The sequence below is a fragment of the Herbiconiux dendrobii genome (genome assembly GCF_052048175.1).
Lineage (GTDB): Bacteria > Actinomycetota > Actinomycetes > Actinomycetales > Microbacteriaceae > Herbiconiux.
The window spans coordinates 168030-279199 of sequence record NZ_JBLZQV010000001.1; the positions used below are offsets into that span (position 1 = coordinate 168030).

Genomic DNA, 111170 nt, shown 5'->3' on the forward strand with positions numbered 1-111170 from the left:
AGGTGGCGGCTCCGGAGGAGGTCGCGTTCCTGCAGGGCGGGCTCGCTGCGGATGATGGCCTGCCGCCGGGCGATCTGCCGGCGCCAGCCCTGGAGGCCGCGGCACGCCGCGGTCAGGCCCAGCTGCACCGTGGCCACGGGAGTGCTCTCCGCCGGCACGGCCCGGAGGAAGTCACGCACCGTCTGCGGGAACTCCCGGTCGCGCAGGAACAGCGAGTCGCGCTTGTCGGCGAAGTGCCGGAAGAACGTGCGCGTCGTCAAGCCGGCCCTGGCCGCGATCTGCGGCACGGTGGTGTCGGTGAAACCGTGCTCCTCGAACGAGTCCAGCGCCGCCGCCTCGAGACGGAGCGCCGCATCAGGAGACCATCTGGGCATGGAGCAATGATGACACGTCGTGCCGTGACGTGTACAGTGACGACACGACGTGTCATAACGTGGAGAGACGGAGCCATCATGGTGAACAACAGCGCAGCGTGGATCGATGCGCCGTACGCGGACCTGACCGTTCGGGACGCGCCGATGCCGACGGCGAAACCGGCGCAACTCGTGATCGAGGTCCGAGCGGTGGCGGTGAACCCCCTGGACGCGATCATCCAGTCCAACGGACGGGTGATGTACGGATGGCTGCCCTACCCCGTCGTGCTCGGCGAAGACGTCGCGGGGATCGTGGTCGAGGCCGGAGCGGGTGTGGCGGGATTCGCCGTGGGCGACCGGGTGGTGGCCTACGCGATCGGTCTGGAGAAGGGGCGCGACGCGGTCACGGAGAGCGGCTTCCAGAACTACGTGGCGGTCGACGCTGCACTGGCCTCGCCGCTGCCGCCCGGGACGGCGTTCGAGGCGGCCGCGGTGCTGCCGCTCGCGCTCACGACGGCGGCCGCCGGCTTGTTCGAGGCCCGGCAGCTCGGCTTGGACCACGGCCGGCTGGGGCACGCCGAGCCACGGGACGAGATCGTGGTGATCTGGGGCGGCGCCACATCCGTCGGCGGCAACGCCATCCAGCTCGCCCGCGCCGCCGGGTACCGCGTGATCACCACGGCCTCGGCCCGGAACCACGACCGGATGCGTCGCCTGGGAGCAGAATCGGTGTTCGACTACCACGCCCCCGATGTCGTCGATCAGGTCGTGCGAGCGGTGGCCGGGGCGCCGGTCGCCGGTGTCCTCGCCCTCGCGGTCGGCTCGGGAGTCCCGAGCGTGAAGATCGCGCGCGCCACCGGCGCGAAGAAGGTGGCCATGGCGAGCCCGCCGGTGTCGTTCTACGACCAGCCGCGCCGGTCGGGGTTCTCCGTCGAACGCACCGGACTGTTCGTGCGGCTCGGAATCCGTTCGGCGCTCCTACAGCTGCGCAGTCTCGTCAGCGGGGTGCGAGCATCGTTCATCTGGGGCAGCGCCATCGCGACCTCGCCCGTCGGACCGGCCGTGTGGGGCTCGTACCTTCCCGAGGCGCTCGCCGCCGGCACCCACCGGCTTTACCCCGAACCGCGCGTCATCCCGGGCGGCCTGCCCGCGGTTCAGGGCGCGCTCGATGCGCTGCGCGACGGCGTCTCCTCGACGAAGCTCGTCGTCTCCCTCGCCCCGGAGGCGCCGGGCCCGTGACCGGCGAGGCGCTCGAGCGTCTTCGGCTCAGTCGAGTGCGCCGATCCGCGACTCCGCAGCGCCCGCCAGCGCCCGGCTCTGCACGAGCGCCACGCTCGCCTCGATCTCGGGGGAGAGGTGCCGGTCGGGCCCCGGTCCGGCCACGTCGGCGCGCAGTCGCTCGAGCACCGCTCCCGTAGCCGGCGCAGGCCGCAGTGGCGCTCGCAGGTCGAGCGCCCGGCCCGCCGTCATCGCCTCGATCGCGATCACGCGCGCGAGCCCGTCGATCGCCGAGCGCAGCTTGCGGGCGGCGTGCCAGCCCATCGACACGTGGTCCTCCTGCATCGCCGACGAGGGGATGGAGTCGACGGATGCCGGCACCGCCAGCCGCTTCAGGTTCGACACGATCCCGGCGGCGGTGTACTGCGCGATCATCAGTCCGCTGTCGACGCCGGCGTCGTGCGCGAGGAACGCCGGCAGGCCGTGGTTGCGGGCCCGGTCGAGCATCCGGTCGGTGCGGCGCTCCGCCATGCTCGCCACATCGGCGGTCGCGATCGCCAGGAAGTCGAGCACGTAGCCGACCGGGGCCCCGTGGAAGTTGCCGTTCGACTCGACGCGCCCGTCGGGCAGCACCACCGGGTTGTCGACGGCCGAGCGCAGCTCGCGACCGGCGATCGTCCGCGCGTGCGACACCGTGTCGCGGGCCGCACCGTGCACCTGCGGTGCGCAGCGCAGGGAGTACGCATCCTGAACCACCGTGTGCTCGGGCCCCTTGTGGCTCGCCACGATCGGCGACCCCTCCAGCAGCCGGCGCAGGTTGGCCGCGCTCTGCGCCTGCCCCTCCTGGGGTCGGAGCGCGGCCAGATCGGCGGCGAAGGCGGCATCCGTTCCCAGTAGCGCCTCCACCGACATCGCGGCCGACACGTCGGCGGTTCGCAGCAGCAGGTCGAGGTCGTGCAGGGCCAGGCACAGCATGCCGAGCATGCCGTCGGTGCCGTTGATGAGCGCAAGACCCTCCTTCTCGGCCAGCAGCACCGGGGCGAGGCCGGCCGCCTCGAGGGCCGATGCCGCAGGCAGCTCGTCGCCCGCGGCATCCCGCACCCGGCCCTCACCCATCAGCGCGAGGGCGCACTGGGCCAGTGGCGAGAGGTCGCCCGAGCAGCCGAGCGAGCCGTACTCCTGCACGATCGGGGTGATGCCGGCGTTCAGCAGGGCGGCGTAGCTCTGCAGGGTCGACGGGCGGATGCCGGTGCGGCCGGTCGCGAGCGTCGAGATGCGCAGCAGCATCAGTGCGCGCACGACCTCGCGCTCGACCTCGGGCCCGGATCCGGCGGCGTGCGAGCGAACGAGGCTCTGCTGCAGCCGGATGCGCTGCTCGGGTTCGATGAACGTGGTCGCCAGTGCGCCGAACCCGGTCGAGACGCCGTAGTGCGGCGCGCGGTCGTCGGCCAGGGCGTCGATCACCGCGCGACTGCGGGCGACCTCCTCGAGAGCAGCAGGGTCGATCGTGATGCGGGCGCCGCCCCGGGCCACCGCGACGACCTCGTCGACCGAGACGGGCCCCTCGCCGACGACGACCGCTGCGAGCTCGGGTTCGGCGGTGGTGGCGGTGGTGATTTCAGAGGTGGATTCAGGCATGCACCCATGCAATCTCCCGTGCGTGTGCCTGGACCGGCCCGCCCGAGCGTTACTGTCTCGTATACGAGACGGATGGCAGGGGTGAGATGGACGACGAACCGAGCGATGCGACGACGCACGCCGCCGCGGTTCCGGCCTCCACCGACGAGGTGCCCGCCGCGCGGCGCACCCTGCAGGTGCTGCGGTTCCTCTCCGCGCAGCGCGGGCCGGTCGCCGCCTCCACGATCGCCACCGCGCTGGGACTCCCGCGCTCCAGCACCTACAAGATCCTCGCGGTGCTCGAGGAGGAGGGCTTCGTACTCCACCTCCCCGAGGCGCGCCGCTTCGGGCTCGGCGTCTCGGCCTTCGAGCTGAGCTCGGGCTACTCCCGCCAGACCCCGCTGGCCCGCCTGGGCGCACCCCTGCTGGCCGCCCTCGTCGACCGCATCGGTGAGAGCGCCCACCTCGCGATCCTGCACGGCCGCGACGTGCTCTACCTCGTCGACGAGCGCGCGCCGCACCGCCCGGCGCTGGTCACCGAGGTGGGCGTGCGCCTGCCCAGCCACCTCACGGCGAGCGGCCGCGCGATGCTCGCGGCTCTTCCCCCGAAGCAGCTGCGGGCGCTGTTCCCCGACCGCACCGCCTTCGCGCACCGCACCGACGTCGGCCCCCACTCGGGCCCCCAGGACTACGGATCGCTGAAGCGCCTGCTCGAGAACGTGCGCCGCCGCGGTTACGCCGAGGAGGACGGCGACGTGGTGGAGGGTCTCGTCTCGGTCTCGGTCGCCGTGCTCGACCACACCGGCTGGCCCGCCGCCGCGATCGCGGTGACCTCCCCGGCCGACGCGGTCGCCGTCGATCACTGGCCCGCCATCGCCCACGAGATCGCCACCTCGGCCCGCGAACTCGGCCGCCGCATCCGCGGTGCTCCCGGGTGAGCGACGTCTCCGGAGGGAATATACGTCGCACTACGTCATAAGCGGGTTCCGCTGAGCCGGTAGCGGGAATCATGACGGGCGTGACCAAGCAGATCCGATTCAACGCCTTCGACATGAACTGCGTCGCCCATCAGTCCTCCGGCATGTGGCGCCACCCCGACGACCAGTCATGGCGGTACAAAGAGCTCTCGTACTGGACGAGCCTCGCCAAGCTGCTCGAGCGCGGCGCGTTCGACGGCATCTTCATCGCCGACGTGCTCGGCACCTACGACGTGTACGGCGGCTCGAACGAGGCCGCCATCCGGCACGGCGCCCAGGTGCCCGTGAACGACCCGATCCTGCTGATCTCGGCGATGGCCGCCGTGACCGAGAACCTCGGCTTCGGCGTGACCGCGGGAACCGCCTACGAGCATCCCTACCCCTTCGCCCGGCGGATGTCGACGCTCGACCACCTCACCGGCGGTCGCGTGGGGTGGAACGTCGTGACCGGCTACCTGCCGAGCGCCGCCCGCAACATGGGGCACGACGACCAGCTCGAGCACGACGAGCGCTACGACGTGGCGGACGAGTACCTCGAGGTGCTCTACAAGCTCTGGGAGGGCTCGTGGGAGGACGACGCCGTCATCCGCGACCGCGAGTCGGGCGTGTTCACCGACCCGGCCAAGGTGCACGAGATCGGCCACTACGGCAAGCACTACACGGTGCCCGGCATCCACCTCGCCGAGCCGTCGCCGCAGCGCACCCCGGTGATCTACCAGGCCGGTGCCAGCCCGCGCGGCATCGCCTTCGCCGCCGGGAACGCCGAGGCGATCTTCGTGGCCGCACCGACCAAGACGGTGCTGAAGGGCGTGGTGAAGAACATCCGCGACGCCCTCGAAGAGGCCGGGCGCGACCGCTACTCGGCGAGGATCTACACGCTGATCACGATCATCACCGACGAGACCACCGAGAAGGCCCACGCCAAGCACGCCGACTACCTCAGCTATGCCAGCGAGGAGGGCGCCCTGGTGTTCATGTCGGGCTGGATGGGCGTCGACCTCTCGCAGTACGACCTCGACGAGCCGATCGGCAACGTGAAGAGCAACGCCATCCAGTCGGCGGTCTCGAACTTCCAGGCCGCGAACGACGACGGCGGCGAGTGGAAGGTGCGCGACATCGCCAAGCTGGGCGCGATCGGCGGTCTCGGTCCGTTCATCGTCGGATCGCCCAGCGAGATCGCGGACGACCTGCAGGCCTGGGTCGAGGAGACGGATGTGGACGGCTTCAACCTGGCCTACGCCATCACGCCCGGCACCTTCGAAGACGTGGTGGAGTTCATCATCCCCGAGCTGCGCCGCCGCGGCGCCTACCCCGAGGGCTACGCGCCCGGCACCCTGCGCAACAAGCTGCACGGCCGCGGCGACCGCCTGCCCGCGGAGCACCACGGTGCCCGCTTCACCCTCGGCGAGGCGATCACGACATGATCGCCCTCGAGCAGCTCACCAAGGTCTACGGCCACGGTGCCGACGCGACCGTGGTGCTCGACCACCTCGACTTCCGCGTCGACGCCGCCGAGATCTTCGCGGTGGTCGGGCCGAGCGGTGCCGGCAAGAGCACCCTCGCGGCCTGCGTGAACCTGCTGGAACGCCCCACCTCCGGCTCCGTCGTGGTGAACGGCGAGGTTCTCTCCGATCTCTCCGAGGCCGAGCTCCAGGTGGCCCGGCGCCGGATCGGCACGATCTTCCAGTCCGACGGCCTGTTCGCCCGCCGTACCGCCGCGCAGAACGTGGCTCTGCCGCTGCAGTACCTCGGCGTCACCGCCGCCGAGACCAGGCGCCGCGTCGCCGAGCTGCTCGACCGGGTCGGACTGGCGGATCGGGCCGGCCACTATCCGCACCAGCTCTCCGGCGGCCAGCGCCAGCGCGTCGGCATCGCCCGCGCGCTCGCCCTGAAGCCCTCCGTGCTGCTCTCCGACGAAGCCACCTCGGGCCTGGACCCGCAGTCGACCGAGGCGATCGTGTCGCTGCTGAAAGAGCTGCGCGACGACCTGGGCCTGTCGATCCTGTTCATCACGCACGAGATGGACACCGTTCTGAAGGTGGCCGACTCGGTCGCGCGCCTCGACCACGGTCACATCGTCGAGTCGGGCCGCATCGTCGACCTGCTCCAGGATCCGGCCTCCGATCTCGGCCGCGCACTCCGCCCGTGGCGGGCGCACACCGAGCCCGAGACCGGGGAGACCGCCTGGCAGCTCGCCTACGCTGCGAAAGCGGTACCGACCGACTGGATCACGCGGCTCTCCGATCGCCTCGGCGTGCCCGTCTCGCTTCTCGGCGCCTCGATCGAGACGATCAACGGCGCCACCGTCGGCCACGCGACCGTGGGCCTGCCGGCGATCGACCCGCAGCGGGTCGTCGTCGCCGCCGAAGAACTGGGGCTCGCAGCGGCGCGGGCGAGCGCCGGCGCAGGTGCGAGCGCAGGTGCGGACGCAGGCGCGGGCGCGAGTGACGAGGCCGACGAGCTGGAGCGGGTCGCGTGAGCGCGCTCGCGGGGTTCGGCGTTCTCGCCAACCAGACCGTGCCGCTGAACGAGATCCCGGCGCTGGTGTTCCCCGCCCTCGGCGAGACGCTCATCATGGTGGGCATCACCATGGCCATCGTCGTGGTCGTGGGCATCCCGCTCGGCTCGATCATCTTCAATCTCGCGCCGTGCGGCCTGTTCGAGAACCGCTCGCTGCACACCGTGCTCAGCTGGGTGATCAGCATCGGGCGATCGCTGCCGTTCCTGATCCTGATGGCCGCGATCATCCCGTTCACCCGCTTCGTGACGGGCACGAACATCGGCATCCCGGCCGCCGTCGTGCCGATGTCGATCGCGGGCATCGCGTTCTTCACCCGGATCGTCGAGAACTCGCTGCGGAGCATCCCGCCCTCCTACGCCCGGGTGGCCAAGGCATCCGGCGCCTCGAACCTGCAGGTCATCCGCATCGCGCAGCTGAACGAGGCGGTGCCCTCGATCATCGGCGGCCTCACCATCAACACCATCGCGATGATCGAGTACTCGGCCATCGCGGGCACGATCGGCGCCGGAGGCATCGGCTACGTCGCCGTGACCTACGGCTACCAGCGCTTCGACAACACGGTGATGGGCGTGACGATCGTCATCCTGGTCGCCACCGTCGCCGCGGTGCAGCTGATCGGCGACCGGCTCGTGCGCTTCACCACGCCGCAGCTGCGCACCTCCAGCCGCGCCGCCTCCCGGCGCGCCACCACCCTCCGCACCAAGACCGCCGTCCAGGCGTAAACCACCCCCACCCACCGAAAGGCACAGCACAGCCATGTCCGCATCCACCCCTCCTCCCTCCTCCTCGCCCGAGACCGACCACGGCTTCGAGCTGAAGAAGCGCCGCCGCTGGCCCTGGATCGTGGGCGGCGCGGTCGTGGTGATCGGCGTCGCCACCGCCATCACGATCCCGCTGGTGAGCCCCTCCACCTCGGCCAACGAGGTCGAGGGTGCCACCCTCACCGTCGTCACGGCCGAGGGCAACGCGGCCGAAGAGGCGCTGGTGGAGTTCGTGGCCGAGGAGGTCGCTCCCAAGTACGGCATCAAGGTCGAGTTCCGCGGCCTCTCCGACAGCACCACGCTGAACAGCGCGGTCAGCTCGGGCGAGGTGGCCGGCACCATCTACCAGCACAAGCTCTGGCTGAGCCAGGTTCTCGAGGCCAACCCCGACTTCAAGGAGACGGCGGCGACGCCCGTCTTCCGCTGGGGCTTCGGACTGTGGTCGCAGAAGTACACCGACGTCTCGCAGATTCCGGATGGCGGCACGGTCTCGCTCTACTCCGACCCGGCCAACGAGGCGCAGGGCCTGCAGATCCTCGAGAACGCCGGCCTGATCACGCTGAAGGACGGCATCGACAAGTCGTACGCGACTCAGGACGACATCGCCGAGAATCCGAAGAACCTGCAGTTCGTGCTGCTGGACTTCGCCGCTCAGTCGCGCGCGCTGCCCGACCTCGACGCGGCCGTCGGCTACACCGAGTACTACCTCGCCGCCGGCATCCCGATCGAGCAGCAGATCTTCGCCCCCACCGCGCCCGACGACTTCGCCGGCCAGCTCACCGTGGGCACCGACTACCTCGACACCCCGAACATCAAGAACCTCATCGCCGCGTTCCAAGACCCGGCCGTGCAGGAGTTCCTGGCGACCGACCCGACGGGGAAGGGCATCCTGCTGCCGCTGGATCAGTGAGGTTCGGGGGACGCCTCCACCGCGTCCTTGTTCTGCGCGGCCGAGAGCAGGAAGACGCCGGCCACCGCCACCGCACCGGCCAGCACGAACGCGATCACCGCCCAGATCGGGGCGCCCGCGGCCTCGCCGAGGATCGTGATGCCGAGCGCGACCGCCACCACGGGGTCGATCACGGTGAGCCCTGCCACCACGAGCTCGGGGTTGTTCGACGCGTGCGCCACCTGCACGAAGTAGACCGAGAGCCCGCCGGCCACCAGGATGCCCAGCACGCAGAACAGCGTGAGCACGGTCGCGGCGTCGAAGTGGAACTCCGTGCTCAGCACCGTCTGCACGCGCAGGATGACGGTCTTGCCGAGCGTCGCCACGAAACCCGTGAGCAGCCCGCCGGCGAGAACGTAGACCATCGGATGCACCGGACGATCGCGCACCCGGGAGAGCACGAACACCCCGCCCAGCAGCACCAGCACCACGGCGAGCACGATCAGGATGGCGACCAGCTGCGTCTCCTGGATCGGATGCTGTTCGGCCACGATCGCCGCCACCGTGACGAACACGCCCACCCCGACGATGCTCACCAGGATGGCGCGCGCCACCCTCCGCGAGGGCCGGTGCCGGGTGAGGATCGCCGTCAGCAGCGCCGCGAACACGAGCGCGGTGACGCCGACGGGCTGCACCACGATCAGCGGCGCGAGCGAGAGGCTGGCCAGCTGCACGATGATCGACAGGGCGAACGCGAGGCTGCCGAGCAGCCAGATGCGGTTGCGCAGGAGGCGCGTGAACTGCCGGGCGCCGAGCGCCGCATCCGCCCCCGAGCGCGCCTGCACCTTCGCCACCCCGCGTGACTGCAGCTCGTTGCCGATCGCCAGCAGGGCGGCGGCGAGGATGGCCAGCCCGATGCCGGCCAGCGGCAGGTTGGTGATGGAGATCTCGTTCGGCGTCATCTTTGGTGGCCTGTCATCCGAGGTGTCCTGTCATCCCGCGCGTCCCCATGGCATGAAAGCTACCCGATGTGGGCCGATTCAGCCCGTCGATGCGAGCCCCCAGCGCGGATAGAGCAGAGGGAAGGCGTGATCGAAGCCGTAGGCGATGGTGTCGACGTCGTGCCCGGTGCCGGGGGAGATGAACAGCGAGGTGCGCATGCCCGCGGCCGCGGCCGCCGCCGAGACGCTGCGGGAGGCGGAGAGGAAGGGCTCGTCCTCGGTTCCGTCGGCGAAGATCGCGACCGTGTCGGGAAAAGGCGCTCCGGCGGCCAGCATCGCACCGGCCTGCGCATTGTCGTAGGCCGTGGCGTCGCCGCCGAAGCCCTCGTCGATCGTCTCCTCGGGGCTGCCGAGGTCGGGGCCGAGCTCGCCGGCGATGTCGATCACGTTCCCCCAGAGCCCGGGGAACGCGGCGGCGAAGCGGATGGCGCAACCCCCGCCGTTCGAGAAGCCCGCGATCGTCCAGTCCGCCGGGCCCGGCAGCACGTCGAAGGTCTTCTCGATGTAAGCGGGCACGTCGACGTTGACGTAGGTCTGCGCGTTCCCCTCGTAGCCGTCGATGCAGAGCGGATTGTCGTCGCCGTCCCCGCCTAGCTGGTCGACCGACACCACGATCGGCGCGAGCCCGCCGTGCTCGGCGGCGAAGGCATCCAGGCTCGCGCCGATGTCGGAGACGTCGGGCGCTCCCGGCTGGCCGCTCATGAACACCACCACGGGCAGCGCCGGCGCATTCGGCAGCTGCGCGGCGGGAGGGAGGTAGACGATCGCGTCGCGGGCGGGGAAGCCCGAGGCGGTGGCCGGGATGGTCACCGTGCCCTCGGTGCCGGCGGTGGGCATGCCGGGCGGGGCGGTCCAGGATGCCGCGAGTGCGCCGGGCGGGTTCGTGGAGTGCGGCGCGAGCGACGAGACGTTCAGCGGCTGCTCGACGGGCATGTCCAGCAGGTCGCCGACGTTCTTCGCGATGCCGGAGGCCGAGGCGATGCCGAGCGCGCCGCAGAGCGCGAACACGGCGATCGCGAGCACGGCCACGAGCTTGCGCCACCACCGGGAGAGCCACAGGTTCGCGATCGCGAGGCCGACGGCCGCCCCGGTCGCGGCGATCCACAGGCGCACGTCCCGCTCCATCGGCGCGTCGAAGACGTCGAGCACGTCTTGCAGCAGCCAGGTGGCGGCGAGGGCCAGCAGCGCGCCGCCGAGCAGGGCGAGCGGAGCGGTGAGCAGCCAGCGACGGGTGGGGCGGCGGATGACGAGCACCAGCACGAGGGCGACGGCGATCAGGCGGATGGCCCAGATCACGGGGCCGTGGTCGATACGGACGGCGAGCAGCCAGGTGGGCGCGTCCATTCCCCTCCTGCTCCGTGCGGGCCGGTGTCGACCGGGTCTGCCGCCATCCTCACACCGGCCGGCTGAAGGGCGTCTGAGCACCGACCACGTCTGAGCGCTTCGGCCCGCCCCGGTAGAGTTGTGGCTGATCCCGCACGAGCAGCCGGCCGCGCGGAACAACCGGAGATCACACCATGCCTGCATCCCGTCTCGATTCCGTCATCGCCCTGGCCAAACGCCGCGGCTTCGTCTTCCCGACGGGAGAGATCTACGGCGGCACCAGGTCGGCGTGGGACTACGGGCCCCTCGGCGTGGAGCTCAAAGAGAACATCAAGCGCCAGTGGTGGAAGGCGATGGTGCAGTCCCGCGACAACGTCGTCGGGCTCGACTCCGCCGTCATCCTGCCGCGCACCGTGTGGGAGGCCTCCGGCCACGTCGAGGTCTTCAGCGACCCGCTGGTGGAGTCGCTGCACACGCACAAGCGCTACCGTGCCGACCACCTGCTCGAGCAGTACGAGGAGAAGCACGGGCATCCGCCGGTCAACGGGCTCGCCGACATCCGCGACCCCGAGACCGGCCAGCCCGGTTCGTGGACCGAGCCGCGCCAGTTCTCTGGGCTGCTCAAGACCTACCTCGGCGTCGTCGACGACGAGTCGGGACTGGCGTACCTGCGCCCCGAGACCGCGCAGGGCATCTTCGTCGACTTCAACGCGGTGCTGAACAGCTCGCGGCAGAAGCCGCCGTTCGGCATCGGCCAGATCGGCAAGAGCTTCCGCAACGAGATCACACCCGGCAACTTCATCTTCCGCACCCGCGAGTTCGAGCAGATGGAGATGGAGTTCTTCGTGAAGCCCGGTGAAGACGAACAGTGGCACCAGTACTGGATCGACGAGCGCTTCAACTGGTACATCGACCTCGGCATCGACCCCGAGAACCTGCGCCTCTACGAGCACCCCGCCGAGAAGCTCTCGCACTACTCCAAGCGCACCGTCGACATCGAGTACAAGTTCGGGTTCACCGGATCGGCCTTCGGCGAGCTCGAGGGCGTGGCGAACCGCGGCGACTTCGACCTCACCACCCACTCCAAGGCCTCCGGCACCGACCTGTCGTACTTCGACCAGACCACCAACGAGCGCTGGACGCCGTACGTGATCGAGCCCGCGGCCGGCCTCACCCGCTCGCTGATGGCCTTCCTGGTCGACGCGTTCCACGAAGACGAGGCGCCCAACACCAAGGGCGGCGTCGACAAGCGCACCGTGCTGAAGCTCGACCCGCGCCTGTCGCCGGTCAAGGCCGCCGTGCTGCCGCTGTCGCGGAACGAGGCGCTCTCGCCGCTGGCCAAGAAGCTGGCCGCCGACCTGCGCAAGAACTGGAACGTCGACTTCGACGACGCCGGCGCCATCGGCCGCCGCTACCGCCGGCAGGACGAGATCGGCACCCCGTTCTGCATCACGGTCGACTTCGACTCCCTCGAAGACAACGCGGTCACGGTGCGCGAGCGCGACTCCATGGCCCAGGAGCGCATCTCGCTCGACCGCCTCACCGGCTACCTCGCCGAGAAGCTCGTCGGCGCCTAGCCCGCCCCGTCACGTCCCCCCTCGCGACCTCCTCGCGACCCGTCGATTTTGGCCCTGAATCTCGATTTTCAGGGCCGAAATCGACGGATCGCGAGGAGTTCTTGCGTGTGCGGGCGGATGCCCGGGGCAGCGGATGCGCGCGAGTTAGGTTGGTGGGATGACGTCGTCGTCCCACCCTGCCGCGCTCACCTCCGCCGTCGACGACGGAGTCGGCTCGGGCACCCACCGGGCTGCGGGCGGCGAGCGGATCGCGGGCGTGTTCGAGCTGTTCTCGATCGGGATCGGGCCCTCCAGTTCGCACACCGTGGGGCCGATGCGGGCGGCACGCGAGTTCGCCCTGGAATGCGCGGCGGCGCATCCGGATGCCGCACCCGACGCGCTGAGCGTCGACGTGTTCGGCTCGCTGGCCGCCACCGGCAAGGGGCACAACACCTTCGGCGCCGTTCTGCTGGGCCTGGAACGCGGCGAACCCGAGACCATCGATCCGGAGGCGGGGCGGATGCGCGTGGCCGAGATCGAGGCCGGCGCGCCCCTGCGGCTGGCCGGCTCGGCAGCGGCCGGCATCCGGTTCGGCACCGTCGACATCGCGAAGCATCCGCTGGTCGTGCGCGGCCGCTTCGCCAACGAGATCGCCTTCTCGGCGCGCTTCGGCGACACCGTGCACGCGGCGACCTTCTTCTCGATCGGCGGCGGCTTCATCCTGCGCGAGGGCGCCGACCAGTCGCCCGCCGCTGTGCCATCAGCGGTCGAGCCGCCCGCCACGGCGCAGCCCGCCGCGGTGTCACCCGCGGGCGGGCGGACGGCGCTGCATCCGTTCGCGTCGGGCGCCGAGCTGCTCGCGGTGTGCCGGGAGAGCGGGCTGAGCGTGGCCGAGGTCGTGCTCGCGAACGAAGCGGCGCGGCATCCGGAGGGCGCCGACGGGGTGCGCGAGGGCCTGCACCGCATCTGGTCGGTGATGCGCGAGTGCATCGAGGCCGGGCTGTCGGCCGAGGGCGAGCTGCCGGGCGGGCTGCGGGTTCCGCGGCGCGCGGCCCGGCTGGCGCAGGCGCTCGCGGCCGACGGGGCCGGGAACTCGCCCGAGTGGGCCACGATCGCGGCGATGGCCGTCAACGAAGAGAACGCCGCGGGAAACCGCGTGGTGACCGCCCCGACCAACGGTGCCGCGGGCATCGTGCCGGCCGTGCTCTATCACGCCCTCGGTCGCCGCCATCCGGGGGCCTTCGAGTCGGCGGAGGCCCTCCGCGATGTCGAGATCTACCTGCTCACGGCCGCGGCCATCGGGGGCATCATCAAGCAGCGCGCCTCCATCTCCGGTGCGGACGTCGGCTGCCAGGGCGAGGTCGGATCCGCCTCGGCGATGGCCGCCGCTGGACTCGCCGCACTTCTTGACGCGAACCCCGCCCAGGTCGAGAACGCGGCCGAGGTCGCGATGGAGCACCACCTCGGCCTCACCTGCGACCCGATCGGCGGGCTCGTGCAGATCCCGTGCATCGAGCGCAACGGCGTGGCCGCGGTCACCGCCATCACGGCGGCCAAGCTCGCGGTCAGCGGCGACGGCGCCCACCACGTGAGCTTCGACCAGGTGGTGGAGACGATGCGCCAGACCGGCGCCGACATGAGCGACAAGTACCGCGAGACCTCCCGCGGAGGCCTCGCCGTCAACGTTCCGGAGTGCTGAGCAGGGCCCTCAGGCGCCGGGCGTCGGGGAGTGCGACGGATCGGGAGTGGCCTTCGGCGTCGGAGTGCCGTCGATCGAGTCGAGCGTGCCGAACAGCTGACCGTTGACGTTCTGCGTCTCCATCAGCGCGGCGTAGGCCTCGCCGTAGGTGTCGGGTTCGGGCTCGCCCTTCACCCCGTACTTGGCGATGACCAGACCCAGCAGGCCCTTCGCGGGATTGCTGATCGGCTTCGCCCGCTGGGCCTGCGACGTGGCGTCGAAGCTCACCTCGGGGTTCGGCGGCGTGTACTGCGGCAGCGTCTGAGGCCAGTCGGATGCCGGACGCGGCTTCTTCAGGTTCACCGCGTTGAACATGTCCCGCGAATTCACGTCGCGGTGCGTGAGCGGCTTGAGCCCGTGCAGCTTGGTGAGTGTGGAGATCACCGATCCGTGGTCCATCTGCTCGGTGATGATGGTGTTCTTCGCGGTGTAGGCCGAGATCGCGATGGCCGGCACCCGGCAGCCGAAGCGGTCGAACGTGAAGTCCATCTCGCCGGCCTCACCCGTGCGGGGTGGCGTGGCCGAGGGCGGCGGCACGTGGTCGTAGGTGCCGCCGTGCTCGTCGAAGGTCACCAGCAGCATGGTGTTCATCGCGTTCGAGCCGGTGGGGCTGTCGCTGGAGCGCACCGCCGAGTAGATGGCGTGCAGCAGCGCATCGCCGGCGCGTGCATCCGACACCGCGCCATCGATCACGACATCGCCGTCGTCGGTCACGTCGTCGCTCTCGCGGAGCGTGCCGTGCGGCGGATGCATGTCGTTGTGGTTGTAGATCATCCGCGGCTCGATGAAGCAGTAGTCGGGCAGGTCGCCGTTCGCCACGTCGTCGTAGAACTGCTCCATCACCCGGAAGTTCGTCTTCCAGTACGGCTCGAGCACCGGCGCGTGCAGCACCCCCGTCATCGACACCAGCTGGGCGGCGTCGTAGTAGACCCGCCAGGAGAGGCCGGCCTCCTCGAGGCGGTTGAAGATGGTGGGGGCGTCGTTCGCGGCGTCGAGCCACTTGTCGTAGCCGCCGTCGCCCTTGTTCGTGACGTAGCCGTGCGAGGTGGAGGCGTGGAAAAAGACGCGGTTGCAGAAGGTCTGCGAGGGCACGGCGCTGAACCAGTGGTCGTACACCGCGAAGTTCTTGGCGAGCGTGCTGAACACGGGCAGCATGTCGGGCGTGAAGCCGCCCATCGCCAGCTCGTACTCCTTGCGCGAGGGCTCCTTCTTGTTCTTCGTGATGCGCTTGTAGTTGATGATGTAGTCCTCCACGAAGCCCTTCATCGTGGGGCTCTCGTTCGGACCGGGCGCGTTGTAGGGATACTGCAGGCCGTTGGCGTGCAGGTCGCTGTTGCTCTCGGGGTCGACCTTCTGGAACAGCTGCGTGTTCACGTGCGAGTACTCCTCGCCCGGATCGGGGTTGGGGCTGCCCATGATCTCGTCGGTCGACCCGGTGTAGGCGTGCGCCTTGATCACCTCGTCGGTACCGGGAACCGGGTTCGAGTGGTCGCCCTGGTGCAGCCCTTCGAAACTCTGGCCGTTCTTCAGCTCTTCGCTCGTGTAGAGCCAGCCGAGCAGGTTGTCGAAGGAGCGGTTCTCGTACATCACCACGACGAGGTGCTCGAAGCCGGGCTCCGCCTCGGGCGTCTCGGGCGCGAAGTCGAGCGAGGACTCCTGGGCGTAGACGCCCGCGCCGATGGCCGCGCCGGCCACGCCGCCCGCTGCGGCTCCCGCCGCACCGACGGCGGCGGCCTTCAGGAACGCGCGCCTCGAGGCCACCGCCCCCGCGGCATCCGGAGCCGCCGGGGTGGGCTCGACCTTCTTGCTCCGCCGGAAGGCGGGTGTCATGCCGTGCCGCCCGGATTCCAGGCGGAGACCTCGTCGAGCCGGGACACCTCGTCGGCGCTCAGCTGTGTCGTGCCCACCGCGAGGAGATCGGCGACCTGGTCGAGCCGGCTGGCGCTGGCGATCGGCGCCGTGACGCCCGGCTTGGCGACCAGCCAGGCGAGCGCGGTGGTGGCGATCGAGACACCGTGGGCACGGCCGATCTCGTCGAGCGCATCGATGATGGCGAGCCCCTGCGGGCTGACGTACTTCGACGCCGACGACGCCCGTGTGCTGCCTTCCAGGTCGCTCTTCGAACGGTACTTGCCCGTGAGGAACCCGCTCGCCAGCGCGAAGTACGGCATGATGCCGAGGTTCTCGCGCACCGCGATCGGCGCCAGGTGGTCTTCGACCTCGTTGCGGTGCACCAGGTTGTAGTGCGGCTGCAGGGCGACCGGGCGCGCGAAGCCGTTGGCGTCGGCGATCTGGAGGTAGCGCTCGACGTTCTCGGGCGAGAAGTTCGACAGGCCGAGGTAGCGCACCTTGCCGGCCCGCACGAGCTCGTCGAAGGCGGCGGCGGTCTCTTCGAGCGGGGTCTCGGGGTCTTCGGCGTGTGCGTAGTAGAGGTCGATGCGGTCGGTCTGCAGGCGGCCGAGCGAGGCGTCCGCGGCAGCGGCGATGTTCGAGGCCGACAGACCCGTGAACTGCGGATGCTTCGCCACCTTCGTGGCGATCACGGTCGCGTCGCGCGACCCCCGGCTGGTGAACCACTCGCCGAGGATGGTCTCCGACTCGCCACCGACGTTGCCGGGCGCGCTGGCCATGTAGGTGTCGGCGGTGTCGATGAAGTTCCCGCCACCGGCCGCGTGGGCGTCGAGGATGTCGAACGAGGTCTCGCGGTCGGCCGTCCAGCCGAACACGTTGCCGCCGAGCGACAGGGGGAAGACCTCGAGGTCGCTCGATCCGATGCGTACCATGGCGCTCTCCTGAATCCGTCGGTGCTGCGCTTTCGATCGACGTTACTACGAGCCGATGCGCGGGCCTTGACATTGACGCAGCGTCAACTCGTAGTCTCACCTGTGGAGGAGAAGATGCACACCACAAGAGACTGGCCGATCCAGGAAGTGGCCCGGCTGACCGGCGTCACCAGCCGAACGCTGCGGCACTACGCGCAGCTCGGGCTCGTGGAACCCGTCAGAGTCGGCGCCAACGGCTACCGCTACTACGACCAGGCCGCGCTCGTGCGGTTGCAGCGCGTGCTGCTGCTGCGCGAGCTCGGCCTCGGAGTGCCCGCGATCGCCGAGGTGCTCGAGAACAGCACGGATGTCCCGGCCGCGCTCCGCCGGCACCTCGAGCTGCTCCGTGCGGAGCAGCACCGGCTCGGGAGGCAGATCGCCTCGGTGCAGCACACGATCGAGACGATGGAAGGAGGTGATGATCTGATGGCAGACACCATGTTCGACGGCTTCGACCACACCGCCCACCGCGAGGAGGTGACCGAGCGATGGGGCGCCGACGCCTACGCGTCGAGCGACGCCTGGTGGCGGGCGAAGTCGCCGGCCGAGAAGGCCCGGTGGACGGATCGCCTGGCGGCTCTGCAGCGTGACTGGCGGGAGGCGGCCGCGCGCGGCAGCGACCCCGCGGGCGACGAGGCGCAGGCGCTGGCGCAGCGCCAGTACGACTGGCTGGCCGGCGTGCCCGGCACCCCCGCCGCCCCCACGGGAGGCCCCGCGAAGGACTACTTCGTGGGCCTCGGCGACCTCTACGCCGCCGACGAGCGGTTCGCCGCGCACTACGGCGGCCTCACCGGAGGCGCCTTCGTGCGCGACGCGCTCGCGGCCTACGCGGCCGCGCGCCTCGCGTAGCGGCTCCCTGCCCGCACAACCCCTCAGCGAGTGGGGAGCGGCTTGCGCATCTCCAGCTCGCGCTGGGCGGGGTCGAGCGGGTAGGGGCGGGTCACGCCCGTCTCCACGAAACCGCGGGAGCGGTACGCCGCCACGGCGCGCGCGTTGTCCTCGTTCACCTCGAGACTCAGCGTGCCGCCCCGGGTGGCCGCCCACTCCTCGATCGTGCCGAGCAGAGCATCCGTCACCCCGATCGCCCGCCCGCGGTGCGAGGGCGCCACGTACACGCCGTAGAGGTAGGCCCCGGATGCGCCGAGCGGCACCTTCGACATCATGGTCGCCACCCAGCGCCCCTCGTCGGTGATCGCCACCACCGTGATCGAGGCCTGCGACGATCCGTCGCGCGCCCACGCCCGCCACTGCGCCTCCGGGCGGCGCAGCGCCTGCGCGCGCGTCTCGAGGTAGGCGATGGGGGTGTCGGCCAGCATCTCCAGCCGCAGCGCCCGCACCTCGGGCCAGTCGGCCTCGACGGTGCGCCGCACGGTGAAGCCGCGGCCCGCATCCTGCTGCATCATCCGAGTCTAGAACGGCCGCCGATCATAGCGGGAGCGCCTCGGCGCAGCCCCGGCGAGCACCGGCGGCCGGTCTGCCAGAGTGGTTCCACCCCTGTCGTCGAGATCCTGAGGAGTCACGTGGGCGTCGTCCGGAAATGGGTGTTCCCGATCGTCAGGATCGTCATCATCGCGGTGATCGCGGTCGCTCTCGGCAAACTGGCGTTCTTCCCCGACCAGGCGGTGGAGGCCGACCCGGCCGTGCCGACCGGCGAGATCGTCGAACCGCGCACCGCCGCGACGCTCGGCACGATCGTGAACGACGTGCTGGTCAAGGCGACCGTCTCGGCCGATCCCGCCATCCCGGTGAAGTCGACGGCGGCCGGGACGGTCGACGAGATCTTCGTGGCGCAGGGCGCCCCGGTGGCTGCCGGGGACGTGGTGTTCGACGTGAAGGTCGAGATCGTGCGCGATCCGGCGGAGTCGGTGGATGCCGAGGGCAAACCGCTGCCGGCGATCTTCCGGTACGAGCAGGTGCTGGCGCCCGCATCCGGAACCCTCAGCGCCCTCGGCGTGATCGCGGGCCAGGACGTGACCATCGGCATGGTGGCGGGCCAGGTCGCGCCACCCACCTTCTCGGTGTCGGGATCGCTGCTGCCCGAGCAGCAGTACCGGCTGATCGACCAGCCCACCGAGGCGTCGATCGCCATCACCGCCGGTCCCGCGCCGTTCACCTGCACGGGCCTGCGGATCGTGACGCCGTTGCCCGGCAGCGACGGCGGATCGGGTGGCGGCGGCGGCACGGACGGCGGCGCATCCGGTCTCGGCACGACCGGCGGCACCGGATCGGGCGGCTCCACCACGACCGTCAGCTGCCCGGTGCCCGACGGGGTCACGGTGTTCTCGGGCCTCGCGGCCGAGATGACGATCGCCGGCGGCAAGGCCGAGAACGTGCTCGTGGTGCCCACCACGGCCGTGCGCGGCGCGGCGCAGAGTGGCACCGTGTGGGTGAGCACCGCGGATGGCGCGACCGAGGAGCGCGCGGTGGGCCTCGGCCTCAGCGACGGCAGCCAGGTGGAGGTGACCGGAGGCCTCGCCGAGGGCGAGGAGATCCTGCAGTTCGCCCCCGGCGCGCTCGCCGTGCCGCCCGGCGCTCCCGGCTCGGACGGCTGCACCACGTTCCCCGACGGCTCGATGGTCTGCGCGTGAGCCTGCTGCAGCTGGAGGACGTGACCCGCACGGTGCTTCCGCCGGATCAGCCGGCCCTCACCATCCTGAACGGCGTCGATCTCTCCGTCGAAGCGGGCGACCGCATCTCGATCGTCGGGCGCTCCGGATCGGGGAAGTCGACCCTGCTCAACCTGATGGGCCTGCTCGACGTGCCCACGAGCGGGCTGCTGAGCTTCGACGGCAAGCCCGTGAAGTCGTACTCGGGGGCGGCGCGCGACCGCGTGCGCGGGGCGCGGATCGGGTTCATCTTCCAGCAGTTCAACCTGCTGCCCGGCCGCACGGCGCTGGAGAACGTGGCCATGCCGCTGCTCTACGCCGAGGGGCGGCAGTTCTGGCGCCGCCGGGCGCTCGCCGCGGCGATGCTCGAGCAGGTGGGGCTCGGGCACCGGGTCGACAGCCTGCCCGACCGGCTCTCCGGCGGCGAACAGCAGCGGGTGGCCATCGCGCGCTCGCTCGTGCGCGGGCCGCAGCTCATCCTCGCCGACGAGCCCACCGGCGCCCTCGACCTCGACACGGGGCAGAGCGTGATGGAGCTGATCGACGAGGTGGCGACGGGCACGGGGGCCGCGCTGGTGACGATCACGCACGATCCGGCGATCGCGCGACGGGCCCGCGACCACTTCCGGCTCGACCGCGGTGTGCTGACCCGGGCGGAGGTGCTGGCGTGAGCCGGATGCTCACCGGCTTCGTCGGCGCGGTGCTCGAGGCCTGGCAGGAGCTGCGCGTGCACCGTACGCGGGTGCTGCTCTCGCTGATCGGCGTGGCGGTGGCCGTGTGCTCGCTCACCACCGTGGTGGCGCTCGGCGGCATCGTGCAGCAGGCCAACGAGGAGCTCAGCGAGCGCTCGAGCGGCCGCCCGGCCACCCTCTACCTCTCGGCGTACACGAACGACGGATCGGCCGTGGACGCCGAGACGATGGACTCCACCTGGGCCGAGACCCTCGCCCGCTACGACATCCGCTACGGCAGCCGCGTGATGCAGGGCGGCGAGCTCGTGCCGTTCGTCACGGGCGCCGCGACCGTGGGCGTACAGGCCGTCGACCAGCCGTACGGCGACATGCACCGGGTGAAGGTGAGCGAGGGATCGTGGTTCGCGCCCGGCGACGAGGAGCTGCTCGCCCCGCCGCTGGTGGTGAACGAGGTGTTCTGGGACAGGCTCGGGCGCCCGGATCTGCAGACGCATCCGGTGGTCAGGCTCGGCGGCGAGGGCGGAACGACCGCGGTCGTCGTGGGCGTCTACCCCGCGGCCGCGTGGGAGACCGAGCCCGCCATGTACCTGCTCGCCGGCGACTACCAGGCGATGCAGGAGGCGGATCCGGCGGGCAGTGCGGTCGACTCCTCCGGCTTCGGCGGCGGGCAGACGCAGTACGAGATGTGGGTGCCGCCCGAGATCTCGGAGCAGCTGATGGAGGTGCTGAAGCGCGACTTCACGGCGGCGCTCGGCGACGGGGCGCAGGTCGACGTGTTCCGGCAGGACTACGCGCAGTTCGGAGAGGATCCGTTCCTGGTGACCAAGCTCGTGGTCGGCGGCATCGCCGTGCTGGTGCTGCTGCTCGGCGCCCTCGGGCTGGTGAACATCGCGCTCGTGACGGTGAAGCAGCGGGTGCGCGAGATCGGCATCCGGCGCAGCTTCGGCGCCACCGCCGGGCGGGTGTTCTTCGCCGTGATGATGGAGAGCGTCGTGGCCACCATCGCGGCGGGTGCGGTGGGGGTGATGGCGGCGATCCTGCTCGTGCAGAACCCGGTCACGATGGAGTTCGTGGGCCAGGGCATGGTGAGCGACTTCCCGCCCTTCCCGGCCGAGGCCGCACTGCTGGGGCTACTCGCGGCGACGGTGGTGGGGGCGCTCGCGGGTCTCCTGCCGGCGCTCGTGGCCGTGCGCGTCAAGGTGATCGACGCCATCCGGTACTGACGCCATCCGGTACTGAGGCGCTGCGAGGCGCGAGCTGCACGGCGCCGCCGCCCCCCCCGGGGCTACTCGAGGTGCGCGTAGTCCGGGAGGTCGATCCGGTCGGCGGGTGGGGAGAAGAACCGGTCGCCGAGCTTGCTCGCGAACGGCGAAGAGGCCAGCCGCACGGCCGTGTGGAACGCGCCGATGCCGAGGCGCGAGGTGGGGTTCGCGACCCGGGGGACGCCCGGCGGCAGCTTCTGCGCCTGGTCGACGTACGGGCGCATGATCCGCTCGTACCCGCGGAAGGCGTCCCGGTGGTCGACGTGGGCGGCGAGTTCTCCGGCCAAGACGTACGCGCCGGTGAGCGAGAGGCTCGTCCCCATGCCGCTGACCGGAGAGGCGCAGTAGGCCGCATCCCCCAGCAGGGCCACGCGGCCGGACGACCAGCGGGGTGCGTGCACCTGCCCGATCGACTCGAAGTAGAGGTCGTCGGCCCGGTCGAACCCGTCGAGCACCGGGCGTGCCTGCCAGCCGGCATCCTCGAACCTCGCCCGCAGGCGGAGCCGCTGCTCGGCGAGCGTGCGGCGGTCGGAGCCGGATCGCCCGCGGGCCTCCGAGAGATCCGTCACGAACGACATCGCGGCGCGGATGGTGCCGTGCGCGTCGGGCCGGAGCGTGATCGAGCGCCCGCCCGGAGCGTTGTACCAGCGCCACCAGTCGTCGTCGGCATCCGTGCGCGGGATCGTCGCGTACGAGGTCTCGAGGCCCAGCGAGCGGATCGTCGGCTCCTCGCCGAAGACGAGGCGGCGGGTGCTCGAACCGATCCCGTCGGCGGCGATCACCAGGTCGAACCGCTCGTCCGCCGCCTTGTCGAACGAGACGGTCACGGCATCCCCGGCGGAATCGCGGATGCCGCTGATGCGGTCGCCGAACCGGTAGTCGGTGCCGCCGGCCGTGCGATCGACGAGGAGCTGGGCGAGGTCGCCGCGGAGGATCTCGAGCTCCGCCGTGGCGCCGGCGGTGTCGGAGGTGCCCGCCGGGAACTCGGCGACGACGGTGCCGTTCGCGCCGATGAAGCGCGTTCCCTGCTCGCCGGTGGTGGCGTTCCGGATGTCGCCCTCGATCCCCATCCGCCTCGACACCTCCCGGCCGGCCCCGCGCACGTCGACGTTCTGGCCGCCGGTGCGCAGCTCGGGCGCGCGCTCGACGATCGTGGTCTCGTAGCCGTACCGGTTCAGCCAGTACGCGAGTGCCGGGCCGGCGATGCTCGCCCCGGAGATGAGAACGCGGAGCCTGCTCATATTGCCTCTAATCTTGATTATCAATGATATTGGCAATATACACGGATATCATCGGAGGGTGGCAGAAAACCGGATGCGCGATGACCGCGCCGAGCGCGAGCGCGCGAGGCGCGACGGCAGCCCGCCCGTCGATGGCGACCTCCGCGCGCGCATCCAGCAGGTCGCCGTGCGGCAGCAGCGGTTCGAGCGGCACCTGGCGCGGCGACTCGCGGTCGATCCGATCGGCCTGGAGGCCATGGACCACCTGATCGCGTCCGGCCCCGCCACCCCGACCGAGCTGGCGAGGCGGCTCGAGATCTCCACGGCCGCCATGACCTTGGTGCTCAACAGGCTCGAGGATGCCGGCCACGTGCGCCGCGACCGCCATCCGAGTGACGGGCGCAAGCTCGTGGTGACGGCCGCGCAGGACTCGGCCGATGCGGCCTACGCCCTCGTGCTGCCGCTCATCGACGGCGTCGAAGAGCTCACGGCCGGGATGGACGCCGAGCAGCGCGCCACGGTGCAGGCGTTCCTCGACCGGCTGATCGGCATCTACGACGAAGCGATCCGCTGAGCTGGCGAGTCCGCTCGGTTCTGGTAGGCTGAACTCAACAAGGGGAGTACTCCCGGCTGCGGCCGGCCCGTCAATACGGATGTGAAGTCGCATCCCGGGCCGCCGGTTCTGATGAAAGTCAGAACGGAGGAGACCTTGGCGTCATCGTTCGCCAACCCCTTTGGAGCACCCTGTGCAGGTCACCTTCCTGACGTGGATCATCACGATCGCCGTCACCATCGCGTTCTTCGTCTACGAGTTCTTCGCGCACGTGCGGAAGCCGCACGAGCCCACCATCGCCGAGTCGGCCCGCTGGTCGGCGTTCTACATCGGTCTCGCGCTGCTGTTCGGCGTGGGTATCGGCGTGGTCTCCGGATGGACCTACGGCGGTGAGTACTTCGCTGGCTACCTCACCGAGAAGGCCCTGTCGATCGACAACCTCTTCGTCTTCCTGCTGGTGATGGGTGCCTTCGCGGTCCCCAAGGCCTACCAGCAGAAGGTGCTGATGATCGGCATCGTGATCGCGCTCATCCTGCGCGGCGGGTTCATCGCCGTGGGCGCCACGCTGATCGAGAACCTCAGCTGGATCTTCTACATCTTCGGCGCGCTGCTGCTGTTCCTGGCCTACCGCCAGGCGTTCAGCTCGCACGAGTCAGACCCGGCCAACGGCCGTTTCATGAAGCTCGTGCGCCGCATCCTGCCGGTCTCGGACGAGTACAACAAAGACAAGCTGACCGTCGTGAAGAGCGGCAAGCGCTTCGTCACGCCGATGCTGCTGACGATCATCGCGATCGGCTTCATCGACCTGATCTTCGCGGTCGACTCCATTCCGGCCATCTACGGCCTCACCAACGAGGCGTACATCGTGTTCACGGCCAACGCCTTCGCGCTGATGGGTCTGCGCCAGCTGTTCTTCCTCATCGGCGGACTGCTCGAACGCCTCGTCTACCTCTCGCAGGGCCTCGCGGTCATCCTCGCCTTCATCGGTGTGAAGCTCGTGTTCCACGCCCTGCACGTGAACGAGCTGCCGTTCATCAACGGCGGGCAGCACGTGGAGTGGGTGCCCGAGATCCCGATCTGGTTCTCGCTGCTGTTCATCGCCGCGACGATCACGGTGGCGACGGTCGCCAGCCTCGCGAAGACCCGCGGCGACGCCCGCAAGGATGCGGCACTCGGGGCTCCGGATGCCGAGGCGGTCGCCGTCGAGGCGGCCGGAAGCGATGCGTCCCGGCCTCACGAGTCGAGCGCCGGCGCGCCCGGCACCACTACGACGACCGACACCACGACGACCACGACGACCACGACGCCCGGCGCGCCCGGCACGAAGGAGGGAAAGCGATGAGCGGCTTCTCGCGACTGCTCGGGATGGCCCAGAAGGCTCTCGACAAGACGACGTCATCGGGAGGTTCCGGTGCGAACGGATCCGGCTCGCAGGGCGGCACCGACTGGCGCTCGATGGTGCGCAACGCCGCCGAGGCCCTGACCGGCGACGGGCAGCAGCAGGCGCAGAGCGGCTCCGTTTCGACGCCTGCCCCGACCCCGCGACCGCAGAATCGCCCGACCGTGGCTCCGGACCATCGCCCCGCCACCGGGCCGAACTCCCGCCCGGCCGCCGCGTCGGCAGGTGCCGCGCCGCGGTCGCAAGCCGATCCGCTGACGGATGCCGATCGCGCCGCGATCGCCCGCTACGACTACCTGCTGGACACGGCCGATCCGCACCAGATCGAGCAGGTGCACCGGGAGGCCTTCGCTCGGCTGACCCCCGCGCAGCGCGAGCAGATCGAACAGCGGATGCGCACCGAGCTCCCCGCACACGAGCAGCCCCGCTCGGCGGCTCCCGACGACCTCGCCCGCGCGGCGACGCGCACCGAGGTGGGTCGTCCCGGCTTCCTCAAGGGCCTCCTGGCCCGGGTGGGCGGTGGCGCCGGTGGCGCCGGCGGCGCCGGTGGCTCGGGAGCCTCCGGTGCCGGGCGCGGCGCGGGCCGCGGTTTCGGAGGCGTGGCCGCAGGTGCGGGCCTGGCCGGTGCCGGTCTCCTCGCCGGAGGCGCGCTCGCCGCGGTCGCCGGTGGCGCGGTGGTCAGCTCGGTGGCCGGCCCCCTCCTCGAGCAGGCAGCCGGTCTGGGCGTCGACTTCGACGCCCTCGCATCCGGAGTCGACCTCGAAGCCCTGGCAGGCGGCCTCGACGTCGAAGGCCTCACCGGAGGCCTCGACGAGCTCTCCGCCGGTGCCGGCGAAGCCGTCTCCGGCCTGGGCGAGCAGGCCGCGGGCCTCGGCGAGCAGGCCACCGGCTTCGGCGAGCAGCTCTCCGACTTCGGCTCCAACTTCGGCCTCCCAGGCCTAGGCGACCTCTTCAACCGCTGACCCCGGCCGAAGTCACCCCACACCCCCGAAGTCACGCCACCCCACCCCACCTCTCCCAGAAGTCACCACGCAACGGGCCGTACCCGCCGACCCGAGGTGAGCGTGTGGCCGAGGGATGCGACCGAAGGCCGCGTCCCTCGACCGCGCGCTCACATGTCGCGCTGAGCCGGGCAGGGACCGGCTCAGCCCCGGGACGCCGAGCGAAGCCCGGCGCCCCGGCAACAAGCACAGCCCACCGTCAGCTGACACAGGCGTACGCTTGAAAAGGTGACGCCCACTACCAGCGCACCACCTCCCCTCAGCACCCTCGGAGACCTCCGCGCCTCCGGGCACGTGCAGAAGAGCCTGCGCACCGAGATCCGCGACAACCTGCTCGACGCCTTGCGCGAAGGGCGCGATCCGTGGCCCGGACTGCACGGCTTCGAGAACACGGTCATCCCGCAGCTCGAGCGCGCGTTGATCGCGGGGCACGACATCGTGCTGCTCGGCGAGCGCGGGCAGGGCAAGACCCGTCTGCTACGCACCCTCTCCGGCCTGCTGGACGAGTGGACGCCGGTGATCGACGGATCCGAGCTGGGCGAGCATCCGTACGAGCCCATCACCACGACGAGCCGGCTGCGCGCCCTCGAACTCGGAGACCGTCTGCCGGTCGCCTGGCGTGCTCGCGAGGAGCGCTACGTCGAGAAGCTCGCCACCCCCGACACCAGCGTCGCCGACCTGATCGGTGACGTCGACCCGATGAAGGTGGCCGAGGGTCGCAGCCTGGGCGACCCCGAGACGATCCACTTCGGCCTCATCCCGCGCAGCCACCGCGGCATCGTCGCCATCAACGAGCTTCCGGACCTCGCCGAGCGCATCCAGGTCGCCATGCTGAACGTGATGGAGGAGCGGGACATCCAGATCCGCGGGTACGTGCTGCGGCTGCCGCTGGACGTGCTGGTCGTGGCCTCCGCGAACCCCGAGGACTACACCAACCGCGGCCGCATCATCACGCCACTGAAAGACCGCTTCGGCGCCGAGATCCGCACCCACTACCCCACGGAGCTCGACGACGAGATCGCCGTCATCCGCCAGGAGGCCGAGCTCGTGGCGGAGGTTCCCGACTACCTGGTCGAGATCCTGGCCCGCTTCACCCGGGCGCTGCGGGAGTCGGCATCCGTCGACCAGCGCAGCGGGGTGAGCGCACGCTTCGCGATCGCCGGCGCCGAGACCATCGCGGCCGCCGCCATCCACCGCGCCACGCGGCAGGGCGAGGCGGAGGCGGTCGCGCGCCCGGTCGACCTGGAGACGGCGGTCGACGTGCTCGGCGGCAAGATCGAGTTCGAGTCGGGCGAGGAGGGGCGAGAGGACGAGATCCTCGACCACCTGCTGCGCACCGCCACGGCCGAGACCGTGCGCGCGCACTTCCGCGGGCTCGACTTCGCGCTGCTGGTCGAGGCGATCGAGGGCGGCGTGATGGTGACCACGGGCGAGCAGGTCGCCGCGCGCGACTTCCTCGCGGGCCTTCCCTCCCTCGGCGAGTCCGAGCTCTACGACGAGATCTGCGCCCGCCTCGACGCCCGGAACGACGGTCAGCGCGCCGGCGCCATCGAGCTCGCGCTCGAGGGCCTGTACCTCGCCCGCCGCGTCAGCAAGGAGTCCGGCGGAGGCGAGACCATCTATGGCTGACCTGGCCGTGCCCCCGATGCCGGCCGGCTCCGGATGCCGCGACGGCGGCTCACGGAAGGGACGGAGTTCGCGCGTGGATCCGGGCTCGGGCTCCGTACTTGGCCGCGAAACGGCAGTTTCTCCGTCGTTGCGGTGGAAGCAGCCGGCGCGGGTGGGGCGCAGCGCAGTGGGCGCGAAGGGCTGCGGATGCAGCGAGGCGCGGCGTGGCTAGGGCGAATCGGCGGCTGACCCGCGGGGCGCGGTACGGGCGGTACGACGGCGGGCCGGATCCGCTCGCGCCGCCGGTCGACCTCGCCGAGGCGCTCGACGCCATCGGCGAGGACGTGATGGCGGGGTACTCGCCCGAGCAGGCGCTGCGCGAGTTCCTGCGCCGCGGCGGCCGCGACCAGGCCGGGCTCGACGACCTCGCTGCCCGCGTGGCCGAGCGGCGGCGTGAGCTCACCCAGAAGCACAACCTCGACGGCACGCTGCGCGAGGTGAAGGAACTGCTGGATCGGGCGGTGCTCGCCGAACGCAAGCAGCTCGCCCGCGATCCGCTGATGGACGAGGGCGACCGCGCGCTCGCCCAGATGCAGCTCGACAACCTGCCCGCCTCGCCCGCCGCCGCGGTGAGTGAGCTGAACGGCTACCGCTGGCAGAGCAGCGAGGCCCGGCAGGACTTCGAGAAGATCAAAGACCTGCTCGGCCGCGAGATGCTCGACCAGCGTTTCGCCGGCATGAAGAACGCGCTCGAGAACGCCACCGACGACGATCGGGCCGCCATCGCGGCGATGCTCGCCGACCTCAACACCCTGCTCGAGGCGCATGCCCGCGGCGAAGACACCCCCGAGCAGTTCGACGCGTTCATGGCCGAGCACGGGGCCTTCTTCCCCGAGCAGCCCGCGAACATCGACGAGCTGCTCGACACCCTGGCCGAACGCGCCGCGGCGGCCCAGCGGATGCGCAACTCGATGACCGCCGAGCAGCGCGCCGAACTCGACGCCCTCGCGCAGGAGGCCTTCGGTTCGCCCGAGCTCATGCAGTCGCTCGCGCAGCTCGACGGCACCCTGCGCGACCTGCGCCCCGGCGAGGACTGGGGCGGCGGCGAGAACATGCAGGGCGAGGAAGGCCTCGGCCTCGGCGACGGGACGGGCGTCTTCCAAGACATCGCCGATCTCGACGCCCTCTCCGAGCAGCTCGCCCAGGGTCATGACGGCTCGCGGATGGACGACCTCGACCTCGACAAACTCGCCCGCCAGCTCGGCGACGAGGCCGCCGTCGACGCCCGCACCCTGCAGCAGCTGGAGAAGGCGCTGCGTGACTCCGGAACGCTGAAACGCGGATCGGACGGAGCACTCAAGATGTCGCCCAAGGCGATGCGGCAGCTCGGCAAGGCGCTGCTGCGGGCCGTCGCCCAGAAGCTCTCGGGCCGCCAGGGCGCGCGCGAACTGCGGCAGTCGGGCGCGGCCGGCGATCGCTCGGGATCGACCCGCGAGTGGGCCTTCGGCGACACCGAGCCGTGGGACGTGACCCGCACCATGACGAACGCGCTCACCCGCACGGCCGGTGAACGCGCCGCCGCCGACGGGCGCAGCGGCGGCGGCCGCATCAGGATCGAGATCGGCGACGTCGAGGTGCAGGAGACCGAGGCCCGCACCCAGGCCTGCGTCGCGCTGCTCGTCGACACCTCCTTCTCGATGGCGATGGACGGCCGCTGGGTGCCGATGAAGCGCACCGCGCTCGCGCTGCACACCCTCATCACGAGCCGGTTCCGCGGCGACGACCTGCAGCTGATCGGCTTCGGCCGGCACGCCGAGGTGATGGACATCGAGCACCTCGTCGGCCTCGACGCCCGATGGGACAAGGGCACCAACCTTCACCACGCCCTGCTGCTGGCGAACCGCCACTTCCGCAAGCATCCGAACGCCCAGCCGGTGCTGCTGATCGTGACCGACGGCGAGCCCACCTCGCACCTCGAGGCGAACGGCGAGGTGTACTTCGACTACCCGCCGCATCCGCTCACCGTCGCCTACGCCGTGCGCGAGCTCGACAACGCGATGCGGCTCGGGGCGAAGACCACGTTCTTCCGGCTCGGCGAGGATCCAGGGCTCGCGCGCTTCATCGCGTCGATGGCGAAGCGGGTCGACGGCACGGTGGTGGCGCCCGAGGCCGACGACCTCGGGGCGGCGGTCGTGAGTTCGTACCTCGGATCGCGCCACGGTGGCGCGGCAAGCGGTGGCACCGCGACCGACGACTTCTTCGGCCGCGGCTGGCGCTGAGGGCGCCGGCCACACCCCTCGGAACAGCGGGCAGGCTCAGAACAGCGGCCAGGGCGCGGCCGGCATGTGGCCCTCGGGCTGCGGAAAGACCGCGGATGCCCGCAACCGCTCGCAGCGGTCGGCGAAGGCGTCGATCTCGGCCGCGGTGAGCAGGGGAGCGAGGCGGCCGGCGAGATCGCCCTCGAACAGTCCTGAGACGAGGCGGTCGACGCCCGCGAGCTCGTCGGCCGTGAGCGGCTCGCCGATCCAGCCCCAGAGCACCGTGCGCAGCTTGTGCTCGGAGTGGAAGGTGAGGCCGTGGTCGACTCCGAAGCGGTGGCCGTCGGCCATCGCGAGCACATGCCCGCCCTTGCGGTCGGCGTTGTTCGCCAGCACGTCGAAGACCGCCATCCGGCGCAGTGCCGCCGAGTCCTCGTGGATCAGCGCGACCGGCCGGTCCTCGCCGTCCTCCCCCTCGAAGACCACCCGCCAGCCCTCGTCGGGCACGGCATCGGCGGCCACCAGATCGACGGCGTCCTGCTCCGGATCGAGGTCTTGCCAGAGCTGCACCATGCCCTCCCCGAGCGGGCCGTCGCGCAGCCAGGTGAGCGGCACCACGTTCCAGCCGAGCGCATCCGACACCAGGTGCGCCGCCACCTCGCGGTGGGCCAGGCGGCCGTCGGGGAAGTCCCACAGCGGTTTCTCGCCGGCGATCGGCTTGTACACCACCGGGGTCTCGCCGATGCGGGCGAAGAAGGTCGCGTTCGAGGCCGTCGTGATGCGGCCCGCGAGTTCGAGCTCACCCTCGGGCGGCAGGCTCGCCGAGGCGGCGCCCACGTGCTCGGCCGGCACGCTCAGCCCTCGGGGAACACGCAGTCGTGACCCTCGGGGTCCATCGGGTCGCCGCAGCGCGGGCAGAGCGGCCGGCCGGCCCCCACGATCTCGCGGGTGCGCTTGGCGAAAGCGCGGGCGGTGCCCACGGGCATCCGCACCAGCAGCATCTCCTCGGGCTCCACCACGATCGCCTCGACGCCGTCGCCGTCTTCGGTGAGCTCGATGTCGTCTTCGTCGACCACCACCAGCGGGTAGGCCTCGATCACCACCTGGGCGGTCGCCGGGTCCCAGCCGAGCCCGATCGCGCCGGTGCGGAACTGCTCGTCCACCGGGGTCTCGAGCGGTTCGTTGTCGACCAGCTCGACGGGGGTCGTGGCCTGGATGCTGAACGGATTGCCCTCGCCGGCCATCAGCTCGTCGAGGATCTCGTCGATCTTCGCGGCCAGGATCGCCGACTGCTCCTTCTCGAGCGCGGCGCTCACGACACGACGGCCGCCCCGCACCTGCAGATAGAAGGTGCGGGCGCCGGGCTGCCCGACCGTTCCGACCACGATGCGGTCGGGCCAGTCGAACTCGTGGACGATGGTCGGCATGCTTCTACTCTAGGCCGGGCCCGGCCCCTGTCGGCCCGGCAGACGCCGACTTCGAGGCAGTCGGTGAGCCGGGTTCCGGATGCCCCGCACCCCCGCCGACCGGAGCATCTCCCGCCGGGGCGGCGGCCCGCAGCCAGGAGAGATCGCCCGCATCCGTGTTGGTGGCGATCACCTCGGGGCGGCTTGCGCCGTAGCGCACGAGGGAGACGGATGCGGGGCCGACGGCGATCCGCTGGAACAGGTCGAGGTGCATCCCGAGCGCGTCGGCCAGGATCGCCTTGATCACGTCGCCGTGGCTGACCGCGACCCAGACCGCTCCCGGCCCGTGCTCGGCCTCGACGGCGGCGTCGTGCCCGCGGATGGCGGCCACCGCCCGGGCCTGCATGCCGGCCATCGACTCGCCCTCGGGGAAGACCGCGGCCGAGGGCTGATTCTGCACCACCGACCAGAGCGGCTCCTTCGAGAGCTCTTTCAGCGCCCGCCCCTGCCACTGGCCGTAACCGCACTCGGTGAGTGCGTCGTCGATCGCGAGCGGCAGCGGATCGGCGGCGAGCGAGCGGATCGGCGCGTCGGCCGGCTGCGCCTCCAGGATGGCGGCCGCGGTCTGGCGGCACCGCTCGAGAGGGCTCGAGACGACGCTCACGAACGGCACCGCCGCCAGCCGACCGGCGGTGCGCGCAGCCTGCTCGTGCCCGACCTCGTCGAGCAGCACCCCGGGCGCGCGGCCGGCCAGGATGCCCTGCACGTTCGCGGTGGTGCGGCCGTGCCGCACCAGGATCACAGTGGCCATGTGCCCAGCCTAGGCGGCCCCTCCGCGGCCGCCACCGCGCACCCGCTAGGGTGGCAGGGAACACACGGGAGCCCGGTGAGCCGGGCTGAGAGGAAGCGAACCACGCTTCGACCGTCGAACTTGATCTGGATAATGCCAGCGCAGGGAGAGTGAGAGCGAATGCTCGTCGTCGATCGACACCGCCGCATCGCGGCCGCCGTCGGATCCGTCGATTCCGTCGGAGCCCGTGGTTCCGTTCGGCCGCCGGAGCGATCCGGCATCTTCGTCGTGCCCGCATCCCGATCCTGATCGGCCGGTCCTTCGCGCGCGCCGCCGGTGCGTGCGAACCCGCTCCGCAGTGAAAGGCACGCACACCATGTCATCCCCGTCCCCGGACATCCTGACCCCGCCCGCCCCCTCGGCCGCACTCTCGGCCGCACTCACGCCGCAGGATCTCGGCGTAGGCGCCCGCTTCACCGTCGCCGTGATGGACGGCGACTTCGCCGCCATCCTCCTCGCCGCCCTCGCCGACGCCGACGCCACCGGGCTCGAGGTCGAGACCGACCCGGTCAGCACGCTGGTGCGCGGCTCCGAGCAGCGCGTGCTCGAGTACATCGCCGCCGTGATCGCCGGTGCGGCGCGGGGCGGCCAGCACGTGACGGCCTCGCTGCTGCTCTCGCGCGGCTGCCCCGGCGAGGTCACCTGCAGCACCACGCCCGGCCTCTTGGCCGAGGCGGCTCCCGTTCCCGTGCTGGCGCCCACCGGCATCCGTGCCTCGGCGCACTGGTCGCTCTACCCGCTCGACGACACCGGCCGGCCCGGCGAGGCGCCCGACCACCTGCGCGACATCTACGCCGCCATCGACCACGCGAAGGAGCTCGGCACCTACGTGCGCGGCGAGCACTACGCCACCCTGCTGGAGGGCGACCTGGCCGACGTGCTCGGCACCGTCGCCGCCGGCTGGGTGCTGGTGGGCCGCAGCGTGCAGCACGTCACGAGCCACGCGACGCTGTCGATCGCGAGCCCGACGGCCGCCGCCGGCACGTCGAAGGAGGCCTGAGCCGTGGCATCCGCCGGAACAGGAATCACGCCGGCCCCCGCGCCCGCCCGCCGCTCCGCCCCCACGGGTTCGCCCTTCGCGTGGCAGCTCAAAGACATCATGCTCGTCGTGGTGCTCGGCGCCGTCTTCGGCTTCCTCTACTGGGCGCTCGTGCAGGGCTGGATCGCCCTCTCGGTGGCCACCGGCCCCTTCGGCGACCTCACGCAGCACGTGCTGCTGGGCGGCTGGCTGCTCGTGGCGCCGATCGCGATCGCCATCATCCGCCGCCCCTTCGCCGGCATCGTGGCCGAGATCATCGCCTCGGTCATCGAGGTGGTGTTCCTCGGCTCGGCCGTGGGGCCGCTGCTGTTCGTGGCCGCCGGCATCCAGGGCCTCGGCAGCGAGCTGCCGTTCGCGCTCACCCGGTATCGGCGCTACGGATGGCTCGTCTACGCGCTCTCCGGCCTGTGCGGCGCCGGGCTGGTGTTCTTCTACTCGGCCTTCCGTTCGGGCTGGTACGGCACCGACCTGCTGCTCGTGCGGCTCGCCATCCAGCTGGTGTCGGGCGTGGTGCTCGGCGGACTGCTCGCCAAAGTGGTGGTGGATGCGCTCGCCCGCACCGGCGTGGTGGACGGCTTCGCGATCGGCCGGGCCCGCTTTGGCGCCTGAACCCGCGGTCGACGCGGCATCCGGAACCGTATCGGCGGGGGCCGACCGCGCCGCCGCCCGGCTCGCGGGGGTGACGGTGCACGCGCCCGGTCGCGCCGATCCGCTGATCGCCGAGGTGTCGCTGACGCTCGGCTCGGGCGAACGGATGCTCGTGGTCGGGCCCTCGGGGTCGGGCAAGTCGAGCCTGCTGCAGGTGCTCACCGGGGTCATCCCGTTCTCGCAGAACCTCGAGCTGACGGGGGAGGTGCACCTGGACGGTGTCGACGTATCGGACCAGCCCGTGGTGCAGCGCTCGCGGTGGCTGGGCGTGGTGGCGCAGGATCCCTCGGCCGCCGTGTGCCTCGCCCGGGTCGACGAGGAGGTGGCGCTGCCGCTGGAGAACCACGGCGTGGCTCCGGGGCAGATCTCGAGGCGGATCGACGAAGCCCTCGCCCGGGCCGACGCCGGCGCGCTGCGCGAGCGGGCCACCGGGAGCCTCTCGGGCGGCGAGGTGCAACGGGTCGCGTTGGCCGCCGCGCTCGCGGCCCGTGCGGCGGTGCTGCTGCTGGACGAGCCTACCTCGATGCTCGATCCCGCCGGCGTGCGCGCGGTGCGGCGGGCGGTCGACGCACTCGTCGAGGGGCGCACGGCCGTGCTGCTGGTGGAGCACCGCCTCGACGAGATCGCCGGCGCCGACGGGGCTCGGGGGCTCCCGGAACGCACCGTGGCCCTGGATGCGCAGGGCCGCGTGCTCGCCTCCGGCCCGACCGAGCAGGTGCTGTGCGAGCACGCGGGCACCCTGCACGACGGCGGATGCTGGCTGCCGCTCGAATCGGAGCTGCTCGCGATCACCGGCCACCCGGGCGGTCTCGGTTCGCCGGACGTGCGGGCCTGGCTGCGCGAGCAATCGCTGGCGGTGCCGGATGCCGCGGTCGCGGATCCACTCGTGTCTGAGTCGGCAACGGTGGCGGCGCCGGGTGGAGGTGCGGCCGATCCACTCCCGTCGGTGTCGGGAACGGTGGCGAGTGCCGGTGCGGCCGATCCGCTGGTGTCCCCGACGGTGCCGGGTGCCGGGGTCGCCGATCCCCTCGTGCTCGAATCGGCATCCGGCGCCCCGCACGGCGATGGCCGGAGTGATGCTGCGGCGAGGGACGGGTGTGGGGATCGCGCCGGAGGGCCTCACGGGGGCCCGAATCGGGTAGAGGTGCTGCTTTCGGCTCGGGCGCTAGTGGTGGGGCGGCCGGTGGTAGGCGCTCGGGCCTCCCGCCGGTTCGGCGGGCGGCGTCGTGCGGCCGTCGTCGAGCCGGTGCTGAGCGGCGTCGACCTCGAGCTGCGCGCCGGCGAGGTGGTGGCGCTGCTCGGTGCGAACGGTTCGGGCAAGAGCTCTCTGCTGCTGACGCTGGCCGGGTTGCTGCCGGCCGGCGGGGGTTCGGTCGCCGGAACGCGGCCGAGCATGGTGTTCCAGAACCCCGAGCTGCAGTTCCTGGCCTATCGCGTGCGCGACGAGATCGCGGTCGGGCTCGTGGGCGACCCGCGCCGGATCGCCGAGATCGTCGACCGGCAGCTGCGCCGGCACCGGCTCGAGCACGTAGCCGACCTTGAGCCGCATCGGCTCTCCGGTGGGGAGAAGCGTCGGCTGAGTCTCGCGGCGATGCTCGCGCACGACGACCGCCCGGTGCTGCTGGCCGACGAACCCGCGTTCGGGCTCGACCGGCGCGACACCGTGGCCACCGCCGCGGTGTTCCATCGTGAGGCCGCGGCGGGGCGGGCGGTGCTGTTCTCCAGCCACGACCTGCGCTTCGTGGCCGCGGTCGCCGACCGCGTGATCGTGCTCGCCGACGGAGCGGTCGTCGCCGACGGCCCGACCCTCGCGGTGCTCCGGGACGCGGCCGTCCTGCGGCGTGCGGGTCTCGAGCTGCCCCCGCTGGTCGCGTGGCTGCTGGCCGAAGCCGTCGCCGAAGCCGCCGCCGCCGCCGAAGCCGAAGCCGAAGCCGCAGCCGACTCCAACGCCGGGGCCGACGCCGCCGACGCCGACGCCGAGTCCGATGCCGAAGCCGGCGCCGATCCCCGGGGCGCCGTGCGCGTACTCCGCCTGCTCTACGCGGCCGGTTCGACGTCCCCGGCGGTCATCGCAGCCGACAACCCGGGCGCCCGCACCCCGTGCCATCCTGAGGCCGCTCGCGATCATCACCCGAGCGCACCGACTGCGCGCCCGCCCGAATCCACCCCCTTCCCACCCTGCACGGAGGCCCTCCGATGACGCTCGCTGCCGCACCGGTCCCCGACTCCGCCCTGGCCAGGCGCAACCCCACAGTGAAGCTCGCCGTGCTCTTCGTGGTGTCGGTCGCCCTGCTGTTCGTGCTCGACCCGGTGACCCCCGCGGTGATCTACCTGCTCGGCCTCGCCGGTGTGCTGGCGGCGGTGAGGCTGCCCGGGCGCACCGTGCTCCGGGCCCAGCTGCCGTTCCTGGCGTTCGCGCTCGGTGTCTTCTCGGTCAACGTGCTGAGCCGGCCGGGCACGGTGCTCTGGCAGGAAGGCCCGCTGCGCGTGACGGTCGAAGGCCTCACCGTCGGAGCCGCGCTCGCCGCCCGCACCCTCGCCATCGGCATCCTGGCCATCGGCTTCGTGCTCACCACCGACAGCCTGCGCCTGATGACCAGCCTGCACCAGAACGCGCGCCTCCCGGCCCGCCCGAGCTACGCGCTGATGGCGGGCTACCGGCTGCTGCAGCAGCTGCCGGGGGAGTGGTCGGCCATCCGTGCGGCCCAGGCCGTGCGCGCACCGCTGCGCAGCGACGGCAGCGTGCGCGCGGGCCCGAGCGCCTTCGGCCGGGCGGCCTTCGCCCTGCTCGTGCTCGCCATCCGTCGAGGCGAACGGATGGCGCAGTCCCTCGAATCCCGAGGGCTCGGCCTCGCCCCCCGCACCGTCTGGCGTCCGGTGCGCCTGCGCCCCGCAGACCTCGTGTTCGCCGTCGCCGTGCTGGGCGTGCTGGGCGCCGTGCTCGGCGTGGCCGGGATGCTGGGCCTGCTCGCCGGCCCGGGAGCGCTGTTCTGATGCGCCGCGCCCACCTCGTGGCCCTGGTCAACCCGCCCACCAGCCAGTACGCCGCCAACTGGAGCACCCCGCTCAGCCGGTCCGACTGGCTGCGCGGCGCGTTCTACGACGACCTCGGCCGCCTGCTGGAACGCGGATGCTTCGACATGGTGTTCCTGGCCGACGCCCTCGCCGTGCCCGAAGACGCCTACTGCGAGATCGCCACCACCCTCCGCACTGACATCCACGGTCTGACTGCGGTAGCATCGTGGTATGACCGCGAAGCTGAGCGTGAGCCTGTCCGAGAGCGATCTCGAGTACATCGACGAGCTCGCGAGTGCCCGCTCGGGCAACCGCTCCGCGGCCATCCACGACCTCGTGCGCATCGCCCGGGAGCGGGCCGCGGTGCGCGACTATGCGCTTGCCAACGACGAGTGGATCGCCTCCGGCGACTCCCGCGCCTGGGAGGCGGCGGAGATCGACGGTCTCGGCGCGTGAGGCGCGGGCACGTGGTCGCCGTGCGGCTCGATCCGGCCGAGCCGGGAGAGTCGTCGAAGACGCGGCCGTGTCTCATCGTGAGCAACGACGGCGCCAACGAGGCGGCGACGCTGATGGGCCGCGGATCCATCACCATCGTGCCGCTCACGACGAACGTCGCGAACGCCCGCGGCGAGTTCCAGGTGCTCGTCTCCGACGGCGAGGCGCTCGAGCAGATGGGCCTGTCGAGCGTGTCGAAGATCCAGGCCGAGCAGGTGCGCACCGTTCCGGTCGAACGGCTCGCCGGCATCCGCGGTGCCGCGCCGGGGTGGGTCATGCAGCAGGTCGATCACGCGCTGCGGTTCCATCTCTCGCTCTGACCGCGTGCAGCCGCCCGCACCGAGCTCTCGCTCTGACCGCGTGCAGCCGCCCGCACCGAGCTCTCGCTCTGAGCGTGTGCAGCCGCCCGCGCCGAGCCTCGCCACCGGCGGCGCGTCCGGGCGATAATCGAGCGTGCTCTCCTGGTTCGGATCCGCCATCCCCACGACACTCTTCATCATCCTCGAGGTGATGCTGCTGGTGCTCGCGCTGGTGATCGCGCCGATCCGGCGGCGGCCCTCCTCGGCGCTCGCGTGGATCGTGGTGATCGTGGCGCTTCCCCTGATCGGCCTGCTGCTGTTCGCCGTGATCGGCTCGCCGCGGCTGCCGAAGCACCGGCGTGACCAGCAGCGCACCATGAACGAGCGCATCGTCGCCACCACGGTCTCGGTCGACCACGTCGAGCTCGGGCCGGACACCCCGCCCTGGCTGCCGGCGATCGCCCGCCTCAATCGCGAGACCGGGGCGATGCCTCTGGTCGACGGCAACACCGCGACACTGCTGCCGCACTTCGAGGAGCAGCTTGCCGCTCTCGTCGCCGCCGTCGAGAACGCCCGCTCGTTCGTGCAGGTCGAGTTCTACATCCTCTCGCTCGACGACACGACGAGGCCCTTCTTCGACGCCCTGGGCCGCGCGATCGCCCGGGGCGTGGAGGTGAAGGTGCTCCTGGATCACCTCGGCTCCCGCGGCTACCCCGGCTTCGCCCCCGCCAAGGCCGAGCTCGACCGCATCGGCGCCGACTGGCGGCTGATGCTGCCCGTGCTGCCTCTCAAGGGCCTCTACCAGCGACCGGATCTGCGCAACCACCGCAAGCTCGTGGTGGTCGACGGCGAGGTCGCCTTCGTCGGCTCGCTCAACCTGATCGACCCGAGCTACGACCGGGCGGGCAACAAGCGCCGCGGCCTGCAGTGGCGCGACCTGCTGGTGGAGGTACGCGGGCCGGTGGTGCAGGAGGTGAAGGGCATCTTCACCACCGACTGGTTCAGCGAGACCGGCGAGGTGCCCGATTCGGGAGGGCTGGATGCGGTCGCCGACGACGGCGACCCCGGCACGGTGCTCGCGCAGATCGTGCCGAGCGGCCCCGCGTTCGAGTTCGAGAACAACCTGGCCCTGTTCAACTCACTGCTCTACGCCGCCGAGCACCGCGTCTCGATCACCAGTCCCTACTTCGTTCCCGACGAGTCGCTGCTGGACGCCATCCTCACCGCCGCCCGCCGGGGTGTGGCGGTCGAGCTGTTCGTGGGCGCGATCGGCGACCAGTTCTTCGTCTTCCACGCGCAGCACTCCTACTATCGCGACCTGCTCGAGGCCGGGGTGCGCATCCACTGCTACGACGCGCCCACCATCCTGCACGCCAAGCACCTCTCGATCGACGACCAGGTGGCGGTGGTGGGCTCGTCGAACATGGACATCCGCTCGTTCCAGCTCGACCTCGAGGTGATGATGCTCGTCTGCGGCCGCTCGTTCACCGACGCCCTGCGCGCCGTGGAGGACGAGTACCGCGCGAACTCCACCGAGCTCACCCTCGAGGCGTGGGACGGCCGCGGCCGTCTGCACGCCTTCATCGACAACTTCACCCGGCTCACCTCCGCCGTGCAGTAGGCGCGCCGCCCGACCGCCCGCCCGCCCACCCGCCTCAGGCGATCGTGCGGCGACACACCTCGTCCCACGGCGTGGGCGGCATCCCGAAGTGCTCGCGGGTGGCGGTGTCGTCGAGCACGTAGGGCCGGGTCCACTGGTACGAGAGCTCGCCGAGCTCGCGCAGCATCGGCGCGACGAGTGCGCCCATCCTCAAGGCCGGCACCGGGATGCGGCTGACCGGCACGGGCGGCAGACCACCCGCGGCGAGCACGTCGCCGAGTGCCTCGCGCTGCGAGCGCGGCGGGTTGGAGGGCACATGCCAGAGGCGGCCGTGCGCGGAGGGGTCCTCGGCTGCGGCCACCAGCAGGCGTGCCACGTCGAGCACGTCGGTGAAGGTGTGCGGCATGTCGGGGTCGCCCATCACCCAGGCCCGCTTGCCTTGACGGGCGGTCGGCAGCTGCCGGGTGATGTGGCCGTTGGCGCCCACGCCCGGGCCGACGTAGTCGGAGCCGCGCACCTCGACGGCCCGCAGCTCGCCCGCCTCGTGGGCGGCCTTCGCCTCCGCCCACATCCGGGCCCGCAGCACGCCCTTGTGGTCGGTCGCGGCATCCGGAAGCCCCTCGTGCATCGGCCGGTCGACGGGGCCGTAGGGATAGAGGTTGCCCGTGATGGCGTAGACCGCACCCGAGCGACGGGCGGTCTCCAGCAGCGAGGCCGCGAGCGGCGGCCAGGTGGCGTCCCACTTCGTGTAATCGCCCGGGTTCGCGCAGTTGTAGAGCACGTCGGCTCCGGATGCCAGAGCCGTGAGTGCGGCCGCATCGGTGGCATCCACCCGCGCGCTGGTGACGCCGGCGAGGCCGAGGTCGGTTCCGGATCGGGTGGCCACGACCACCTCCGACCCGCGCTCGGCGAGCAGCGTTGCGACGTGGCGGCCGACGGGGCCGGCTCCGACGATGATGTGGCGATCGGTCATGGTGTCCTCCTTTGGGAGAGCAGTGCTCTCGTTTCTACGATGACAGGCGCCCGGGGTAAAAGCAAGAGCACTGCTCTCGTTTGTTGCGCCTGCTCTCAAAACGCGCCAGGCTGGACGGATGCAGCATCCGAACCCCGAGCGCGCGACCGCCGCGGGCGCGGCCGCGGGCGCGACCCCCGCGCGAGCACAGACCGCCCGCGAACGCGCTCGCGACCAGATCACCGCCGAGATCGTGGCGGCGGCACGCATCCGGCTCGCCGAATCCGGCCTGGGCGACCTCTCGCTGAGGGCGGTCGCCCGCGATGTCGGCATGGTCTCCTCGGCCGTCTACCGCTACTTCGCCAGCCGTGACGAGCTGCTCACCGCGCTGCTGGTGCTCGCCTACGACGAGCTGGGATCGCAGGTGGAGCAGGCCGATGCGGCCGTGACCGACCGCGCCGACGTGAGCGCACGCTGGATGGTGGCGCTGCGCGCGATCCGCGCCTGGGCGCTCGCGCATCCCGGTGACTACGCGCTGCTCTACGGCTCGCCCGTGCCGGGCTACGCGGCTCCCCAGGTGACCATCGTGCCGGCCACACGGGTCATCGTCGTCATCCTGCGCATCGTCACCGAGGCCTATGCGGCGGGGCGGATCGTGACTCCCCCCGGGACGGCCGACGCTGCGGTGGCCGCGGCCGAGGCGACCTCCGTGGCCGGCGCGATCGCCTTCGTGCGCGAACGGGGGCTCGTGGGTGAGGAGGTGCCCACCGAGCTGGTCATCCGTACCCTCATGGCCTGGACCACCGTCTTCGGCACGGTCTCCTTCGAGCTCTTCGGCCACCTCGTCGGCTCGGTCACCGACCTCGACGCCTACTTCGACACGGTGGCCGGCCGCCTCGCCGCCGACCTCGGGTTAGGCCGGTAGACGCGTTGCCGGATCGTGATCCGGCGGGCGCGGCGGGACTGGGATACTGACCCCATGAGATTCACGAAGATCCTCGTGGCCGCCGTCGTAGTCGCCGCCGCGGCCACGGGACTGAGCGCCTGCAGCTCGTCCTCGACGAACGACACCCCCAGCACGCCGATCGGCGGCGACGTGATCACGCCCGTCTCGATGAGCGCGAACGACCTGCAGGGCGCGAGCGTCGACCTGATCGTCGGTCAGGTGCTCAACATCGACACCGGAGACCTCGCCACCGACAGCTACACGGGCGAGGTGGCCGATACCGAGGTCGCCGAGTTCGTGCAGGGGCAGACCGGCGGATCCGCCGAGCTGAACCCGGGGGTGCAGGCTCTCGCGGTGGGCACCACGACGGTCACCATGATCAACGAGCAGGGTGGCATCCAGCCGCTCGAGTTCACCGTGGTGGTCTCGGAGAAATAGCCGCGAGGCGCAGGCCGGTGGCCGTCGGCGGATGCGCCGGCGCCGGCTACACCAGCCCGTGCCGGCGGAAGGCGTTCCACACCCCGTCGTCCAGCACGGCGGTGGTCACCTCGTCGGCGTGCGCCTTGATCTCGTCGGTGGCGTTGCCCATCGCGATGCCGACCCCGCACACCTGCAGCATCTCGACGTCGTTGCTGCTGTCGCCGATGCCGATCGAGGCCGACACCGGGATCTCCAGACGTTCGAGCAGCTGCAGGATGGTCGACCCTTTGTTCACGCCACCGAGCGACACCTCGCCGCTGCTGCTTCCGAGGTGCGGGATGGTGGCCGTGATCACGTGGAAGTCCTCGCCCAGACCGTCGCGCACCCGCTCGAACGCGGTGTGGTCGGCGCCGAGGAACACGGCCTTCGCGATGCCCGAGAAGTCGATCGGCCGCACGGCGGAGAACGCCTCCACCGCCGGATGCGCGTTCAGCGCCGCGAGCGACTCGGCGTCGGGCGGGCCGCCGGTCACGCGCTGCACGTCGTCCAGCAGGTACTCGATGAAGCGGTCGCGCACCCCGGCCGAGGGGAACACCTCGGTGTACGACTGCAGGTAGAAGTCGATGCCGGCCTGCTCGAAGAACCGCGCCATCCGCTCGGCCGTCGCGGGCGGCATCGTGCGCGAGATCACCAGCTCGTCGCCGATGGTCGCGAAGCCGCCGCCGGCGCTGATGGTGCCGTCGAAGCCGATGTCGCGGATGACCGGGTAGATCTCCACCGCCGCCCGCCCGGTGCACACGTACACGAGGTGTCCGTTGCTCCGGGCGGTGCGGATGGCGTCGATGGTGGAGGGGGCGATCCGCTCGCCCGAGTCGATCAGGGTGCCGTCGACGTCGAGGAAGGCGATCCGGGAGGTGCTCATAGGCCTTCGACCCTATCGGGTGAGACCCGCCCCGTTCGTCGCGATCACGTCCTGGTACCAGCCGGACGACTTCTTCTCGAAGCGGTCGACGGCGGTAGCGTGTGGGCATGAGTGCGGGCGGCGACGTGGGATGGCGGGAGGTCGCCGCGGGGGTGTTCCAGCGGCGGTACGAACCGGTCGACGTGTCGGTGGTCGCGATCGTGGGGCCGGAAGGCGTGGTGATCGTCGACACGCGGAACAACCCGCGCGAGGGCGAGGGGATCCTGCGCGATTCCGAGGTGTTCGGGGTGCCGGTCGTGGCCGCCGTGAACACCCACGCGCACTACGACCACAGCTTCGGCAACCAGGCGTTCGCGGCGCGCGGCATCCCGATCCACGGGCACGCCGGCATCGCGGAGCACTACGAGCGGTTCGAGGGTCCTCGACTGGCGGCCGTGCAGGCCGACCCGTCCCGGGAGCCCGACAAGGACTGGGGCGAGGTGCGCCTCACCCCGCCCGACGTACCGGTCGGCGCCGTGTCGCGCATCGCCCCGGGTGGGCGTGCGATCGAGCTGATCCCCCTGCCTCCGGGCCACACCGACACCGACCTCGCGGTGCGGGTTCCGGATGCCGCGGTGTGGCTGCTCGGCGACGTGATCGAGCAGTCGGGGGCGCCGATGTTCGGCTCGGGGTCGTATCCACTGCGCTGGGGAGCGGCTCTGCGGGGGCTGGGTGAGCGGATCGGGCCGGACGACGTGATCGTGCCGGGCCACGGCGAGGTGGTCGACCGTGCGTTCGTGCTCGAGCAGGCACGGTTGCTCGAGGAAATCGCGGCGATGGTACGGCGGGCGGGCGTGGCTGGCACGCCCGTCGACGACGTGCTGCCGCCCGATGAGCTCGCGGCCTACTGGCCCGACTGGATGCTGCGCTCGGCGCTGCGGGCTGTGCTCTCCCCGCTCGGGGGCGGTTCAGATCTGCAGAAATAACGGCGACCGAGGGCATATAGGGCCCCGGTCGTCGTTATTTCTGCATTTTCGAACCGAGGCGGCCGGCGAACCGCATCACGGCGGCGCGCTCAGTCCTTCTTCGGCTTGAGCTTGTTCAGGGACTCGGGCTTGTGCACGGCCTCGCGGCCGGACTTCTCGCTCTTCACCAGGAACTGCGGGTCGTCGGGGTCGGCCCGCACGGTGCGCCCGGCGGCCTCGGTGTCGGACGTGATCTTCTTCTCGACGGAGCCCGAGGTGGTGGTGCCGTGCGTGGACCAGGAGACCCGGTCGCCTTTGGAGAGTTCGTCGGTCATGCGGTTCACGGTACGCCCGCTGCCCGCGAACGGCGAGGCCCGCGGGAGCGCGGCCGAGCGAGAAGGGGCGGGGGTGCGCGGCGGGGCGGGAGTGCGAGACTGAGGGAATGAGCGCGCTCGACGACATCCGGCTCGCGGTGGCACAGCATCCGTCGAACGCCTGGGCGATCGAGGCAGGCTACGCGCCGCTGTTCGTGGCCTCCGAGAACTCGCGCATCCTGCTCGTCAGCCAGGCGCCGGGCCGCCGTGCGCAGGACTCCGGCATCCCGTTCGACGACCCGAGCGGCGTGCGGCTGCGCTCCTGGCTGGGCATGACGGATGCCGAGTTCTACGACCCCGGGAACCTCGCCATCGTGCCGATGGACTTCTACTACCCGGGCAAGGCGGCCAGCGGCGACGTGCCGCCGCGTGCGGGCTTCGCGGCGCAGTGGCATCCGCCCATCCTGGAGCAGCTCACCGATGTGCGGCTCACGATCCTCGTCGGCGCCTACGCTCAGAGGCACTACCTCGGCCGCCGACGCGCTCCCTCGCTGACCGAGACCGTGCGGGCGGCTGCGACCTACGAACCGTTCTTCCCGATCGTTCACCCCTCGCCGCTCACCCAGGGCTGGCGCCTGCGCAACCCGTGGTTCGAGTCCGACACCGTCCCGCTCCTGCGGGCCCGCGTGCGCGAGGCGCTCGCCGCATCCTGACAAGACCGCCCGTTCCGGACGGAGGGGATCAGTCGAGGGCGCGGCGGAGCGTGTCCACGATCTGCGCCCGGGATGCGGTGCCCTCGCGGGTGGGCAGCAGCGGGAACACGTGCACCTGGCCGGCGCCCTCGCGGAAGTCGAGTTCGACGCCGGCGGCGGACGCCTTCTCGGCGAGCAGGTGCGCATCCGGATTCAGCACGTCGCGCGTGCCCGTGTAGAGCGAGACCGGGCCGAGGCCCAGCAGTTCGCCTTCGAGCGGGCTCACCACGGGGTTTAGCAGGTCGAGCTCGCCGCGCCACAGTGCGGCCAGCACCTTCCCGCCGGGGACGGCGAGCCACGGATCGGTCGGCTGCACCACGGGGATGCGCGGGTTGCTCCAACTCAGGTCGAGTGCGGGCGAGATGAGCACCGTGCGCGGCAGCACGATGCCGTGCCGGTCGCGCAGCAGCTGGGCCGCGGAGAGGGCGATCTGGCCGCCGGCCGAGTCGCCGGCGAGAGCGGTGGGCCCGTGGCGCTCGAGGTTCCGGCGCACCAGAGCGACCACTCCCTCGGCGGCCTGCGAGGCCGTGCCGAAGGGTACCAGCGGGTAGATCGGCAGCGTCACGGTCGTGTTCGCCTCGGCGGCGATCTGCGCCGCGAGCGCCCAGTGCTGCGACACGATCTCGTTCACCCAGCCGCCGCCGTGCACGTACACGACGCTGCCGCGCGGGGTGCCTCGCCGCGGCGTCACCGTGTAGACGGGCCACTCCTCGTGCGCCACATCCACCCGCACGTCGGGCCGCAGGCGGGCGGGTGGCCCGTAGGGCGCCGGCCGCAGTTCGCGCTCGCGCACCCGCCGCCTCGCCCCCTCGGCGGTGACGAACACCCGGTTCGCCCGCATCAGGCGCAGGAGCGGTGGGATGAGGGTGCTCAGAACCGTGACCATCCCCCCATCCTCCGCCCCGATCCTGACCCTCGCCTCCGATTGCCCGATCGACGGATCGGCCGGCCGAGCGGATGCGCGGCGGGCGGCGTACGGTGGCCCGCATGAGCGACCTCGATGCAGCCGGACAGTTCACCTTCGACGACCCCGTGAAGCGGTACGGCCGGGTCGAACCGCCCGTGCAGCACCAGCCCGAGCCGGCCGTGCAGCACCGGATGACGCCGGTTCCCGACCTCGGCGAGACCAGCTACCGCGGCCTCGGCCGCCTCGAGGGCCGCAAGGCGCTCATCACGGGCGGCGACTCGGGCATCGGCGGGGCGGTGGCCATCGCGTTCGCCCGCGAGGGCGCCGACGTCGCCATCTCCTACCTGCCCGACGAGGAGGAGGACGCCCGGCACATCGTCGAGCTGATCGAGGCGGCCGGCCGGCGCGCGATCTCCCTGCCGGGCGACATCACCGACCCGGAGCACTGCCGCGCCCTGGTGACGGATGCCGTGGCCGGCCTCGGCGGGCTCGACATCCTGGTCAACAACGCGGGCAAGCAGATCGCGGTCGACCGCCTCGAAGACCTCTCCGACGAGCAGTTCGAGCAGACCTTCCGCACCAACGTGTTCGCGAACTTCTGGATCACCAAGGCCGCCGTTCCCCACCTCGGCCCGGGCTCCACGATCATCAACACGGCCTCGCTGGAGGCCTACAAGCCCGCACCCGACCGTCTCGACTACGCCGCCACGAAGGCGGCCATCAACAACCTCTCGAAGGGCCTGGCCCAGCAGCTGGCGCCACGCGGCATCCGCGTGAACGTGGTCGCCCCCGGCCCCACCTGGACGGCGCTGCAGGTCTCCGGCGGCGTCTCCGACGAGCAGATGGAGGCCTTCGACGACGAGAGCACCTTCGAGCGCGCCGGCCAGCCCGCCGAGCTCGCGCCCGCCTACGTGTTCCTCGCCTCACCCGAGTCCAGCTACGTCTCGGGCGAGACGCTCAACGTGAACGGCGCGATGCCGACACCGTAGGCGATGCCGGCACCGTAGGGTGAGCCGGCGCGGGCATCCGAGGAGCCCGCGCCGGCAGCATCCTCAGGGCTGCAGCACCACCTTGATGCAGCCGTCCTCCTTGTTCTTGAACAGCTCGTACATCTCCGGCGCCTCCTCGAGCGACACCCGGTGCGTCACGAGGTCGTCGATGCCCAGCGGATCGGCCGGGTCTTCCACCAGCGGCAGGATCTCGTCGCGCCACCGGTGCACGTTGCACTGCCCCATCTTGAGCGTGATCTGCTTGTCGAACATCGACATGAACGGCATCGGATCGGCGGCACCCGCGTAGACCCCGCTGAGCGAGACCGTGCCCCCTCGGCGCACGGCGTCCAGCGCGAGCAGCAGAGCGGAGAGCCGGTCGACGCCGGCGGTGGTGGCCACCTTCTTGGCCAGCGGATCGGGCAGCAGTCCCGCGGCGGCCTGCATGAAGGCCGCGCCGGGGTTGCCGTGCGCCTCCATGCCCACGGCATCGATCACCGAGTGCGGGCCGCGCCCGTCGGTCAGCTCCCGCAGCTTCTCGGCCACGTCGTCGGTGAGGTCGAGGGTCTCGATGCCGTGCCGTTCGGCCATCGCGCGCCGCTCGGGCACCGGGTCGACCGCGATCACGCGGTGCCCGAGGTGAACGCCGATGCGGGCGGCGAACTGGCCCACGGGACCGAGGCCGATCACGGCCAGCACACCGTCGTCGGGCAGTTCGGCGTACTGCACGCCCTGCCAGGCGGTCGGCAGGATGTCGGAGAGGAACAGGTAGCGCTCATCCGGCAGCTCGGTGCCGACCTTCAGGGCGTTGAAGTCGGCGAACGGAACCCGCAGTTTCTCCGCCTGGCCGCCGGGTACCGATCCGTAGAGCTCGGTGTAGCCGTAGAGCGAGGCGCCGGTGCCTGAGGCCCGGTTCTGCGTGGTCTCGCACTGCGTGGTGAGCCCCTGCTCGCACATGTGGCAGTAGCCGCAGGCGATCACGAAGGGGATGACGACCCGGTCGCCCACGGCGAGCTTCTCGACCGCGGATCCCACCTGCTCGACGATGCCCATCGGCTCGTGCCCCAGCACGTCGTCCTTGTCGAGGAAGGGGCCGAGCACGTCGTAGAGGTGCAGGTCCGATCCGCAGATCGCGGTGGAGGTGACGCGGATGACCACATCGGTCGGATCGTGGATCACCGGATCCGGAACATCGATGACGGTGACCTTCTTGGTGCCTTGCCAGGTGAGAGCTCTCATGCTCTCGGCCTACTCCGGGGAGGACGCTCAGGCAACGGGGTCGCCATACCGGCCGGACGGGGCGTACGCTCCACGGCATGAGCGACCCCCGAGATGACAGCAACCCGACCGACGACGTGGAGATGCTGGGAGGCACCGGGCCCGACCCGGCGCAGTCGGCGAGCAAGGATCCCGAGGACTGGGTGACCGGCGACGAGCCGATGACCGGCCCTCAGAAGAGCTACCTCGACACCCTCCTGCGCGAGGCCGGCGAGGAGCTTCCGGCCAACCTCACCAAGGCAGAGGCCTCGGAGCACATCGACCGCCTGCAGAAGGCGACCGGCCGCGGCCAGTAATCAGGTCGAAGTAGGCGGCAGACAACGACGACCGGTGGCCTAGACGGCCCCGGTCGTCGTTGTTCGCAGCCTTGTGACCGCCACCTCGTGGCGGACGCGCTACTTGGCGAGGAACTCCAGCACGGCCTTGTTCCACTCCGCGGCGTGGCTCACGTTCACACCGTGGGGTGCGCCCTTCACCACGTACAGCTCGGAGCCCGGGATGGCGGCGTGCGTGCGCGCTCCCGAGCCCTCGAAGGGCACGGTCGCGTCGCTGTCGCCGTGGATGACGAGCGTCGGAACGGTGACCGCCGGCAGGTCGTCGCGGAAGTCGGTGTTCGCGAACGACGCCATCGCCTCGAGCGCGGCCAGCTTGGAGGCCTGCTCGGCCAGGGCCAGCGCCTCCTGGCGCTGCTCCTCGGTGACCGCGAGTTCTCCGTCGACCGAGAAGAACTGGGTCGTGAAGTCGTCGAAGAAGGCGTCCTTGTTCGCCGTCAGCGCGGCCGTCATCTTCGCCGCTTCGCCGGCCGAGAGCGGGCCGTCGGGGTTGCCCGGCGTGTGCAGCAGGTACGGCGGCACGGCCGAGGCGAAGACGACGCTGTGCAGCCGTCCCACCCCGTGCCGCGAGGCGTAGCGGGCGACCTCGCCGCCGCCCATCGAGAAGCCCACGAGGGTGACGTCGTTCAGGTCGAGCGCGGCGAGCACGGCCTCGAGGTCGTCGGAGAGGGTGTCGTAGCCGTATCCGGTGAGCGGCTTGTCGCTGCGGCCGAAGCCGCGGCGGTCGTAGGTGACGACGCGGTAGCCGGCCTCGACGAACGCCGGCACCTGCTCCTTCCAGGACTCGCCCGAGAGCGGCCAGCCGTGGATGAGGACGACGGTGCGTCCGGATCCGCCGGTGTCGTCGACGTGCAGGTTCGTGTCGCCCAGGATGCCGTGGTGCGCGGTGATCTCAGTCATGGGTAGTGCCCTTCTGCGCCGCCTTCGCGGTGCTCACGGATCATTCGGACCCGCCCGCGACTTCGGTTCGGGTTGATCGCCGGGGCTTGCCAGACGGGTGGGTGCTGGACTATGACGCCGGCTTCGGCGGCGCCCCCAGGTGACGGGAGAGCCCCGCGGCCGCCTCGGCCACCAGCGCTCCGACCTGGTCGAGATGCCGCCCGATGCGGGTCTTGGGCGCGCTCAGGTTGATGGCGGCCACGATCCGGCCACGGAAGTCGTAGACCGGCGCGGAGGCCCCCACCACCCCCATCTCGAACTCCTCGTCGACGGTGGCGAAACCCCGGGCGCGGATGCGATGCACCTCGTCGAGCAGGCTGGCATAGTCGACGATCAGAGGGCGCCCCTCGGCGGAGGGCGCGAGCCCTCCCGCATCCTGCAGCACCGGGGAGACCGGCCCCACCACGGTGCGGTCGTGGCCGTGCACCTCGTACCAGCCCTCGAGGTCGGCGTCGTCCCAGTCGCTCACCAGCACCCGCCCGGCCGAGGTGCGCCAAGCCGCCACGCTCACGCCCTCCCAGGCGATGCCGCGGAAGGCGTATTCGCTCAGCTGACTGCTGAGTGTGAGCACGTTGTCGCCACGCAGCACGCACAGGTGCGCGGTCTCGTGTGTGGCGGTGACGACACGCCGAAGGAAGGGCGCCGACTCGCGCACGAGACGGGATTCGAGCGTGCGCGCAGCGAGCGCGTAGAGCTGGTACCCGAGCCGGTAGCTCAATGTCTGCGGGTCGCGCGCCACCAGTCCGGCATCGGCCAGGGTGGCGAGGGTGCGCGAGACCTGGCCCTTGTCGCGGTCGACGAGCTCGGCCAGCCGCACGACGCCGAGACCGCCGTTCTGCTCCGACTCGGGGGAGCCGAGCAGCTCGAGGATCTCGAGATCGCGCTTCAGCCCGGCCGAGTTGCGGCGGGGCGGGGGAGAAGAAGCCATGCCCCGAGGCTAGTCACCGGTTGCCATATGCGCAACCGGTGTTGCGTAAAAGATAACCCCACGCTTAGAGTCCCCCTGTCACCGCAGTCGACGAACCCGCTGCGAACCCGACTCAAAGACGAGCAAGGAGCACCCCCGTGACCGGATTCGATCCCGCCGATCTGCTGGCCTTCTGGGCCAAGCGGTACGACGACATCCTCACGCTCGCGGTCGGTCACGTCGTGGTCGTCCTCCTCGCCCTGCTGTTCGCCACGATCGTCGGCGTCGGCGTGGGGCTGCTCGTCTGGAACCGCCCCATCGGCCGCAGCCTCGCCGTCACGAGCGCCGCGGTCATCCTCACCATCCCGTCGCTGGCCCTGCTGGCCGCGATGATCCCGCTGTTCGGCCTGGGCTGGACGCCCACCCTGATCGGCCTCACGCTCTACTCGCTGCTGCCGATCATCCGGAACACCGTCGTCGGCCTGCGCGAGGTGCCCCCCGCGATCATGGAGAGCGCCAAGGGGATGGGGATGAGCCCCGGTCGAGTGATGCTCAGCATCCAGCTGCCGATCGCCTGGCCGGTGATCCTCACCGGCGTGCGGGTCGCCGCCCAGCTCACCATCGGCATCGCCGCCATCGGCGCCTACGTCGGCGGCCCGGGCCTCGGCCAGATGATCTTCCAGGGCCTCAGCTCGCTCGGTTCCAAGAACGCCCTCAACTACGCCCTCACCGGCACCGTCTGCGTCGTCATCCTGGCCCTGCTGGTCGACGCCCTGTTCAACCTCGTCACCACGACCACCACCTCGAAAGGACTGCGTGCCTGACATGACCGCACCCGATGGCTCCGCACCCGCTTCCCCCGCCGGCGACCGCCCCTTCGGCGCCCAGCCGCGCACCGCCAGCATCGCCACGACGACCGGCATCACGACCGTGAAGAACACCAGCGGCGCGCACATCGAGCTGCGGGACGTGACCAAGATCTACCCCGGCCAGGAGGCCGCCGCCGTCGAGGGGTTCTCGATGGACGTGAAGCCGGGGGAGCTGATCATGTTCGTCGGGCCGTCCGGCTGCGGCAAGACCACCACGATGAAGATGATCAACCGCATCATCGAGCCGAGCTCGGGGTCGATCCGAATCGACGACCGGGAGGTGCTGAGCCTCGACCCGAACGAGCTGCGCCGGCACATCGGCTACGTGATCCAGCAGATCGGCCTCTTCCCGCACATGACCATCGCCGAGAACATCGCGGTGGTGCCGAAGCTCCTGGGCTGGTCGAAAAGCCGCATCGCCGACCGCATCGACGAGCTGCTCTCGATCGTGCAGCTCGATCCCGCCGTGTTCGCCAAGCGCTACCCCAAGCAGCTCTCCGGCGGTCAGCAGCAGCGTGTGGGCGTGGCCAGGGCGCTCGCGGCCGACCCGCCCGTGATGCTGATGGACGAGCCGTTCGGCGCCACCGACCCGATCACCCGCGAGAAGCTGCAGCAGGAGTTCCTGCGCCTGCAGGAGACCATCGGCAAGACGATCATCTTCGTCACCCACGACTTCGACGAGGCGGTGCGGCTCGGCGACCGGATCGCGGTGCTGAGCGAGAAGTCGAAGATCGAGCAGTTCGACACCCCGGCGAACATCCTGAGCAGTCCGGCCAACGCTTACGTCTCCTCCTTCATCGGGCACGGCGCCGCGCTGAAGCGGCTCGCCCTCATCCCCGTCACCGAGGCGGCGCTCGGGGCGGCCTCGGCGGCATCCGGACCCGTCACGGTCCTGGCCGCCGAGACGCTCCGCGACGCCCTCGACGCGCTGGTGCTGAGCGGGACGCCGGCCATCGGGGTGACGGATGCCGACGGCCGGGTCGTCGCCTCGATCGGCATGGAGCAGATCTCGGCCGTGCTCGGAGCCGATGCGGGGGCCGTGCGATGAGCTTCCAGACGGTGCTCGATCGCGAGCAGGCCGTGGCCGAGGAGGAGCGCCCACGCACCCGCGTGCGGTTCTGGAACCTGCGGCGCATCGCCACCCCCATCGCCATCGTGGTGGTGCTCACCCTGCTCTTCCTCTGGATCCAGAGCATCGAGATCGACTCGATCATGGCGCGCACCCTGAACGCGGAGTACGTCTTCCTGCGCACCAAGGAGCACCTGCAGCTGGCCATCGGCGCCTCGTTCTTCGTGGCGGTGCTGGCGATCCCGATCGGCATCGTCGCCAGCCGCACCCGTTCGCGAGCGCTGCGGGGCGTCATCCTGGGCCTGGCGAACATCGGCCAGGCGACGCCGGCCATCGGGTTCATCATCCTGCTCGCCATCATCTGGCAGATCGGATTCGCCACCGCGCTGATCGCGATCGTCGCGTACTCCTTCCTCCCCGTGCTGCGGAACACGATGATCGGGCTCGCTCAGGTGGATCCGAACGTCACCGAGGCGGCCCGCGGCATGGGCATGACCCCGGGCCAGGTGCTGCGCAGGATCGAACTGCCGCTCGCGGTGCCCGTCATCCTGGCCGGACTGCGCACCGCGCTCGTCTTCGCGGTGGGCGTGGCCACGGTTGCCACGTTCATCAATGCCGGCGGCCTGGGCGACATGATCGTCAACGGTCTGAAGCTGCAGCGCTTCCCTGTGCTCATCACCGGCGCGGTGATCGTCTCCTGCATCGCTCTGGCCATCGACTGGCTGGCCGGTATCGCCGAAGACCTGCTGCGCCCCAAGGGCGTCTGATCTCGGCCCCCCTCCTCATCCCTCTCCGACCCTTCCACCACCCACTCAGCAGAAAGAACGCACAACCATGAACAAAAGACTCGGCCTCACCCTGCTCGGCGTCGTCGCCGCCGGCACCCTCGCGCTCACCGGATGCTCGGGAGGCGGCAGCGGCGCCGCCGCCGGATCCCAGGGCGACGAGCTGAAGGGCCTCAGCGGCGAGATCGGCGCGAAGGACTTCTCCGAGCAGTACATCCTGGCCCACATCACCAGCCAGCTGCTGAACGCGCACGGCGCCGACACCGAGGCCAACACCTCCGTGGTCGGTTCGGCCAACGTGCGCGCGGCGCTGGAGAGCGACCAGTTCCTCGGCTACTGGGAGTACACCGGCACCTCGTGGATCACCTACAACGGCAACACCACCCCGGTGAAGGGCGAAGAGGCCCAGTTCGAGGCCACCAAGGAGGCGGATGCCGCGAACGGCATCGCCTGGCTCGACCCGGCCCCGCTGAACAACACCTACGCCTTCGCCATCCTCTCCGACAAGGCGAAGGAGCTCGGCGTGAAGACCCTCAGCGACGTGGCGAAGCTGCCGGTGGAGGATCAGACGTTCTGCATCGAGAGCGAGTTCTCCACCCGCGACGACGGCTGGCCGGGCCTGAAGGCCGCGTACGGCATCGAGGTGCCCGACTCCAACGTGTCCCTGCTGGACACCGGCGTCATCTACAGCACCACCGCCAAGGGCGACACCTGCAACTTCGGCGAAGTGTTCGCCACCGACGGCCGCATCACCTCGCTCGGCCTCACCGTGATGGAGGACGACAAGCAGTTCTTCCCCGTCTACCAGGGCGCCTTCACGCTCAAGCAGAGCACGCTGGACGAGTACCCGGCCATCGCCGATGTGATCGGCGAGGTGTCGCCGCTGCTCACCACCGAGGAGATGCAGAAGCTCAACGCGAAGGCCGATGTCGACGGCGACGACCCGGCCGACATCGCCGAGGAGTGGCTGACCGAGCAGGGACTGATCTGAATGGTCGAGGCCGTCCAGCTCGGTGAGAGCTTCGTGGGCGCGGGGGTGAACGCCGCGCACGTCAACACCGTCTTCGGGCACCGGGACGGGCCGGTGGGCACCGCCTGGGCCACCGCCCTCGCCACACCCAGCGCCGGCCACGTGCCGTTCGTCGCCGTGCTGCGCCCCTCCCTCCCGGTGAAGCCGCTCACGCTCTTCGTCACCAAGGCCGCACCGGCCGGCGACGAGCACGGGTTGCTGATCTGGGGCCCGGCGCAGGCCGGCATCGCGGCCGGTGTGGCCGACGCGCTCGCCGACGGCATCATCACGCCGGAGCAGGCCGACTCGCACGCGATCATCGCCGCGGTGTGGGTGAATCCGGACGCCGACGACGCCGAGACCGTGTACGCCAACAACCGGCTGTCGGTGCGCACGGCCCTGGAGAACGGATCGCGCGACCTGCCCTCCGCCGCCGAGGTCGTCTCCGCCCGGCACTCCCCGTCCAACCCCTTCTTCACTCCGAAGTCCTCCACTCCGAAAGCCTGACTCATGAAGATCACCGCCATCCGGATCACCCGGCTGAACCTGCCGCTGGATCCGCCCTTCCGCGCGGCCTGGGATCCGGATCCCCGCACCTCCTTCGACGCCACCCTCGTAGAGGTGGAGACTGACGAGGGCGTGACGGGCGTCGGCTCGGGCGACACGATGGACGGCTTCGCCGCCTACGAGCACCTGTTCCTCGGCACCGATCCGCTGCAGATGCTCAACCAGGTGCGCCGGATCGAGACCATCAACTTCCACGGCGGCCGCTACTGGCCGCTGGAGGCGGCGCTCTGGGACATCGTGGGCAAGGTGGCGGGGCTTCCGGTGAGCGTGCTCTTCGGCAACGCCCGCGACCGGCTGCCGGCCTACGCCTCCTCGGGAGAGTTGAAGTCGCCCGAGGCGAGGGCGGAGTCGGCACTCGCCGCGCGGGAGCTGGGCTTCAAGGCCATGAAGATCCGCATCGCCCGCAACCGCCTGGCAGAGGGCGTCGCCGCCGTGCGGGCCACCCGGGAGGCGGTGGGCCCGGACTTCGCCCTGATGGTCGACCTGAACCAGATGTGGCGGATGTCGGGCGACATCGAAGCCGCCCTCCCGCTGGCCGCCGTGCACCGGGTCGCCGCCGAGCTCGCCGAACTCGACGTGCTGTGGCTCGAGGAGCCGCTGCCGCAGGTCGACGTGGCCGGTGCCCAGCGGGTGCGCGCCCAGACCGGCATCCAGATCGCGGGCGGCGAGATGGTGCGCTCGCTGCCGGAGATGATGGCCCTGATCGAGGGCGACGCCTTCGACATCTACCAGCCCGACGTCGCGCTCGCCGTCGGCATGTACCGCGCCCGCCAGGTGGCCGAGTCGGCGAACCTGCGGCACCGCAGCTTCACGCCGCACACCTGGAGCAACGGACTGGGCCTCCTGGCCAACCTGCACGTGGCGGCGGGGGTGGATGCGGGGCCGTTCCTGGAGTTCCCGTTCGACCCGCCCGGCTGGACCCCCGAGCGCCGCGACTTCTTCATGGAGCCCCTGATGATCGACGAGCACGGCGATCTGCGGGTTCCGGATGCGCCCGGTCTCGGCGTGGTGATCGACCGCGCGGCGGTCGCCCGCTACACGGTCTGACCGACACCTCTCCCGCCCTGTTCCTCTACCCCTGGAGTCCCCACCATGACCGATTGGATCGCGGCCGCCGCGGCCCTCACGCCCGAGACCCGGCTCTTCATCGACGGTGCCTACACGGCTGCCGCCGACGGAGCGGTCTTCGACAGCATCGCCCCGCGCGACGGCAGCCTGCTCGCCCGGGTGGCCGCGGCCGGTGAGGCCGACGTCGACCGCGCGGTGCGGGCCGCATCCCGCACCTTCGAGTCGGGGGTGTGGTCGCGCGCCGACCGCCGGCACCGGCAGGCGGTTCTGCTGCGGCTGTCCGACCTGATGCTGGAGCATCTCGACGAGCTGGCGCTGCTGGAGTCGCTGGACTCGGGACATCCGATCGGAGACGCCCTGCGAGTGGACGTGCCGAGCGCGGCCCGCACGGTGCGCTGGTACGCGGAGGCGTTGGACAAGGTCTACGACGAGGTGGCGCCGACTCCCGAGAATGCGCTGGCCACCGTGCGGCGTGAGCCGCTGGGCGTGATCGGGGCGGTGGTTCCGTGGAACTACCCGCTCATCATCTCGGCCTGGAAGTTCGCCCCGGCCCTCGCCGCCGGCAACTCGGTGGTGCTGAAGCCGGCCGAGAACACGAGCCTCTCCGCGATCCGGCTCGCGGCGCTCGCCGCCGAGGCCGGGGTGCCGGACGGGGTGTTCAGTGTGGTGCCCGGACTCGGTGCGGTCGCCGGGCAGGCGCTGGGGCGGCATCCGCTGGTCGACAAGATCACCTTCACCGGATCGCCCGCCGTCGGCCTCGGCTTCCTCCGGTACTCCGGGGAGTCGAACGGCAAGCAGGTCGCCCTGGAGCTCGGCGGCAAGAGCGCCCAGCTGGTGCTGGACGACGTGCCCGACATCGACGAATGCGCCTCCAGCGTCGCCTGGGGCATCTTCTACAACGCCGGTCAGACCTGCCACGGCGGCAGCCGCCTGGTGGTGCAGGAGGGTGTGCACGACGAGCTCGTGGAGAAGGTGCTCGACGTGGGCCGATCGCTCGTTCAGGGCGATCCGCTCGACGAGCGTACCCAGCTCGGCACCATCGCGAGCCGTGCACAGCTGGATCGGGTACTCGGCTACACCACGGTCGCCCAGGAGGAGGGTGCGACCGTGCACGGCGGAACGCAGCTGCGGCCGGCCGGGCTGGAGGACGGCTTCTATGTGGAGCCGACCGTGTTCGACGGCGTCGACAACGCCGGACGCATCGGTCAGGAGGAGATCTTCGGGCCCGCCCTGGCCGTCACGACCGTGCGGGACGCCGAGGAGGGCGTGCGTGTGGCGAACGAGAGCCGCTACGGACTCGCCGCCTCGGTGTGGACGGCCGACATCGGCACCGCGCACCGCGCCGCCCGCGACCTCCGGGCCGGCACCGTCTGGGTGAACACCTTCGACGTGGCCGACATCATCACCCCCTTCGGCGGATTCAAGGAGTCGGGATCGGGCCGCGACCGCTCGCTGCACGCCCTCGACGCCTACTCCGCTCTCAAGACCACCTGGATCAATCTCGATTCCCGAACGAAAGACCACCGGAAATGACACAACAGCAGCCGATCACGGTCGGTTTCATCGGCCTCGGCAGCATGGGCGGCGGGATGACCCGCAACCTGCAGAAGGCCGGCTTCCCCCTCGTGGTGAACGACATCCGGCGGGAGCCGGCGGAAGCGCTCCTCGCCGGCGGCGCGCGCTGGGCCGACAGTCCGGCCGAGGTGGCCCGGCAAAGCGACGTGGTGATCACGATGCTGCCGACGCCCCGCCACGTCGATGCCGTGCTGCAGGGCCCCGACGGCATCCTGGCCGGTATCGCCGACGGCGGCACCTGGGTCGACATGTCCACCTCGGTGCCGGAGCCCGCCGAGCGGGTGCGGGCCGCCGAGGCGCACCGCGGCCTGCACATCCTCGACGCTCCCGTCTCGGGGATGTCGGTGGGCGCGGCGAACGGCACGCTGCAGATCTTCGTGGGCGGCGAGGCGGCCGACGTGGAGCGGCTGCGTCCGGTGTTCGAGGCGATGGGCGACCCCGAGCGCATCCTGCACGTGGGCGGCGCCGGCGCCGGCTACGCCGTGAAGCTCATGATCAACCAGCTCTGGTTCTCGCACCTGGTGGCCACTGCGGAGGTGCTCGCGGTGGGTGTCAAGGCCGGTGTCGACCTCGAGGTGCTGCGCACCGCGCTGGTGGCGAGCCCGGCACGCAGCAACTTCGTGGAGAACGACGTGCTCTCGATCCTCGACCACGGCGACTACGACGAGGGCTTCGCCATCGCCCTCGCCTGCAAAGACCTGGGCCTCTCGATCGACCTGGCGCGCTCGGTGGGCGTGCCCACGGAGCTCTCCGCGCTGGTGGAACAGGTGTACCGCCGGGCCCGGGCGCAGTACGGCGACCGCGCGGGCGAGATGACGCCGGTGCAGCTGTACGAGGATCTCATCGGAGCCCCGCTGCGGCGCACCCCCGTGACCGCCGACGGCGCCGTCTCGCAGGAGGCCGCCGCATGAGCATCCTGCCCCCGCTTCCCCAGCCGCTCGCCTCGATGCAGCTCGACCTCGACCCGAAGCCCTACGCGCGCTTCGGTGCCGGCCGGGTGAGCGAGGTGGGTGCGGTGACCGCCGCCGCCGGGGCCACGAGCGCCCTCGTGGTGACGGATGCCTTCCTCGCCACCTCAGCGGTGGTCGACGCCGTGCGTGCCTCGCTGGAGGCCGCCGGCCTGCAGGTGCACGTCTTCGACGGCGTCGTGCCCAACCCGACCACCACCTCGATCGACGCGGGCAGCGACCAGGCGCGCGATCTCGGGGTGGGCGCGCTCGTGGCCGTGGGCGGTGGCTCGTCGATGGATGCCGCCAAGGGCATCGCACTGGGCGCGGTGAACCCGCAGCGCGGCGCGGAGCTCGACTACCGCTCGGAGTTCGCGCACGACGCGCTGCCGATCGTGGCCGTGCCCACCACCGCCGGCACCGGAGCCGAGGTGAACGCCTTCGGTGTGGTGACCGACGTGCAGACCCACCGCAAGTTCTACGTGGGTGCCTCCACCGCCCTCGCGCGCGCCGCCGTGCTCGACCCCGAGCTCACCCTGGGTCTGCCGCCCAAGGCCACGGCGGCCACCGGGATGGATGCCCTCACGCACGCCGTCGAGTCGTACTTGTCGCTGCGGGCGAACCCCTACAGCGACGGCATCGCCCTGCAGGTCGTGTCCACGGTCGCGGAGTTCCTGCCGCGCGCGGTGGCCGACGGATCGGACCTCGAGGCGCGGGCCCAGCTGCTGCTGGCCTCGCACGTCGCCGGGGTGGGGTTCTCGCACACCGGTCTCGGCCTCGTGCACGGCATCGCGCACCCGCTCGGCGGCCGCTTCGACATCCCACACGGCCTGGCCCTCTGCATGGTGATCGAGGACGTGCTGCGGTTCAACCGCGCCGTCCGCGAGGAGCGGATCGCTCGGCTGGCCTTCGCGCTCGGGGTGGGTGACACGCACGCGCCCCCGGCCGACAACGCGGATGCGGCGATCGCTGCGGTGGCCGTGCTCGCCCGCACGGTGGGCATGACCGCCCGGCTGCGCGACTTCGGCGTGACCGAGGGCGACCTCGCTTCGCTCGCGCAGGACACGCTCGACGACGCCGTGACCGTGAACAACCCGGTCGAACCCTCGGCCGGCGACATCGTGCGCATCTTGGAGGCCGCCCTGTGAACCGGGCATCCGCAACCCCGACCGCATCCGCTGCCGTGACCCGACCCGTGGTGGGGCCGCAGCCGACCCCGGCCGACGAGGCGCGCCTGCTCGCCTCGCTGCCCACGGGGCTGCTGATCGGGGGAGAGTGGCGGCCGGCCTCCGACGGCGGCACCCTCGACGTGCACGACCCCTCGACCGGTGGGCTGCTGCTCACGATCGCCTCGGCCACGCCCGAGGACGGCCGGGCCGCCCTCGACGCCGCCGTGGCCGCCCAGGAGGGCTGGGCCCGCACGGCACCCCGTGAGCGCGCCGAGATCCTGCGCCGTGCCTTCGAGGCGGTGACCGCGCGGCGCGACGACTTCGCTCTGCTGATGACCCTGGAGATGGGCAAGCCGCTCGCCGAGGCGCGCGGCGAGGTGGCGTACGGTGCCGAGTTCCTGCGCTGGTTCTCGGAGGAGACGGCGCGGATCGGCGGCCGCTACGCGACCGCACCCGACGGCTCGAGTCGACTGCTGGTGCTCAAGCGTCCGGTGGGTCCGTGCCTGTTCATCACCCCGTGGAACTTCCCGCTCGCGATGGCCACCCGCAAGATCGCGCCCGCGATCGCGGCCGGCTGCACGATGGTGCTGAAGCCCGCGGCCCTCACCCCGCTCACCGCGCTGCTGTTCGCCCAGGTGCTGCTCGAGGCGGGCCTGCCCGCCGGTGTGCTGAACGTCATCCCCACCGCCTCCGCGGGCCGGGTGACCGGGCCGCTCGTGCGCGACCCGCGCTTGCGCAAGCTGTCGTTCACCGGGTCGACGGAGGTGGGCCGACGCCTGATCGCCGACGCGGCCGAGCAGGTGCTGCGGGTGTCGATGGAACTCGGCGGCAATGCACCGCTGCTGGTGTTCGACGACGCCGATCTCGACCGGGCGGTCGACGGCGCGATGCTGGCGAAGCTGCGCAACGGCGGCGAGGCCTGCACCGCGGCGAACCGCATCCTGGTGCACCGCCCGGTGGCCGAGGAGTTCGCGGCCCGGCTGACCGAGCGGATGCGCGCGCACACCGTGGCGCGGGGCACCGATCCCGTCTCGAAGATCGGGCCGCTGGTCGACGAGGCGACCCGGGACAAGGTGCACGAGCTCGTCACCGGCGCGCTCGCCGACGGGGCGGTGCTGGCCCTGGGCGGCAACGCCGTGCCCGGGCCCGGGTACTTCTACGAGCCGACCGTGTTGACGCAGGTGCCACGTGGTGCGGGCATCCTGCGCGAGGAGATCTTCGGGCCGGTGGCGCCGATCGTGCTCTTCGACACCGAGGACGAGGCGGTGGCCATCGCCAACGACACCGAGTTCGGCCTCGTCGCGTACGCCTTCACCAACGACCTCGCCCGGGGTCTGCGGCTGGCGGAGCGGCTCGAGGTGGGCATGTTCGGACTCAACACGGGGATCGTGTCCAACCCGGCGGCGCCGTTCGGCGGGGTGAAGCAGTCCGGCCTCGGCCGCGAAGGCGGGGCGGAGGGGATCGAGGAGTACCTCGAGACCACCTACGTGGGCATCGCCGATCCCTTCGGGGGAGCTCGGTAGCGCGGCTGCGTCGTCCGAGCGCCGGCGGCCCGATCGGGCGGCTCAGGCGCGCGGGCGGCGGATGCGGATCGGCCCGCGCACGGTCGCGAGGTGGACCACCTCGCCGTGCTGGGTGATCTCCACCTCGCCGCGCTCCACGAGGTGCTGGGCGGCGGCGCGGGCGGCGTCCATCAGGTCGCGCCAGTCGTCGCCGCCGACCGCGCGGGCGGCATCCGAGGGGCAGATGCTCGAAGTCGGTGCGCGGGCGTCGAGCAGTTCGCCGATGGTCTCGCGCAGCCGGGCATCCGTCTCCGTCGACCTGCCGGTCATGCCGGCGGCACCGCCTCGTGCCCCGGGCGCCCGTGACTGCGCCGGTCTTCTTTCATCTCCGCCTCGAACAGGTGGCGGCGCCCGCCCACCAGGTGCTCGCGCGCATCGCGCTCGGCCGAGCGGAGGGCGGCGTAATACCCGTCGTCATACTCCTCGACGAGTTGGAACGTCCAGCGCCCGTCGATCACGTTGAGCCCGATCAGCTCGCTCCGGATGCGCGCGGCGAGGTCGGCGTGACCGGCCTCCTCGAGGGCGTCGACCGCCTCGCCGAGCGTGAGGTCGGCCTTGCCCGTGAGGCGGTGGAAGCCGTAGAGCATGCCCCTGGCCTGCTCCACGACCTCCAGCGCCTCGGAGAGCTTGCCGAGCGCCGCCACCGTCGCATCCGTCACCCCGTCGGGGCGCCGGTGCTCGGGGGAGGGCTGCTCACGCTCTGCGGGTTCCATGCGCCCAGCCTGCCCCTCGCGGCTCAGGCCTGCACGTCTCCGCGCCATTCGCCGGTGGCGGTGCCCTGCTTCTCGATGAACTCCTTGAAGTTCTGCAGGTCCTTCTTCACGGCGTGCGATCCGGCGCCGACGAGGGAGCCGACCTTCTCGAGGAGGCCCTCGGGCTCCCAGTCGATCTGCACGGTCACGCGCGAGGTGGTGTCGCTGAGCTTGTGGAAGGTCACGACGCCGGCGTGCTCGGTGTCGCCACCGGTGCTCGTCCAGGCGACGCGCTCGTCGGGGTGCTGCTCGGTGATGACGGTGTCGAACTCGCGCTCGGCGCCGCCGACCTTGACCTTCCAGTGGCTGTGGGTGTCGTCGGTCTGGGTGATCGACTCCACCTCGTCGAGGAAGTTCGGGAAGGATTCGAACTGGGTCCACTGGTTGTAGGAGGTGCTGACGGGCACGTCGACGTCGATGGTTTCGATGATCTGGGCCATGGGGATAGCGTCCTTCGATTCGTGGACGGCCACCTGCCGCCCTGATCCCAGCCTGCGCCCGTTGCGCGATCCGGCCACCCCCTTGTGCCTGATGATCCGCTGTGTGAACAGTACTTGCCCCAGGGCAACCAGTTTGTCAATCCCCTGTCGTTTCCGGGCCGGGGGAGTGAACTGAATACGGTGCCCGGGATGGGCTCCGTGCGACTAAGGAGAACCTCGATGAGCAGAGCGACGGATCGGCGGGTGTTCACCCACCTCGTGCAGCACAACGGGACCCACTACCGCACCACCGAGGAGATGGCCGGCATCTTCCTGCGAGGCGCCACCGCCCTCGTGCGCGGCGGCTCGATCGAGCTGCTGCCCCTCTCGCACTCGGGCGGGGTCGACCTGCTGCTGGTCGCCCCGGAGACCGTGTGGTCGGTGACCGTGGCCGCCGCCGAGCTGCCCAGCCGCGAGAGCGCGCCCACCTCGCACCTGCGCGCGGTCTCCTGAGCGGCACGCCCGCACCTGTCTCGCGGAGCCGCCGGCCCTAGTCTTCCGTGCCCGACAGCACGCGGGGACCGACCTCCCGAAGGGCCTTCAGGATGGCCGACACGTCGGCGTACACCTCCGCGGCACCGGCCTCGCGCAGTTCCTCCTCACCGATGCCGCCGGTGAGCACGCCGATGGTGCGCACCCCGGCGCGGTCGGCGGCGATCACGTCCCAGCGGGCGTCGCCGATCATCACGGCCTCATCGGCCGTCACCCCGGCCTTCTCCAGCGCCGAGACGATGATGTCGGGCTCGGGCTTGGCGGTCTCGACGTCGTCGGCATTGGTGGCCTCGAAGAGATGCTCGTCGACGTCGAGGCGGCGGCTCAGCACCTCGAACTCCTCGGGCGGAGCGGATGTCGCGAGCACCACGCGAAGGCCCAGTCCGTCGAGCTCCGCGATCAGCTCGCGCGCTCCCGCGAACGGCCGCAGTCGCGCCTGGAGCGGTTCGTAGTGCACCGTGTGCCGATCCGTCGCCCGCTCGCCCAGCTCGTCGAGCCGATCGCCGAGCGCGGCCTCGAGCAGCTTGGCCGAGTCGAGCCCGATCGACCGGTGGATGGTCCAGGCGTCGACCTCGGCCCCCACGTCGTCGAACGCCCGCATCCAGGCCTCGACGTGCAGGTAGTTGGAGTCGATCAGGGTGCCGTCGATGTCGAAGAGCACGGCGCGCAGGGCCGGAGGGGTGTCTTTCGGGGATGAGGTCATCCTCGTCACTCAAGCACCGATCGCGCCGGGTGGCACGGGGGCCGTGTCGGCGAGACGGCGGCAGCGGCGTAACGTCGGAGCATGACCGTCGTCATCGCGTTCCTCGCCAACATCCTCGTCGCCCTCGCGAAGTCGGTCGTGGCGGGCCTCACCGGGTCGGCGTCGATGCTCGCCGAGGCCGCTCACTCCTGGGCGGATGCGGGCAACGAGATCTTCCTGCTGATCGCCGACCGGCGCGCCGGCAAGAAGCACGATCGCGAGCATCCGCTCGGCTACGGCCGCGACGCCTACATCTTCTCGCTGTTCGCGGCCTTCGGCATCTTCACCGTCGGGGCGGTCGTGTCGGTCTACCACGGCATCCAGAGCCTGTCGGCGCCCGAGGCGGTGGAGGACTACACACTCAACTACATCGTGCTGGCCGTCGCCTTCGCGCTGGAGGGCTTCTCGCTGCTGCAGTCGATCCGGCAGGGGCGGCACACCGCGGCCCGCTACGGCCGCGGCTTCTTCGACTACGTGGTGAACGGGTCGAACACCACGCTGCGCTCGGTGTTCTTCGAAGACACCGCGGCGCTGATCGGGCTGGTGATCGCCGCGACCGGCATCGGCCTGCACCAGGCCACGGGCGATCCGGTGTGGGATGCGCTCGGCTCGATCGCGATCGGCGTGCTGCTCGGCGGCGTGGCGCTGCTGCTGATCAGCCGCAACCGCCGATACCTGCTGGGGGCGCAGCCCAGCGAGGAGTTCCGGGCGCGGCTGGGGCGGGCGCTGCTGGCGCACGCGGAGATCGAACGGGTGTCGTCGCTGTACCTGGAGTTCAGCGGGCCGGGGAAGCTGTTCCTGGTGGCCGCGGTCGACCTGGTCGGCGACCAGCCCGAGCACGGTGTCGCCGAGCGGCTGCGGCGGCTCGAGGGCGAGCTCGAGCAGGCGGAGGAGCTGATCGGCAAAGCGGTGCTGACGCTCGCCGTGGCCGACGAGCCCTCGCTCGCGTTCTAGGGTCGGCGCCCGGCGGCGCCGGACGGGTCCGCGCCCGGCACCGGCCCGCCGCCGGCTCAGCGGCGCGGCGCCGAGCCCGCCTTCGTGCGCAGCCGGATCAGGCGCGAGGGGCCGTTCTCGTCGAGCTCGGCGATGTCGTCGCGCGAGCTGAGGAAGTCGGTGAACGAGCGGTAGCCGAGCGGCTTCTCGTTGAACGACGGATCCATCCGGCGCATCTGGTTCTTTACCGTGCCCGTGTTCAGCCACTCGTCGGCGTCGCCCTTGGCGTGGCCGATCTGCAGTGCGCGCTTCAGCAGCTCGGTGGCGACGGTCTGCGGGTCGATGTCCTCGGCGGGCTCGGGCTCCTCGAACGCGATGTCGTCGGTATGCGAGAACGTCGGGATGGTGACCCGGCGGGAACGCGTGGCCTTCGGCGCGGTGGGCGCCTCCTCGGCGGCCGGTTCGGCGGGAGCGGATGCGGGGGCCTCGGGTGCGGCGGCGGAGGCGGCATCCGTCGACTCGGTAGAGGCGGCTGCGGAGCCCGCACTGCTCTTACGGCGCGACCCCGTCTTCTTCGCAGGCGCGGCGGCGGAGGCGGCCGCGGGCGGGGCGGCGACCGGGGCGATCTTCTCGATGCCCGGCAGCGAGTCGTAGTCCTCGAACTCGTCGCAGGCCGCCGCGAGCGAGGTGCTGGTGGAGCCGGCCACGCCGATGCCCACCACGAAGCGGCCGAGACGCTTGGCCTTCTGGGCCAGCGCGATGTAGTCGGAGTCGCCCGCCACGATGATGACGTGCGTGAGGTCGGGCAGCCGGAACAGGTCTTCGACCACGTCGACGGCGAGGCGGATGTCGGCGCCGTTCTTGGTGCCGCGGGTGGTGGTGGTGAACAGCTGCGTGAGGTCGACGGCGCGCGACATGAGCTGGCGCTGGTAGCTCGCGTTCACGGGCACCGACCAGTCGGCGTACGCGCGGTTCACCACGATGGTGCCGAACGAGGCGGCGAAGTCGATCACGGCGTTGAAGTCGACCGTGGCGGCCGCGAGCCGGGCGGCGACCTCGGGGTCGGCATCCGGGGCGTTCTTCTCGAAGTCGCGGATGCCGTCGCGCTGGAAGGCGTTGCGGCCGTGCAGCTGCTGGTAGCGCGAGATGACGATGTTGTCGAAGTCGATGTAGAGCCCGACGCGGGAATCGGTGGGTTCGTTCGGTTCGGTCAAGGAGAGCTCCTCAGCTGTCGGCGGCGGAAGACTCGGGTGCGATCCGTGCCCTCCAGTCTCCCGTGACGCCCGCGTCGGGGCAACTCGGGAGCGCCCGCGCGCCGCTCAGCCGACGAGCGACTGGGTGCCGAGCACGATCGCGAGGGCGAGGCGTTCGGCGTCGGGCGTGCCCGGCTCGGCCGTGTAGACCATGAGGCGCAGGTCGTCGGCGGCCACCACGAGGGTGTCGCAGTCCAGCGCGATGTCGCCGACCAGCGGATGCGCGATCACCTTGCGCCGGGCCGGATCGGGGGTGGGATCCCCGGGCGCCGACTCCCACAGCTCGGTGAAGAGCGGGCTCTGCGCGGTGAGTTCGGCGACCAGGCGGGAGACCCCGCGATCGGCCGGATAGCGGGCGGCGGTCATCCGCAGGCCGCCCACCAGCCGGGTCTGCAGCTCGGTCTTCTCGGCCGCAGTGAGCACCGCGCGACTGCCGGGGCCGACGAGATGGCGCCACACCGCATTGCGTTCGATCCCGAGCTGGTTCCTCGTCTCGCCCATCAGGGCGTCGTAGGGGGCGTTGGCCTCGATCAGGGTCATGGTGGCGTCGAAGACGGCCACCGGGGTGTGCGCCAGCCGGTCCAGCAGGCGCTGCACGCTCGGGGCGATGCGGGTGGGCACGACGTCGGCACCGGGGGCGGCGTGGCCGGCCAGCCGGAACAGCAGGTCGCGCTCGGCGTCGCCGAGGCGGAGAGCGCGGGCGAGCGCCTCCACCACTTGGGCCGAGGGGCTGGTGGCGCGGCCCTGCTCGAGCCGGGTGAGGTAGTCGGCCGAGATGCCGGCGAGGGCGGCGAGTTCTTCGCGGCGCAGACCGGGGGCGCGGCGGCGGCGGCCCGTGCCGAGCCCCGCCGCTTCGGGCGTGACCTGATCGCGGCGGCGGCGCAGCATCCGGCCGAACTCGGAGGTCTCGCGGGCATCGTGCACTGTTCCAGTGTGCGCCTCTCGGCCGCCGTTGTCCTGGGCCTGTCAGTCCTACGACAACCGGACGACTGGCCGGCGCGCGGCGGCGGGCGGATGCTCGGGGCATGACCTCCGCAGACACTCCCGTCACCCTCCCTGCCTCCGTTCGGATGACCGTGCTCGTCACCGGCGGATCCGGCTTCATTGCCGGCCACTGCATCCTGCAGCTGCTCGAGCAGGGCCACACCGTCCGCACCACCGTGCGCGCGCTCACTCCGGCGAAGGAGGCGGCGGTGCGCGCCGTGCTCGCCGAGGCGGGCATGACCCGCGGCGAGGCCCTGAGCTTCGCCGAGGCCGACCTGCTGCGTGACGAGGGCTGGGCCGCCGCGGTCGACGGTGTCGACGCCGTGCTGCACGTGGCCTCCCCGGTGCATCCGGGAGCCGTCGAGAACGAGGACGACCTCATCGTGCCCGCGCGCGAGGGTGCCCTGCGCGTGCTGCGCGCGGCCCGGGACGCGGGGGTCGCCCGGGTGGTGCTCACCTCGGCCTTCCACGCGGTCGGCTGGGGACACCCGCACACCGACCACGTGTTCACCGAGGCCGACTGGACCGTGCTCGACGGCTCGGGAACCGACGCCTACGGCCGCAGCAAGACGCTGGCCGAACGCGCCGCCTGGGACTTCGTCGCGGCGGAGGGCGGCGGGCTGCACCTCACCACCATCCTCCCCGTGGCGGTGATGGGCCCGGTGATGGGAACCGAGGTCTCGGGCGCGAACCACATCGTGCAGAACCTGCTGCGCGGCGCGATGCCGGGCGTCCCCGACCTGTGGATCCCCGTCGTCGACGTGCGCGACGTGGCAGCGGCGCACCTCCTGGCGCTGACGGTTCCGGATGCCGCGGGCGAGCGTTTCCTGCTCTCCAGCGGCCCGGCGCTGCCGATGACGGAGATCGGCGCGGTGCTGCGCGAGGCGCTGGGACCGGCGGCCGAGCGCGTGCCGACGCGATCCATCCCCGACGCCGAGGTGAGGGCGTCTGCCGAGACCTCGCCGCAGGCGCGCGCCATGCTTCCCGACCTCGGCTACGCCCGGCGCGTCACGAGCGAGAAGGCCCGGCGCATCCTGGGCTGGCAGGCCCGCCCCGCATCCGATGCCATCGCCGCCGCCGGCCGAAGCCTCCTGGCCGACACCCTCGCGGGCACGAGTTCCCCCGATCCCCACTGACCTCGTCGAGCCGTCACGTAATGCCGCTTCAGCGGGCGAATAACGGCACTACGTGACGGGTCGACGCAGGGAGGGCTCGAGTCGGGCAGCCGGATGCGCCACGTAGGCTGGAGTGTCGGCCCGACGGCCGGCGATCCGCGACCCGAGGACATCCGTGAGCCTGATCCGACTGAACGACGTGAGCATCGAGTTCGACGGGCGGCCCGTTCTGCGAGAAGCGTTCCTCAAGCTGCGGGCGGGGGACCGGATCGGGCTGATCGGCAAGAACGGCACCGGCAAGTCCACCTTCCTCGAGCTGGTGCTCGGGCGGCAGGAGCCCACCAGCGGCACGGTCGACGTCACGCTCGGCACGACCATCGGCTACTTCTCGCAGTTCTCCGAGCTCGACGGAGACCTCAGCATCCGGGACATCCTGAGCGGTCATTTCGCCGCCGTGCACGAGACGCAGGCGCGGCTGGACGCGATCGGCGAGCAGCTCGCCACGCCGATGGACGACGACGCGATGACCGCGCTGCTCACCGAGCAGGGCGAGCTGTTCGAGAAGATGGACGCGATCGACGGCTGGTCGTTCGAGAACACGATCGACACGGTGCTCACCAGCCTCGGCTTCGACCAGGCCCGGCGCGAGCTGCCCGTCGACCGGCTCTCGGGCGGCTGGCGCAACCGGGCGGCGCTCGCCCGCATCCTGGTGCAGTCGCCCGACGTGCTGCTGCTGGACGAGCCCACGAACTTCCTCGACCTCGACGGCGTGCGGTGGATCGAGAACTGGCTCGGCCGCTATCAGGGCGCGGTGCTGGTGGTGTCGCACGACCGGCAGTTCCTCGACGGCGTGGTGACGCGCATCGTGGAGATCGAGAACTACCGGCTGCAGGAGTACGAGGGCGACTACTCCGCCTACGTGCACGCGAAGCAGTCGCGACTGAAGATGCTCGAGCGGCAGTTCGCGCACGAGGAGGAGCTGCTGGCCTACGAGCAGGCCGCCGCCACCGCCCGCCGCGAGGCCGCCCGCAACCCGGCCAACGCGGTGGCGCGCCGCCTGGCCGACATCAAGAAGCGGCAGGCTCCTCGCCCGATCGACCAGATCATCACCGACATCTACGGTGGTCTGCGGGTGAGCAACGACCTGCTCGAGGTCGTCAAGCTCACCAAGTCGTTCGACGGCGGCGAGCCGCTGTTCGAAGACCTCACCTTCAGCCTGCACCGCGGCGACCGGGTGGCGGTGCTCGGCTCGAACGGCTCCGGCAAGTCGACGCTGCTCGACGTGCTCACCGGCGAGACCGAGGCGGATGCCGGCCAGGTGCGCTGGGCGAAGGGTGTGCGCTTCGTGTCGTACAACCGGGTCTATGCCGAGCTCGACCTCACCGACACCGTCGGGCACGCCGTGAACGCCTACCCCGACTCGCTCGCCTTCAGCGCCACGAAGAAGAGCGTCGGCCGCTTCCTCTCGATGCTGCAGTTCTCGGATGCCGACCTGCAGCAGAAGATCGGCACCCTCTCCGGCGGCCAGCGGGCGCGCGTCGCGATCGCGCAGTGCCTGCTCTCGGGTGCCGGCGTGATCGTGCTCGACGAGCCCACGAACCACCTCGACATCACGAGCACCCAGGTGATGGAGCGCGCCCTCGTGCACTTCCCGGGTGCGGTGCTCGTGGTCTCGCACGACCGCTTCTTCGTCGACAAGCTCGCCGACCGCCTGCTCGTCTTCGGCGACACCCCGACCGTCGTGGAGCGGGCGGCGAGCGGCGCGCTCTGACTCGGCCGCCTCCGCCCGAGGTCAGGCGGGGCGATAGCCCGTGGTCTCCGGCGGGGCCGCGTGACGGATCATCAGGTGGCGGGTGACGGAGTAGTCGAGCAGGGGCTCGATGCTCATGTCCTTGCCGAAACCGGAACCCTTGACGCCGCCGTGCGGGGCCTCGGAGGCGATCGGCAGGTGGTCGTTCACCCAGGTCACCCCCACGTCGAGCTGGTGGCTCACCCGGATGGCCCGGGCGACATCGTCGGTCCAGACCGAGGAGGCCAGCCCGTAGGCGCTGTCGTTGGCGAGCCGCACGGCGTCGTCCTCGCTGTCGAAGGGCAGCGCCACGAGCACGGGCCCGAACACCTCGCCCTGCACGATCTCGGAGTGCTGCGGGGCTCCCACGATCAGGGTGGGCGGGTAGAACGCGCCTTCGCGGTCGAGCGGCTGTCCGCCCACCACCACCTCGGCGCCCTCGGCGACGGCGCGGGTGACGAAGCCGTGCACCCGGTCGCGGTGCGGGAGGGAGATCAGCGGGCCGACATCCGTTCCCGCGTCCATCGGGTCGCCCACGCAGATGCCGGCCAGCGCCTCGCGGAGGGCGGCCACGGCGTCGTCGAAGCGCTCGCGCTGGATGTAGACGCGGGTAGCGGCCGTGCAGTCTTGGCCGGTGTTGTAGGTGGAGCCGAGCGCGAGCGCGTGCGCCATGGGAGCGATGTCGGCGTCGGCGAACACCAGGGCCGGGGCCTTGCCGCCGAGCTCGAGGTGCACCCGCTTCACGCCGTCGACCGCGCCGCGCATCACGGCCTTGCCGGTGGTGGTGGAGCCGGTGACGCTCACCATGTCGACGCCGGCGTGCCCGGCGAGGGCACCGCCCACGTCGGCCAGGCCGGTGACCACGTTGAGAACGCCGGCGGGCAGACCGCACTCGGCCGCCAGCTCGGCCAGCCGCAGCGTGGTGCCCGGGGTGGGCGGGGCGGGTTTCAGGATGACGCTGTTGCCGGCGGCGAGAGCCGGGCCCGCTTTCCACACGGCCATGATCAGCGGGAAGTTCCACGGCGTGATGCCGGCCACGACGCCCACCGGGCGGCGGGTCAGCACCGAGGTGAAGCCCTCGCTGAACACCCCGGCGCCGGTGCCGTCGAGCGATCGGGCGGCCCCGGCGAAGAAGCGCAGGTTGTCGGCGGCGAAAGGGATCTCGCCGTCGAGGCCGGTGAGGTAGGGCTTGCCCGACTCGCGGGTCTCGATCTCGGCCAGCTCCGGCGCGTGCTCCTCGAGCGCATCCGCGAGCTTCAGCAGCACGCGCGCCCGCGCGCCCGGGGTCTGGCCGGCCCAGCCGGCGGCCGCGGCGCGGGACGCGGCGACGGCCTCGTCGACGTCGGCGGGGCTCGACTGGGTGATCTCGGAGACGGCCGAACCGGTGGCCGGATCGATCAGGTCGACGGTGTCACCCGAGCCGGTGCGGTACTCGTTGCCGATGAAGGTGCCTGAGGTCATGGTGTGCCTGTTTCTGTTGCGAGTTCTGTGATCAGGAGTTGAAGCCGAGGCCGAAGCGGTCGAGGGTGCGCAGCCACAGCCCGCGCCGGCCGGCGTTGTCGTCGGCCGCGATCATCCGCGAGCGGGTGAACTGCACGATCGGGTTGCGGAACGGCTCCGGCGGGATCGGGAACGGCCGCTTGCGCACGATCTCGTAGCGGGTGCGCGAGGTCGGCTCGCCCGCGAGCAGGTCGAGCGCCACGTCGGCTGAGAACCGCGCGGCTCCCACCCCGAGGCCGGTGTGCCCGGCGGCGTAGGCGAGGTCGCCGCCGAAGGCCGTGCCGTAGGCCGCTGTGAAGCGGGTGGTGGAGTCGATCGGTCCCGCCCAGCGGTGGGTGAACCTCAGCTCGGCGAGCTGCGGGAAGGTCTCGAAGAACTGCCGGGCCAGCAGTTCGTGCGAGGAGTCGTTCTGCTCGAGCGCGGGACTCACCCGGCCGCCCCGGTAGTAGAGCGCGTCCCAGCCGCCCCAGAGGATGCGGTCGTCGGCCGAGAGGCGGAAGTAGTGGAACTGGTTGCCGGCATCCGTCAGCCCCTGCCGGTCGTTCCAGCCGATCGAGGCGAGCTGCGCCGCGCTCAGCGGTTCCGTCATCAGCACGTGGTCGTAGAGCGGCATGATCCAGGTGCGCAGCCGCTTGAGTGGCGAGGGGTAGGCGGCGGTGGCGACCACGGCCTGGCGTGCGTGGACCGTGTGGCCGTTCACGCGCATCCGGATGCCGCCACCCGACTTCTCGAACGAGGCCACGGGGCTGCCCTCGGCGATCCGCGCGCCGCGCTCGCGCAGCACCCGGGCCATGCCCCAGGCCAGCTTGGCCGGGTCGACCATCGCGGTGCCGCCGCGGGCACGGAGCCCGGCGAGGAAGGAGGCCGAGTGCACGTCGGCCTGAACGGCAGCGGCGTCCTGGTACTCCACGTCCTCGCCGAAGGAGCGGGCCAGCTCGGCCGCCTCGCCGAGGGCGTCGACCTGCCAGGGCTCCACCGCGATCGAGGTCTTGCCCACGGTCTGCAGATCGCAGTCGATCCCGGCAGCCGTCACCTGGGCCACCAGATCTGTCAGGTTCTGCTCGCCCTCGGCGTGCAGCGCGTCGAGGTCGCCCGGCCAGAGGTGGCTCCCGTGCGCGATGCCATGGGTGAGGGATGAGCTGATGAAGCCGCCGTTGCGGCCGCTGGCGCCGAATCCGACGTGCTCGGCCTCGAGCACCAGCACGTCCAGCCCGGGGTCGCGGTCGAGCGCGCGCCAGGCCGACCAGAGGCCGGTGAAGCCGCCGCCCACGATCACGAGGTCGGCGGTTGTGTCGGCCGCGACGGGCTCGCCGGGCTCCGGGGCGCCGGGCTGGTCGGTCCAGAACGCGGTGGGGCGGGCGTCGGCGAGGGCCCGGGCGACGGCGGGCGAGGATCCGGTGGAGAGCGTCATGCTCGGGCCTCCGCAGCGGCCTCGATCAGGTCGGCGGCCTTGCGTAGACCGTCGCGCGCGCGGATGCCCTCGCCGATCGTCGCGATCCGCGCGCGCAGCTCCGTGTCGGAGAGCAGCTCGTCGAGCGCGCCGGCGAGCTCCTCGTCGGTGAACGAGTACGTGGGCAGGCGCCGGCCGAGACCGCGCTCGTGCACCCGCTGGGCGTTGTCGTACTGATCCCAGAACAGCGGCAGCAGGATCATCGGCTTGCCGAAGTGCAACGCCTCGGTGACGGTGTTGTTGCCGCCGTGCGTGATCACGAGGTCGACGGCGGGGATTATCGAGGTCTGCGGCAGGAACTCGGCGCCCCACATGTTCGCCGCGAGCTCGATCTCCTCGTGCAGCGGGCCCTTCGACACGATCACGTTGTAGGGCAGCCCGGCGAGCACGCCGATCACGCGCCGCATCAGCGAGACGTCGGCGCTGCCGAGCGAGCCGAGGCTGAAGTAGACGAGGGGGCGCGCACCGCTCGCGGCGTCGGCGAGGAAGGTCTCCGGGATGCCGGCCGGCGCATCCGTCTCGCGCACCGAGGAGTCGAGGCGGTGCCAGCTCGCATCGAGCGGCCGGGCGTCGGTGTAGTCGAGCTCCTCGGGGAAGACGTAGAGGTTGAGGTCAGCGGCCGGCAGGAACTCGAGCTCGGGCAGCGCGGCGGCTCCGTTCTGCTGCACCCAGGCGTCGAACTCGCTCCAGAGCGCGCGGTGGGTGCGGTCGTACTCGGCCCGGAAGCTCGCCCGCCCCTCCTCGTCGTCTTCGGCCAGCCCCGAGAAGGCGGGGGCGACGGATGCTCCGGGCACCTCGAGCGGGTTGCAGGAGACGATCCGCACGAACGGCACGCCGGCGGTGGCGAGGGCGGGGAACAGCAGCACGTTGTCCTCCACGATCACGTCGGGCCTCGTGCGCTCGATGATGGCCTTGAGAGCCGGCTCGCTGTACTTGGCGCCCTCGATCAGCTCCTCCCAGATCGGGCGGATGACGCTCTCCAGCTGGGCTTCGGTCGACTTGGCGAACTCGGGCGAGATCTCGCGGATGTAGTCCTTCCAGAACGCGCCGGCGTCGGGCTCGGCATCCCCCTCGGCGTCGGCCTCGGCCGGGGGAGCGAGCTCCACGAGGTCCTCCTTGAAACCCAGCGCCTCGAGCTTGCCGGCCCACGAGGCCTCGGCCGCGAACACCACGCGGTGCCCGCGGCGCAGCAGCTCGTTGCCGATGCCGATGCAGTTGTTGGTGGGCCCGTAGGCACTCTCCGGCATGAAGAGGAAGGTGCGCTGTCCGCCGCTCATGATGTCGCTCCAGGAAGGTGGTTCTTTGAATGAATGGTGAAAGAAAGAGGATGCCGCGTCGCACGCGATGGAGAGTTTCGCGGCCGTAACATTGAATGCGATCTGAAAGTACGGTCGGAGTCCGCCCGGAGGCGGGGAGAGAGGTGCCCGTGGCTCGACCGAAGCGACAGGAGCAGCGCCGCAGCGAGATCGTGGCGGCCGCCCAGCGCACGATCGCCCAGCACGGGCCCGACGGAGCCCGACTCAACCGCGTGGCCGAGGAGGCCGGGCTCACGAGCGGCGCCGTGCTCTACTACTACCCCGACATCGACGAGCTCGTGATGGAGGCCAACCGGGCCGGCATGGAGCGCTTCTACGAAGACCGCGTGCGCATGCTGGAGAGCCTCGACGACGACCCGGTGCTGCGACTCGTGCGCCTGATCGACTCCGGCCTGCCCGCCGACTGGGCCGACCCCGAGGTGCGGCTGCTCTGTGAGCTGGGCGGCTCGGCCGGCCGCAACCCGGTGATGGCCACCCTGCTCACCGCCCTCTACGACCGCCAGGTGGGCATGTACCAGATCGTGCTCGAGCAGGGCGCGGCGCGCGGAGTCTTCACCCTCACCGCGTCGTCGCTCGCCATCGCCCGCAACCTCGTGGCGCTCGAAGACGCCTACGGCTACCGCATGGTGGCCCGGCATCCCACCATCGATCACGCCGGTGCCCGCGCGCTGATCGTGGAGTACGCCCGCCAGTCCACCGGTCACGCGCTGGCCTGAGCGGGTTCGGCGGAGGCTGCTCCGGCCGAGCCGCCGCCGGCCGGGGCGTGGTCCGCGCCGTCGCCGGTTCCGGATGCCGGCACCCGGTCGTCGAGCACCACCACCGAGCGGGCGTGGTCGATGCGGAGGCCCACCACGTCGCCGCGGCGGGCCGCGCTCGTGGCGTGCACCGTGCATCCGATCGGCAGGGCACGGCCGGGAACCGCCACCGACACCGTGGAGGAGCCACCGAGGAAGTAGGTGTCGATCACGGTGCCGTCGAGAACGCCGGTGCCCGCGGGCACCAGGTTCACGTCTTCGGGCCGCACCACCAGCGTCACCGGGGTGCCGGTGGAGAACGGATGCGGCGCCGTCAGCACGCGCAGGCCCGGCACGTCGACCCCGCCCGGCACGGCCGTGCCGTCGAACAGGCTCGACGAGCCGATGAAGTCGGCCACGAAGCGGGTGCGCGGCGTGGAGTAGAGCCCCACGGGGGTGTCGAGCTGCTCCACCGAGCCGTTGTTCAGCACGGCCACGCGGTCGGCCATCGACATGGCCTCCTCCTGGTCGTGGGTGACCACTACGAAGGTCATGCCCACCTCGTGCTGCAGACGCTTCAGCTCGAGCTGCATGTCGGCGCGCACCTTGCGGTCGAGCGCCGAGAGCGGCTCGTCGAGCAGCAGCAGGCGGGGGCGCTTCACGATGGCGCGGGCGAGCGCCACGCGCTGGCGCTGGCCGCCGGAGAGCTGGGCGGGGCGTCGCTTGGCGAAGGTGCCGAGCCCCACCGTGTCGATGGTCTCGCCCACCCGGCGGCGGATCTCGGCCTTCGGCAGCCCCTGCGCCTCGAGCCCGTAGGCGACGTTCTTCTCCACGCTGAGGTGGGGGAACAGGGCGTACGACTGGAACATCATGTTCACCGGCCGCTTGTGCGCCGGCAGGGCCGTGAGGTCGGCGCCGTCGAGCAGTACCTCGCCCGAGGTGGGCGTCTCGAAGCCGGCGATCGAGCGCAGCAGCGTGGTCTTGCCGCAGCCGGAGGGGCCGAGCAGGGCGAAGAACTCGTTGTCGGCGATGGTGAGGTCGATGTCGCGCAGGGCCTGCACGGAGCCGTAGGAGTGACTGACATCCCTGATCTCGAGCAGGGGAGACGTCGAGGCCGTGGTCTGGTTTTCGGCGGTCATAGTGCTTCCGTGACTTTGCTGAGGCGCTGCGCGCCGAGGACGGCGACCACGCTGACGAAGAGGAGGACGGTGGCGAGCGCGTTGATCTCGGGCGTCACACCGAACCGAACCATCGAGTAGATGACGATCGGCAGTGTGGGCGTGGTGGGCGCCGCGGTGAAGAACGCGATCACGAACTCGTCGATCGAGAGGGTGAAGCTGAGCAGCGCGCCGGCCACGATGCCCGGCGCGAGCTGCGGCAGGGTCACCCGGGCGAAGGTGCGCACGGGGCCCGCGCCGAGGTCGCGCGAGGCCTCCTCGAGGCTCGGGTCGAGGTGTGCGAGCCGCGCCAGCACGATCGCCGTGACGAAGGCGATCGAGAAGGCCGCGTGCGAGAGCAGCACCGAGTAGAGCCCGAGGCTGAAGCCCAGCAGCGAGAACACGCTCAGGATGCCGATGCCGAGCAGCAGGTCGGGCAGCAGGGCGGGCGTGAGGGCGAAGGCCCGCACGAGACCGCCCTTCGTGTAGCGCTGAATGCCGACGGCGAGCAGGGTGCCGAGCACGGTGGCGATGGCGGTGGAGCCGGTGGCCACGATCAGCGTGTTCACCAGCCCTTCGAGGATCGCCTCGTCGCGGAACAGCTCGCCGTACCAGTCGAGGGTGAAACCCCGCCAGACGAAGAGGTTCGAGGAGTCGTTGAACGACAGGATGACGACCACGACGATCGGCAGATAGAGGAAGACGAACGTCAACCAGAAGGGGATGCGGATGAGACGCGATCTACGCATCCGTCGCCACCCCCTTCGCTGCACTGGTCTTCTCGCGCTTGCCGTCGGTGAGGCGCTTGGAGAGTCGGGCCTGCAGGAGCAGGAGCAACAGCAGTGAGATCGTGAGCACCAGGGCCAGGGCGGCGCCGAACGGCCAGTCCCTGGCCTTCAGGAACTGGTCGCGGATGAGGTTGCCGATCAGTACCGTCTTGCCGCCGCCGATCAGCTCGGGGATCACGAAATTGCTCATCGCCGGCACGAACACGAACACGCAGCCGGTGAGGATGCCGGGGATCGAGAGCGGCACGGTGACGGTGCGGAACACCCGGAACGGGCTCGCCCCGAGGTTCGTGGCCGCCTCACCGAGCTGGGCGTCCTGGCTGGAGAGCGAGGAGTAGAGCGGCAGGATCATCAGCGGCAGGTACATGTAGAGAAGCCCCACCACCACGGCTTGCGGCGTGTAGAGCATCGAGACGGGCTCCTGCGTGATGCCGAGGGCCTGCAGGGCCTGGTTGATCCAGCCGGCGTTGTTCAGCAGCAGGATCCAGGCGTAGGTGCGGATCAGGAAGTTGGTCCAGAACGGCAGCAGCACGGCGATCAGCGCGATCGTGCGCCACTTCGGGCTGAGTCTCGTGATCATCAGCGCGGTCGGGTAGCCGATCAGCAGCGCGAGGGCGGTGACGACCGCCGCGATGCCGAGCGAGTTCGCCACCACACCGAGGTAGAGCGGATCGAACAGGCGCGCGAAGTTCTCGAGCGTGAAGGTGGACACCACCCCGCCGAAGCGGCCCCGCTCGAAGAACGAGTAGGCGGTGATCAGCAGCACCGGCACGAACACCAGCAGAGCGATGTAGAGGCTGCCGGGGCCGAGGAACGGAAGCGCCGCCAGCCGCCCCCTGGGCCTCCGCCGCACAGCGTGGGGCCGTGCGACGGAGGGGGCGGGTGGCCGCGTGGCGGGGGCGGCGGTGGGTGGGGCGGTCATGCTGTGCGTGGTGCCGTTCGGGTGCGGTGACGGATGCCGGGGAGGTGGGGCGACCGGCCTCAGCCGGCGGCCATGATCTCGGTGGCGAGGCGGGTGTACTCGGTGCCGAACTGGCCCACATCGACGACGGTCTCCTGCTCGAGCAGGGTGGCCGGGTCGATGGCGAGGTTCGGGAACTGCTCCACCAGAGCGGGGTCGAGCGACTCCACGGCGGCCTTGTTGGGCACGGCGTAGAGGATGCTCGACGCCACGTACGACTGCACGTCGGCCTCGAGGATGTAGTTGACGAAGGCCATCGCGGCCTCCTTGTTCTTCGACGACTTGAGCACCGTCATCGTGTCGACCCAGAGGTCGCTGCCCTCCTCGGGAAGCACGAACTGCACGGTGGGGTCTTCGGCGATGGCGTAGTTGCACCAGCCGTCCCACGCCTCCACCATCGCGGCCTCACCGGAGACGAGTTTGCTGTAGAAGGTGGTGTCGTCGAAGGCCAGCAGCGTGTCCTTCGTCTTCAGCATCTGCTCCTTCACCTTCTCCAGCACGGCGGGGTCTTCGGAGTTCACCGACTCGCCGAGCATCTTGAGGGCGGGCAGCGCCATCCAGCGCTCGGTCGAGAGCATGGTGGTCTTGCCCTCGAGGGCGGGAACCGGGTTCAGCAGGTCGTTCCACGAGGTGGGGGCGAATCCGGTGAGGTCGGGGCGGTAGCACAGGCCCGTGGTGCCCCAGGCGTAAGGCTCGGAGTAATTGTTGCCCTCGTCGTAGGCCAGCTCGAGGGCCTCGGGGTAGAGGTTGGCCTCGTTCGGGATGAGGCTCTTGTCGAGCTCCTGCAGCAGGCCGGCCTCGTTGAGCGCCTGGGCGTACTGGCCGGAGACGAAGGCCACGTCGATCCCGGGGTCGGCGCTCGCGGTGAGCTTGGCGACGACCTCCTCGTTGGTGGCGTGGTTGACGATCGTGACCGGGACGCCGGTGGCCTTCTCGAAGTCCTCCGCCAGCGTCTCGGGGTAGTAGTCGGCCCAGATGCTCACCGTGAGGCTCTGCTCCGTGATGTCGGCTTCGGGATCGATCGCGTCATTGGATGCGCCGGCGCACGACGTCAGCGCGAGCGCCGTCACCGTCGCTCCTGCGAGTATTGCCACGGATTTGGTGAAACGCACTGTGCCTCCTGGGTGGGCGAGCAAGAACTTGGGTTGGCCGATTGTTGCACCACGCAGTAACGAATGACAATGCCCGTTCGCAGGCTGTGACACGGAATTTTCATAATTATTCGAATTGCAATTCAAGGAATCGGTACGGTGGGACGGTGGCACCAGAGCTGAGCACGACGCGGGGGGCACTGCGCCTCGGCGACGATGGCGTCATCGCGGTGAGACGCGGCGACGGTGTGCCGGCGATGGCGGGCGACGGCGTGGGGGCCGATCTCGTGCGACTCGCGCTGAGCGAGTCACCCACGGGTCTTCCCCCCTCCTTCCGGGGCGAGGAGCGGGCACTCGGTGTCGACATGACCAACTGGTCCGTGGTGGTCGACGAGCGCTGGATCGTGAAGGTGCCGCTCGTCTGGGGCGGCTCGGAGCGATCCGTGCGGCAGCTCGAACGGCTGGCCGCGGCGGGGAGTGCGCTCAGCCCGCGCCTGGTGGGACTCGTTCCCTGGTCGGTACCCGGCCGGGGCGAGGTGAGCGCGGCGCTCGTGACCGAGCTGCTGGCGGATGCCACCGACGGGTGGACCTGGGCCGTCGACGACGTGCTGCACTTCCTGCGGGCGGATGCGGGCGGGCCGGCGGGGTCGAGCGGCTCGCCGCATGCCGAGCGGCCGGCGGATGCGGGCGCACGGCCGGAGTGGCCGGCGGTGCTCGGGCGGATGACGGCCGAGCTGCACCGCTGCCTGGCGGCGGATGCCGAGTCCGCTGACCGGCCTACGGGCGACGAGCCGGCCGTCGGCTCGGCGAGCACCGGCCCGGAGCTGCGTGAGCGGATCGGACGCCGGCTCGACGCGGCGCTCGCCGCCGTCGACGGCGAGGTGCGGGCGCGGCTCGACGCGCGGCTTCCGCAGCTGCGCGCGATCGTGGCGGCGGCGCCCGAGCGGGTGGGCGGGGCGGTGTTCCCGATCCACGGCGACCTTCACGTCGGCCAGTTCTTGCGGGCGACGGACGCCGACGGTCGCGTGCGCTACGCGGTGGTGGACTTCGACGGCGACCCCCAGCATCCGGAACGGCCGGGGCAGGGCACCGGGATGGTGGACGTCGCGGCCGTCGACGTGGCGCACCTGCTGGTGTCCGTCGACCTCGTCGGTTCCGTGGTGCAGAAGCGGCTCGGCCGGCGCGACGCACGGGTGCTCGCCTGGGCCTCCGACGCCCGCGCACAGCTGCTCGCCGCCTACCGTGCCGAGGCCGCTCGACCCGGGACGGACGAGGGAGCACCGGCGGCGGTGCTCCTCGACGAACGCGCCCTGCCCGCACTCGAGGCGGAGCAGTTCGCGCGCGAGCTCACCTACGCCCACCGGTACCTCCCACGATGGGAGTACGCGCCCGACGGCGCCATCACCGCCCGCTATGCGCCCGACGCCGCCGACCCTGACACCCGAGCCGAGGAGAAGGAATGGACACCGCCCGCTTCCGAGACGACCTGATCGAGATACCGGCTTCGCTGCGTGAGCTCGCCGATGCCTTCGAGGCCGGGATCGACGGGCTCGGCCGGGCGCGGGCGCTCGCCGCGGCCCCCGGCACCCGCGTGCTGGTGCTCGGCATGGGGTCGAGCGCGTACGCCGCAGCCGTCGTGGCTCGCACGGCTCGGGCCCGTGGGTGTTCGGTGGTGGTGGAACTGGCCAGCACGGCCGCTCTGCCGCCGGCCGCCGCCGACCTCGTGGTGATCGCGGTCTCGGCCACGGGCCGGAGTGCCGAGGTGCTCGCCGCCGTCGAGCCCTACCGGGGTCTCGGCCGGCTGGTGGCGGTCACGAACGACACTGCCTCGCCGCTCGCGCTGGCCTCCGACGTGGTGGTGCCACTGCTCGCCGGTGTCGAGGTGAGCGGGGTGTCGTGCCGCACCTTCCGGCACACCTTCCTCGTGCTCGAGGCGATCCTCGGAGGGGAGGAGGCGGGGCTGCCTGAGCTCGTCCGGGCGAGTGCGACCGCGTCATCCGCTCTGCTCGAGCAAGCGCCTCGATGGCTCGAGCAGGCCACCGGGCTGCTGCTCGGGCCACAGGGTACCTGGCTGCTCGCGCCGGTGGAACGTCTGTCGTCGGCGCAGCAGTCGGCGCTGATGATGCGCGAGGTGCCGCGGCGCCCGGCCTACGCGAGTGAGACGGGGGATTGGTCGCACGTCGACGTCTACCTCTCGAAGACGCTCGACTACCGTGCTCTGCTGTTCGCCGGTTCGGCGTGGGACGAGCCGGCCGCCGAGTGGCTCCGCGGGCGTTCGGCCACGCTCGTGACCGTGGGCCCCACGCCCCTCGCCACCGAGGCGGCGCTCGCCATCCGCTACCCGGGGGACGAGCGGCCCGAGGTGGCCGTGCTCGTCGAGACGCTCGTGGGGGAGCTGCTGGCGGCGGAGTGGTTCGCCGCCGACCCCGGCTTCGGCTGGAGCGCCGACCTCAGCTGAGAGATCTGCTCATGATCGACAGGATAGGGTTCCGAGCCTCCGAGCCTCCGGGCCGAATGGGATGACAGAACCTGTGGACGAGTGCTCGACCGATCGACCCGGGGACGGATCGGGAGGGGTGCGGTGGCGTCAGAAGGGGGCGACACCCGCGCGGTCGATGAAGGTGCCGGTCGGACCCTCGCCGCCTCGGGTGGCCAGCTCGACCACGGCATCCGTTCCCTCGGTCACCGTCTGCGGGCCGCTGTGGCCGTTGAAGTCGGTGGCCGTGTAGCCGGGATCGGCCGCATTGACGCGGAACTCCGGGAACGCTTTCGCGTACTGCACGGTCAGCATCGTCACGGCGGCCTTCGACGACTGGTACAGCGGCGCCACGATCGTCGACTCGACCCGCGAGACGTCGAGCACCGCGCCGAAGGAACCCATCCCGCTGGTCACGTTCACGATCGTGGGTGCGCTCGAGGAACGCAGCAGCGGAGTGAACGCGGTGGTCATGCGCACGATGCTCACCACGTTGGTGTCGTAGACCGCGAGGGCGTCGGATGCGGTGAGCTCGCCGGCGGGCGCGTGCGAACCGAGGATGCCGGCGTTGTTGATCAGCACGTCGAGGCCTCCCGCGGCGGCGATCGTGGAGGCTGCGGAGGCGACCGAGGCGTCGTCGGTCACGTCGAGCTGCACGAAGCGGGCGCCGAGCGCCTCGGCGGCCTCGCGCCCGCGGGTCTCGTCGCGGGCGCCGATCCACACGGTGTGGCCGGCCTCGATCAGGCGGCGGGCGGTCTCGCGGCCGAGGCCGCGGTTCCCACCGGAGATCAGGGTGACGGTGGGGGAGGAGGGGGTGGTGGGGGTGTCGATGCTTGTCATGCTCCGAGTCTGCGGTGGCGGCATCCGTTCGCCCTGGCCCGGTTCAGCATGCGGACTGCCAGTACCACCCTGGACGCCCCCGCCGCTGGCAGACTGACGACATGACCGGGTCGACGGATGCGCACGGCGCACAGAGCGCGCAGGGCACGCAGAGCGGGCAGAGCGCGGAGACCGGGCCGGGCACGCAGAGCGGGCAGAGCGCGCACAGCGCGCCGGGCGACCTCGGCGCCTCGCTGCGGGCCTGGCGCGACCGCCTCTCGCCGCACGACGTCGGCTATCCGGCCGGCGACGCACGCCGGGCGGCCGGACTCCGCCGCGAAGAGCTCGCGGCGCTCGCGGGCCTCAGCGTCGACTACATCGTGCGACTCGAGCAGGGCCGGGCCCGCCACCCCTCGGCCCAGGTCGCCGCTTCGCTCGCCCGGGCGCTGCAGCTCAGCGACACCGAGCGCGACCACCTCTTCGTGGTCGCCGGCCTGCTGCCGCCGTCCTCCGGCGAGGTGCCCGCGCACATCCCGCCCGGAGTGCAGCGCCTGGTGACCCGGCTGGGCGAGATCCCTGTGGCGGTGTTCACCGCATCCTGGGACCTGCTCAGCTGGAGCCCGCTCTGGGCGGCACTGCTCGGCGAGCCCCGCCGGCCGGCCTCGGGTCGCCCAAACCTCATCCGTGCGCTCTTCACGGGGACCAGGCTCGGTGAGGGCTCCGGAGAGCAGATCGTGCGCCGCTCGGGCAGCGTCGACGCGTTCGGGGCCTCGCTCGTGGCCGACCTGCGGCGCGTGCACGGCCGGTACCCCGACGATCGCGGTGTGAACGCCCTCGTCGCCGAGCTCGTGCAGAGCAGCGCCGACTTCCGCGAGCTCTGGAACAGCGGCGCGGTCGGCGAGCACCAGTCCGAGCGCAAGGTCGTGCACAACGACGTGGTCGGCGAGCTCGAGCTCGACTGCGACGTGTTCACCGCCGCCGGCAGCGAGCTGCGCATCGTGGCGTACACGGCGCCCGCCGGCTCCGACGCGGCGGCGAAACTCGACTTCTTGCGGGTGTCGGCGCTCGCAGCCGTGCGCGCCGGATCCTGAGGCCGCGGGCCGGAGCCGCCGGCTGAGGATAGATCGACTTCATCCCGCCTAGGCTGGTCCGATGCCCGAAATCAGGACAGACCACCGCACCGACGAGCAGAACACCACCGAAGACCGCACGGCTGACGGCATCCGCGACCCGGAATCCGGCAAGGCCGCGCATCCGGAACCCGCGAGTTCCGCACCCGAGCATCCGAGACCCGGCAGCCGTGTGGCGCCGTGGGTGTTCTGGCCGGCGGTGTCGATCGTACTGCTGGTCAGCGGTTTCGCGGTGCTCTTCCCCGACGCCGCCGAGGTGTTCTTCGGTGCCATCCAGTCGGGCATCATCAGCACGTTCAACTGGTACTACGTGCTGATCGCGGCGTTCTTCGTGGCGTTCGCGCTGTTCCTCGGCTTCAGCCGCTTCGGCGACATCAAGCTCGGCAAAGACGACGACGAGCCCGAGTTCTCGATCGGCGCCTGGTTCTCGCTGCTGTTCGCGGCAGGGATGGGCATCGGTCTGGTGTTCTATGGTGTGAGCGAGCCGCTCAGCCACTACGTCAGCCCGCGCCCCGGCGTCACGGGAACGGATGCTCAGCTCGCGCAGTCGGCGCTCACCCAGACCTACCTGCACTGGGGCGTGCACGCCTGGGCGATCTACGTGGTGGTGGGGCTCGCGCTCGCCTACGCCATCCACCGCCGGCGCCGGCCGATCTCCATCCGCTGGGCGCTCGAGCCGTTGCTCGGCAAGCGCGTTCACGGGGCGTGGGGCAACGCGATCGACACGATCGCGCTCGCCGGCACGATCTTCGGCGTCGCCACCTCGCTCGGCCTCGGCGTGCTGCAGATCGGTGCGGGCCTGCAGGCCACCGGGCTGCCGGAGCCGACCACGCTGGTGAACATCGCGATCATCGGGGTGATCGTCGTCTTCGTGCTGTTCTCGGTGCTCTCCGGCGTGGCGCGCGGTATGAAGTGGCTCTCCACGTTCAACCTGCTGCTGGCCGCCGCGCTGCTGGTGTTCGTGCTGGTCGTGGGGCAGAGCGAGTACCTGCTGCGTGAGTGGGTGCAGTCGATCGGCGCCTACATCCAGAACTTCGTGGGGCTGAGCTTCACGGTCAGTGCCTTCCAGGGGGCCGAGGGCGAGGCCTGGCAGGCATCCTGGACCTCCTTCTACTGGGGATGGTGGATCTCCTGGGCACCCTTCGTGGGCGTGTTCATCGCGCGCGTGAGCAAGGGCCGCACGGTGCGCCAGTTCGTGATGGGCGTGCTGATCGTGCCGACCCTGGTGGGCATCCTGTGGTTCGCCGTGCTCGGCGGATCGGCGCTGTTCACCGAGCTGCAGACCCCGGGAAGCATGCTGCGGCCCGACGGCACCGTCGATCAGCAGGGAGCGCTGTTCACCCTCTTCGAGAACCTGCCGGCCACGCCGGTGCTGACGGTGGGGGCGATCGTGCTGATCGCCGTCTTCTTCATCACCTCGGCCGATTCGGGCGCGCTGGTGATGGGGATGATCGCGACGGGCGGTTCACCCGAACCCGCCCGCTGGGTGCGCGTCTTCTTCACGCTCGCCACGGCGGTGCTCGCGATCGCGCTGCTTGTTGCCGGCGGACTCACCGCCCTGCAGACGGCCGCGACCATCATCGCGTTCCCGTTCAGCATCGTGATGCTGCTGATGTGCTGGTCGACGGTGATCGCGTTCCAGCGCGAGCGGCGGCTGTACGACCGGGCGCGGCGTGCGCAGTTCGTCGCCGAGGTGGGCGAGCGGTACGGGCTGGAGGTCGAGGAGCCCAACGAGACCGGCCTGAGGGCTGCCCGGTGGTTGCGGCGGCGGCGCTAGAAGAGGGTGGTCTCGGTCGAGACGGGGGCCGCGGCTCCCGTCTCCCGTGAGCCGCTCTCCGGCGTGTCGACGGATGCCACGGCTCCCGGATATCCCGGACCCGCGTCGGGCGTGCGCCCCTTCTGGTACGCCTCGGCGGCGCCTCGGGCACGGGCATCCGCGGCCTCGTTGAGCTCGTGGCCGACGTGGCCCTTCACCCATTCGAAGGTGTAGCGGCGGCCCTTGATCGCCTCGTCGATCTCTTTGATCAGGTCGAGGTTCATCACCGGTTTGCCGTCGCCCTTGCGCCACCCCTTGCGCTTCCAGCCGGGCATCCACTTGGTCACGGTGTTGATCACGTACTGGCTGTCGCACAGGATGTGCAGGTCGTCGTCGATGTGCGCGGTGGCCCGGAACAGCTCGAGCACCGCCTTCAGCTCGCCCATGTTGTTGGTGCCGTGCGGCCAGCCGCCGGCGCCCCAGGTGCGGTCGTCGATGTACCAGGCCCAGCCTGCCGGTCCGGGGTTGCCGAGAGCGGAGCCGTCGGCGGAAGCGGTGATGGTCACCGTCCCACCCTAACCGCCGCCCTCACCCCCCGTTCCCCTTTTCCTGAGAATATGTCACACTAACCTGACCCAATCTCACCTGTCAGGAGTGTGCTCATGCACGTACCAACCCTCTCCCGAATCGCTGCGACCCGTACCGCGCGACTCCGAATCTCGGCCGCCATCGGCCTGGGCAAGTGAGCCCCGACATGAACTCGAATCGACTACGCGTCCGGATTGCGGCAGTCTGCGGGGCGCTGGCCGTCGGACTGTCTGCGCTCGTCTTTCCCACTGCCGCGTCCGCGGCCACCCCGATGGTCGCTGCGGACGAGTATTCGATCGGTGCGGCGGAGCCGTTCACGACAGACGACGGGGCAGGGATCCTCACCAACGACACCGATGTCGACTTTCCGGGAAGGCTGATCACGGTCTCTTCCAGGACCAAGCACGGCAAGCTCACTGGTCCCGACAGCTCGGGTCAATTCACCTACGCGCCCGATCTCGGCTTCGTCGGCCTCGACAACTTCGTCTACTGCGTCAGCGCCGGCGCCGGCTGCGTCACCAACGAGGCCTCTGTGACGATCGATGTGGTTTCGCACATCGAGCGAATCGGCGCATCCGACCGCTTCGCCGAGTCGGCCGCCATCTCGGCGTCCCGTTTCGCCCCAGAGACCGAGGTGGCCTACGTCGCGTCGGGTCAGGTCTTTCCTGATGCGCTCTCTGCCGGTTCGGCTGCCGGATCGAGCGGATTGTTCGGCAGCCCCGTGCTCTTGGTGACGAAGGACACGGTGCCGGACGCCATCCAGAAAGAGCTCACCCGGCTGGCACCCAAGAAGATCATCGTGCTGGGAGGTGTCAATACGATCAGTGCGGGTGTGCAGACTCAGCTTCGAGCCTTCGCGCAATCGGTCGATCGGTACGACGGGGCGGATCGATACGAGGTCTCTGCGCTGATATCTGCCAAGACGTTCCTTCCGGGCTTGCCGGTCGTCTACGTCGCGTCTGGAGAGGTGTTCCCGGATGCACTGTCAGGCTCCGCCGCTGCCGGCCTCAACCGGGCGCCGGTGCTGCTGGTCGGCAAGAACTCGGTCCCGAAGGTCATCGCTGACGAGTTGGCGCGTCTGAAGCCGCCGAAGATCATCGTGCTAGGCGGCGCGAACACCGTCTCAGATGCGGTCGTCGCGCAGCTCAAAGGAATTGCGCCCACATCCCGCACAGCCGGAGCTGACCGTTACGAAGTCTCGGCCAACACGGCCGTCGGAGCGTTCATCAACCCGAACAGGGTCGTGTTCATCGCATCGGGCGAGGTGTTCCCGGATGCGCTGTCCGGTTCGCCCGCAGCCATCGTCAGGGGGGCACCCGTGCTGCTGGTGTCCAAGGACTCCATTCCTGCATCGGTCGCCGCGCAGCTTGCTCGATTGACGCCCGGCCGCATCGTGGTACTCGGGGGAGTGAACTCCATTTCGACGCGAGTCGAGGCGGAGCTTGCCACTTACCTGGCGAAATAGAGCACGCGGATGGTGGGCCCGGCTTCCCGAGTCACCGCGCCCACCATCCGCTGGCGCCTGCCCTCCACCGACTTTCGTCCGCCGATCGGGGCGTGGGAGCATGGAGGCATGAGCGAGACGCGGGCACTGCACATCACGGGAGACGCCGAGGCCGACGAGCTGCTGTCGAGCGATCCGCTCGCGCTGCTGATCGGGATGCTGCTCGACCAGCAGGTGGCGATGGAGACCGCGTTCGAGGGGCCGAAGAAGATCCGCGAGCGGATCGGCGGCGACTTCGACGCGAAGACGCTCGCGGCCTACGACCCCGACGCGCTCGTCGAGGTGTTCCGGCAGACGCCCGCCGTGCATCGCTACCCCGGCTCGATGGCCGGCCGGGTGCAGACGCTGTGCGCGGCGCTGGTCGACGACTGGGGCGGCAAGGCCGAGAACCTCTGGACGGAGGGCGACCCCGACGGCCCCGCCCTGCGCAAGCGCCTCGAGGCGCTGCCCGGCTTCGGCAAGCAGAAGGCGGCCATCTTCCTCGCCCTGCTCGGCAAGCGGTACGGCGTGACGCCCGAGGGCTGGCGGGCCGCCGCCGGCCACTACGGCGACGAGGGTTCGTACCGCTCCGTCGCCGACATCGTCGACCCGGCCTCGCTCGACCGCGTGCGCGAGACCAAGCGTGCCGCCAAAGCCGCCGCCAAGGCCGGCTGAAGCCGCGCGAACAGCGGCAGCGTGAGGCCGCAGAGCGGCCCGATCGCCAGCGCGAACACCACCGTGCCCACCCCCACGTTCCCGCCGAGCAGCCAGCCCACCAGCAGCACACCGCCCTCCACGCTCATCCGGGCGATCCAGATCGGCCAGCCGAGCCGGGAGTGGATGCCGGTCATCAGACCGTCTCGCGGCCCCGGCCCCAGGCGCGCACCGATGTAGAGGCCACTCGCCGCCGCGAGCAGCAGCAGGCCGGCGGCGAAGTACGCGATCTGCAGCCAGAGCACCGTGGGCGAGGGCAGCAGCCAGAGGCCCAGTTCGATCGAGCTGCCCACCACCAGAACGTTCAGGAGCGTGCCGGCACCGGGTCGCTGGCGGAGTGGGATCCACAGCAGCAGCACCGCGAGCCCGATCAGGTTCGTCAGCCAGCCGATCCCGATGCCGGTGACACCGGCGAGACCCTGCGCGAACACCGTCCACGGGTCCACGCCGATCGCTGCGCGGATCATCAGCGCATCGGCGACCCCGTAGAGCACGAGGCCGACGGCGAGCTGCAGCAGTCGGGCGGAGAGAAGAAGGTGACGCATGCCCTCAATCCAATTGCCGAAGTGGCCATACTTCAAGTGGCCAATATTGAGACGATGGCTCCGGATGCCGCTACAGTGGCTTCATGGTCGACGCACGTATCGGTACCCGCGCCCTGCTCTCCCTGCTCGGCGACTGGCGGCAGACCGCCTCCGGTCCCTCCTATCTGGCCCTGTTCGACCGCATCCGGTTGCTCGTGCTCGACGGCCGCATCCCCACCGACACCCGCCTGCCCGCCGAACGCGACCTCGCGCAGGCGCTCGGGGTGAGCCGCACGATGGTGTCGGCCGCCTACCGGGAGCTGCGCGACGCCGGCTACACCCAGAGCGTGCGCGGCAGCGGCAGCGTGACCCGGCTCCCCGGCCGGGTTCCGGTGAGCGGCCAAGACCCGGCGGGCGAGTTCATCGACTTCAGCAAGGCCACCTCGCCGGCCTACCCGGGCCTCTACGCCGCCACGCAGCGCGTGATGGACGACTACGCCGTCGAACTCGGCGGCTCGGGCATCGACCCCTTCGGCTCGATGGCTCTGCGCGAAGCCGTGGCGGCGCGCTACAGCGAACGTGGACTGCCCACCACGGTCGAGCAGGTGATGATCACCATCGGCGCCCAGCATGCGATCTCGCTGCTGGCCCGCACCCTGCTGGCCCGCGGCGACCGTGCCGTCGTGGAACTGCCGAGCTACCCGCACGCCTACGAAGCCCTGCGCTCGGCCGGCGGCCGGCTGGTTCCGGTGACCGTCACCTCGCGCGGCGGGGACGAGGCGCACGGATGGGACGCCGCAGGCCTCGAGCAGGCGTTCGCCCGCACCAGCCCGACCCTGGCCTACCTGATGCCCGACTTCCACAACCCGACCGGCGAGTCGATGCCGGCCGCGCTGCGGGAGCGGACCCTGGCGGCCGCCGCGCGCCAGGGATCCCTCGTGCTCGCCGACGAGACCACGAGCGAGCTGACCATCGACCGGCCGGAGTCGTTCCTGCCGCTCGCCGCATACGGCGACGCCGCCACGGCCGACTCGGCGGTCTCGATCGGCTCGGTCGGCAAGACGGTGTGGGCGGGTATGCGGGTGGGCTGGATCCGCGCGACCCCCGCCATCATCCGCAAGCTCGCCGGTGCGCGCTTCTCGGGCGACCTCGGCACCCCGGTGCTGGAGCAGCTGATCGTCGCCGAGCTGCTGCGCGACTTCGACCCGGTGCTCGAGCTGCGCTCGGCGCAGTTGCGGGCCAGTCGCGAGATCCTCGTGCGCACCCTGCGCGACACCATCCCCGAGTGGCAGGTGCCCGTGCCCGACGGTGGGCTGGCCAGCTGGGTGAACCTCGGTGCGGCGGTGAGCTCGCAGCTCGCGCTCGCCGCACGCAGCCAGGGGCTGCTGCTCACGGCGGGACCGCGCTTCGGGATCGACGGCGCGTTCGAGCGCTTCATCCGCATCCCCATCAACCTGCCGCAGGGCGAGCTCGAACGCGGCATGGTGGCCCTCCGTGCCGCCTGGAACACGGTCTCCCGCGGCCCGATGGTCGCGCCGTCCGACCTCTACGCCGACATGGTCTAGCCGACGGGCTGCTCCTCCCGTACGTACAGCCTCACGTCGTCGATCACGATCTCGTCGAGCTCGCTCGCGTTCGCTTCCAGGAACGCCCCCACCTGGGGCGACTCGGGGAAGCGCAGCGAATCCTTCACCGCCACGGCGACGATGTCGGGGTCGGCCGCATCCAGGGTCTGCCGCCCGTCGAGGTAGGGCAGATACTCCCAGTCGGCCATGCCCGACACCAGAACCTCGCCCGAGTCGACATCCACCCCGAGCTCGTCCAGCGTGGGCAGCACGAGGGCCATGCCCTCGGCGCGCTCGTTCGCGACGGCCACCGAGGTCCACACCGCGCAGGCCACCCCGAGAGCGACGACCGCCCCCGCCAGGGTGCGCGTGAGCACAGTGGCGACGGACGACCGCCGCCGCCCGAGCAGCACCGAGACGCCGATCCCCGCCAGCACGCACAGCAGCCACACCCAGGCGTAGTAGTAGTGCGTCAGCGCGACCCGCGAGACGACCAGGTAGAACACCAGCAGCAGGGCGAGAGCCGTGCCGATGTACAGGGGCAGGGCGAGCCCGGGAGGCCGTCGGAAGAACGCGGCGCCGGTACCGATCACCAGCATCAGGCTGGCCGCGATCCCCATCCCCTCCACCGAGAACAGCAGATTCGCCCACCAGGGCGGGAACGCGGTGGCCACACCCGCCACCACCACGAGGTGCCCGGCCGCATCGTGCGCCGACTGCATCTGCAGCATGGACGTGAGGGCCGACCGGATGCCCATCGGCAGGTACGCGAGCACGAACACCGCCCCGAACACGGCCACGAACACGACAGCGCCGAGCAATGTGTCCCGGATCCGCTTCGCCAGCAGCGGCAGCAGCAGGATCGCCGGGATCGTCACCGCGGTCGACACCTTCGAGCCGACGGAGAGCGCCATGGCGACGGCCGAGAGCACCAGCCACCACCACGAGCGCGTACGGAACCACCGCCAGGCCGACGCGAAGGCCGCGATCGCGAAGAACACCATGAACGGCTCGAGCAGTCCGAACCGGTCCAGTCGCACACCGCTCGACACCCCGTGCGGCAGCAGCATCCAGGCCCCGGCGGCGAACAGCGCCCCCGCCCGGCCGATCTCGAGCCGCAGCCAGAGGTAGAGGATGGCGGCGCCGAGGACGACGGTGCTCGCCGCGGCGATCCGCGGGCCCAGCTCGCCGTGCCCGAACACCAGCTGCGCCAGGCCGATGAGGTACTTCGCGACCGGCGGATGCTCGCGGTTGAGCGCGAAGTCGCCGTGCACGTACGCCCAGCCGGCCTCGCGGTAGATCGGCTCATCGGCATTGAGGTTGGCGGCACCGAGATTCCAGAACGACTGATACAGCCCCCACCCGAGCGTCGCCAGCGAGAGCGCGAACCCGAGCGACGACCTTGCCGAATACTGAGGAACGCTCACCTAAAGAGTGTAGGCGGCACTGCCGTAGCCTTGCAGCATGGAATCCGAACCCGTGCGCCGCCGCATCATCGAGTGGGAAGACCCGCGTGACACCGCGCGGGTCTCGCCCGAGGCGACCGGCCTCGAACACCTGCAGGCCATGATCGACGGTGCGGTGCCGCCGCCCCCGATGGCCGCTCTGATGGGCATGGATCTGGTGGCCGTCTCCGAGGGCTCGGCCACCTTCACGTGCACGCCGGACGAGTCGCACTACAACACGGTCGGCACCGTGCACGGCGGTCTGGTCTGCACGCTGCTCGACTCGGCCGCCGGCTGCGCCGCCCAGTCGGTGATGCCGCCCGGCCACCTCTACACCTCGATCGAGCTGAAGGTGAGCTACCTCCGTCCGCTCCGCCACGACTCGGGTGAGGTCACCTGCGTGGGCACGGTGGTGAAGTCGGGGCGCCGGGTCGTCTTCGCGGAGGCCACGGTGACGGATGCCTCGGGCGCGCTGATCGCCACGGCCACGAGCTCCTTGCTCGTCATTCCGGCCGGCTAGCGCCCGAGGTCAGACCTTCGCGTCCTGCTTCGGGAAGACCACCTTCTGCACGATGATGATGGCCGAGGCGGCGATCGGGATGGCCACCAGCGCGCCCAGCACCGAGCCGAGCGTTCCGCCGGCCACGGCCGCGATCACCACGATCGCGCCGGGGACGGCCACTGCGCGGTTCATGATGCGCGGGCTCAAGAAGTACGCCTCGAGCTGCATGTACACGACGTAGTAGATGGCGGCGACGAGCGCGGTGATCGGTGAGGCGAACAGGCACACCAGGATGATGACGATCGACCCCGACAGCGTTCCCACCAGGGGGATCAGCGAGGCCAGGAACGCGATGAACGCGAGCAGCACGGGGGCCGGGGCTCCGATGATCGTCAGGAAGATCACGCTGAGGATGCCGTTGATGGCCGCGAGTCCGATCTGCCCGACCACGTACCGCCCGACGGCGCCCGTCACGTCCTCGGTGAGCGAGGCGAAGGCGGGGCGCTTGTTGGCCGGCACGAAGCGGTAGGTGATCTTCTTCATGCTGCGCAGCGAGGCGAGGAAGTACAGGGTCAGGATGAGCACGATCACGCCGCCCGTGGCCCCGCTGGCGATCCCGGTGCCGACGGCGAGCAGCCCGCCGCCGAGGGCGAGCAGGTTGTTCGGGTCCTGGAAGAACTTCGCGGCGTCCTGCACGGCGCTGTCGATGTCGACGAAGTTGCCGACGAGCCCCTGCAGGCCGGTCACGAAGTCGCTGTGGGTGACGTCGTTCACGATGTCGGTGAAGTTGTTGATGAAGTAGGAGGCCTGGTTCACCACGAGCGGGATGACGGCGAAGGCCAGTCCCACGAAGATCCCGATGACCGCGGCGAAGACGATCACGATGGCCAGCGGTCGCGGCATCCGTCGTTCGAGCCACGAGACCAGCGGATCCAGGCCCAGCGCGAGGAAGAGGGCCACGCCGATGTAGATGAGCACGGTGCTCAGCTGGGTGACGATGCCGCCGATCAGGATGGCGAGCAGCACACCCAGGCCGCCCACGAGGCCGATCCGGAAGGCGTTGACCCGCACCGCCGGGGTGCTGGTGCTCCCGGCGATGTCGAGATCGGACCCCGGCTGCAACGCCGCCGATTGCGGTGCGGCGGACTTCTTCTTGAACACGAGCACACTCCTTGCTTTCCCGTGCGCGGTGCGCCACTGTGCTGGCAACCCTAGCCCGCTGCGCGAGAAGTCGCGCGGCATGCGTTAATGGACTCAATACACTGCTGGAGGAGAACGCATGGGAAAGCTCTTGTACGGAGCCTCGAACATCGAGATCGAGTTCGATGACCGCACGCTCACGCACCTGCAGATCGTCATCGCTGCCAAGCTGCGGCGCAAGGAGAGCTTCTTCTTCTCCTGGAAGGACGACCCGGCGATCGGCGACGGGCGTTCGAGCATCTGGCTCGACGCGTCGATCCCGCTCTACTTCAAGTTCGCCGGCGGCCGTGTGCCCTCCATCAACCGCGAGTGGCTCGACATCCTGACGGCGTCCTCCAACGGCAGCGGTGGGCTGCAGTTCACCGAGGAGCCCGGCGCCGCGCACGCCACCGGGAACGGCGGCAACGGCAGCGGGAACTCCGGCAACGGCAACGGTCATGGCGGAGCGTCCGGCCCCGCCACGGTGCGCTGACGCCGGTCGGCTAGAGCCGGCTAGAGCGAGCTCTCCAGAGCGCGCTCCGCAGCGTCGAGATCGGCGAAGGTACCGAGATCGCGGCCGCTGCGGCTGGTCACGACGAAGCCGTGCGTTCGTTTCTGAGTGACGATTCCCAGCGGGCGGGCATCGTCGGATGTAGCGACCCAGAGGCCCGGCTGGGCCTTCCGCCAGAGGATGGCGGGGGCGAGTGGTGCTTTCGTCATGGTTCTCCCTTGAACGCGACGACGGAAATCCTAGTTGTCCTCCCTGGGATGCGATAGTTAAGGTGCTGAGCGAACGCGCTCCGCTGACAGGGGAGTACACGTGCACTTTCTCGCCGTCCTGAGCATGAAGAACCGGGCGCTGATCGCGCTGGTCACCATCGTGGTGGCGGTCTTCGGCGGGCTCGCGCTCACGAGCCTCAAGCAGGAGCTCATCCCTTCGATCGAGTTCCCGCAGCTGGCGGTGCTCACGACCTACCCGGGCGCCTCGCCCGATGTGGTGAACGACGAGGTGTCCACGCCGATCGAGACCGCCATCCAGGGCGTCGAGGGGCTGGAGACCAGTTCGGCCACCTCGAGCACCAACCTGTCGATCATCTCGGCCACCTTCACCTACGGCACGGATCTGGCCACCGCCGAGCAGAAGATGGCCCAGGCCATCAACCGCATCAAGTCCACCCTGCCGGCCGACCTCGATCCGCAGGTCATCTCGGGCAGCATCAACGACCTGCCGATCATCTCCATCGCGGTCTCGGGCGAAGACGCCAAGACGCTGGCGCAGCAGCTCGAGGTGGCCGCCGTGCCCGACCTCGAGGCGATCGACGGCGTACGTGCCGCCTCGGTGCTCGGCCAGATCGGCCAGCGCGTCACCATCACGCCCTCGCCCGAGAACCTCGCGGCCACCGGAGTGAGCACCTCGCAGATCACGGATGCGGTCAAGAACAACGGGGTGCTGATCCCGGCCGGCACCCTCACCGAGAACGGCCAGAGCTATGCGGTGCAGGCGGGCTCGAAGCTCACCTCCACCGACGACATCGCGGCCCTCCCGCTGCCCGCCGTGAACCCCGACGGCACGCCGGTGACGGTCGGCCAGGTGTCGACGGTGGCCATCGCCGACGACCCGGTGACCTCCATCTCGCGGGTGAACGGCCAGGACGCGCTGACGATCTCGGTCACCAAGGTGCCCTCGGCCAACACGGTGGAGGTGTCGAAAGACGTGCGCGCGCTGCTGCCGCAGCTGGAGGACGACCTCCCCGGCGCCACCTTCACGATCGTGTTCGACCAGGCGCCGTTCATCCAGCAGTCGATCGAGTCGCTGGCCACCGAGGGTCTGCTGGGGCTGTTCTTCGCGGTGCTCGTGGTGTTCGTGTTCCTGCTGTCGATCCGGTCGACGCTCGTGACGGCGATCTCGATCCCGACCTCGGTGCTGATCACGTTCATCGCCATGCAGGCCACCGGGTACACGCTCAACATCATCACGCTGGGCGCGCTCACCATTGCGATCGGGCGCGTGGTCGACGACTCCATCGTGGTGATCGAGAACATCAAACGGCACCTCGCTGTGTTGGCGGGGTCGACGCTCGGGCCGAAGGAGGCGGGTGCGGCGCGTGCCTCGCTGATCGTGGACGCGGTGCGCGAGGTGGGCGGGGCGATCACGGCTTCGACCATCACCACGGTTGCCGTGTTCCTGCCGCTGGCGTTCGTGGGCGACACCACGGGTGAGCTGTTCCGGCCGTTCGCGCTCACGGTGACGATCGCACTGCTCGCCTCGTTGCTGGTGGCGCTCACGATCGTGCCCGTGCTGGCCTACTGGTTCGTGCGGCCGCCGAAGGCGAAGCCGGGCACCGCGACGGCCGGAGCCGGTGCCGAGGTCGTGCCCACCCGCCGGGCGCGCACGCACCGGGTCGAGATCGAGGACGAGCCGCCTACCGCGCTGCAGCGCCGCTACCTGCCGATCATCACCTGGACCCTCAGGCACTCGGTCGTCACCATCCTGATCGCCGTGGTCGTGCTCCTCGGCACCCTCCCGCTCACCCTGCTGATGAAGACCAACTTCCTCGGCTCCAGCGGGCAGAACACCTTCACCGTCACCCAGACGGTGCCGGTCGGTTCCAGTCTCGATGCCCAGTCGACGGCCGCCATGCAGGTGGAGACGGCGCTCGAGGGCATCGACGGCATCCAGACGGTGCAGCTGACGATCGGCTCCTCCGGCAGCTCGCTGCGCGACGCGTTCTCGGGCGGCGGTGACAGCGCCATCACCTACAACATCACCACCGACGAGGGCGTCGACCAGGATGCGCTGCAAGACACCGTGCGCACGAGGGTCGAGGCGATCCCGGATGTCGGCGAGGTCTCGGTGGCGGCGTCCTCCGGCTTCGGCGGCTCGTCCGACATCGCGATCGACGTGACCGCGACGTCGCAGAGCGACCTCGCGACGGCCGCCCAGTCGGTGCTCACCAGCATGCAGGGCCTGGATGCCGTGAAGCAGGCCTCGAGCAACCTGAGCGATTCGCGCCCCTACGTGCAGGTGGCGGTCGACCGCACGAAGGCCGCCCAGGCCGGCCTCAGCGAGGTCGCCGTGGGCGGGATCGTCTCGCAGGCGATGCAGCCCACCACCGTGAGCACGATCGTGATCGACGACAAGAACTACACGATCTACCTCGACTCGGCCGATCCGCCCACCTCGCAGGAGGCCCTCGCGGCGCTGCAGATCCCGACGGTCGCGGGCCCCGTACGGCTCGACTCGCTCGCCACGGTCTCGGTGGTCGACGGCCCCGCCACGATCACCACGGTGAAGGGTGTGCGCACGGCGACCGTCTCGGTCACGCCGAACAGCGAAGACCTCGGCACGGCGAGCTCGGAGGTGTCGACGGCGCTGGCCGACGTCGAGCTGCCGGCCGGCGCCACGGCCGAGGTGGGTGGCGTGGTGACCGACCAGTCCGACGCCTTCTCCCAGCTGTTCATCGCCCTGCTCGTGGCCATCCTGATCGTCTACGTGGTGATGGTGGCGACGTTCAAGAGCCTGCTGCAGCCGATCCTGCTGCTGATGTCGGTGCCGTTCGCGGCCACCGGCGCGGTGGCGCTGCAGGTGATCTCGGGCATCCCGCTGGGCGTGCCCTCGATCATCGGGCTGCTGATGCTGGTGGGCATCGTGGTGACGAACGCGATCGTGCTCGTCGACCTCGTGAACCAGTACCGGGGCCGCGGCCTGCCGGTGCGGGAGGCCCTCGTCGAGGGCGCCTCGCGGCGACTCCGGCCGATCCTGATGACCGCCCTGGCGACGATCTTCGCGCTGCTGCCGATGGCGATCGGCCTCACCGGGCACGGCGGGTTCATCTCGCAGCCGCTGGCGATCATCGTGATCGGCGGCCTGGTGTCGTCGACGCTGCTGACGCTGATCGTGCTGCCGGTGCTCTACAACCTCGTGGAGGGCGGACGCGAGCGCCGCCGCGCGCGGCGCGAGGAGCGCGCGGCAGCCTGATCATCCGCTGACCGAACGCGAGCGAGGTCAGCGGGTGGCTAGGGAGATCAGCAGGAAGACGACGCCGAGGAGGGGGAAGGTGCCCTGGATGGCGGCGGAGCGGAGGCGGCTGCGGCCGGTGCTGAGCAGCACGAGCGCGGCCGCGAGCATCGAGCCGGCGCTGAACAGCGCCAGGGCGAAGCCCGCAGCATACGCCGGCGTGAAGATCAGCACGATGCCCACCGCGGCGCCGATCGCGAGGAAGAGGTTGTAGAAGCCCTGGTTGTAGGCGAGCGGGGCGGTGGTGTCGGCGTCCGCCTGCGAGGTGAGGCCGAAGACCTTCCAGGTGGCGGGGTGCCGCCAGCGCAGGCTCTCCAGAACGAAGATGTAGACGTGCACGAGGGCGGCTAGCCCTACGAAGACCGCTGCGAGGATGCCCATGCGGTCAGCCTAGTGGCGGGTCATACTGAGACGGCCCGCTGATGGGCCGCTGATCGAAGGAGCCCCATGACCCACGTCGTCGTCACCGGAGGAAGCGGCAAGCTCGGCGCCGCCGTCGTGACCGAGCTGCTCGAGCACGGCTACGAGGTGACCGTGCTCGACCGGGTGCGTCCGGCCGCCCTCGATCCGCGCGCCCAGTTCGTGCAGCTCGACCTCACCGACTACGGGCAGGTGCTCGAGGCGCTCACCGCCGTCGACGATCGCTACGACCACGTCGACGCGGTCGCCCATCTCGCCGCCGTGCCTGCTCCGGGGCTGCTCACGAACTCCGCCACCTTCGCCAACAACGTGCCGAGCACGTACAACGTGTTCGCGGCCGCCCAGGCCGCGGGCATCCTGAACGTCGTGTGGGCATCGAGCGAGACCGTACTCGGGCTGCCGTTCGGGTCGTCCCCGCCGCCGTCGTTCCCGGTCGACGAGAGCTATGCGGTGCGGCCGCAGAGCACGTACTCGCTCGGCAAGGCGCTCGAGGAGGAGATGGCCCGGCACTTCACCCGGTGGAATCCCGACCTCAAGCTCATCGGCCTGCGCTTCTCGAACGTGATGGTGGAGAGCGACTACGCCGCGTTCCCGGCGTTCGAGGAGGCGCCCGAGTCGCGATCCTGGAACGCCTGGGGCTACATCGACGCCCGCGACGGCGCCCAGGCCGTGCGGCTGGGGCTGGAGAGCTCGCTCACCGGCTTCGAGGCCTTCATCATCGCCGCCGCCGACACGGTGATGAGCACGGCATCCTCAGAACTCGCCGCCCGCTACTTCCCCGACGTGCCCTTCACGCGCGAGGTCGAGCCCGCCGAGACCCTCCTCGGCATCGAGAAGGCGCGACGGATGCTCTGGTACCGCCCCGAGCACAGCTGGCGCGACCACGTCTAACCCTTCGACGCGGGCGGCCCCTTCGGCTTCTTCGAGCCGGCGGCGCGCTTCGGGCCCTCACCGAGGGGCGTGGGGTTCGCCACCGTCGGATACGCGCCGGTGAAGCCCGAGCGGGCGGCCGCGATGGCCAGGATGCGGTCGCGGTACACGAACCAGCCCACGATCAGCAACGGGATGATGATCACGAGCGACGCGATCGTGAAGGTGCCCGCCGGGTAGTCGAACGCCATCAGCACGAGCACCGCCACCAGGAACGCCAGCGTGAGGTACGAGGTGAAGGGCGCCGCGAACAGCCGGAACTTCGGCCGCACGTACAGCCCCTGATCGGCAAGCTTCTTGAACTTCATCTGGCAGAGCACGATCGTGCCCCAGCTCGCGATGATGCCGAGCGCCGAGACGTTCAGCACGATCTCGAAGGCCTGCGCCGGCACCACGAAGTTGAGCCCCACGCCGAGCAGGGCCACCGCCGAGGTGAGCAGGATGCCGCCGTACGGCACCCCGCGCTTGTTCATCTTGCCGGTGAACTTCGGCGCCGCCCCGCTCGACGACATCGAGTGCAGGATGCGACCGGTCGAGTAGAGCCCGGCGTTGAGGCTGGACAGGGCCGCGGTCAGCACCACGAAGTTCATCGCCGACCCCGCGATCGCCGCCACCGTGGGGTTGCCGATGTTCGAGAAGAAGGTGACGAAGGGGCTCTCGGTGGCCGAGTAGGTCGAGGCCGGCAGCAGCAGGGCCAGCAGCAGCACCGAACCGCAGTAGAAGATCGCGATCCGGAACACCACGCTGTTGATAGCGCGCGGCATGATCTTCTCGGGGTTCGGGGTCTCGCCGGCGGCCGTGCCGACCAGCTCCACACCCGCGTAGGCGAACACGACGCCCTGGATCATGATGATCGCCACGACCAGGGTGTTGATGCCGTCGGGGAACAGCCCGCCCTCGGCCGCGATCATCGGGATGCCGGTGACCCCCTGATCCGTCGGGAACGCGAACGCCAGGAAGACCACGCCGATGATCAGGAACGCGACCAGGGCCAGCACCTTGATCAGCGCGAACCAGAACTCCATCTCGCCGAACACCTTCACCGAGATCATGTTGGCGCCGAGCACCACGGCCAGGGCGATCAGCGCCAGCAGCCACTGCGGCACGTCGGTGAACAGGCTCCAGTACTGCACGTACACGGCCACCGCCGTGGAGTCGACGATGGCGGTCATCGCCCAGTTCAGGAAGTAGAGCCAGCCCGAGACGTAGGCCGCCTTCTCGCCGTAGAACTCGCGGGCGTAGGAGACGAACGAACCGGAGGAGGGCCGGTGCAGCACCAGCTCGCCGAGCGCGCGCAGGATGAGGAAGGCGAAGAAGCCGCAGACCGCGTAGTCGACCACCAGCAGCGGCCCGGCCTCGTGCAGCCGCCCGCCGGCGCCGAGGAACAAGCCGGTACCGATGGCCCCGCCGATCGCGATCATCTGCAGCTGCCGGGGCTTCAGTGACTTGTGGTACCCGGCCTGCTCGTCGGCGAAGTCCTCGACCGAGGTCATCCGGTCGCCGAACACCTCTCGGGGTGACTCGTCTGCATCGGCGATGTTCTCGCGTGCCGCGTCATTGTTCTCGCCGGCCATGCCGCCTCCTCAGATCGACCCGCAGTGACGCAGATGAGGCTACTCCTGGATGCGATTCGCGTGCGTCACCGCTGCCGACCGCGTGGCGCCGGTCAGCCGCGGCGCTCCCGCAGCCTCAGGATGCGGGCCCGCCAGGCCGCCCCGCCGCCGAGCGCGAGCAGCACGATCGCCGCGCCCACGGCCACCTGCCAGGCCGCGTTGCCGCTCAGCAGGTTGGCGAACAGGGCGAGCAGGGCCGCTCCGTTGAGAGCGAGCGCCGCGATGGAGAAGTGCGCCGAGGTCCAGCGTGGTGGCGGTTGGTGAGGGCTGTTGCTCGGCGGAAGGGAGGGCATCGGGGCTCCGATCGGTGGGTCGGGTGGTGGGTCTGGGCGAGCCGGTTTCAGGATGGCGGGGCCGGCACCCGGAACACCCGGATGCCGAGCGCCCGCAGCACGGCCTGCCCGGAGCGCAGCCGCAGCGTGCGCCAGGGGCGGGAGTGCTCGTCGGAGTACAGCCCGGACTCCACCTGGTACAGGATCTCCGGCGCCAGCGCATCGCGCACGCGCCGCGGGAGCACTCGGGACGCTCCGGCCAGGATGACGACGATGCGCACGGTCTCGGGGCGCAGGCGGTCTTCTTCGCGGTCGAGCATCCGCAGGCCCCGTCGCAGCGAGGACTGGCCGTCGCCGACCTGGGCGACCACGACGGCGACGGTGGGGTGCACGGCGGCGTCGCCGGCGGAGGCTGCGCCGTCGCCCGGCTGCGACACCGCGTCGCCCGGCGCGGTGCCGGGCCGGGGCGCCACGACCGGGATGCCGAACTTCGCGGCGTCCTCGCGCAGAGCGTCGAGCACCTCACCGGGGTCGCCGGCGAGCAGCAGCACCGGTTCCGCCATGCGGGCCGCGATGCGCCGTTCGCGGCGTCGCGACTCCCTCGAACGCACCTGACGCTCCTCAGGCCCGCGGCGGCATCGAGGCCCGCGGCGGCATCAGGGCCTGCAGCGTCACCAGCACGCGATCCGCGGCCGCGCTCTGGATCTCGCGATCGGCCAGTCCGGCCAGCACGCCGTCGCTCACCGCCTGCAGGAAGGTGCCGGTGGTGATGGCGGCGGTCGTCTCGGGCGAGGCGAGCAGGGCCAGGCCGTGCCGTTCGGCGGCCTGCTGGATGGCGGCGCCCAGCCGCTCGTGCACCCGCCGGAAGTGCTCGGTGTACGCGGCCGCCGCCGCGGCATCCCGCATCGCGTAGAGCCGGAACTCCTCGCTCAGCCGCGACCACGCCACGAAGTCGTGCCCGCGGTTGGAGTACAGCGCCAGCAGCGTCTCGAGCAGCTCGCCGCCGCCCCCGCCGCTGATGGCCAGGTCGCCGATCGACCCCAGGGAGGCGAGCGTCTGGTCGAAGTCACGCCCCATCACGGCGAGCAGCAGCTCTTCGCGGCTCGCGAAGTTGTAGTGGAACGCGCCCCGCGTGAGACCCGCGCGTTCGCAGATCAGGTCGAGGCTGGAGGCCGCATAGCCGTGCTCGGCGAAGACCTCCGAGGCGGCATCCATCAGCCGTTCCCGGGTGCGCGCCCGCCGGGCGGACTGCCCCGGGGGAGTCGTGACGGTCATGCCACCACCTTAGAGAACGGATGCCCCGTGCGAGCCGCCGCTCGGAGAACGCCGAGAGCGGTCGAGGAGTTTTATACGAGTAGGTATGATTCTAAGCGTTCGATACGACGGCGTATGAATCCGCTTAGCTCCCTCTCCCGAACTCCCCGTCGAAGGATGTCATGTCGTCACTGCTGTACTCGATCGGCCGCTGGGCGTTCCGGTTCCGCCTGCGCGTCGTGGGGATCTGGCTCATCCTGCTGGCGCTCGCCGGCGGCAGCGCCCTCGTGCTGTTCCAGGGCATGGACTCGAGCGTGTCGATCCCCGGCACCGAGTCGCAGCAGGCTCTGGACGAACTGAGCCGCACGTTCCCGCAGGTGAGCGGATCCAGCGCTCAGATCGTGATCGTCTCCGACGACGGGCAGAGCCTGTCGGCGGATCCGTACCGCACGGCCATCACCGACGAGATCACGGCGATCGACGACATCGACGGCGTCGACTCGGCGCTCTCGCCCTTCGACGAGCTGGGCGCGCAGAACCTCTCCGACGGCGGCGACGCGGCCGTCATCTCGGTGCAGCTGACCACGCCGACGGATGCGGTGAGCGAGCAGACCAAGGAGGAGCTGGCCGAGGCGGGAACGGCCCTGCGCGAAGCCCTGCCGGACGGCACGACCGTCGCCGTGGGCGGGCAGCTGTTCTCGCAGGGCGAGACGGGGTTCTCGGTGAAGCCGGGCGAGATCGTCGGATCGCTGATCGCGTTCCTCATCCTGTACCTGGTGTTCCGCTCGTTCATCGCGGCGGCCATGCCCCTGATCGGCGCCGGGATCGGTGTGGGCATCACCCTGATGCTGATCTGGGCGGCCACCGCGCTCGGCGGCGTCTCGGCCACCACACCGGCGCTGGCGGCGATGCTCGGGCTCGCGGTGGGCATCGACTACTCGCTGTTCATCATCTCGAGGTTCCGTGAGCTGCAGAGAGCGGGGGTCGATCCGCGCGAGGCGGCGGCGCGGGCGAACGCCACCGCCGGCTCCGCCGTCATCTTCGCGGGCATCACCGTCATCATCGCGCTCGTCGGCCTCTCCATCGCGGGCATCCCGTTCCTCACCACCATGGGCATCGCGGCGGCCGTCTCGGTGGCCTTCGCCGTGGCGATCGCCGTCACCCTGACGCCGGCGTTCGTGAGCCTGCTCGGCACCCGCCTGATGCCCTCGGCGAAGGCCGTGGCGCGCACCGAGGCCCGCGCCGAGCGCCGCCGTCGGCGGGCCGCGGGCCGCGCCGAGGGCCGGGCGACTAGCGGCCGGATCGGATTCTTCCGCCGCTGGGCGCGCACGGTCACCCGCTTCCCGATCGTCACGATCGTGGCCGTCGTCGCGGTGCTCGGCGCCCTCGCCCTGCCCGTGCTCGGCCTCCGGCTCGCCCTGCCCGACGCGAGCTCGCTGCCCGCGGGCAACGAGGCCCGGCAGACCTACGACCTCATCAGCGAGCACTTCGGCCCCGGCGTCAACGGGCCGCTGATCGTCACCGGCACCATTGTCGAGAGCACGGATCCGCTCGGCCTGATGGCCGACCTCAAGAGCGAGATCGAAGCCATGCCGGGCGTCGCGAGCGTGCCGCTGGCCACCCCGAACGAGACCGCGAGCACCGGCATCATCCAGGTCATCCCGACGACGGGCCCGGACGAGCAGGGCACGACCGACCTCATCGACGCGATCCGCGCCAAGCACGACCACTTCCTCGACACCTACGGCGTGAGCCTCTCGGTCACCGGTCAGGCGGCCGTCGGCGTCGACATCTCCGCGAAGCTGAGCGGTGCGCTGCTGCCCTTCGGCGCCTTCGTGGTGGGGCTCTCGCTGTTGCTGCTGATGATGGTGTTCCGCTCGATCGCGGTGCCGATCAAGGCGGCGGTCGGCTACCTGCTGTCGGTGGTCGCCGCCTTCGGCGTGGTGACCCTCGTGTTCGTGAACGGGGTGGGGGCCGACCTGCTCGGGGCCACCTCGAACGGCACGGTGCTGAACTTCCTGCCGATCCTGCTGATGGGCATCCTGTTCGGCCTCGCCATGGACTACGAGGTCTTCCTGGTGGCCCGGATGCGCGAGGAGTACGTGCACAACGGGCACGACGCGAGGAAGGCGATCGAGGACGGCTTCGTCGGATCGGGCCCCGTGGTCACCGCGGCGGGCCTGATCATGTTCTTCGTCTTCGCGGCCTTCGTGCCGGGCGGCGACTCGGCGGTGCAGGCGATCGGGCTGGGCCTCGCGGCCGGCGTGCTGATCGACGCCTTCCTGGTGCGGATGACGCTCGTGCCGGCGATCATGGCGCTGCTCGGCGACAAGGCCTGGTACCTGCCGAAGTGGCTGGATCGCATCCTGCCCGTCGTCGACGTGGAGGGTGAGTCGCTGGCCCACGAGCTCGCGCTGGCCGACTGGCCGGAGGACGGCGCGGTCGTCGCCGCGCGCGGGCTGCGGGTGGACGGGCCGCACGGGGCGCTCTTCCAGGACGTGGATCTGCGGGTGCCCGCCGGCGGTGTGCTCGTCGTGCAGGCCCGGGAGCACCAGCGCTCGACGGCGCTGCTGCTGGCGATCGCCGCGCGGCTCACGCCCTCGGCCGGTGACGTCAAGGTCACCGGGCGGGTGCTGCCGACCCACGCCTCGGCCGTACGCCGCCGGGTGGGGATCGCGCTGCTGGCGGGCAGCGCGGATCCGGCCGGCGCCGTGGAGCGCGCGCTCTCGGGGCGCGTGGAGGTCGTCGTGATCGACGGGCTCGACACGGTGGTCGATCCGCGCGAGCGGAACGCGATCGCCGCGCTCATCCGCTCGGCCTACGACGACGCGGCGCGACTCGGCCGACCGTTCGCGCTCGTGCTGGCGACCGCCGAGGCGTCGCGCGTCGGCGACGCCATCCCTCACGTCTCCGACGAGACCGTTCAGACCGTTCAGATCGGATTCGTGCCCGCGCACGATGTGCAGGAAGTGACCCGCTGATGTCCCGTTTCGCCATCGAACCCGCCATCGGAACCCGGCGCATCCGCTGGTACACCCTCGTCGCCCTCGTTCTGGTGCCGCTGCTGCTGGCCGGCGTCGTGATCTGGGCGGTCGACGACTACAACTCGCGGCTCTCCAGCGTGACCGCCGCCATCGTGAACGACGACGACGGCACCGAGATCGACGGGCAGCAGGTGCCGCTCGGCCGCCAGCTGACGGCCGGTCTCGTGGGTGCCGAGGGCACCGCCGACCTCGGCAACTACGACTGGACGCTGACCGACGACGAGGATGCTGCGGCCGGCCTCCGCGACGGCCGGTACGCCGTGGTCGTGACGATCCCCTCGGACTTCTCGGCGAAGGCGACCTCGTTCTCGGATGCCGCGACGGCGGAGCAGGCCGTCATCGACGTGCAGAGCTCGGACAGGTCGCGGATCGCCGACGGCGTGATCAGCACCCTGATCACCACCACCGCGGCGGACGTGTTCGGCGGGGAGCTGTCGAAGCAGTACCTCGACGGCATCTACGTGGGCTTCAACACGCTGAGCGACCAGCTCGGCACGGCGGCCGACGGCGGGCAGGAGCTCGCCTCGGGCGCGCAGCAGAGCGCCGACGGTGCTGCGCAGCTGGCGACCGGCGCCACCGGCATCGCCTCGGGCACCACGCAGCTCGCCGACGGCCTCGGCCAGCTCGCCTCGGGCACCCAGCAGAGCGCCGACGGCGCCGCCCAGCTCTCGAGCGGCGTGTCGCAGTACGTCGACGGAGCCGGCTCGCTGGCCACCGGGCTCGAGCAGCTCAACACGGGGGTGAACGGGGGAGCCACGCCGCTGCCCGCCGCGGTGCAGGGGCTCGCCGCGGGCACGGCCGGCATCGCGCAGGGTGTGCAGGGGATCGCCGCCCTCGAGGCCGCGAACCCCGGCATGACCCTGGCCGAGTTGGACGCCTTCCTGCTCAGCCAGAACCCGCAGTCCGGCGGCCTCGCCGGGCTGGCGGCAGGAGCCCAGCAGGTCGCCGACGGCACCGCGGAGCTCAGCGCCGGAATCAGCGGTACTGCGGATGCTCCGGGACTGGCCGCCGGCATCGCCGCGGCCGCATCCGGAGCCCGCGAATTCGCCACCCAGGGGCAGCAGCTCGCCACCGGGACGTCCGACCTGGCCGTGGGCCTCGGCACCCTGGCCTCGGGAACCGCGCAGAGCGCATCCGGAGCCCAGGAGCTCGCGACCGGCGCCACCACCTTCTCCGAGGGGCTGAACCAGTTCGCGACCGGCAGCACCCAGCTCGCCACGGGAACCACGCAGCTCGCCGACGGGCTCGACCAGGCGGTCCAGAGCCTGCCGACCTACTCGGAGTCGGATCGGGAGACGCTCGGGAACGTCGTCACGGCGCCGGTCACGACCGAGACCGCCTCGGTGAGCACCCTCGTCTCGCGCTCGGCGCTGCCGCTGCTGATCAGCCTCGCGCTGTGGATCGGCGCGCTCGCCGTGTACCTCGTGGTGCAGGCCGTCAGCCGCCGTGCGCTCACCTCGCGCAAGTCGACCGTCGCGCTGGCTCTGGCCGGCTACCTGCCGGGGCTCGCGGTCGGCGTCATCCAGGGCATCGCCATCGCGGCGATCGCCCAGACGACCCTGAAGCTCGACGGCGGCGACTTCGTCGCGCTGCTCGGGGTGGCGGCGCTCACCGGCGCCTCCTTCGCCGCCGTGGTGCAGGGTGTGGTCGCGCTGTTCGGCAACGTCGGCCGGCTGCTCGCCGCCCTCGCCGCCGGGGTGGCGCTGGCCGCAGGTCTCATCTCCACCGCCCCCGCGCTGCTGCTCGGCCTCGCCGACCTGCTGCCCACGGCCGCGGCCTCCACGGCGGTCTCGGCCATCGTCACCGGCTCCGACGGGGCCGGCGCCGCGATCGGCACCCTCGTGGTGTGGGGCCTCATCGGCTTCGCCCTCTCGACGATCGCCGTACTGCGCCGCCGCACGGTCGCCGTCCGGCAGCTCTCCGCCCTTCCCGCCGCCTGATCCGTCACCCTGCCCGCCGCCTGATCCGCCGTCCCGCGTAGCTGAGCGGTTTCTTCGAATCTGACCGATCGTGCAGGCGCTGACCGATCGGTCAGCATACGGTGGAGGACGTGCCCAGCAACCAGCCGATCGCCCGCCCGCAGACCGATGTCGCGGCCGAGCTGCGTGCCATCGCACTCGAGATGTTCGCCGAGAACGGCTACTCCGGCACGAGCCTGCAGCAGATCGCGGAGGCGGCCGGCTACTCCAAGTCGAGCGTGCTCTACCACTTCCGCTCGAAGGAAGCGCTGTTCGAGGAGGCGCTGGCGCCCTCGGTGGCCGAGCTGGACGAGTTCCTCGGATCGATCGTCGAGAAGGTCACCTCGCACGGGCAGCGCACGCAGTTCACCGCCGACTTCGTCGACCTCCTGCTGGAGCACCGGCTCGCCGCCCACATCATCATCAACCAGGGGCAGACGCTCTCCGATATCCCGATGGTCGATCGCGCCACGGGGCTCATCCAGCGCATCGGCGAGTCGTTCATGTCCGACCTGCCCACCACCAAGCAGCGCATCCGTCTGGGTGTGGCCCTGGCCGGTGCCGCCTACATCCTGGTGGCGTCGCGCCCCAGCCTCACCGAGATCGACGACATCGACGAGGTCAGGGAAGCCCTCATCGACGTCGTCGGCGAACTGATCGTCCCGCTGTCCTCCTGACCGTCGTCGCATCGCGCGTCACACGAACCCGAACACCCGAGGAGCTTCCCCATGGCCACCCTGCTCTACCGCATCGGCCGCTTCGCGTACCGCAAGGCCTGGTACGTCGTGCTGGCCTGGGTGCTCGCGCTCGGCGCTCTGCTCGGCGGAGGCCTCGCGCTCGGCGGGCAGTTCCAGGAGAGCTTCACCATCCCGGGAACCGAGTCGCAGCAGACCATCGACACGCTCGACAAGCTGTTCCCCTCGGCCGCCGGAGCCGCCGGCACCGTCGTGGTGGTCGCCCCCGAGGGCGCATCCGTCAACGACGACGACGTGAAGCAGGAGATCTCCGACGTCTCCGACGACCTCGGCGAGCTCGACCAGGTCGCCGCCGTCATCTCGCCGTACTCCGAGTACGCCACCAACGCGATCTCCGAAGACGGCACGACCGCGCTCATCAAGGTGCAGTTCGACGGGCCGGCGACGGATGTGACGGATGGGACCGTCGAGCAGGTGCAGACCGCCGGCGACTCGCTCACCTCCGACGGCATGCAGGTCTCCTACGGCGGCGAGGTGTTCACCAGCACCACGTTCGGGCTCACACCCACCGAGGGCATCGGCGTGCTGTTCGCCGGCGTGGTGCTCTTCATCACCTTCGGCTCGCTGCTCGCCGCCGGCCTGCCGCTGCTCACCGCGCTGCTCGGTGTGGGCATCTCCACCGGGGCCATCATGGCGGTCGCGAGCATCACCACGGTCTCCAGCACCGCGCCGATGCTGGCCGTGATGATCGGCCTCGCGGTCGGTATCGACTACGCGCTGTTCATCCTGTCGCGCCATCGAAGTCAGTTGGCGCAGGGGATGGATCCGGAGGAGTCGGCGGCGCAATCGGTCGCGACCGCCGGTGGCGCCGTGGTGTTCGCCGGCCTCACGGTCATCATCGCGCTGCTCGGACTGCTCGTGGTGGGCATCCCGTTCCTGTCGGTGATGGGTGTCGGCGCCGCGTTCGCGGTGTTCGCCGCCGTCTCGATCGCCATCACGCTGCTGCCCGCCATCCTGGGCCTGGCGAAGGGGCGGCTCATCCCCAAGCCGGGGTCGCGCGCGGCCCGGCGGGCGCTCGCCGCCGCCGAGCACGACGCGGAGGGCACGACGGATGCGACTGCCGCCGTGCACACGCCGGCTGGCGAGACCACCGCGGAGGCGGCATCCGCGAAGCCCGGCAAGCCCGCTAAGCCCCTCAAGCCGAGCCTCGGCGGCCGCTGGGTCGCGCTCGTGATGAAGGCGCCGATCGTGTTCATCGTCGCCGTGATCGGCCTGCTCGGCACGGTCGCGCTGCCGGCCTTCAGCCTCGACCTCAACCTGCCGACCGCGGCCAGCCAGCCCGAGGGCAGCTCGGCGCGCACGGCCTACGACACCGTCGCCGACAAGTTCGGTCCCGGCTACAACGGCACCATCGTGGTGGTGGCCGACATCACGCAGACGACGGCCATCCAAGACGACCTCGCGGGCATCCGGAGCGAGCTGGAGTCGGTGGAGGGCGTCGCCACGGTGGGCCCCGGCCTGCCCGACGAGACGCTCGACACCGCGATCTTCCAGGTGATCCCCACCACCGCGCCCGACGACCCCGCCACCAAGGCGCTGGTCGAGCGGTTGCGCGAGATGAAGGGCGAGATCGAGGCGGATTACGGCACCCCGTTCACGGTGAGCGGCCAGACCGCCGTCGCCATCGACGTGTCGAACCAGCTCACCGGCGCGCTGCTGCCGTTCGGTGTGCTCGTGATCGGGCTGTCGATCATCCTGCTCGCGATGGTGTTCCGCTCGATCGCGGTGCCCGTCAAGGCGGCGCTCGGCTTCGTGCTCACGGTCGGCGCCTCGTTCGGTGTGACGGTGGCCGTGTTCCAGGACGGCTGGTTCAACGACCTGCTGAACGTGCACGCCACCGGACCGATCATCAGCTTCCTGCCGATTCTGCTGATGGCCATCCTGTTCGGGCTGGCCATGGACTACGAGGTCTTCCTCGTGTCGGGCATGCGCGAGGAGTACGTGAAGACGCGGGACGCCAGACGGGCGGTGCGGATCGGCTTCCAGCACGGCGCCCGGGTGGTGACGGCCGCCGCGCTGATCATGTTCTTCGTGTTCTTCGCCTTCGTTCCCGAGGGCGACGGGCCGATCAAGGCGATCGCGCTGGCGCTGGCCGTGGGTGTGTTCGTCGACGCCTTCCTGGTGCGGATGACGCTGGTGCCCGCTGTGATGACCCTGCTCGGCGCCAAGGCCTGGTACCTGCCGCGCTGGCTCGATCGCATCCTGCCGAACGTCGACGTGGAGGGCGAGAGCCTGCGCGGCCACATCGGCGAGACGGAGTGGGCCGCGGCGCACACCGGCGACGCGGTGACGGCCGAAGACCTCGTGGTGCCGGGCGCCGGCGTGACGGCGAACTTCTCGCTGCCGCGCGGCTCGGTGGGCGTGCTGACCGGACCGACCGCCGCCCGCCGGCTCGTGGGGGCGGCCGTCGCCGGGCGGATCGCACCCGAGAGCGGGCACCTGCAGGTGCTCGGCGCCTCGCTGCCCTCGGAGTCCGGCTCGGTCGTGAAGCGGGTGACTCTGGTCGATCTCGACTCGCGCCGCCTCGACACCTCGACCGCCGTCGGCGACGCCCTCGGCGAGCGGCTGCGGCTGGCGAGGCCCTGGTTCCGTCGGGTTCCCCGCGGATCGGCCGAGCTGCTGGTCTCCCGCATCAACGCCTCGCTCGCCACGGTGGAGGGGGAGTCGCCGATCGACATCCACCGCACCCTCGGCGAGCTCTCACCGCTCGCGCTCTCGCTGCTGTTCGTGGCGCTCGGCGTGGCCGACGGGGCCGAGCTGCTGGTGGTGGATGCGGGCGACGGCGACTTCGCGCATCCGGCCAGCCCGGCCTTCGCCGGCGCGGTGGCGGGGATCGCCGATCCCGGCACCGCCGTGCTGATCGGCCTCGAGGAGGAACCCGCGCTGCACGCGGCCACCGTGGGCGACCGGCCGCTCGTGCGCATCGACCTGAGCGCACCGCCCACCACCTCCGATCTGTCGGACTCGAAAGGAATCGTGCGATGAGCACCCCGGAATCGACCGCACACGCCACCCCCACGCCCCGGATGCGCCGCCGCACCAAGCTGGTGCTCGCCGTGCTGGCGGCCCTCGCGGTGATCTTCACGCCGCTGGCCGTGAACGGGCTGTTCGCCGGCGCGCTCGCGAACGCCGACACGAACATCGACACGGTCCCGGCGGCCATCGTGAACGACGACGAGATGACCACCACCACGGCGGCCGACGGCACCCAGACCGTGAACTTCGCGGGCCGCGCCGTGGTGACCGAGCTCACCGGCACGTCCAGCGGCTTCGACTGGCAGCTCACCAACGCGGATGACGCGGCGGCGGGCCTGGCCGACGGCACCTACTACGCCGTGCTGACCATCCCGAAGGACTTCTCGGCGACCATCAACACGCTGGCGACCCCGACTCCCGAGCAGGGCTTGATCGACATCCGCACGGATGCGTCGCACGGCTACCTCTCCGGCGTCGTCGCCTCCACGGTCGCCTCGGCCGTGCAGGCCGGCTTCGGGCAGACCGTCACGGCGCAGGTCGTCAACGGCATCTACACGAGTTTCGGCACGGTGGGCACGAGCCTCACGGATGCCGCGAACGGTGCCACGCAGCTGGCGACCGGGGCCGACGGGCTGGCCTCCGGATCGGCGCAGCTGGCCGACGGCCTGAACCAGCTGGGCGCCGGAGCCACGACCGCCGCCTCCGGGGCCACGCAGCTCTCGGACGGCGTCGCTGCGTACACGGGCGGCGTGTCGAGCCTGTCGACGGGGCTGGACACGATCGCCTCGCAGACGAGCGGGCTCGGCGGACTCAACGACTTGTTCACGCAGTACTCGAGCAACGTCAGCGCCGCCAACACGAGTCTTCAGGCCGGTCTCCAGCAGCTTGCGACCGATCCGGCTGCGGCGCAGAAGTCACTGACCGACGCTGCAACGAGCCTCGGCACGGCGCAATACATCGCCGACACGTACCCGCTCGGCAGCAGCATCGGCGGACTCGGCGCCCTCTCCGACGGCATCGCCCAGGCGGCGGCCGGTGCCGATACTCTCGCGGCCAACGGCCCCGAGCTCGCCTCCGGGGCATCCGGTCTCGCCGACGGCGTGAGCCAGCTCGCCGCCGGGGTGCAGCAGACCGTGCCGGGAGCGCAGCAGCTGAGCAGCGGCGCCACCCAGCTCGGCGACGGCGCCCGCACCCTGGCCTCCGGCCTGCAGACCGGGGCCGACCAGCTCGGCGGCAGCACCTCGGGCGACACCCAGGCGGCGGCCGACGTGATCGCGCAGCCGGTGAAGGTCGACGTGAGCACCGCCAACCAGGTGACCGCCGTGGGTCAGATCGTGTCGACGATCCTGCTGCCGACCGCCCTCTGGATCGGCGCGCTCGCGCTGTTCCTGTGGCTGCGGCCGTTCTCCAAGGGGGTGCTGGCCAGCTCGGTGAGCACCGCGCGCCTGACCGTGCGCACCTTCGGCCGGGCGGCCGTGTTCGCGGCGGCGCAGGCGGCGTTGCTGGTGGCCTTCCTGCACCTGTTCCTCGGGGTGGCCTGGAGTTCGCTGCCGGCGACGCTCGGCTTCTCGCTGATCGTGGCGCTGGCGTTCACCGCGTTCCACCAGCTGCTCACGACGGCCTTCGGGCGGGTGGGGGCGATCGTCTCGCTCGTGCTGCTCGCCCTGCAGCTCGCGGCGACCGGCGGGCTGTACCCGGTGGAGCTGCTGTCGGGTCCGTTCCAGGCGATCAGTGCGATCAGTCCGCTCGCGTATGCCGTCTCGGGAATACAGACCATCCTGACCGGCGGTGACGTCGGAGTCGTGCTCACGGCGGCCCTCGTGATGGGCGCGATCCTGGTGGCGAGCATCCTGCTCTCGGGTGTGGCGCTGGCCCGCCGGCGCCGACCCGTCGAGCTCGGCTGGCTCGTGCCCCGGCGCACACCCCTGCCGGCCCCACCGCGTGCCCGGGCGCAGGCCGCGCTGCGGCCGGGTCCGGTTCCCGCACCCTCGCGCTGAGCTGCCGCCGCCGCGGTACCGACCGGACCGCCGCAGTGCGAACCCGACCGCCGCAGCCCTTGCCGAGCGACGTCCCGGATTCGCTAGGATGATCGCGGTCCGCACCGGAGGGGTCGTGCGGAAGTCTGGGGGAATCCGTGCTGCGCGCCGTCTCGAATCGTCCGATCCGGAGTGGTCTGAACAACCACGGCATGCCGGGCAGCCACGGGAGGGCCGGCCGCCTGGCCGCCGCGGTGGCCGCCGCCGTCGTACTGGGCGCTCTGGTGG

General features: G+C 71.0%; 103 protein-coding genes, 1 pseudogene and 1 riboswitch (2 of these 105 cut by a window edge). Of the genes and pseudogenes, 62 read left to right on the forward strand and 42 right to left on the reverse strand.

Features of this window, described 5'->3' with window-relative positions; genetic code table 11:
• Positions 1-374, reverse strand: partial view of a TetR/AcrR family transcriptional regulator gene (locus ACN4JJ_RS00780; protein ID WP_440707999.1) — the 5' portion only. 214 nt of this gene lie to the left of the window's left edge; only the first 374 of its 588 coding nucleotides appear in the window; it begins with the start codon at positions 372-374; its stop codon lies off the left edge, out of view.
• Between the two features lie 78 nt (positions 375-452).
• On the opposite strand from ACN4JJ_RS00780, the gene ACN4JJ_RS00785 reads away from it, so the two are divergent.
• The gene (locus tag ACN4JJ_RS00785) at positions 453-1592 is read left to right on the forward strand and encodes a zinc-binding alcohol dehydrogenase family protein (RefSeq protein ID WP_440708000.1); all 1140 of its coding nucleotides are present in this window, start codon (positions 453-455) and stop codon (positions 1590-1592) included.
• 27 nt (positions 1593-1619) lie between these two features.
• Here the strand turns inward: ACN4JJ_RS00785 and hutH are convergent, their stop codons facing one another.
• Positions 1620-3209, reverse strand: a complete 1590-nt coding sequence (gene hutH, locus ACN4JJ_RS00790) for a histidine ammonia-lyase (protein WP_440708001.1) — start codon at positions 3207-3209, stop codon at positions 1620-1622.
• A gap of 86 nt (positions 3210-3295) precedes the next feature.
• Here hutH and ACN4JJ_RS00795 point away from each other — a divergent pair, with 86 nt between their 5' ends.
• The 5 genes from ACN4JJ_RS00795 (at position 3296) to ACN4JJ_RS00815 (ending at position 8357) form a co-directional block, all read left to right on the forward strand.
• Entirely contained in the window at positions 3296-4126 is an 831-nt protein-coding gene (locus ACN4JJ_RS00795; RefSeq protein WP_440708002.1) for an IclR family transcriptional regulator, read from the forward strand.
• Between the two features lie 80 nt (positions 4127-4206).
• On the forward strand, positions 4207-5589 hold the full coding sequence (locus ACN4JJ_RS00800) for an LLM class flavin-dependent oxidoreductase (RefSeq protein ID WP_440708003.1): 1383 nt from the start codon (positions 4207-4209) through the stop codon (positions 5587-5589).
• Positions 5586-6644 (forward strand): methionine ABC transporter ATP-binding protein, encoded by a 1059-nt coding sequence (locus ACN4JJ_RS00805; protein ID WP_440708004.1) that lies wholly within the window; start codon positions 5586-5588, stop codon positions 6642-6644. The genes ACN4JJ_RS00800 and ACN4JJ_RS00805 overlap by 4 nt, the downstream gene beginning before the upstream one ends.
• Positions 6641-7408, forward strand: coding sequence for a methionine ABC transporter permease (locus ACN4JJ_RS00810; protein WP_440708005.1), 768 nt, complete (start codon positions 6641-6643; stop codon positions 7406-7408). The genes ACN4JJ_RS00805 and ACN4JJ_RS00810 overlap by 4 nt, the downstream gene beginning before the upstream one ends.
• Positions 7409-7442: 34 nt before the next feature.
• Positions 7443-8357: a MetQ/NlpA family ABC transporter substrate-binding protein gene (locus ACN4JJ_RS00815; protein ID WP_440708006.1), complete on the forward strand. Its 915-nt coding sequence runs from the start codon at positions 7443-7445 to the stop codon at positions 8355-8357.
• On the opposite strand, the gene ACN4JJ_RS00820 is transcribed toward ACN4JJ_RS00815, so the two are convergent.
• Positions 8351-9298 (reverse strand): DMT family transporter, encoded by a 948-nt coding sequence (locus ACN4JJ_RS00820; RefSeq protein ID WP_440708007.1) that lies wholly within the window; start codon positions 9296-9298, stop codon positions 8351-8353. The genes ACN4JJ_RS00815 and ACN4JJ_RS00820 overlap by 7 nt on opposite strands.
• A gap of 78 nt (positions 9299-9376) precedes the next feature.
• On the reverse strand, positions 9377-10681 hold the full coding sequence (locus ACN4JJ_RS00825) for an alpha/beta hydrolase (RefSeq protein WP_440708008.1): 1305 nt from the start codon (positions 10679-10681) through the stop codon (positions 9377-9379).
• Between the two features lie 173 nt (positions 10682-10854).
• Between ACN4JJ_RS00825 and ACN4JJ_RS00830 the strand changes: the two genes are divergently transcribed.
• Both ACN4JJ_RS00830 and ACN4JJ_RS00835 read left to right on the forward strand, forming a co-directional pair.
• A complete protein-coding gene (locus ACN4JJ_RS00830) occupies positions 10855-12237 on the forward strand; it encodes a glycine--tRNA ligase (protein WP_440708009.1) in 1383 nt (460 codons plus the stop codon).
• A 157-nt stretch (positions 12238-12394) separates the two neighbouring features.
• Positions 12395-13915: an L-serine ammonia-lyase gene (locus ACN4JJ_RS00835; protein ID WP_440708010.1), complete on the forward strand. Its 1521-nt coding sequence runs from the start codon at positions 12395-12397 to the stop codon at positions 13913-13915.
• 9 nt (positions 13916-13924) lie between these two features.
• On the opposite strand, the gene ACN4JJ_RS00840 is transcribed toward ACN4JJ_RS00835, so the two are convergent.
• Entirely contained in the window at positions 13925-15784 is a 1860-nt protein-coding gene (locus tag ACN4JJ_RS00840) for an alkaline phosphatase family protein (RefSeq protein WP_440708011.1), read from the reverse strand.
• Positions 15781-16737, reverse strand: coding sequence for an aldo/keto reductase (locus tag ACN4JJ_RS00845; RefSeq protein WP_440708012.1), 957 nt, complete (start codon positions 16735-16737; stop codon positions 15781-15783). Before ACN4JJ_RS00845 ends, ACN4JJ_RS00840 begins: the two co-directional genes overlap by 4 nt.
• Before the next feature lie 114 nt (positions 16738-16851).
• Between ACN4JJ_RS00845 and ACN4JJ_RS00850 the strand changes: the two genes are divergently transcribed.
• On the forward strand, positions 16852-17625 hold the full coding sequence (locus ACN4JJ_RS00850) for a MerR family transcriptional regulator (protein ID WP_440708013.1): 774 nt from the start codon (positions 16852-16854) through the stop codon (positions 17623-17625).
• A gap of 23 nt (positions 17626-17648) precedes the next feature.
• Here ACN4JJ_RS00850 and ACN4JJ_RS00855 read toward each other — a convergent pair whose 3' ends face one another.
• On the reverse strand, positions 17649-18176 hold the full coding sequence (locus ACN4JJ_RS00855; protein ID WP_440708014.1) for a GNAT family N-acetyltransferase: 528 nt from the start codon (positions 18174-18176) through the stop codon (positions 17649-17651).
• A gap of 120 nt (positions 18177-18296) precedes the next feature.
• On the opposite strand from ACN4JJ_RS00855, the gene ACN4JJ_RS00860 reads away from it, so the two are divergent.
• From ACN4JJ_RS00860 to ACN4JJ_RS00870, 3 genes are read left to right on the forward strand one after another with little or no spacing between them, the layout of a single operon-like run.
• Entirely contained in the window at positions 18297-19364 is a 1068-nt protein-coding gene (locus ACN4JJ_RS00860) for a permuted SH3 domain-containing protein (RefSeq protein WP_440708015.1), read from the forward strand.
• Positions 19361-20053 carry an ABC transporter ATP-binding protein gene (locus ACN4JJ_RS00865; RefSeq protein ID WP_440708016.1) on the forward strand — a complete coding sequence of 231 codons (693 nt, stop codon included), beginning with the start codon at positions 19361-19363 and terminating at the stop codon, positions 20051-20053. Before ACN4JJ_RS00860 ends, ACN4JJ_RS00865 begins: the two co-directional genes overlap by 4 nt.
• A gap of 5 nt (positions 20054-20058) precedes the next feature.
• Entirely contained in the window at positions 20059-21297 is a 1239-nt protein-coding gene (locus ACN4JJ_RS00870) for an ABC transporter permease (protein WP_440708774.1), read from the forward strand.
• A gap of 62 nt (positions 21298-21359) precedes the next feature.
• Here ACN4JJ_RS00870 and ACN4JJ_RS00875 read toward each other — a convergent pair whose 3' ends face one another.
• Complete coding sequence (locus ACN4JJ_RS00875) at positions 21360-22577, reverse strand: FAD-dependent monooxygenase (protein WP_440708017.1); 1218 nt, start codon at positions 22575-22577, stop codon at positions 21360-21362.
• A 58-nt stretch (positions 22578-22635) separates the two neighbouring features.
• On the opposite strand from ACN4JJ_RS00875, the gene ACN4JJ_RS00880 reads away from it, so the two are divergent.
• The 5 genes from ACN4JJ_RS00880 (at position 22636) to ACN4JJ_RS00900 (ending at position 29396) form a co-directional block, all read left to right on the forward strand.
• Positions 22636-23130 carry a MarR family winged helix-turn-helix transcriptional regulator gene (locus ACN4JJ_RS00880; RefSeq protein ID WP_440708018.1) on the forward strand — a complete coding sequence of 165 codons (495 nt, stop codon included), beginning with the start codon at positions 22636-22638 and terminating at the stop codon, positions 23128-23130.
• Between the two features lie 172 nt (positions 23131-23302).
• A complete protein-coding gene (locus ACN4JJ_RS00885; RefSeq protein WP_440708019.1) occupies positions 23303-24451 on the forward strand; it encodes a TerC family protein in 1149 nt (382 codons plus the stop codon).
• Positions 24448-25470 (forward strand): hypothetical protein, encoded by a 1023-nt coding sequence (locus ACN4JJ_RS00890; protein WP_440708020.1) that lies wholly within the window; start codon positions 24448-24450, stop codon positions 25468-25470. Before ACN4JJ_RS00885 ends, ACN4JJ_RS00890 begins: the two co-directional genes overlap by 4 nt.
• Positions 25471-25737: 267 nt before the next feature.
• Positions 25738-27138, forward strand: a complete 1401-nt coding sequence (locus tag ACN4JJ_RS00895) for an AAA family ATPase (RefSeq protein WP_440708021.1) — start codon at positions 25738-25740, stop codon at positions 27136-27138.
• Between the two features lie 203 nt (positions 27139-27341).
• The gene (locus ACN4JJ_RS00900; protein ID WP_440708022.1) at positions 27342-29396 is read left to right on the forward strand and encodes a vWA domain-containing protein; all 2055 of its coding nucleotides are present in this window, start codon (positions 27342-27344) and stop codon (positions 29394-29396) included.
• 36 nt (positions 29397-29432) lie between these two features.
• Here the strand turns inward: ACN4JJ_RS00900 and ACN4JJ_RS00905 are convergent, their stop codons facing one another.
• From ACN4JJ_RS00905 to ACN4JJ_RS00915, 3 genes are read right to left on the reverse strand one after another with little or no spacing between them, the layout of a single operon-like run.
• The gene (locus ACN4JJ_RS00905; protein WP_440708023.1) at positions 29433-30227 is read right to left on the reverse strand and encodes an SCO1664 family protein; all 795 of its coding nucleotides are present in this window, start codon (positions 30225-30227) and stop codon (positions 29433-29435) included.
• 2 nt (positions 30228-30229) lie between these two features.
• Positions 30230-30802, reverse strand: coding sequence for a DUF3090 domain-containing protein (locus ACN4JJ_RS00910; protein WP_440708024.1), 573 nt, complete (start codon positions 30800-30802; stop codon positions 30230-30232).
• A 4-nt stretch (positions 30803-30806) separates the two neighbouring features.
• Positions 30807-31592, reverse strand: a complete 786-nt coding sequence (locus tag ACN4JJ_RS00915) for a histidine phosphatase family protein (protein WP_440708025.1) — start codon at positions 31590-31592, stop codon at positions 30807-30809.
• Between the two features lie 54 nt (positions 31593-31646).
• A riboswitch (TPP riboswitch) is annotated at positions 31647-31756 on the forward strand.
• A gap of 191 nt (positions 31757-31947) precedes the next feature.
• On the opposite strand from ACN4JJ_RS00915, the gene ACN4JJ_RS00920 reads away from it, so the two are divergent.
• The 7 genes from ACN4JJ_RS00920 (at position 31948) to cls (ending at position 38748) form a co-directional block, all read left to right on the forward strand.
• Positions 31948-32631: a YkoF family thiamine/hydroxymethylpyrimidine-binding protein gene (locus tag ACN4JJ_RS00920; protein WP_440708026.1), complete on the forward strand. Its 684-nt coding sequence runs from the start codon at positions 31948-31950 to the stop codon at positions 32629-32631.
• 3 nt (positions 32632-32634) lie between these two features.
• A complete protein-coding gene (locus ACN4JJ_RS00925; RefSeq protein ID WP_440708027.1) occupies positions 32635-33279 on the forward strand; it encodes an ECF transporter S component in 645 nt (214 codons plus the stop codon).
• Positions 33269-35518: an ATP-binding cassette domain-containing protein gene (locus ACN4JJ_RS00930; protein ID WP_440708028.1), complete on the forward strand. Its 2250-nt coding sequence runs from the start codon at positions 33269-33271 to the stop codon at positions 35516-35518. The genes ACN4JJ_RS00925 and ACN4JJ_RS00930 overlap by 11 nt, the downstream gene beginning before the upstream one ends.
• Positions 35515-36312, forward strand: a complete 798-nt coding sequence (locus ACN4JJ_RS00935; protein ID WP_440708029.1) for an energy-coupling factor transporter transmembrane component T family protein — start codon at positions 35515-35517, stop codon at positions 36310-36312. Before ACN4JJ_RS00930 ends, ACN4JJ_RS00935 begins: the two co-directional genes overlap by 4 nt.
• 252 nt (positions 36313-36564) lie before the next feature.
• Positions 36565-36789, forward strand: coding sequence for a ribbon-helix-helix domain-containing protein (locus ACN4JJ_RS00940; protein WP_440708030.1), 225 nt, complete (start codon positions 36565-36567; stop codon positions 36787-36789).
• Positions 36786-37148 (forward strand): type II toxin-antitoxin system PemK/MazF family toxin, encoded by a 363-nt coding sequence (locus ACN4JJ_RS00945; RefSeq protein WP_440708031.1) that lies wholly within the window; start codon positions 36786-36788, stop codon positions 37146-37148. The genes ACN4JJ_RS00940 and ACN4JJ_RS00945 overlap by 4 nt, the downstream gene beginning before the upstream one ends.
• A gap of 133 nt (positions 37149-37281) precedes the next feature.
• Entirely contained in the window at positions 37282-38748 is a 1467-nt protein-coding gene (cls, locus tag ACN4JJ_RS00950; protein WP_440708032.1) for a cardiolipin synthase, read from the forward strand.
• Positions 38749-38782: 34 nt separating this feature from the next.
• Here cls and ACN4JJ_RS00955 read toward each other — a convergent pair whose 3' ends face one another.
• Positions 38783-39700 carry an NAD-dependent epimerase/dehydratase family protein gene (locus ACN4JJ_RS00955; protein ID WP_440708033.1) on the reverse strand — a complete coding sequence of 306 codons (918 nt, stop codon included), beginning with the start codon at positions 39698-39700 and terminating at the stop codon, positions 38783-38785.
• 118 nt (positions 39701-39818) lie between these two features.
• Here ACN4JJ_RS00955 and ACN4JJ_RS00960 point away from each other — a divergent pair, with 118 nt between their 5' ends.
• Together ACN4JJ_RS00960 and ACN4JJ_RS00965 are read left to right on the forward strand one after the other, a co-directional pair.
• Entirely contained in the window at positions 39819-40604 is a 786-nt protein-coding gene (locus ACN4JJ_RS00960; protein WP_440708034.1) for a TetR/AcrR family transcriptional regulator, read from the forward strand.
• Between the two features lie 54 nt (positions 40605-40658).
• Complete coding sequence (locus tag ACN4JJ_RS00965; protein WP_440708035.1) at positions 40659-41063, forward strand: hypothetical protein; 405 nt, start codon at positions 40659-40661, stop codon at positions 41061-41063.
• 46 nt (positions 41064-41109) lie between these two features.
• Here ACN4JJ_RS00965 and ACN4JJ_RS00970 read toward each other — a convergent pair whose 3' ends face one another.
• On the reverse strand, positions 41110-41967 hold the full coding sequence (locus ACN4JJ_RS00970) for a Cof-type HAD-IIB family hydrolase (RefSeq protein WP_440708036.1): 858 nt from the start codon (positions 41965-41967) through the stop codon (positions 41110-41112).
• Between the two features lie 107 nt (positions 41968-42074).
• Here ACN4JJ_RS00970 and ACN4JJ_RS00975 point away from each other — a divergent pair, with 107 nt between their 5' ends.
• Positions 42075-42932: an MBL fold metallo-hydrolase gene (locus tag ACN4JJ_RS00975; RefSeq protein WP_440708037.1), complete on the forward strand. Its 858-nt coding sequence runs from the start codon at positions 42075-42077 to the stop codon at positions 42930-42932.
• Between the two features lie 89 nt (positions 42933-43021).
• Here the strand turns inward: ACN4JJ_RS00975 and ACN4JJ_RS00980 are convergent, their stop codons facing one another.
• Positions 43022-43246 (reverse strand): hypervirulence associated TUDOR domain-containing protein, encoded by a 225-nt coding sequence (locus ACN4JJ_RS00980; RefSeq protein WP_440708038.1) that lies wholly within the window; start codon positions 43244-43246, stop codon positions 43022-43024.
• A 107-nt stretch (positions 43247-43353) separates the two neighbouring features.
• Between ACN4JJ_RS00980 and ACN4JJ_RS00985 the strand changes: the two genes are divergently transcribed.
• Complete coding sequence (locus ACN4JJ_RS00985) at positions 43354-43938, forward strand: uracil-DNA glycosylase family protein (protein ID WP_440708039.1); 585 nt, start codon at positions 43354-43356, stop codon at positions 43936-43938.
• A gap of 28 nt (positions 43939-43966) precedes the next feature.
• Here ACN4JJ_RS00985 and ACN4JJ_RS00990 read toward each other — a convergent pair whose 3' ends face one another.
• Positions 43967-44863 carry an alpha/beta hydrolase fold domain-containing protein gene (locus ACN4JJ_RS00990; RefSeq protein ID WP_440708040.1) on the reverse strand — a complete coding sequence of 299 codons (897 nt, stop codon included), beginning with the start codon at positions 44861-44863 and terminating at the stop codon, positions 43967-43969.
• A gap of 101 nt (positions 44864-44964) precedes the next feature.
• Here ACN4JJ_RS00990 and ACN4JJ_RS00995 point away from each other — a divergent pair, with 101 nt between their 5' ends.
• Positions 44965-45873, forward strand: a complete 909-nt coding sequence (locus ACN4JJ_RS00995; RefSeq protein ID WP_440708041.1) for an SDR family oxidoreductase — start codon at positions 44965-44967, stop codon at positions 45871-45873.
• Between the two features lie 63 nt (positions 45874-45936).
• Here the strand turns inward: ACN4JJ_RS00995 and ACN4JJ_RS01000 are convergent, their stop codons facing one another.
• Complete coding sequence (locus tag ACN4JJ_RS01000) at positions 45937-47112, reverse strand: zinc-dependent alcohol dehydrogenase (RefSeq protein WP_440708042.1); 1176 nt, start codon at positions 47110-47112, stop codon at positions 45937-45939.
• Between the two features lie 77 nt (positions 47113-47189).
• On the opposite strand from ACN4JJ_RS01000, the gene ACN4JJ_RS01005 reads away from it, so the two are divergent.
• Positions 47190-47447, forward strand: a complete 258-nt coding sequence (locus ACN4JJ_RS01005) for a DUF3072 domain-containing protein (protein WP_440708043.1) — start codon at positions 47190-47192, stop codon at positions 47445-47447.
• Positions 47448-47546: 99 nt separating this feature from the next.
• On the opposite strand, the gene ACN4JJ_RS01010 is transcribed toward ACN4JJ_RS01005, so the two are convergent.
• Together ACN4JJ_RS01010 and ACN4JJ_RS01015 are read right to left on the reverse strand one after the other, a co-directional pair.
• Positions 47547-48383, reverse strand: a complete 837-nt coding sequence (locus ACN4JJ_RS01010) for an alpha/beta fold hydrolase (RefSeq protein WP_440708044.1) — start codon at positions 48381-48383, stop codon at positions 47547-47549.
• A 109-nt stretch (positions 48384-48492) separates the two neighbouring features.
• Complete coding sequence (locus tag ACN4JJ_RS01015; RefSeq protein WP_440708045.1) at positions 48493-49350, reverse strand: IclR family transcriptional regulator; 858 nt, start codon at positions 49348-49350, stop codon at positions 48493-48495.
• Between the two features lie 137 nt (positions 49351-49487).
• Here ACN4JJ_RS01015 and ACN4JJ_RS01020 point away from each other — a divergent pair, with 137 nt between their 5' ends.
• The 10 genes from ACN4JJ_RS01020 (at position 49488) to ACN4JJ_RS01065 (ending at position 59910) form a co-directional block, all read left to right on the forward strand.
• Positions 49488-50153 (forward strand): ABC transporter permease, encoded by a 666-nt coding sequence (locus ACN4JJ_RS01020; RefSeq protein WP_440708046.1) that lies wholly within the window; start codon positions 49488-49490, stop codon positions 50151-50153.
• A 1-nt stretch (position 50154) separates the two neighbouring features.
• Positions 50155-51246: an ABC transporter ATP-binding protein gene (locus ACN4JJ_RS01025; protein WP_440708047.1), complete on the forward strand. Its 1092-nt coding sequence runs from the start codon at positions 50155-50157 to the stop codon at positions 51244-51246.
• Positions 51243-52034: an ABC transporter permease gene (locus ACN4JJ_RS01030; protein ID WP_440708048.1), complete on the forward strand. Its 792-nt coding sequence runs from the start codon at positions 51243-51245 to the stop codon at positions 52032-52034. The genes ACN4JJ_RS01025 and ACN4JJ_RS01030 overlap by 4 nt, the downstream gene beginning before the upstream one ends.
• A 67-nt stretch (positions 52035-52101) precedes the next feature.
• A complete protein-coding gene (locus tag ACN4JJ_RS01035; protein ID WP_440708049.1) occupies positions 52102-53043 on the forward strand; it encodes a glycine betaine ABC transporter substrate-binding protein in 942 nt (313 codons plus the stop codon).
• Positions 53044-53568, forward strand: coding sequence for a formaldehyde-activating enzyme (fae, locus tag ACN4JJ_RS01040; RefSeq protein WP_440708050.1), 525 nt, complete (start codon positions 53044-53046; stop codon positions 53566-53568). It abuts the gene before it with no gap.
• A gap of 3 nt (positions 53569-53571) precedes the next feature.
• The gene (locus ACN4JJ_RS01045) at positions 53572-54675 is read left to right on the forward strand and encodes a mandelate racemase/muconate lactonizing enzyme family protein (protein WP_440708051.1); all 1104 of its coding nucleotides are present in this window, start codon (positions 53572-53574) and stop codon (positions 54673-54675) included.
• Between the two features lie 45 nt (positions 54676-54720).
• Positions 54721-56229, forward strand: coding sequence for an aldehyde dehydrogenase (locus tag ACN4JJ_RS01050; protein ID WP_440708052.1), 1509 nt, complete (start codon positions 54721-54723; stop codon positions 56227-56229).
• Positions 56187-57182 (forward strand): NAD(P)-dependent oxidoreductase, encoded by a 996-nt coding sequence (locus ACN4JJ_RS01055; RefSeq protein ID WP_440708775.1) that lies wholly within the window; start codon positions 56187-56189, stop codon positions 57180-57182. Before ACN4JJ_RS01050 ends, ACN4JJ_RS01055 begins: the two co-directional genes overlap by 43 nt.
• The gene (locus tag ACN4JJ_RS01060) at positions 57179-58366 is read left to right on the forward strand and encodes an iron-containing alcohol dehydrogenase family protein (RefSeq protein ID WP_440708053.1); all 1188 of its coding nucleotides are present in this window, start codon (positions 57179-57181) and stop codon (positions 58364-58366) included. The genes ACN4JJ_RS01055 and ACN4JJ_RS01060 overlap by 4 nt, the downstream gene beginning before the upstream one ends.
• Before the next feature lie 47 nt (positions 58367-58413).
• On the forward strand, positions 58414-59910 hold the full coding sequence (locus tag ACN4JJ_RS01065) for an NAD-dependent succinate-semialdehyde dehydrogenase (protein ID WP_440708776.1): 1497 nt from the start codon (positions 58414-58416) through the stop codon (positions 59908-59910).
• A gap of 42 nt (positions 59911-59952) precedes the next feature.
• On the opposite strand, the gene ACN4JJ_RS01070 is transcribed toward ACN4JJ_RS01065, so the two are convergent.
• From ACN4JJ_RS01070 to ACN4JJ_RS01080, 3 genes are read right to left on the reverse strand one after another with little or no spacing between them, the layout of a single operon-like run.
• Positions 59953-60219, reverse strand: a complete 267-nt coding sequence (locus ACN4JJ_RS01070; RefSeq protein ID WP_440708054.1) for a DUF3253 domain-containing protein — start codon at positions 60217-60219, stop codon at positions 59953-59955.
• Positions 60216-60662, reverse strand: coding sequence for a hypothetical protein (locus ACN4JJ_RS01075; RefSeq protein WP_440708055.1), 447 nt, complete (start codon positions 60660-60662; stop codon positions 60216-60218). Before ACN4JJ_RS01075 ends, ACN4JJ_RS01070 begins: the two co-directional genes overlap by 4 nt.
• A gap of 23 nt (positions 60663-60685) precedes the next feature.
• Positions 60686-61141, reverse strand: a complete 456-nt coding sequence (locus ACN4JJ_RS01080) for an SRPBCC family protein (RefSeq protein ID WP_440708056.1) — start codon at positions 61139-61141, stop codon at positions 60686-60688.
• 219 nt (positions 61142-61360) lie between these two features.
• On the opposite strand from ACN4JJ_RS01080, the gene ACN4JJ_RS01085 reads away from it, so the two are divergent.
• Positions 61361-61633, forward strand: coding sequence for a hypothetical protein (locus ACN4JJ_RS01085; protein ID WP_440708057.1), 273 nt, complete (start codon positions 61361-61363; stop codon positions 61631-61633).
• A 37-nt stretch (positions 61634-61670) separates the two neighbouring features.
• Here the strand turns inward: ACN4JJ_RS01085 and ACN4JJ_RS01090 are convergent, their stop codons facing one another.
• On the reverse strand, positions 61671-62375 hold the full coding sequence (locus tag ACN4JJ_RS01090) for an HAD family hydrolase (protein WP_440708058.1): 705 nt from the start codon (positions 62373-62375) through the stop codon (positions 61671-61673).
• Positions 62376-62456: 81 nt separating this feature from the next.
• Between ACN4JJ_RS01090 and ACN4JJ_RS01095 the strand changes: the two genes are divergently transcribed.
• Positions 62457-63368, forward strand: a complete 912-nt coding sequence (locus ACN4JJ_RS01095; protein ID WP_440708059.1) for a cation diffusion facilitator family transporter — start codon at positions 62457-62459, stop codon at positions 63366-63368.
• Positions 63369-63424: 56 nt separating this feature from the next.
• Here ACN4JJ_RS01095 and ACN4JJ_RS01100 read toward each other — a convergent pair whose 3' ends face one another.
• Both ACN4JJ_RS01100 and ACN4JJ_RS01105 read right to left on the reverse strand, forming a co-directional pair.
• On the reverse strand, positions 63425-64561 hold the full coding sequence (locus tag ACN4JJ_RS01100; protein WP_440708060.1) for an NYN domain-containing protein: 1137 nt from the start codon (positions 64559-64561) through the stop codon (positions 63425-63427).
• 105 nt (positions 64562-64666) lie between these two features.
• Positions 64667-65524: a helix-turn-helix transcriptional regulator gene (locus tag ACN4JJ_RS01105; RefSeq protein WP_440708061.1), complete on the reverse strand. Its 858-nt coding sequence runs from the start codon at positions 65522-65524 to the stop codon at positions 64667-64669.
• 101 nt (positions 65525-65625) lie between these two features.
• Between ACN4JJ_RS01105 and ACN4JJ_RS01110 the strand changes: the two genes are divergently transcribed.
• Together ACN4JJ_RS01110 and ACN4JJ_RS01115 are read left to right on the forward strand one after the other, a co-directional pair.
• The gene (locus ACN4JJ_RS01110) at positions 65626-66720 is read left to right on the forward strand and encodes an SDR family oxidoreductase (RefSeq protein WP_440708062.1); all 1095 of its coding nucleotides are present in this window, start codon (positions 65626-65628) and stop codon (positions 66718-66720) included.
• A 154-nt stretch (positions 66721-66874) separates the two neighbouring features.
• Positions 66875-68470, forward strand: a complete 1596-nt coding sequence (locus ACN4JJ_RS01115) for an ABC-F family ATP-binding cassette domain-containing protein (protein ID WP_440708063.1) — start codon at positions 66875-66877, stop codon at positions 68468-68470.
• Between the two features lie 21 nt (positions 68471-68491).
• Here ACN4JJ_RS01115 and ACN4JJ_RS01120 read toward each other — a convergent pair whose 3' ends face one another.
• Genes ACN4JJ_RS01120 through ACN4JJ_RS01130 form a run of 3 tightly spaced genes read right to left on the reverse strand, consistent with a single transcriptional unit; the run spans position 68492 to position 72715 of the window.
• Positions 68492-69949 (reverse strand): aminobutyraldehyde dehydrogenase, encoded by a 1458-nt coding sequence (locus tag ACN4JJ_RS01120; protein WP_440708064.1) that lies wholly within the window; start codon positions 69947-69949, stop codon positions 68492-68494.
• 31 nt (positions 69950-69980) lie between these two features.
• Complete coding sequence (locus ACN4JJ_RS01125; protein ID WP_440708065.1) at positions 69981-71399, reverse strand: NAD(P)/FAD-dependent oxidoreductase; 1419 nt, start codon at positions 71397-71399, stop codon at positions 69981-69983.
• Complete coding sequence (locus ACN4JJ_RS01130; RefSeq protein ID WP_440708066.1) at positions 71396-72715, reverse strand: glycosyltransferase; 1320 nt, start codon at positions 72713-72715, stop codon at positions 71396-71398. Before ACN4JJ_RS01130 ends, ACN4JJ_RS01125 begins: the two co-directional genes overlap by 4 nt.
• Positions 72716-72864: 149 nt before the next feature.
• Between ACN4JJ_RS01130 and ACN4JJ_RS01135 the strand changes: the two genes are divergently transcribed.
• Positions 72865-73470: a TetR/AcrR family transcriptional regulator gene (locus ACN4JJ_RS01135; protein ID WP_440708067.1), complete on the forward strand. Its 606-nt coding sequence runs from the start codon at positions 72865-72867 to the stop codon at positions 73468-73470.
• On the opposite strand, the gene ACN4JJ_RS01140 is transcribed toward ACN4JJ_RS01135, so the two are convergent.
• The 4 genes from ACN4JJ_RS01140 to ACN4JJ_RS01155 are packed head-to-tail and all read right to left on the reverse strand — an operon-like array spanning position 73455 to position 77488.
• Positions 73455-74627 (reverse strand): ABC transporter ATP-binding protein, encoded by a 1173-nt coding sequence (locus ACN4JJ_RS01140; protein WP_440708068.1) that lies wholly within the window; start codon positions 74625-74627, stop codon positions 73455-73457. The two genes, ACN4JJ_RS01135 and ACN4JJ_RS01140, sit on opposite strands and share 16 nt — an antisense overlap.
• Positions 74624-75394 carry an ABC transporter permease gene (locus ACN4JJ_RS01145; RefSeq protein WP_440708069.1) on the reverse strand — a complete coding sequence of 257 codons (771 nt, stop codon included), beginning with the start codon at positions 75392-75394 and terminating at the stop codon, positions 74624-74626. The genes ACN4JJ_RS01140 and ACN4JJ_RS01145 overlap by 4 nt, the downstream gene beginning before the upstream one ends.
• Entirely contained in the window at positions 75387-76355 is a 969-nt protein-coding gene (locus tag ACN4JJ_RS01150) for an ABC transporter permease (protein WP_440708070.1), read from the reverse strand. The genes ACN4JJ_RS01145 and ACN4JJ_RS01150 overlap by 8 nt, the downstream gene beginning before the upstream one ends.
• A gap of 59 nt (positions 76356-76414) precedes the next feature.
• On the reverse strand, positions 76415-77488 hold the full coding sequence (locus ACN4JJ_RS01155) for a polyamine ABC transporter substrate-binding protein (RefSeq protein ID WP_440708071.1): 1074 nt from the start codon (positions 77486-77488) through the stop codon (positions 76415-76417).
• A 164-nt stretch (positions 77489-77652) separates the two neighbouring features.
• On the opposite strand from ACN4JJ_RS01155, the gene ACN4JJ_RS01160 reads away from it, so the two are divergent.
• Positions 77653-78975, forward strand: a complete 1323-nt coding sequence (locus ACN4JJ_RS01160; RefSeq protein ID WP_440708072.1) for a hypothetical protein — start codon at positions 77653-77655, stop codon at positions 78973-78975.
• Complete coding sequence (locus ACN4JJ_RS01165; protein ID WP_440708073.1) at positions 78945-79943, forward strand: SIS domain-containing protein; 999 nt, start codon at positions 78945-78947, stop codon at positions 79941-79943. Before ACN4JJ_RS01160 ends, ACN4JJ_RS01165 begins: the two co-directional genes overlap by 31 nt.
• Positions 79944-80072: 129 nt before the next feature.
• On the opposite strand, the gene ACN4JJ_RS01170 is transcribed toward ACN4JJ_RS01165, so the two are convergent.
• Positions 80073-80801, reverse strand: a complete 729-nt coding sequence (locus ACN4JJ_RS01170; protein WP_440708074.1) for an SDR family NAD(P)-dependent oxidoreductase — start codon at positions 80799-80801, stop codon at positions 80073-80075.
• Between the two features lie 101 nt (positions 80802-80902).
• Between ACN4JJ_RS01170 and ACN4JJ_RS01175 the strand changes: the two genes are divergently transcribed.
• Positions 80903-81871 carry a helix-turn-helix transcriptional regulator gene (locus ACN4JJ_RS01175; RefSeq protein ID WP_440708075.1) on the forward strand — a complete coding sequence of 323 codons (969 nt, stop codon included), beginning with the start codon at positions 80903-80905 and terminating at the stop codon, positions 81869-81871.
• 61 nt (positions 81872-81932) lie between these two features.
• Positions 81933-83687 (forward strand): BCCT family transporter, encoded by a 1755-nt coding sequence (locus ACN4JJ_RS01180; protein WP_440708076.1) that lies wholly within the window; start codon positions 81933-81935, stop codon positions 83685-83687.
• A gap of 80 nt (positions 83688-83767) precedes the next feature.
• Here the strand turns inward: ACN4JJ_RS01180 and ACN4JJ_RS01185 are convergent.
• Positions 83768-84232, reverse strand: a pseudogene (locus ACN4JJ_RS01185) (ribonuclease H family protein); the annotation flags it as partial.
• A 176-nt stretch (positions 84233-84408) separates the two neighbouring features.
• Here ACN4JJ_RS01185 and ACN4JJ_RS01190 point away from each other — a divergent pair.
• Entirely contained in the window at positions 84409-85719 is a 1311-nt protein-coding gene (locus ACN4JJ_RS01190) for a cell wall-binding repeat-containing protein (RefSeq protein ID WP_440708077.1), read from the forward strand.
• 108 nt (positions 85720-85827) lie between these two features.
• Complete coding sequence (locus ACN4JJ_RS01195; protein ID WP_440708078.1) at positions 85828-86412, forward strand: HhH-GPD-type base excision DNA repair protein; 585 nt, start codon at positions 85828-85830, stop codon at positions 86410-86412.
• On the opposite strand, the gene yczE is transcribed toward ACN4JJ_RS01195, so the two are convergent.
• On the reverse strand, positions 86301-86996 hold the full coding sequence (gene yczE / locus ACN4JJ_RS01200) for a membrane protein YczE (protein WP_440708079.1): 696 nt from the start codon (positions 86994-86996) through the stop codon (positions 86301-86303). The genes ACN4JJ_RS01195 and yczE overlap by 112 nt on opposite strands.
• A gap of 83 nt (positions 86997-87079) precedes the next feature.
• On the opposite strand from yczE, the gene yczR reads away from it, so the two are divergent.
• Positions 87080-88540 carry a MocR-like transcription factor YczR gene (gene yczR / locus ACN4JJ_RS01205; protein ID WP_440708080.1) on the forward strand — a complete coding sequence of 487 codons (1461 nt, stop codon included), beginning with the start codon at positions 87080-87082 and terminating at the stop codon, positions 88538-88540.
• Here the strand turns inward: yczR and ACN4JJ_RS01210 are convergent.
• Positions 88537-89967 (reverse strand): glycosyltransferase family 39 protein, encoded by a 1431-nt coding sequence (locus ACN4JJ_RS01210; protein WP_440708081.1) that lies wholly within the window; start codon positions 89965-89967, stop codon positions 88537-88539. The genes yczR and ACN4JJ_RS01210 overlap by 4 nt on opposite strands.
• Before the next feature lie 37 nt (positions 89968-90004).
• Between ACN4JJ_RS01210 and ACN4JJ_RS01215 the strand changes: the two genes are divergently transcribed.
• Positions 90005-90505: a PaaI family thioesterase gene (locus tag ACN4JJ_RS01215; protein ID WP_440708082.1), complete on the forward strand. Its 501-nt coding sequence runs from the start codon at positions 90005-90007 to the stop codon at positions 90503-90505.
• Positions 90506-90514: 9 nt separating this feature from the next.
• Here the strand turns inward: ACN4JJ_RS01215 and ACN4JJ_RS01220 are convergent, their stop codons facing one another.
• The gene (locus ACN4JJ_RS01220) at positions 90515-91648 is read right to left on the reverse strand and encodes an AI-2E family transporter (RefSeq protein WP_440708083.1); all 1134 of its coding nucleotides are present in this window, start codon (positions 91646-91648) and stop codon (positions 90515-90517) included.
• Between the two features lie 118 nt (positions 91649-91766).
• Between ACN4JJ_RS01220 and ACN4JJ_RS01225 the strand changes: the two genes are divergently transcribed.
• Positions 91767-92159 carry a DUF7882 family protein gene (locus tag ACN4JJ_RS01225; RefSeq protein ID WP_440708084.1) on the forward strand — a complete coding sequence of 131 codons (393 nt, stop codon included), beginning with the start codon at positions 91767-91769 and terminating at the stop codon, positions 92157-92159.
• 20 nt (positions 92160-92179) lie between these two features.
• On the opposite strand, the gene ACN4JJ_RS01230 is transcribed toward ACN4JJ_RS01225, so the two are convergent.
• A complete protein-coding gene (locus tag ACN4JJ_RS01230) occupies positions 92180-92386 on the reverse strand; it encodes a hypothetical protein (RefSeq protein WP_440708085.1) in 207 nt (68 codons plus the stop codon).
• Positions 92387-92486: 100 nt separating this feature from the next.
• On the opposite strand from ACN4JJ_RS01230, the gene ACN4JJ_RS01235 reads away from it, so the two are divergent.
• On the forward strand, positions 92487-95645 hold the full coding sequence (locus tag ACN4JJ_RS01235) for an efflux RND transporter permease subunit (RefSeq protein ID WP_440708086.1): 3159 nt from the start codon (positions 92487-92489) through the stop codon (positions 95643-95645).
• 27 nt (positions 95646-95672) lie between these two features.
• Here ACN4JJ_RS01235 and ACN4JJ_RS01240 read toward each other — a convergent pair whose 3' ends face one another.
• Positions 95673-96065, reverse strand: coding sequence for a DUF1304 domain-containing protein (locus ACN4JJ_RS01240; protein WP_440708087.1), 393 nt, complete (start codon positions 96063-96065; stop codon positions 95673-95675).
• Positions 96066-96131: 66 nt separating this feature from the next.
• Here ACN4JJ_RS01240 and ACN4JJ_RS01245 point away from each other — a divergent pair, with 66 nt between their 5' ends.
• Positions 96132-96995, forward strand: coding sequence for an NAD-dependent epimerase/dehydratase family protein (locus tag ACN4JJ_RS01245; protein WP_440708088.1), 864 nt, complete (start codon positions 96132-96134; stop codon positions 96993-96995).
• On the opposite strand, the gene ACN4JJ_RS01250 is transcribed toward ACN4JJ_RS01245, so the two are convergent.
• The 4 genes from ACN4JJ_RS01250 to ACN4JJ_RS01265 form a co-directional block, all read right to left on the reverse strand.
• Positions 96992-98527: an amino acid permease gene (locus ACN4JJ_RS01250; RefSeq protein WP_440708777.1), complete on the reverse strand. Its 1536-nt coding sequence runs from the start codon at positions 98525-98527 to the stop codon at positions 96992-96994. The genes ACN4JJ_RS01245 and ACN4JJ_RS01250 overlap by 4 nt on opposite strands.
• Positions 98528-98700: 173 nt before the next feature.
• Positions 98701-98940 (reverse strand): hypothetical protein, encoded by a 240-nt coding sequence (locus ACN4JJ_RS01255; protein ID WP_440708089.1) that lies wholly within the window; start codon positions 98938-98940, stop codon positions 98701-98703.
• Between the two features lie 47 nt (positions 98941-98987).
• Positions 98988-99530 (reverse strand): hypothetical protein, encoded by a 543-nt coding sequence (locus ACN4JJ_RS01260; protein ID WP_440708090.1) that lies wholly within the window; start codon positions 99528-99530, stop codon positions 98988-98990.
• Positions 99531-99540: 10 nt separating this feature from the next.
• Positions 99541-100194: a TetR/AcrR family transcriptional regulator gene (locus ACN4JJ_RS01265; RefSeq protein WP_440708091.1), complete on the reverse strand. Its 654-nt coding sequence runs from the start codon at positions 100192-100194 to the stop codon at positions 99541-99543.
• Positions 100195-100355: 161 nt separating this feature from the next.
• Between ACN4JJ_RS01265 and ACN4JJ_RS01270 the strand changes: the two genes are divergently transcribed.
• From ACN4JJ_RS01270 to ACN4JJ_RS01295, 6 genes are all read left to right on the forward strand, one after another.
• On the forward strand, positions 100356-103154 hold the full coding sequence (locus tag ACN4JJ_RS01270) for an MMPL family transporter (protein ID WP_440708092.1): 2799 nt from the start codon (positions 100356-100358) through the stop codon (positions 103152-103154).
• Positions 103154-105157, forward strand: a complete 2004-nt coding sequence (locus ACN4JJ_RS01275; protein ID WP_440708093.1) for a YhgE/Pip family protein — start codon at positions 103154-103156, stop codon at positions 105155-105157. Before ACN4JJ_RS01270 ends, ACN4JJ_RS01275 begins: the two co-directional genes overlap by 1 nt.
• 110 nt (positions 105158-105267) lie before the next feature.
• A complete protein-coding gene (locus ACN4JJ_RS01280) occupies positions 105268-105852 on the forward strand; it encodes a TetR/AcrR family transcriptional regulator (protein ID WP_440708094.1) in 585 nt (194 codons plus the stop codon).
• 51 nt (positions 105853-105903) lie between these two features.
• Positions 105904-108915 carry an MMPL family transporter gene (locus ACN4JJ_RS01285; RefSeq protein ID WP_440708095.1) on the forward strand — a complete coding sequence of 1004 codons (3012 nt, stop codon included), beginning with the start codon at positions 105904-105906 and terminating at the stop codon, positions 108913-108915.
• Entirely contained in the window at positions 108912-110903 is a 1992-nt protein-coding gene (locus ACN4JJ_RS01290; RefSeq protein WP_440708096.1) for a YhgE/Pip family protein, read from the forward strand. The genes ACN4JJ_RS01285 and ACN4JJ_RS01290 overlap by 4 nt, the downstream gene beginning before the upstream one ends.
• Before the next feature lie 191 nt (positions 110904-111094).
• Positions 111095-111170 carry the beginning of a S8 family serine peptidase gene (locus ACN4JJ_RS01295; protein WP_440708097.1) on the forward strand. It continues 2183 nt past the right edge of the window, so 76 of the gene's 2259 nt are visible here — the first part of the coding sequence; its start codon is at positions 111095-111097; its stop codon lies beyond the right edge, outside the window.

What these genes read in the sequence shown, in the direction of transcription:
- ACN4JJ_RS00785 (WP_440708000.1), top strand. Translation starts at nt 453, where the DNA reads ATGGTGAACAACAGCGCAGCGTGGATCGATGCGCCGTACGCGGACCTG.
- hutH (WP_440708001.1), bottom strand. Translation starts at nt 3,209, where the DNA reads ATGCCTGAATCCACCTCTGAAATCACCACCGCCACCACCGCCGAACCC.
- ACN4JJ_RS00795 (WP_440708002.1), top strand. Translation starts at nt 3,296, where the DNA reads ATGGACGACGAACCGAGCGATGCGACGACGCACGCCGCCGCGGTTCCG.
- ACN4JJ_RS00805 (WP_440708004.1), top strand. Translation starts at nt 5,586, where the DNA reads ATGATCGCCCTCGAGCAGCTCACCAAGGTCTACGGCCACGGTGCCGAC.
- ACN4JJ_RS00815 (WP_440708006.1), top strand. Translation starts at nt 7,443, where the DNA reads ATGTCCGCATCCACCCCTCCTCCCTCCTCCTCGCCCGAGACCGACCAC.
- ACN4JJ_RS00820 (WP_440708007.1), bottom strand. Translation starts at nt 9,298, where the DNA reads ATGACGCCGAACGAGATCTCCATCACCAACCTGCCGCTGGCCGGCATC.
- ACN4JJ_RS00825 (WP_440708008.1), bottom strand. Translation starts at nt 10,681, where the DNA reads ATGGACGCGCCCACCTGGCTGCTCGCCGTCCGTATCGACCACGGCCCC.
- ACN4JJ_RS00830 (WP_440708009.1), top strand. Translation starts at nt 10,855, where the DNA reads ATGCCTGCATCCCGTCTCGATTCCGTCATCGCCCTGGCCAAACGCCGC.
- ACN4JJ_RS00835 (WP_440708010.1), top strand. Translation starts at nt 12,395, where the DNA reads ATGACGTCGTCGTCCCACCCTGCCGCGCTCACCTCCGCCGTCGACGAC.
- ACN4JJ_RS00840 (WP_440708011.1), bottom strand. Translation starts at nt 15,784, where the DNA reads ATGACACCCGCCTTCCGGCGGAGCAAGAAGGTCGAGCCCACCCCGGCG.
- ACN4JJ_RS00845 (WP_440708012.1), bottom strand. Translation starts at nt 16,737, where the DNA reads ATGGTACGCATCGGATCGAGCGACCTCGAGGTCTTCCCCCTGTCGCTC.
- ACN4JJ_RS00850 (WP_440708013.1), top strand. Translation starts at nt 16,852, where the DNA reads ATGCACACCACAAGAGACTGGCCGATCCAGGAAGTGGCCCGGCTGACC.
- ACN4JJ_RS00855 (WP_440708014.1), bottom strand. Translation starts at nt 18,176, where the DNA reads ATGCAGCAGGATGCGGGCCGCGGCTTCACCGTGCGGCGCACCGTCGAG.
- ACN4JJ_RS00870 (WP_440708774.1), top strand. Translation starts at nt 20,059, where the DNA reads ATGCTCACCGGCTTCGTCGGCGCGGTGCTCGAGGCCTGGCAGGAGCTG.
- ACN4JJ_RS00875 (WP_440708017.1), bottom strand. Translation starts at nt 22,577, where the DNA reads ATGAGCAGGCTCCGCGTTCTCATCTCCGGGGCGAGCATCGCCGGCCCG.
- ACN4JJ_RS00890 (WP_440708020.1), top strand. Translation starts at nt 24,448, where the DNA reads ATGAGCGGCTTCTCGCGACTGCTCGGGATGGCCCAGAAGGCTCTCGAC.
- ACN4JJ_RS00910 (WP_440708024.1), bottom strand. Translation starts at nt 30,802, where the DNA reads ATGCCGACCATCGTCCACGAGTTCGACTGGCCCGACCGCATCGTGGTC.
- ACN4JJ_RS00915 (WP_440708025.1), bottom strand. Translation starts at nt 31,592, where the DNA reads ATGGCCACTGTGATCCTGGTGCGGCACGGCCGCACCACCGCGAACGTG.
- ACN4JJ_RS00920 (WP_440708026.1), top strand. Translation starts at nt 31,948, where the DNA reads ATGTCATCCCCGTCCCCGGACATCCTGACCCCGCCCGCCCCCTCGGCC.
- ACN4JJ_RS00935 (WP_440708029.1), top strand. Translation starts at nt 35,515, where the DNA reads ATGACGCTCGCTGCCGCACCGGTCCCCGACTCCGCCCTGGCCAGGCGC.
- ACN4JJ_RS00940 (WP_440708030.1), top strand. Translation starts at nt 36,565, where the DNA reads ATGACCGCGAAGCTGAGCGTGAGCCTGTCCGAGAGCGATCTCGAGTAC.
- ACN4JJ_RS00955 (WP_440708033.1), bottom strand. Translation starts at nt 39,700, where the DNA reads ATGACCGATCGCCACATCATCGTCGGAGCCGGCCCCGTCGGCCGCCAC.
- ACN4JJ_RS00960 (WP_440708034.1), top strand. Translation starts at nt 39,819, where the DNA reads ATGCAGCATCCGAACCCCGAGCGCGCGACCGCCGCGGGCGCGGCCGCG.
- ACN4JJ_RS00965 (WP_440708035.1), top strand. Translation starts at nt 40,659, where the DNA reads ATGAGATTCACGAAGATCCTCGTGGCCGCCGTCGTAGTCGCCGCCGCG.
- ACN4JJ_RS00970 (WP_440708036.1), bottom strand. Translation starts at nt 41,967, where the DNA reads ATGAGCACCTCCCGGATCGCCTTCCTCGACGTCGACGGCACCCTGATC.
- ACN4JJ_RS00975 (WP_440708037.1), top strand. Translation starts at nt 42,075, where the DNA reads ATGAGTGCGGGCGGCGACGTGGGATGGCGGGAGGTCGCCGCGGGGGTG.
- ACN4JJ_RS00980 (WP_440708038.1), bottom strand. Translation starts at nt 43,246, where the DNA reads ATGACCGACGAACTCTCCAAAGGCGACCGGGTCTCCTGGTCCACGCAC.
- ACN4JJ_RS00985 (WP_440708039.1), top strand. Translation starts at nt 43,354, where the DNA reads ATGAGCGCGCTCGACGACATCCGGCTCGCGGTGGCACAGCATCCGTCG.
- ACN4JJ_RS00990 (WP_440708040.1), bottom strand. Translation starts at nt 44,863, where the DNA reads ATGGTCACGGTTCTGAGCACCCTCATCCCACCGCTCCTGCGCCTGATG.
- ACN4JJ_RS00995 (WP_440708041.1), top strand. Translation starts at nt 44,965, where the DNA reads ATGAGCGACCTCGATGCAGCCGGACAGTTCACCTTCGACGACCCCGTG.
- ACN4JJ_RS01000 (WP_440708042.1), bottom strand. Translation starts at nt 47,112, where the DNA reads ATGAGAGCTCTCACCTGGCAAGGCACCAAGAAGGTCACCGTCATCGAT.
- ACN4JJ_RS01005 (WP_440708043.1), top strand. Translation starts at nt 47,190, where the DNA reads ATGAGCGACCCCCGAGATGACAGCAACCCGACCGACGACGTGGAGATG.
- ACN4JJ_RS01010 (WP_440708044.1), bottom strand. Translation starts at nt 48,383, where the DNA reads ATGACTGAGATCACCGCGCACCACGGCATCCTGGGCGACACGAACCTG.
- ACN4JJ_RS01015 (WP_440708045.1), bottom strand. Translation starts at nt 49,350, where the DNA reads ATGGCTTCTTCTCCCCCGCCCCGCCGCAACTCGGCCGGGCTGAAGCGC.
- ACN4JJ_RS01025 (WP_440708047.1), top strand. Translation starts at nt 50,155, where the DNA reads ATGACCGCACCCGATGGCTCCGCACCCGCTTCCCCCGCCGGCGACCGC.
- ACN4JJ_RS01030 (WP_440708048.1), top strand. Translation starts at nt 51,243, where the DNA reads ATGAGCTTCCAGACGGTGCTCGATCGCGAGCAGGCCGTGGCCGAGGAG.
- ACN4JJ_RS01035 (WP_440708049.1), top strand. Translation starts at nt 52,102, where the DNA reads ATGAACAAAAGACTCGGCCTCACCCTGCTCGGCGTCGTCGCCGCCGGC.
- fae (WP_440708050.1), top strand. Translation starts at nt 53,044, where the DNA reads ATGGTCGAGGCCGTCCAGCTCGGTGAGAGCTTCGTGGGCGCGGGGGTG.
- ACN4JJ_RS01045 (WP_440708051.1), top strand. Translation starts at nt 53,572, where the DNA reads ATGAAGATCACCGCCATCCGGATCACCCGGCTGAACCTGCCGCTGGAT.
- ACN4JJ_RS01050 (WP_440708052.1), top strand. Translation starts at nt 54,721, where the DNA reads ATGACCGATTGGATCGCGGCCGCCGCGGCCCTCACGCCCGAGACCCGG.
- ACN4JJ_RS01060 (WP_440708053.1), top strand. Translation starts at nt 57,179, where the DNA reads ATGAGCATCCTGCCCCCGCTTCCCCAGCCGCTCGCCTCGATGCAGCTC.
- ACN4JJ_RS01070 (WP_440708054.1), bottom strand. Translation starts at nt 60,219, where the DNA reads ATGACCGGCAGGTCGACGGAGACGGATGCCCGGCTGCGCGAGACCATC.
- ACN4JJ_RS01075 (WP_440708055.1), bottom strand. Translation starts at nt 60,662, where the DNA reads ATGGAACCCGCAGAGCGTGAGCAGCCCTCCCCCGAGCACCGGCGCCCC.
- ACN4JJ_RS01080 (WP_440708056.1), bottom strand. Translation starts at nt 61,141, where the DNA reads ATGGCCCAGATCATCGAAACCATCGACGTCGACGTGCCCGTCAGCACC.
- ACN4JJ_RS01085 (WP_440708057.1), top strand. Translation starts at nt 61,361, where the DNA reads ATGAGCAGAGCGACGGATCGGCGGGTGTTCACCCACCTCGTGCAGCAC.
- ACN4JJ_RS01090 (WP_440708058.1), bottom strand. Translation starts at nt 62,375, where the DNA reads ATGACCTCATCCCCGAAAGACACCCCTCCGGCCCTGCGCGCCGTGCTC.
- ACN4JJ_RS01095 (WP_440708059.1), top strand. Translation starts at nt 62,457, where the DNA reads ATGACCGTCGTCATCGCGTTCCTCGCCAACATCCTCGTCGCCCTCGCG.
- ACN4JJ_RS01110 (WP_440708062.1), top strand. Translation starts at nt 65,626, where the DNA reads ATGACCTCCGCAGACACTCCCGTCACCCTCCCTGCCTCCGTTCGGATG.
- ACN4JJ_RS01120 (WP_440708064.1), bottom strand. Translation starts at nt 69,949, where the DNA reads ATGACCTCAGGCACCTTCATCGGCAACGAGTACCGCACCGGCTCGGGT.
- ACN4JJ_RS01125 (WP_440708065.1), bottom strand. Translation starts at nt 71,399, where the DNA reads ATGACGCTCTCCACCGGATCCTCGCCCGCCGTCGCCCGGGCCCTCGCC.
- ACN4JJ_RS01130 (WP_440708066.1), bottom strand. Translation starts at nt 72,715, where the DNA reads ATGAGCGGCGGACAGCGCACCTTCCTCTTCATGCCGGAGAGTGCCTAC.
- ACN4JJ_RS01140 (WP_440708068.1), bottom strand. Translation starts at nt 74,627, where the DNA reads ATGACCGCCGAAAACCAGACCACGGCCTCGACGTCTCCCCTGCTCGAG.
- ACN4JJ_RS01145 (WP_440708069.1), bottom strand. Translation starts at nt 75,394, where the DNA reads ATGCGTAGATCGCGTCTCATCCGCATCCCCTTCTGGTTGACGTTCGTC.
- ACN4JJ_RS01150 (WP_440708070.1), bottom strand. Translation starts at nt 76,355, where the DNA reads ATGACCGCCCCACCCACCGCCGCCCCCGCCACGCGGCCACCCGCCCCC.
- ACN4JJ_RS01165 (WP_440708073.1), top strand. Translation starts at nt 78,945, where the DNA reads ATGGACACCGCCCGCTTCCGAGACGACCTGATCGAGATACCGGCTTCG.
- ACN4JJ_RS01170 (WP_440708074.1), bottom strand. Translation starts at nt 80,801, where the DNA reads ATGACAAGCATCGACACCCCCACCACCCCCTCCTCCCCCACCGTCACC.
- ACN4JJ_RS01175 (WP_440708075.1), top strand. Translation starts at nt 80,903, where the DNA reads ATGACCGGGTCGACGGATGCGCACGGCGCACAGAGCGCGCAGGGCACG.
- ACN4JJ_RS01180 (WP_440708076.1), top strand. Translation starts at nt 81,933, where the DNA reads ATGCCCGAAATCAGGACAGACCACCGCACCGACGAGCAGAACACCACC.
- ACN4JJ_RS01195 (WP_440708078.1), top strand. Translation starts at nt 85,828, where the DNA reads ATGAGCGAGACGCGGGCACTGCACATCACGGGAGACGCCGAGGCCGAC.
- yczE (WP_440708079.1), bottom strand. Translation starts at nt 86,996, where the DNA reads ATGCGTCACCTTCTTCTCTCCGCCCGACTGCTGCAGCTCGCCGTCGGC.
- yczR (WP_440708080.1), top strand. Translation starts at nt 87,080, where the DNA reads ATGGTCGACGCACGTATCGGTACCCGCGCCCTGCTCTCCCTGCTCGGC.
- ACN4JJ_RS01215 (WP_440708082.1), top strand. Translation starts at nt 90,005, where the DNA reads ATGGAATCCGAACCCGTGCGCCGCCGCATCATCGAGTGGGAAGACCCG.
- ACN4JJ_RS01225 (WP_440708084.1), top strand. Translation starts at nt 91,767, where the DNA reads ATGGGAAAGCTCTTGTACGGAGCCTCGAACATCGAGATCGAGTTCGAT.
- ACN4JJ_RS01230 (WP_440708085.1), bottom strand. Translation starts at nt 92,386, where the DNA reads ATGACGAAAGCACCACTCGCCCCCGCCATCCTCTGGCGGAAGGCCCAG.
- ACN4JJ_RS01240 (WP_440708087.1), bottom strand. Translation starts at nt 96,065, where the DNA reads ATGGGCATCCTCGCAGCGGTCTTCGTAGGGCTAGCCGCCCTCGTGCAC.
- ACN4JJ_RS01245 (WP_440708088.1), top strand. Translation starts at nt 96,132, where the DNA reads ATGACCCACGTCGTCGTCACCGGAGGAAGCGGCAAGCTCGGCGCCGCC.
- ACN4JJ_RS01250 (WP_440708777.1), bottom strand. Translation starts at nt 98,527, where the DNA reads ATGACCTCGGTCGAGGACTTCGCCGACGAGCAGGCCGGGTACCACAAG.
- ACN4JJ_RS01255 (WP_440708089.1), bottom strand. Translation starts at nt 98,940, where the DNA reads ATGCCCTCCCTTCCGCCGAGCAACAGCCCTCACCAACCGCCACCACGC.
- ACN4JJ_RS01265 (WP_440708091.1), bottom strand. Translation starts at nt 100,194, where the DNA reads ATGACCGTCACGACTCCCCCGGGGCAGTCCGCCCGGCGGGCGCGCACC.
- ACN4JJ_RS01270 (WP_440708092.1), top strand. Translation starts at nt 100,356, where the DNA reads ATGTCGTCACTGCTGTACTCGATCGGCCGCTGGGCGTTCCGGTTCCGC.
- ACN4JJ_RS01275 (WP_440708093.1), top strand. Translation starts at nt 103,154, where the DNA reads ATGTCCCGTTTCGCCATCGAACCCGCCATCGGAACCCGGCGCATCCGC.
- ACN4JJ_RS01285 (WP_440708095.1), top strand. Translation starts at nt 105,904, where the DNA reads ATGGCCACCCTGCTCTACCGCATCGGCCGCTTCGCGTACCGCAAGGCC.
- ACN4JJ_RS01290 (WP_440708096.1), top strand. Translation starts at nt 108,912, where the DNA reads ATGAGCACCCCGGAATCGACCGCACACGCCACCCCCACGCCCCGGATG.